The sequence below is a fragment of the Delftia sp. K82 genome (assembly GCF_002193035.1).
Lineage (GTDB): Bacteria > Pseudomonadota > Gammaproteobacteria > Burkholderiales > Burkholderiaceae_C > Comamonas > Comamonas acidovorans.
Genome location: NZ_MYFL01000001.1, coordinates 134,900 through 248,268, shown reverse-complemented (window position 1 = coordinate 248,268; position 113,369 = coordinate 134,900). Strand labels below are relative to the sequence as shown.

The following is a 113,369-nucleotide window of genomic DNA, read 5'->3' as shown; positions in this document are numbered from 1 at the left end:
GCACCACCACGGTGCCGCCGGTCATGTATTCGCAGCCGTGGTCGCCCACGCCTTCGACCACGGCCGTGGCGCCCGACAGGCGCACCGCGAAACGCTCGCCGGCCACGCCACCGAAGAAGGCCTCGCCGCTGGTGGCACCGAACATCACGGTGTTGCCGACGATGGTGTTGGTCGTCGTGTCGCCGCGGAATTCATGGCTGGCATGCACCACCACGCGGCCGCCGGACAGGCCCTTGCCCGTGTAGTCATTGGCATCTCCGCGCAGGTTCAGCGTGATGCCGTTGCACAGGAAGGCGCCGAAGGACTGGCCGCCCGTTCCCTCGAAGTGGATGCGGATGGTGTCATCCGGCAGGCCTTCGGGATGCACGCGCGTCACGGCACCGGAGAGCATGGCGCCCACGGAGCGGTTCACGTTGCGCGCCACTTCCATGATGCGCACGCGCTCGCCGTTCTCGATGGCGGGCTTGCAGCGCTCGATGAGCTTCACGTCCAGCGCCTTGTCCAGCAGGTGGTCCTGCTTTTCGACATGGAAGCGCGCCACGTCGGCGGGCACTTCGGGCTGGGCGAACAGGCGCGAGAAGTCCAGGCCCTGGGCCTTCCAGTGCTGCAGGCCCTTGCGGGTGTCCAGCAGGTCGGCACGGCCGATCAGGTCGTCGAACTTGGCCACGCCCAGCTGGGCCATGATCTGGCGCACTTCCTCGGCGATGAAGAAGAAGTAGTTCACCACATGCTCGGGCTTGCCCGAGAACTTGGCGCGCAGCACCGGGTCCTGCGTGGCCACGCCCACGGGGCAGGTGTTCAGGTGGCACTTGCGCATCATGATGCAGCCCTCGACGACCAGGGGCGCGGTGGCGAAGCCGAACTCGTCGGCGCCCAGCAGCGCGCCGATGACGACGTCGCGGCCGGTCTTCATCTGGCCGTCGGCCTGAACGCGGATACGGCCGCGCAGGCGGTTGAGCACCAGGGTCTGCTGGGTCTCGGCCAGGCCGATTTCCCAGGGCGAGCCCGCATGCTTGATGGACGACCAGGGCGATGCGCCCGTGCCGCCGTCATGGCCTGCGATGACCACGTGGTCGCTCTTGCACTTGGCCACGCCGGCCGCGATGGTGCCCACGCCCACTTCGGACACGAGCTTGACCGAGATGTCGGCGTGCGGTGCCACGTTCTTCAGGTCGTGGATCAGCTGGGCCAGATCCTCGATGGAGTAGATGTCGTGGTGGGGCGGGGGCGAGATCAGGCCGACGCCGGGCACGGAGTGGCGCAGCTTGCCGATGTAGTCGGACACCTTGCCGCCGGGCAGCTGGCCACCTTCGCCGGGCTTGGCGCCCTGGGCCATCTTGATCTGCACCTGGTCCGAGGACGACAGGTACTCGGCCGTGACGCCGAAGCGGCCCGATGCCACCTGCTTGATCCTGGAGCGCAGCGAGTCGCCGTCCTGCAGCTCGATGTCGGCCTCGACCTTGTCGGCGCCGATGATGGAGCCCAGGGTCTCGCCCTTCTTGATCGGGATGCCCTTGAGCTCGTTGCGGTAGCGCTGGGGATCTTCCCCGCCTTCGCCGGTGTTGCTCTTGCCGCCGATGCGGTTCATGGCTACGGCCAGCGTGGCATGGGCCTCGGTGCTAATCGAGCCCAGGGACATGGCGCCCGTGGCAAAGCGCTTGACGATGTCCTTGGCCGATTCGACCTGGTCTAGCGCAATGGCCTTGGCCGGGTCGAACTTGAACTCGAACAGGCCGCGCAGCGTCATGTGGCGCTTGCTCTGGTCGTTGATCAGCTGGGCGTATTCCTTGTACGTGCTCCAGTTGTTGGAGCGCGTGGAATGCTGCAGCTTGGCGATGGCGTCGGGCGACCACATGTGCTCTTCGCCACGGGCGCGCCAGGCGTATTCGCCGCCGGCGTCCAGCATGGTCTCCAGCACGGGATCGTCACCGAAGGCCGCGCGGTGGTTGCGGATGGTTTCCTCGGCGATCTCGAAGACGCCGATGCCCTCGACACGGCTGGCCGTGCCGGTGAAGTACTTGTCCACGGTGTCGCTGTTCAGGCCGATCACCTCGAACAGCTGGGCGCCGCAATAGGACATGTAGGTGGACACGCCCATCTTGGACATGATCTTGGACAGGCCCTTGCCGATGGCCTTGACGTAGTTGTAGATGGCCTTGTCGGCCGACAGGTCGCCGCCCAGCTCCTTGTGCATGTCGGCCAGGGTTTCCATGGCCAGGTAGGGATGCACGGCCTCGGCGCCGTAGCCTGCCAGCACGGCGAAGTGGTGCACTTCGCGCGCCGTGCCCGTTTCCACGACCAGGCCGGCCGTGGTACGCAGGCCCTCGCGCACCAGGTGCTGGTGGATGGCCGACAGCGCCAGCAGCGCGGGGATGGCCACCTGGGTGGCGCTCACATGGCGGTCGCTGATGATCAGGATGTTGGCGCCGCCCTTGATGGCGTCCACGGCCTGCGCGCACAGCGATGCCAGCTTGGCTTCCACGCCCTGCTTGCCCCAGGACAGCGGGTAGGTGATGTCGATCGTTGCGCTCTTGAACTTGCCCTGGGTGTGGCGTTCGATGTCGCGCAGCTTGGCCATGTCGGCGAAGTCCAGCACCGGCTGGTGCACTTCGAGGCGCATGGGCGGGTTGACCTGGTTGATGTCCAGCAGGTTGGGCTTGGGTCCGATGAAGGACACCAGCGACATCACGATGGCTTCGCGGATGGGGTCGATCGGCGGGTTGGTCACCTGCGCGAACATCTGGCGGAAGTAGTTGTACAGCGGCTTGTTCTTGTCCGACAGCACGGCCAGCGGGCTGTCGTTGCCCATGGAGCCGATGCCTTCCTCGCCGTTCTTGGCCATGGGGGCCAGCAGGAACTTGATGTCTTCCTGCGTGAAGCCGAAGGCCTGCTGGCGCTCGAGCAGCGGCAGGCTGGCGGCCTCGGGGCCGGCATGGGTGTCACCGCCCACGCTGCCCAGCTTGATGCGCAGGTTCTCGATCCACTGCTTGTAGGGCTTGGTGTTGACGATGTTGGCCTTGAGCTCGTCGTCCTCGATCAGGCGGCCCTGCTCCAGGTCGATCAGCAGCATCTTGCCGGGCTGCAGGCGCCACTTGCGCACGATGGAGCTGTCGGGCACGGGCAGCACGCCGGCCTCGGAAGCCAAGATGACCAGGTCGTCATCGGTGATCACGTAGCGCGAGGGGCGCAGGCCGTTGCGGTCCAGCGTGGCGCCGATCTGGCGGCCGTCGGTGAACACGATGGAGGCCGGGCCGTCCCAGGGCTCCATCATGGCGGCGTGGTATTCATAGAAGGCGCGGCGGCGCTCGTCCATGGACTCGTGCTGCTCCCAGGGCTCGGGAATCATCATCATCACGGCCTGGCTGATGGGGTAGCCGGCCATGGTCAGCAGTTCCAGGCAGTTGTCGAACGTTGCCGTGTCGGACTGGCCTGCGAAGCTGATGGGATAGAGCTTCTTGAGGTCCTCGGCCAGCACGGGCGAGGCCATCACGCCTTCGCGCGCCAGCATCCAGTTGTAGTTGCCGCGCACGGTGTTGATTTCACCGTTGTGGGCCACGTAGCGGTAGGGGTGGGCCAGCGGCCACTCGGGGAAGGTGTTGGTGGAAAAGCGCTGGTGCACCAGGCCGATGGCCGAGACGCAGCGCTCGTCGGACAGGTCGTTGTAGTACACGCCCACCTGGTCGGCCAGCAGCAGGCCCTTGTAGACCACGGTGCGGCTGCTCATGCTGGGAACGTAGTATTCCTTGCTGTGCTTGAGCTTGAGGTTCTGGATGGCGGCGCTGGCCGTCTTGCGGATCACGTACAGCTTGCGCTCCAGCGCGTCCTGCACGATCACGTCGGCGCCGCGGCCGATGAAGACCTGGCGCAGGATGGGTTCCTTTTCCTGGACCGTGGGCGACATGGGCATGTCGCGGTTCACGGGCACATCGCGCCAGCCCAGCAGGACCTGGCCTTCGGCCTTGATGGCGCGTTCCATCTCCTGCTCGCAGGCCAGGCGCGATGCATGTTCCTTGGGCAGGAAGATCATGCCCACGCCGTACTCGCCCGCGGGCGGCAGGGCCACGCCCTGCTTTGCCATCTCTTCGCGGTAAAGCTGGTCGGGAATCTGGATCAGAATGCCCGCGCCATCGCCCATGAGCTTGTCGGCACCCACGGCGCCGCGATGGTCGATGTTTTCGAGGATCTTGAGCGCGCCGGTGACGATGTCATGGCGCTTGACGCCCTTGATATGTGCAACAAAGCCGAGGCCGCAGGCGTCGTGCTCGTTGCTCTTGGAGTACAGACCGTGGTCTTGGAGATGCTTGATCTCGGCAGCCGTCGTCATGGCGGAATCCTCAAATTTTTCGCAGGGAACGCAAGATTAAGGCAAGGCATCACCTCATGCAATAAATTTATATAAGGGTCAGATCCCAATTAATTCCAGAACAAAAAAATCGGAAATTAATAAGGGACACATTTATTTCACAAAGACCTGCAGTGAGGAATCAAGCACTTGCAGGCCATCAGTGGGTACTAACGCACTGTTGTGGTGCGCTCATTGGTCCGTCCGGGCGGACGACCGGCACGTTGGCGGGTCACGCGGCGCTCGGTGCGCTGTTGTAAATCGGCAATGAATTGCTCATCGCCCAGCGCCCAACCCCGCAGCGCCGACTGGCTGATGCGTTCGGCGTCATCGGTGCCAACCCCCTCTTCCACGGCTTCCACATAGGCCGCATCCCGCGCAAACGGGGTGTTGCCCAGTTCCCAGAACACGGCATGCGGCTGGATCAGCGCGTCGCTGCGCAGGCCGGCGTTGTGCGCGTAGCTGGACCAGGGCCAGTCGGCCGGCCGCTGGACCAGGCCGGCGCGCACGGGGCTGTCGTCCATGAAGACCATGGTGGGCAGCAGCCAGCTGGGCTGCAGCACCGTGCCGCGATAGCGGCCTTCCCACAGCGTGCCGCTGCGGCCGTGGCGGTCGTTGAAGTAGCGCACATAGCGCCGGCCCACGGCCTGCATGAACTTGGGCAGGCCATCGCCGGTGCGGGGCGTGGCCAGCAGGTGGAACTGGCTGGGCAGCAGCACGTAGGCATGCACGGCCAGCTCGCAGCTGCGCGCCATCTCGCGCAGCAGCCCGAGCATGGTTTCCCGGTCCTGGGCATCGATGAAGATGTCCCCGCCGTTGTTGCCGAGCTGGATGATGTGGTGCGGCAGATCCGCAAGAGTGAGTCGGGGCAGGCGGGCCATGGTGCGAGTGCGGGGCGTGGATCGGCAATTATGGAGCGCCGCGCCGCCCGCCGCCCTACAGGGAAAGCCGCGATGAGGCCCTGAGCAATTGGCTTACCAACTGCGTGGCGGCCAGCAGCCGGGGCAGCAGTTGCCCGCGCATCATCTCGGCGCTGTTGCGGTTGGCCTGGCCGCTGATGTTGAGCGCAGCCACGGTGCGCCCGGCCGCGTTCTTCACGGGCGCCGCGATGGAGATCAGGCCTTCGGCCAGTTCCTGGTCCACCAGGGCCCAGCCCTGGGCGCGCACCTCCAGAATGCGCTGGCGCAGGCGGTCATCATCCTGCTCGGTCAGGGCCGTGAACTGCCGGCGCTCGCGCGCATCCAGCAGGGCCTGCAGGGATTCATCGCTCTCGCCGGCCAGCAGCACGCGCCCCATCGAGGTCCAGCAGGCCGGCAGGCGTGAGCCCACGCCGAGGTTGGTGCTCATGATCTTGTGGGTGTGCACGCGCAGCACATAGACGATGTCGCCGCCATCGAGCACGGCGGCCGAGCAGGACTCCTTGACCTCGTCGACCAGGTTTTCCATCACGGGCTCGGCCAGGTTCCAGACCGGGGTGGAGCTGAGGTAGGCAAAGCCCAGTTCCATGATGCGCGGCGTGAGCTGGAACAGCTTGCCGTCGCTCTTCACATAGCCCAGCGTCTGCAGCGTCAGCAGGATGCGCCGGGCCCCGGCGCGCGTGAGCCCCGTGCGCGCCGCCACCTCGCTGAGCGTCTGCGCATGCGCCTCGGCGCTGAACGAGCGGATCACGCCCAGGCCGCGCGCGAAGGACTGCACATAGCTGTCGCCGGGGCGCGGCGTGCCGCCCTCTTCTTCAACCCCACCTGTGGAAATTACGGAAGCGGCATTTTTTTCCATGGCTCTATAATTCTTTCTGCGAACTTTTGTTCTACATACGAACATTTTAGCGCAGCGCCAGCGGCCTGCATACCGGAGACAAGCAAGTGATCAACAAAATCACCGACACCATCGCCGAGGCGTTGTCGGGCGTCCAGGACGGCTCCACCGTGCTGATCGGGGGCTTTGGCACCTCGGGCAATCCCACCGAACTCATCGACGGCCTGATCGCCCAGGGCGCACGCGAACTGACCGTGGTCAACAACAACGCGGGCAACGGAGACCAGGGGCTGGCCGCCCTGCTCAAGAGCGGCCAGGTGCGCAAGATCATCTGCAGCTTCCCCCGCCAGGTGGACAGCTGGGTGTTCGACGACCTGTACCGCAGCGGCAAGATCGAGCTGGAACTCGTGCCCCAAGGCAACCTGGCCGAGCGCCTGCGCGCCGCCGGCGCCGGCATCGGCGGCTTCTTCTGCCCCACGGCCTATGGCACGGAGCTGGCCAACGGCAAGGAAACGCGCGAGATCAACGGCAAGCACTATGTGCTGGAGCATCCCATCCACGGCGACGTGGCACTGGTCAAGGCCGAGAAGGGCGACCGCTGGGGCAACCTCACCTACCGCATGTCGGCCCGCAACTTCGGGCCGGTGATGGCCACGGCGGCCAAGCACACGATCGCCACCGTGCACGAGATCGTGGAGCTGGGTGCGCTGGACCCCGAGGCCGTGGTCACGCCCGGCATCTACGTGAGCCAGATCGTGAAGATCGACCGCGTGGCCACCCAGGCCGGCGGCTTCAAGAAAACCGCATGAGCGCCCCAACCGCCGAAAGCAAGAGCATGAGCAGCTACCAGAAACGCAGCAAGCAAGAGCTGGCCCGGCGCGTGGCCGAAGACATCTTCGACGGCGCCTATGTCAACCTGGGCATCGGCATGCCCACCCAGGTGGCCAACCACATCCCGGCCGGCCGCGAGGTCATCCTGCAAAGCGAGAACGGCATCCTGGGCATGGGCCCGGCGCCCGCCGAAGGCCAGGAGGACTATGACCTGACCAATGCCGGCAAGCAGCCCGTCACCCTGCTGCCGGGCGGCTGCTATTTCCACCATGCCGACAGCTTCGCCATGATGCGCGGCGGCCACCTGGACATCTGCGTGCTGGGCGCCTTCCAGGTTTCGGCCACGGGCGACCTGGCCAACTGGAGCACGGGCGAGGCCGGTGCCATTCCCGCCGTGGGCGGCGCCATGGACCTGGCCGTGGGTGCACGCCAGACCTGGGTGATGATGGACCTGCTGACCAAGACCGGCGAATGCAAGGTCGTCGAGGCCTGCAGCTATCCGCTCACGGGCCTGTCCTGCGTCAAGCGCATCTACACCGACCTGTGCACGCTGGAATGCACGCCCGAGGGCCTGTGCCTGATCGACACCGTGCCCGGCCTCTCGCACGCTGAGCTGCAGTCCATCGTGGGCCTGCCCATCAAGGACGCGACGGCCACGGCCTGATCCCTCCGCTCCCCCCAGTGGGTGCGCTGCGGCGCACCCCGGCACCTCTTCATTCTTTTTCCAGGAGACACCATGAGCCAGTCCAACCAGGCCTTCATCTGCGACGCCATCCGCACCCCCTTCGGCCGCTACGGCGGCGCCCTGTCCCCGGTGCGTGCCGATGACCTCGGCGCCGTGCCGATCAAGGCGCTGATGGAGCGCAATCCCGGCGTGGACTGGACGGCCGTGGCCGACGTGCTCTACGGCTGCGCCAACCAGGCGGGCGAAGACAACCGCAACGTGGCGCGCATGTCCGCCCTGCTGGCCGGCCTGCCCATCGATGTGCCGGGCGCCACCATCAACCGGCTGTGCGGCTCGGGCCTGGACGCCGTGGGCACGGCCGCGCGCGCCATCAAGGCGGGTGAGGCCCGCCTGATGATCGCGGGCGGCGTGGAAAGCATGAGCCGTGCGCCCTTCGTCATGCCCAAGGCAGAAAGCGCCTTCAGCCGCAGCAACGCCGTGTACGACACCACCATCGGCTGGCGCTTCGTCAACAAGCTGATGAAGCAGCAGTACGGCGTGGACTCCATGCCCGAGACGGCCGAGAACGTGGCCGACGACTTCAAGATCGAGCGCGAAGCCCAGGACCGCATGGCCCTGGCCAGCCAGCAAAAGGCCGCCGCCGCCATCGCGGCCGGCTACCTGGCCAAGGAAATCGTGTCCGTGTCCATTGCCCAGAAAAAGGGCGACGCCATTGTCGTGAGCCAGGACGAACATCCGCGCGCCACCACCATCGAGGCGCTGGCCAAGCTCAAGGGCGTGGTGCGCCCGGATGGCACGGTGACGGCCGGCAATGCCAGCGGCGTGAACGACGGCGCCTGCGCCCTGCTGCTGGCCAACGAGGAAGCCGCCAGGCAATACAACCTGGTGCCCCGCGCCCGCGTGGTCGGCATGGCCGTGGCCGGCGTGGCGCCGCGCATCATGGGCTTCGGCCCGGCGCCCGCCGTGCGCAAGGTGCTGGCCCTGACCGGCCTGACGCTGGAGCAGATGGACGTGATCGAGCTGAACGAAGCCTTTGCCGCACAGGGCCTGGCCGTGCTGCGCGATCTGGGCATTGCCGACGACGACCGCCGCGTCAACCAATGGGGCGGCGCCATTGCGCTGGGCCATCCGCTGGGTGCCTCCGGTGCCCGCCTGGCCACCACGGCCGTGAACCAGCTGCACACGGTGGGCGGCCGCTACGCGTTGTGCACCATGTGCATCGGCGTGGGCCAGGGCATTGCCGTGATCCTGGAAAAGGTCTGAGACTGCGATGAGCACCGTGGATAACAAGACACCCGTCACCGTGGTCAGCGGCGCCAGCAACGGCATCGGCCGCGCCATCGCCGAGGCCCTGCTGGCCCAGGGCCGCGCCGTGGTCAACCTCGACTACGTGCTGCCCGACTGGAGCCATCCGCTGCTGGTGAGCTACCAGGCCGACCTGACCAGCGAGCAGGCCACCGCCGAGGCGGCGGCCCGCATTGCCGCCGCGCACAACGTGGTCGCCCTGGTCAACAACGCAGGTGCCACGCGCCCCGGCACCATCGACAACGCCAGCACCCAGCATCTCGACGACGTGGTGGGACTGCACCTGCGCGCGCCCATGCTGCTGGTGCAGGCCTTCCTGCCCACGCTGCGTGCCTGCGGCGAGGGGCGCATCGTGAACATGTCCTCGCGCGCCGCGCTGGGCAAGCCCGACCGCATCGTCTACTCGGCGACCAAGGCGGGCCTGATCGGCCTGACGCGCACCCTGGCCATGGAACTGGGCCGCGACCGCATCACGGTCAATGCCCTGGGTCCGGGCCCCATCGCCACCGAGCTGTTCACCAAGAGCAACCCCGAAGGCGCGCCGCAGACCCAGCGCATCCTCAACAGCATTGCCGTGGGCCGCATGGGCACACCGGGAGACGTGGCCCGTGCCGCGCTGTTCTTCCTGTCGCCCGACAACGGCTTCGTCACCGGCCAGGTGCTCTACATCTGCGGCGGCACCACGCTGGGCGTGGCGCCCGTCTGAACGAACGTCGGACCGACCGTCTGACCGAGCGCCTTCCCAGGCACAACACCCTTCAAGAAGAACCACTGGAAGCGCCCGCCTGCACAGGCGGGCGCCACACAGGGCCCTGCCCTGGCCCAGCCCGGCGTTGCCGGGCCCGGCCATCCACCTTATTGCCGAATCAGGAGACCTCTCGATGTCCGATCAAACCACCCACTTCACCCGCCGCCGTGGCCTGCAGGCGCTGGCCGCCGCATCCCTGACCGCGCTCGGCGCCCTGTCCGGCACCGCCGCCCTGGCCCAGGACGGCTTCCCCAGCAAGCCCATCACCATCCTCGTGCCCTTTGCCGCTGGCGGCACCACCGACATCCTGGCGCGCATCGTCGCCCAGGCGCTGCAGCAGGAGCTGGGCCAGACCGTGATCGTGGACAACAAGCCCGGCGCGGGCGGCAACATCGGCGCCGTGGCCGCCGCACGTGCACCGGCCGACGGCTACACGCTGTTCATGGGCACCGTGGGCACGCATGCCATCAATGCCGCGCTCTACGCCAAGCCCGGCTTCGACCCCATCAAGGACTTCTCGCCCCTGACGCGCGTGGCCAACGTGCCCAACCTGCTGGTGGCCCACCCCAGCCAGCCGTTCAAGACCGTCAAGGAAATGATCGCCTACGCGCGCGCCAATCCCGGCAAGCTGAACTACGGCTCCTCGGGCAGCGGCAGCTCCATCCACCTGTCGGGCGAGCTGTTCCGCTCCATGACGGGCCTGGACATGGTGCACGTGCCCTACAAGGGCAGCGCCCCGGCCATCACCGACCTGCTGGGCAACCAGATCGCCATCATGTTCGACAACATGCCCTCGGCCATCCAGCATGTGCGCTCGGGCAAGCTGCGTCCCATCGCCGTGACCACGGCCAAGCGCTCGCCCGAACTGCCCGATGTGCCCACCGTGGCCGAAGCCGGCGTGCCCGGCTACGAGGCCACTTCGTGGTTCGGCCTCTGGACCCAGGCCAAGACGCCCGCCGCCGTGCAGCAGCGCCTGTACACAGCCATTGCCAAGGTGCTCAAGGACCCGGCCGTGGTCAAGAAGATCAATGACCAGGGCGGCGATGTCGTGATCGACACGCCGGCCGAATTCCTCGCCTACATCAAGGCCGAATCGACGAAGTGGAGCAAGGTCGTAAAAGACTCTGGAGCGCAAGTCTGACGTACCCCCTGAGCCGCTGCGCGGCTTCCCCCTGAAGGGGGACGGCGCCATCGCCGCGAGGCGGCTCTTGCTCGGCGCCCCTGGTGTCAGGCTGCGCCGGTTTCCAGCGCCATGCGTTTGAGCATTGAAATGGGGAATAAAAAAGAGCTGCCTTCGGGCAGCTCTTTTGCGTTGGGGGCTGGGGTTCAATCCAGCAAGTCGGAGTAATCACCCTTGTCGTAGCCTTCGATGGCCTTCCAGGGCTGGGCCAGCGGGGCGGGCAGCTTGGTGGCGGTGACGACGATGCGCTCGGTGCCGTGGGAGTCGCTGCGCTCCACGCGGCGGGCGAACTGGTTGGCCACGTCCCAGTCGATGACGGTGGTTTGTTCGCCTGCCGTGCCGCGGTAGCGCTGCACGCCGTTGTGCGGCTTGCCCACGCGTTCCATGCCTTGCAGCGCGGTGGGAGGCACGATCCAGTACACGTTGTCGAAGGAGCCGCCGTAGCCCACGTTGCCGTGGTGGGCCAGGTCCACGCTGATGACGCGCCGCAGCTTGGCCAGGATGACTTCCACGCCGACCTTGCCGTCATCGGCGCGGCGGATGGACAGGGGTGCGGCGCGGGCCTCGTCATGGGCGTGGCCGGCGTGCGGGCCGTGGGCATGGTCGTGGCCGTGGTCCTGGCTCTGGCGCAGGGCGGCGGGCATTTCGCGCTCTATCCACAGCTGGGCCTTGCGGCGGTAGACGCGGTTGGTATAGACGCTGCTGCGCTGCACGCCGTCGCTGCCCACGCTCATGGCTTCGTAGGTGATGCGCAGGTCGGCTTCGGGCGTGGCCTGCACGGCGGCCGTGGTGCGCGCCACGGAATCAGCGGGGACTGCGGCCGTGGGTGCGGATGCCGCCGCCTTGGCCGGCTCGGCGGCCCATGCTGCGGAGACGGAACAGGCCAGCAGCGCGGCCGCGTAGATGTGGCGCGCCGCGCGCGGCGCCGGAAGGGAAAGCGTCATGGAATCCAGCCAATGCGAAAAAACCGGGGCCGGGCACACGCATGTGCCACGGCTCCGGCCAGGGGTTGGCAAGCAGCCAACGAAGGAAGAAACAATTACAGGCCAGCGGCTTCGCGGACCTTGGAGAACACCTTGGTGTTGTCCATCGTGCCCTTGAAGATCTTGGCGCCCGCGCCGCCGGCGAACAGCATCACGTCGCCGCCGCCATGGGTCTCGGAGCCCGGCGTGCCCAGGTTCAGGCCGACTTCCTGCAGGTAGTTGTCGTCCGTGGTGTCCACGGCCGTCACGTCGTCGCGCGAGGCGCCGCGCGTGGGAGCGATCCAGGGCTTGTTGCCATCTTCGGCATTGACCTGGCTGGAGGCCGTGGCGTTGGGACGTCCGCCGTTGCCGAAGGCCAGCGTGGTGTAGGGCTTGCCGTCCTGGGCCTTGGCCATCTGGCCGGTCTGGTAGTCCTGCACCTTGCCCAGGATCGGGTTGCCGATCTTGGAGTAGCCGTTGAACACCATGTTGTGGTCGTGATCGGCCGTGACCACGATCAGCGTGTTCTTCAGGCCCGGGTCCTTCTTTTCCATGTAGGCCATTGCGGTCTCGATGGCGCGGTCGAACGCTAGCGTGTCTTCCAACGCGCGCTTGGCATTGGTGCCGTGCAGTGCGTGGTCGATGCGGCCGCCTTCCACCATCAGGAAGAAGCCCTTGTCATTGCGGCTGAGCACGTCCAGCGCCTTGCCAGTCATGTCGGCCAGGCTGGGCTCATCCAGCTTTTGCTTGACACGGTCCAGCTCGTAGGCCATTTCGCTTTGCGTGAACAGGCCCAGCAGCTTGGGGGCCTTGGTCGCGTCCAGGGCCGACAGCTCGCTGCCCTTGGCGACATAGGCGTAGCCCTTGGCCTTCATCATGTCCACGAGGTTGGCCGTGTCCGTGCGCTTGCTGCTGGGGTTGACCGACTTGGGCAGGTAGTTGCGCTGGCCGCCGCCCATGAGCACGTCGATGCCGTCGCCCAGCCTGGCGTTGTAGTTGGCATGGCCGGGCACGGACTGCTCGGCAATGCTGTTGTAGCCATTGCGGTTGCAGATGTGGGCGTAGGTGGCCGCAGGCGTCGCATGGCCCACGCGCGTGGTGGAGATGGCTCCCACGGCGCGGCCCTTGGCCTTGGACAGTTCCAGCAGGGTCTGCGCGGGCTGGCCGTTGCCGGCCGGGCAGGTGGTGTCCTCGCCGTTGATGTACTGCTGGCCGTTGGCCGCATAGGCCAGGGTCTCGGCCGACATGGAGATGACTTCGTTGTTCATCTTCACGCCGGTCATGTAGGCCGCCATCGAAGGCGCGCTGTCCGTGGTCTGGCCATCGCGCGAGAAGGTCTTGACGCGGCTGGCGTAAGGCAGGGACTGCATGGTCAGCGTGGCGCGCTCGCTGCTGGTCAGTGCCGTGGGATTGGCAGCCAGCTGCTTCTCACCCTTGTAGATGCGCGCGGCGGTCACGGTGACCGGGCCCATGCCGTCGCCGAGGAAGAAGATGACGTTCTTGGCCTCGCCAGCCGCATGGGCGGCAGGTGCCAGCAGCGCCAGCGCGCCGGCCGCAGCCAGGGCGAGGGAGGTCTTTTGGAGGATCGGATGCATGTGGAATTCCTTGAGTGCCTTGAATGCAGCGTGCGGCATCACAAGCCGATGCTCTTCTTGATCAGGTTGAACACGGCCGTGTTGTCGATCACGCCCGAGAACGTATCGGCACCCATGCCTTGCGCGCCCAGGAACACGTCGCCGCCGCCGTGGGTTTCGGAGGCCAGGGGCACCACGGCCTCCTGCAGGTAGTCGGGGCTTTCCAGCGAGGCAGCGTCGATGGGACCCCGCGTGGCCAGGCGCTTGGGACCGTTGCCGAAGCCCAGGATGGTGTAGGGATTGCCATCCACATCGGTGGAGGCCTTGCCGTCCACGTAGTTCTTGACCAGGCCCAGCACGCCGGGCTTGCCGGCCTCGGTCTTGCCGGTGCGCGCGGCATAGCCGTTCAGGTGCAGCGTGTGGTCATGGTCGGCGGTGACGACGATCAGCGTGTTCTTCAGGCCCGGATCGACCTTGGCCATCTTGTCCAGCGCGGTCTGGATGGCGTTGTCGAAGGCCACGGTGTCCTGCAGCGCGCGGCGCGCGTTGGTGGCGTGCAGCGCATGGTCGATGCGGCCGCCTTCCACCATCAGGAAGAAGCCCTTCTTCTTGGCCGACAGTGCGTCGATGGCCTTGCCCGTCATCTCGGCCAGGCTCGGTTCCTTGGTCGCATCGCGGTCCAGGTCATAGGCCATGTGGTCCTTGGTGAACAGGCCGGCGATCTTGCTGCCGTCCACAGGCAGCTTGTCGAACTCGCTCTTGTTGGCGGCGTAGCTGTACTTTTGCGTCTTGAACTCGGCGATCAGGTTGCGGCTGTCGTTGCGGCGGCCGCCGTCGGCCTTGGGCGTGAAGTAGTAGGAGCCGCCACCCAGGATCACGTCCACGCCGTCACCGAGCTTGCTGTTGTAGCCGGAACCGCCGGGCACCAGGGCCGCGGCGATGGTGTTCTCTGCATCGCGGTGGCAGACGTGCGAATAGGTGGTTGCCGGCGTGGCATGCGTGATGCGCGCGGTGGAGACCACGCCCGTGCCGTAGCCGGCGGACTTCATCTGCTCGAGCAGCGTGGGAACGGCCTGGCCGTTGCCGCTGGGGCAGGTGCTGTCGTAGTTGGTGTGATAGGCCTTGCCCGCAGCGTCCGTGGCCTTGGTGTCGGGCGTCATGGAGATGACTTCGTTGTTCATCTTCACGCCGGTCATGTAGGCGGCCATCGAGGGCGCGCTGTCCGTCACCTGGGCGTCGTTAGAGAAGGTGTGGACGAAGGCCGTCTCGGGCAGCTTGTCCATGGTCAGTTCACCGTCTTCGCCCACGCTGTAGATGCGTGCGGCGGTCATGGTGGTGATGCCCATGCCATCGCCCAGGAAGAACAGCACGTTCTTGGTCGGAGCGGCTGCGGACGAACCGTCGCTGCCGCCACAGGCGCTCAACAGCAGCGAGGCACCAGCCAGCGCGCTGCACAACATCTTCAATTTCATGCGGATATCCCTCTGTAGGCAGGGGACCCCGCAGCACGGCCGCGCCCTCCCCCTGTTGATTGACCCGTGCACTGTAGGAGCGGCCTGTGACGAGCCCGTGACAGCAGGGCAGCAGCGGCAGGCGTATCGTTGCGGGGATGCGCTGCCAGCCGGGGAGCACCCGGCCACCCCCGCGACTGAACAAGGAACCCCATGGACCAGAAAGCCCAAGCCCCGAACGCCTCGCACGCCACGGATGCGCCGCCCAAGCCGGTGCTCGACTACCCGTTCGAGGCGCCACCGCAGCGCGGGCAGACGCTGGAGGTCGCACCCGGCGTGCTATGGATACGCATGCCCCTGCCCTATGCGCTGGATCACATCAATCTCTGGGCCATCGATGACGGCCAGGGCTGGGCCATCGTCGATACCGGTGCGCGCACCGACGAAGGCGTGGCCACCTGGCGCGCGCTGTTCTCCCAATCCACCGACGGCCGCTCGCTGACGCGCGTGCTGGTCACCCACATGCACCCCGACCATGTGGGCCTGGCCGGATGGCTGACACGCAAGTTCCATGTGCCGCTGTACATGACGCGCCTGGAGTACCTCAACTGCCGCGTCGTGGTCTCGGACTGCAGCCGCGAGGCCCCGCCCGACGCCATCGCCTTCTATCGCCGCGCAGGCTGGAGCGACAGCGCGCTGGAGTCCTACCGCGCCCGCTTCGGCAACTTCGGCAAGCACATCCACGCCCTGCCCGACAGCTACCGCCGCCTGCACGACGGCGAGGAACTGCGCATAGGAAAGCACCTGTGGCGCGTGGTGGTCGGCAGCGGCCACTCGCCCGAGCACGCCAGCCTCTACTGCCCCGATCTCAAGCTGCTGATCTCGGGCGACCAGGTGCTGCCGCGCATCTCGTCCAACGTATCGGTCCATGCCATGGAGCCAGACGCCAACCCCATGGCCGACTGGATGGATTCTCTGGAAAAGGTCAGGCGCGAAGTGCCCGACGATGTGCTCGTCCTGCCCGCGCATGGCGATTGCTTTCGCGGCTTGCATGCACGAATCGATTCACTGGCGGCAGGCCAGGAGCGCGCCAACGCCCGCTTGCTGGCCGCACTGGCCGAACCGCGTCGCGCCGTCGATGTCTTCGGCGCCCTGTTCTCACGCCCCATCAGCGAATCCAGCCCCGCCCTGCTGGGCATGGCCACGGGCGAAAGCCTGGCCTGCCTTAATCATTTGATGCATGCGGGGCAGGTGGAGCGCAGCATCGATGGTGAGGGGATTGCCTGGTATCGCGCAACGCGCTGAGAAAAAAGACCTCGCCAACGGAAACACAAGAGCAAATAAGAAAGCGGCTCGAATTTCCAGCCGCTTTCCCTTACTACATCAACGCAGATTGATGGCGAACAGGCTGGCGTCGAGCGCCTGCGCGACATACAGGATGCCGTTGTCGGAAACTGCCAGACTTCCATTGACGGGATGGCGCCAGCCAATAGCATGGCTGGAACGGTCAATCGCGTAGGTGGACGCCCCGAATTTACGGTCAGAAGACACAAAGACCAAGTTGCCGACCACAGCAACGTGATAGACAGCCTCCTCGCCGACCGGCACCACGGCATCAGGCAGCGGCGTGGACCAGACCACGGCACCTGTTGCCGATGAACGCGCCTCCAGCGTGGCGACGCCCTTGGCGGGCTGCGGCACATTGACTACATAGACCATATCGCCCGCCAAGGCTGGGCGGCTCAGAAAGGAAGCCTCGACATCCCAGAGTTTTTGCTTTTGCCCAATCGAGTAGCTGCCAAGCGAGGCATTGCCCTGGTTGAAATGCGAGACTAGCACGCGATCCTGACCATCGGCGAGGGTACCGGTCGCCCTGCGGACTTCCCTTTGCTCACCTCCGGTTGCAATGCGCGCTATCTCTCCGCCATCCTTGATATCCCGGGCATAGACGTTGGCCGCATCTGCCATATACAACCGATCGGAAGCCCTGGAAGGCAGAGTGCGCATGGGCGCATAATCCCGCCACGCCACAATACCGTCCACAGCCGTCATTCTGAAGGTGAACGGGGCATAGACCGAGTCATCATCCGCAACCAGCAAAGAGCGGTCTTCCTGTCCTTCGTAGTGATCGGGCGTGTTCACCGAGGATCCAGTCACGGCATTGCGCACATACAGACGATTGGGAGCAAAAGTCGTTTCATCCGCATAAGAAAATACGTTGCCCTGGCTGACAACCGCTGGGCCAGAGTTAAACGACGACCCCCAGAGCAGCGTGCCGTCGACTTCTCCATAGGCACGAAGGCTATTACCGCCTGTGTAAACCCGTCCATCGACCACGACGGCTTCTGTCAGTCTCCACATTGAGGTTGAAGGTCCTCCCCGCTTTGCCCAGCGCAAGGAAAAATTAGCCGGACTCAAGGTGATATTAGTCGGCACATAACCCGTGCGCGCAGCATTGCCACCCAAGTTGTTCCAAGCCACAGCACCAGGCAGCATGGCCAGCGGGGTCTGCTTCAAAGCCTTGGAGACCACCTCGATTTCATAGGGAACGGTCCAGGGCGAGCCTGGATAGGGCGAGTTGCATACGCGTGCATCATCACTGCACAAAAAGACCTTCAATACGCCGCTGCGCTTGCCAACCGGTGCACTAGTAGCTGTACTCAGATTGAACTCGAAACCCGCGATCTTTTCATAGGTGACCGTCGTACCAGAAACGAACTCATCCGTAGCATCGACACGCACATTCAGCGGCGCGGAAAGCGCCTTGGTAGACGTAGCTTTCACCGTAACTTGCTCCGAATCGCCCTGGAGCACCGCGACATCCGGCTTGTCAAACGTCAACCAACCATTTTCAGGCTCAGTGGGCTTTGGTGGCGTCGTATCCCCACCTCCGCCACCACCGCAAGCTACCAGAGAGAGTGCCAGCCATAGCGAGTATCTATACATTTTCTGCCTTGTATCTATTTGAAGCTGTGGAACTTCCACCGATGGTGAGAGCTAACAAATATATCCGAGCACCATTATCCACAAACCTCGATACTCAAAAAATTACATCTATCGCTCACCCAATAGCTATCCAAAATAAAAATCAGACACCACACAAAGAGTCAGGTGCGCACACCTTGCGCAGCAATCCGTATCACTATTGGCCAAAGCGGTGCGCCAGTGCAGACCCTGACAAGCCAAACTCTTCGAGGATTGCACGGAGCCGCTCGACCGCACTGCGCTTTTTCTGCCCCGTGTAACGCGCAATGATCAGCTCGTTCTTCATGCTGTGCTCCCAGCCGACCAGCTCGGTCACGGTGACCTGATAGCCACAGGCTTCCAGGTACAGGCAGCGCAGCACGTTGGTGAGCTGGCTGCCCATTTCGCGCGTGTGTATGGGATGGCGCCACAGTTCGGCCAGGGGCGTGCGCGTCAGGCTCAGCGCCTTGGTCTGGCGCAGGCAGGCAGCGACCTCGGCCTGGCAGCAGGGCACCAGCACCATGGCCTTGGCCTTCTTCTCCAGGCCGAAGGCGATGGCGTCGTCGGTGGCGGTGTCGCAGGCATGCAGGGCCGTGACAACGTCGAATTGCGCAGGCATGAAGTCGGCATGCGTGGACTCGGCCACCGACATGTTCAGAAAGCCCATGCGGTCGAAGCCCAGCTCGGCGGCCAGCTTCTGCGAAGCCTCCACCAGCGGCGCGCGCGTTTCTATGCCGTAGATATGGCCTCGTCCCAGCAGCTTGAAATACAGGTCGTAGAGGATGAAGCCCAGGTAGGACTTGCCGGCGCCGTGGTCGGCCAGGGTGACCGCATGGTCGTCGGCCGACAGTTCTTCGAGGATGGGGGCGATGAACTGGTACAGGTGGTAGACCTGCTTGAGCTTGCGCCGCGAGTCCTGGTTGATCTTGCCTTCGCGCGTGAGGATGTGCAGCGCCTTGAGCAGTTCGATGGACTGGCCGGGCTTGAGGCCCAGTTGCTCGGTCACATCCTGCTCGGGTTTCGCGGCAGGCTTGCCTTGGCGCGCCTTCATTCGGCTGCGCCCGGCTTGGCTGCATGCGCCACGGGGCAACGCGCGCCCACGCCCATGTCCAGCCAGCCTTCGATGCCGATCTTCTCCAGCGTCTCCATGTTGCGCTCGTAGATGGACTCCGCCTCGGGGAATGCTTCGACCGCCTTGTCTATGCTGTCCTCGCGCAGCAGGTGCAGCGTGGGATAGGGCGAGCGGTTGGTGCAGTTGGTGACGTCGTCGGCTTCGGTGCCCTCGAACTGGAACTGCGGATGGAACGAGGCCACCTGCAGGATGCCTCCCAGGTCCAGTTCCTCGACCATGGCGTCGGCCACTTCGAGGAAGTCGTTGAAGTCCAGGAACTCCTGCAGCGCATGGGGCAGGATCAGCAGCGTGGTGTCGCGCTTCTCGGGCGAGGCCTCGGCCAGCGCTTCCAGCTCGCGGTGCAGATCCGCCGCCACGCCCTCGGCGTCGGTGGCCTGGCTGACCGTGTAGTGGATCTGGCCCTTGATGTGCACGCCCTTGGCGAAGGGGCACAGGTTCAGGCCGATCACGGCCTTCTCGAGCCAGTGCACCGTATCCTCGATCACGGTGACAGGCGGAAACTCGGCCGCGCGAATCTCGTGGTTGGTATCGGTCATGGCTGTGCCCTTCAAAAATGCGAACGGGGGCACTGCGCCCCCAGACATTGCGAAACCGTCCAGGAACCCTTCCCTGCCCTGTCACGCAGGGTCCGCATTCTAGCCGCGCCGCCCGGGCGATGCCGGTGCTCGGATTTCTCAGCCCAGCAGGCGCAGGCCTGTCAGCAGCTCATGCTCCCGGGCCGCGTAGCGATCCGTCATCCCGGCGATGAAGTCGGCCACCACCCGCGCACGCGCCGATACGTCCTCGGCCAGCATGGCCCGCTGCACAAAGCGCGGCTTCATGCGATCGGGCTCCACCATGTAGGCCGCAAACAGTTCGGCCACCACCTGCTGCGCGCCGTCCATGGTCTTCATCACCTGTTCATGGCGATAGAGATTGCGGAACAGGAACTGCTTGAGCTGCAGCGACTGCTGCCTCATGGTATCGCTGAAGCCCACCAGGGGGCCAGCCTGTGCGCGCACCTCATCGACCGAACAGGGCCGCGCCTGAGCAATGCGTTGCTGCGTGGCGGCGATCACGTCATAGACCTGGTCGCTGAGCATGCGGCGGATGCTTTCGTACAGCAGGCGCCGCTCGGCCAAAGGCATGCCCAGTTGGGGATGCTCGGCCAGCGTTGCATCGTGATAGCGCGCGAACAAAGGAACGGCCTCGCACAGCTGGGCCATGGTGATCAGGCCGGAGCGCACGCCATCGTCCACGTCATGGGCGTTGTAGGCAATGGCATCGGCCAGATTGCACAGCTGGGCCTCCAGCGAAGGCTGCCGGCCCAGCAAAAAGCGCTGGGCCACGCCACCGGGCTCCCGCGCTTCCAGGTGCTCGGCATTGGTGCGCGAACAGTGCTTGAGAATGCCCTCGCGCGTCTCGAAGCTCAGGTTGAGCCCGTCAAAGGCCGGATAGCGCTCCTCCAGCCGGTCCACCACGCGCAGGCTTTGCAGGTTGTGCTCAAAGCCGCCGTGCGGCTGCATGCAGGCATTGAGCGCGTCCTGGCCCGCATGGCCGAAGGGGGTGTGGCCCAGGTCGTGGGCCAGGCAGATGGCTTCGACCAGATCCTCGTCCAGTTGCAGCGACCGGGCCACCGAGCGGCCCAGCTGGGCGACTTCCAGCGAGTGCGTCAGCCGTGTGCGGAACAGGTCGCCTTCATGGTTGACGAAGACCTGGGTCTTGTAGACCAGGCGCCGAAAGGCCGATGAATGAACAATGCGGTCCCGGTCGCGCTGGAAGTCGCTGCGCGTGGGCGCAGGCGCCTCCGGGAAACGCCGCCCCCGGCTGACCGCCGGGTTGCAGGCATAGGGGGCCAGGGCCTGTTTCTGCATTCGATCGCCTCATCATGCTGACATGGCACTCTAGCAGTTCCGGCTTGCCCCCAGCGCCGCGCGTCAGGCGCAGCAGGCGTCTATGACTTCGCGCACCAAGGCATCGGGCGCCGAGCGCATGACGGCCTTTCCCGGCCCGTCGATGAGAACGAAGCGGATCTCACCCGCCTCGGACTTCTTGTCCACGCGCATCAGCTCCAGATAGCGGCCAGCGTTGTCACGCGCATCCAGCACGGCGCCGCGCACCGGCAGGCCCGCACGTTCGATCAGCACGCGCAGCCTTTGCACAAAGGCGGCATCCACCAGGCCAAGGCGCTGCGACAGCTCGGCCGCCATGACCATGCCGGCGCCCACGCCTTCGCCGTGCAGCCAGTTGCCGTAGCCCATGCCGGCCTCGATCGCATGCCCGAAGGTATGGCCGAAATTGAGAATGGCGCGCAGCCCAGCCTCTTTCTCGTCCTGCCCCACGACCCAGGCCTTGATCTCCACGCTGCGCTTGATCGCGTGTGCCAGTGCAGTGCGGTCGCGGGCGAGCAAGGCATCCATGTTCTCCTCCAGCCAGGCCAGGAAGTCCATGTCGGCGATCGGCCCGTACTTGATGACCTCGGCCAGGCCGGCGCTCAGCTCGCGCACGGGCAGCGTGTCCAGCGAGGCCAGGTCGCAAACCACCAGCTGCGGCTGGTAGAAGGCGCCGATCATGTTCTTGCCCAGCGGATGGTTGATGGCGGTCTTGCCACCCACCGACGAATCCACCTGCGACAGCAGCGTGGTGGGCACCTGCACGAACGGCACGCCACGCATGTAGCTGGCAGCGGCAAAGCCGGTCATGTCGCCGATGACGCCGCCACCCAGGGCGAACAGCACGGTCTTGCGGTCGCAGCCGCCGGACAGCAGGTCGTCAAAAATCAGGTTCAGCGTCTGCCAGTCCTTGTGGGCCTCGCCATCGGGCAGCACCACGGTACGCACGCTGCGGTAGCGTTGTTCCAGCACGCGACGCAGTGCGGGCTCGTAGAGCGGCGCGACCACATCATTGCTGACGATCACGGCCTGGGCCGCAGAAGGCAGGGCGGCATAGGTCGCGGCCTGGTCCAGCAGACCGGTGCCGATGGTGATCGGGTAGGAACGGTCACCCAGGTCGATGGTCACGACCTGGGCGGCAGGCAAGGAGGAAGCGGTGGGCAAGATGGTGTCGCTCCAAGGCAGAAAGAGTGAAAGGAATTGCGCGACACGGCAGCGCGCCCGGCAACCGCCGATCTTAAAGAAAAAGGCCCCGGCAAGTGCCGAGGCCTTTGGTGTTCCAGCGGGCTGCCGCTCAGGCCAGTTCCGCCTGCATACGTATGCGCTGGGCGGCCTGCGCCACAGACAGACCCGATGTCTGGATCACGAAGTGAGCCGTCTCCAGATAAAGCGGCTCGCGTTGCAGCAGCAGCTCCCGCAGGCGCAGCGCCGGGTCTTCCACCTGCAGCAAGGGCCGCGTCACATCGTTGCGCAGCCGCGCGGCGATGGCCTCTGGCGTGCAATCCAGATAGAAGACCTGGGTGCGCGCATGCAGATGGCGGCGGTTTTGCTCGCGCAGCACGACGCCACCACCCGTGGACAGCAACAGGCTGGATGTGGAGGCCGACAGCTCATCAATGACCTGCGACTCCATGTCTCGAAAAGCCTGCTCGCCCTCGCGCTCGAAAAACTCCCGGATGCTGCAGCCCAGGCGCTGCTCGATCACATGGTCCGAATCCACAAAACGCATCGACCACAGGCGCGCCAGCTGGCGCCCTATGGTCGATTTGCCGGAGCCGGGCAGGCCGATCAGGGCCACCACCGGCGCACGGAGCGAGGCAGGACCTTGATCGGAATTCACCGGCGTGTTCACTCGGGCAGGCAGACGGATGTCACTCCGTAAGGCGAGGTCAGGAAGGAGCCGTTCTTCTGGTCACCTTCGACGAACGAGGTAACGAAGATGCGCTCGGCACGACCTTCGGAGCCGGCAGCATTGGAGCTGACGGTCAGCTTGTACAGCAGCCAGGTGGCAACGTTCTGCGGATATTCCGCCTGCACGATTACGCGGCCATTGGTTCCCGTTTTACGGCCATTGAAATAGGAAACCACAATATCCGCTTTTGGAGGAGTCAACCGGCCATCTCCATTGGCATCTTCACCGCTGTCCAAATTACCATTGCGATTGACATCTTCATTCAAGCAGAAACCGGACCCATCGGTATGTAAATTCTTGACATTGTCATACCGACCAAAACCGTAACGCAGAATATCTACGCTGACCGACACATCCGCATCCGAAACCGCCTCGCCAGCCGCGTTGGCGACGGCAACGTCAAACTTCTTGATATAAGTAAGATTGTTGGCGCCTTTTTCAAGCTCGTTGTTATCACCAATAGTGATGGAAACTGGCTCACTTGCCACAGTCAATGTGCCAACGCGGAAATCGGGGCACTTACCGCTGGACAGAGATGCATCAGAAGGGCCGTAGCACATCCTTACATTAACGCCATCGGTCGGGCTAACTCGTGTACCTGGGATATATTGGGCCAAGGCAACACCACTTGCGTTAGAAATAACTGACTGATTTCCTGTCGAAATAGACTCACCAGAACCCAGGCCAGGCGGTACGATCTCAAAACGCACTCGCATATTTGGAATCGCACGATTATCCTTATCCAGGAACAATGCACGCAACTGCGCCATATTGGTTCGGCCACCATCCAGATTCGGCTTAACCGTATTCGGCACTATAGAAAGGCTTGCCGCGCTGACAATGCCTACAGCATCAGGCACCTGGGTAGCTCCGCCTGCAACAGTGATCTGCTCATTGGAAATCACCCCCGAAGCCTTTGCTTGCAAAGAATAAACCTGAGCAGCACCAGGCGCGTTAAACGCAGAAAACTTCGCCACACCCGACGTATCAGTCTGGGCAGTAATTGCTGCGCTGAGAACAGATCCCGAGAGGACAACGGGAATTCCTGAAATTCCAGCCCCATTGACATCTGCAACTTTTGCCGTCACCTCCACTGGCTGTCCTGGGGTTGGGGCAGAAGGAACTACGGTCAATGCAATCTGACTGCCGGTGACTGCAACGACACCCGCACCAGCCTGAGCACCGGCCTTGAGATCAAACCGAATATCTCTATTGGAACGATCGCCACCAATCTCGATTTTCCCAGTCATTCGACCTGACGCATCCGTCACATTGGAAGTAGGTGTAAAAACACCTGAAGATAAAACCACAGAGACGGGCGCATTCGCCACGGGATTTCTACTGGCAGACAGCGCAGTCACTGTAATAGTTGCTGCATCGCTTCCCGAGTTTGCGATAACAGTCTTATCCAGCAGGAACTCTACACTGGCTACATCAGGCGTCGTTCCGCCTGTACCGTTGCCAGGAGTTCCTGGATTTCCACCACCGCCACCACAAGCGACTAGCGCGCATGACGCCAACATTGTTAGCAGGATCTTCTTCATCAACTATCTCCCAGAAATTTTAATTAACGCTTGAGACCATCGGATATCATTTTTGGCGTGATAAACACCAGCATTTCCCGCTTCTGGGACTCTCGCACTCGGCTCTTGAAAAGATGACCAAGCACAGGGACATCTCCCAGAAAAGGAATTTTGCTTTCCTGATTGGTCTCTTCCATCTCAAAGATACCGCCAATCACCACAGTGCCCCCATTTTGAACAAGAACCTGTGTTTTGATATGCTTTGTATCAATTGCCACACCTTGGGTTGTGGTCTCACCTCGAGAATCTTTGTTGACATCCAAGTCAAGAATGATATCTCCCTCCGGAGTTATCTGAGGCGTAACCTCCAACTTCAGCACGGCTTTTTTAAAGGCGATTGTGGTGGCACCATTGGGCGCCGTCACAGAATAAGGATACTCCGTACCTTGCTCTATCAAAGCCTTCGTCTGGTCAGCGGTCACCAACCTGGGGCTGGATATTATTTTCCCTTGACCATCAGCCTCCATCGCAGAAAGCTCCAAAGCCAGAAAACGATTAGCGGCGGAGTTAAAAATAGACAATGCAAAAGATCCTGTACCACTTACTCCAGTAAGTTTCGCAGCAGGCAAATTCACAAAATTACCCGAAGTATTCACCGTTCCACCCGAGCCACTGGAAGCAACTGCATTCTCATATCCAGTTCCAAAAACCAATCTATTATCTCCACCAATGCCGTATCCACCATCGCCACCTCGTTGAGCACGCAAATCGCCACCACCGAGTCTGACACCCAGTGCACGCCCAAACGTGTCACGGGCTTCAACGATTCGAGCCTCAATTAGGACTTGTCGCACTGGCACATCCAGCGTTAGCAAAAGTGCCTTCACTGCTTCCAGCTTTGCTGGGGTATCGGTCACAAACAACTGATTGGTTCGTGGCTCGGAAATAGCAGACCCACGCTCAGACAAAAATCTGCTTGAAACGCTATTACCCACCCCTCCCCCACTATTATTTGCTGTGATCTGCAGCAAAATATCTGCCGACTTCGCGTAATTCAACTGAAAACCTTGAGTTCGAAGTGGCTCCAACTTCTGAATCTCTATTGCTGACTCAAAGTCACGCTTGGTCCGAGCATCGATTTCATCCTTGGGTGCAATCCAGAGCACCGAGCCGGACTTGCGCATGCCCAGACCCTTGGCGTCCATGATGATCTGCAGTGCTTGATCCCAGGGAACATCCTTGAGGCGCAGGGTCAATGCACCGGAAACCGTGTCCGAAGTCACGATATTGAAGTTTGTGAAATCAGCAATCACCTGCAACAGCGACCGCACTTCAATATTCTGGAAGTTTAGAGAGAGCTTTTCACCGCTGTAGCCGGGACCTTGCGTCAGCTTGCTCACATCCGCCTTTTTCTGACGGACTTCAATCACAAACTGGCTGTCACTCTGATAAGCGCTGTGCTCCCAGTCACCAACCGGAGCGATGCGCATGCGAACCGACTCACCTTGCTGCACGGAGGAAATCGTCTGCACCGGCGTTCCAAAATCAACCACATCCAGCTTCCGGCGCAAACCTTCAGGCAAGGAGGAGCGCAGGAAGTCGACCACAAGCTCCTTGCCTTCGCGTCGAAGATCCACGCCGACCTGACTGCTGCTCAGACCTACGACGATGCGGCCCGAGCCATCACTGCCGCGACGGAAATCAACATCCCGAATGAGCTGGACATCAGTACCAGCAACTGCTTTGGCTTCAAACACTCCCTGCTGTGCGGGAGGCTTCACGGTCGTGGATGTTGCCACTGGATCCAACAGTATCAGCAGGGCCTTGCCTTGCCTTTCAGTACGGTAAGAAGTCGCCGACTTCAGATTCAGCACTAAGCGGGAACGGCCAGACGCCTCCACGATATTGATGGAGCGCAGGTTGCCCTGATTGAGCTCGACCACAGATTTGCCCGTGCCATTGGTTGCACCTGGAAAGTCCAGGGCAATCCGCGCAGGCGACTGGATTGCAAATCCGGTGGGGTCCGCCGCCAACGCTTCGGAAAGCTCAATGCGCACGACCTCGGTGCCTCCCTGGATGGAGCCGGAAACCGACTCTATCGCGGACTGCGCCCAGGCCAAGGAGCCCAGAAACCAACCGCCGACGGCGATTCCCCAGCGAGCCTTGTGCAGTATTCTGCGATGTGTGCCCATCATTTCCTTCCCTCCTGCAATTCCAGTGTGCTATTTCTCTCTATCCAGTCACCGCTGCCGTCCTGGACGATTTCCCGCAACTGGATGGATGTTTCCGTGATCCGGGTAACCTTGCCGTAGTTCTGCCCCAGGTAATTTCCTGCCCGAACCTGGTACAGCAAGGTCCCCACCCTGACAAGCGCCGTGGGCACGCCTTTTTTGTCCAGACTGCCGACCATGGTCATGGCATCCAAGGGCTCGGCCTCCAGCGGTTCCTTGCGTCGATTGAGCTCGGAGGCGATCAGGCTGGTATTGGCGCTGGACTGCGCAGACTCCCTGCGCAGCACCTGCATCAGCTTCATGGGGTTGAAAGGATCCATGCCATCAGAACCAAGATAGGCCTCGGGCGTGAAGGTCTTGGGCTCTTCCAAAGGCTTGACACGCGGCTTAGCATTGGCTCTTTCCTGGGCCATCCAGGTCTGTAGTTCCTCCTGATCAGAAGAAGAGCAGCCTGAGGCGGTCAGGCAGGCGGCCAACATGAGCCAGCCGCTGAAACGCATATGTCTCATTATTTCTTGCCCTTCCCGGCCGCTGCGCGTTGCGCCTGCACCTCATCTGCATCCAGGTAGCGGAAGGTTCGTGCCGTTGCCTCCATGCTCAGGACCTCGCCTCCCTCCTTGCCTACAGGTGCGATCGACAGATTGTTCAAGGTCACGATGCGCGACAGGTAGGCCACATCGGAGGCGAATGATCCGATGTCGTGAAAGCGACCAGTCACCTTCAAAGCAATGGGCAGCTCAGCGTAGTACTCCTTGACCACCATCGCACCAGGCCGGAAGGTTTCAAACTGCAGGCTGCGACCCAGCCCTGCCTGATTGATATCCGAGAGCAGCGCAGCCATTTCCGCCTTGCTGGGCAATTGCTTTTCCAGTTGCGTCACATACTGCTGGACCTGTTCACGCTGCTTCTTCAGGCCATCCAGGCTGACGGCTTTGGACAGCTTCTGGCTGAAGTCCTGGCGCAGCGTGACTTCGGTAGTGCGCTCCTGCTCCAGGGTGTCCTCATAGTCCTTGATCAGGACATACCACATTAGGGCGGCAACACCCAAAGCAATGGCGATGCATAGAAGCGCCTGCGGAAGCATGGGCCAACGCGACGGATCATTGGAATCAAGACCACGGAACTGTCGCTGGATGTTCTCCTGCAGTGCGGAGAAGTCGATGTCGTTCTTCTTCTTTTTGGCCATCACTGGGACTTTCCTGGGTTGGTAGCCGCTGAAAGCCCCTTCTCCGCCACGCTGGCACGCGTCAGCTGAAAGCGCAGATTGAACGCAGCAGCACGGCGCTGGTCCTTGGGCGTGACGTTGACCGTCTTGGCTACGATTTCCGCCAGTTCAGGCTTGGAAATCCAGGGAGTCCCCTCCGAGAGATTGCGCAGCATTTCAGAAACCCGCTCATTGGACTGCGCCGTACCCTGCATGGTAACGACCAGACCTTCCTGCTTGATACTGCTGAGGTAGACACCATCGGGCAGTTGGGCCACCAGCTCGTTGAGCATGTGCACCGGAAGATTGCGGTCGGACTGCAGGTCTTCCACGGCCTTCTGACGTGCACGCAGGGCAGTGATCTCATCCTCCAGCCCGGCAATTTCCTTGATCTGAGACTCCAGCACGGTAATCTCTGCGCGCAGCATGCTGTTCTTTGCCTGCTGGGCCTCGATCATCATCTGGTACCACCAGTAGACGGCTCCAATGATCAAAAGCCCCACCAGGGCAGACAGGACCATGGTGGCCTGGAATGCTTCCTTGCGGCGCTTTCGTGTTGCTTCTCTGTGAGGAAGCAGATTGATCAGAATCACGACACAAACCTCCGCATGGCCAGTCCGCAGGCGGTCAGGTAGGCGGGGGCCTCGCGCGACATGCGCTTGAGGCGTACGCCGCTGCCGACTTCCATTCCATCAAAGGGATTGGCAAGGCTGCAGGCAAAACCCGTTTGCTGCGTGATGGCCTCGGACAGGCCGGAAAGTGGGGCCGAGCCGCCTGCCAGCAGGATGTGGTCTATGCGGTTGTGGGGCGTACTGGTGAAAAAGAACTGCAGTGCGCGCGACACTTCCTGCGTCATGCTTTGCACAAAGGGCTTGAGCACGGCGGACGCGTAGTCCTCCGGAAGTTCACCGCTGCGCTTCTTGGACTCGGCCTCTTCGAGCGAGAATCCATATTGGCGCGCGATCAGTTGCGTCAGCTGTGCGCCGCCAAAAGCCTGGTCCCGGTCATACAGAACCTCGTCGTCGCGCAGGATCTGCATGCTGGTCGTCATGGCGCCCAACTCGAACAAGGCCACAAGGGCGTTGTTGCCCTGATTGGGCAGGCGCTCGATCAGCCGTGCAGCCGCCATGCGGGAGGCGTGGGGCTCGATGTCGATGACCGTGGGCTTGAGGCCGGCCGCCTCGGCCAGGCCCTGGCGGTCCTGGACCTTCTCGCGGCGCGATGCGGCAATGAGCACGTCCACATCGCCGGGTGAATTCGATGACGGGCCTATGACGCAGAAGTCCAGACTCACTTCATCGAGCGAGAACGGAATGTACTGATTGGCCTCGGATTCGACCTGGACCTCCAATTCCTGCTCGCTCATGCCGTCCGGCAGCGAAATCTTCTTGGTGATCACGGCCGAGGCCGGCAGGGCCATGGCCACGTTCTTGGTCCGCGTGCCGCTTTTTTTGACCAGTCGCCGTACAGCCTCTGCCACTTCATCGAACTTTTCGATGTTGCCGTCCGTAATCCATCCCCGCTCCAGCGGTTCGATGGCACAGCGCTCCAGCAACAGTTCGCCCGACTTGGCACGAGACAACTCAACGAGCTTGGCGCTCGAAGAACTGATGTCGATGCCTAGCAAAGGTGCGGGCTGGCGACTGAATAAGGATCCCATAGCAATCAACTTGCCCTCCCTCTTCTTGTGTATGTAAAGAACGCAACAAACCTTCACATATAGGTTGAATGCTATCAGCAAGACTGCGCGCAGCTCACCATGCCAGCCGGAGCACGCTTGGCGGTAGTGGCCAAAAACAGACATTATTGCGGGCCATCAAATGCGACATGAATGCACCCCTGCTTGCATGTCGGCCTGCACGCCTGGCTTAGGATGCTTGGCTTGCGGCCATGCTGGCAACCGTGTGCAGCCGTCTCCTACCGACTTTCTGGGGCACGCATTTTTATAATGCGGCACTCCTCAGCACTCCCTGCGACATGCCGTCTTCAGACTCCCGAGAACCCCAGGCTGCAAAGCCTCGCTCCGCCCCATCCAAGCCCATGCACTGGTTTCCCAAGGCCTTGCTATGGCTGGCGGGCATCGCCGTCGCCGGCGCGCTGGCCTTGATGCTGACCGTGGCCGTGGCCCTGGCCATGGCCTACCCCAACCTGCCCGACGTGTCCGAGCTGGCCGATTACCGGCCCAAGCTGCCGCTGCGCGTGTACTCCAGCGAAGGCGCCCTGCTGGGTGAATTCGGCGAGGAGCGGCGCACGCTGACTCCCATCCAGGACATCCCCAAGGTGATGACCGACGCCGTGCTGGCCATTGAAGACACGCGCTTTTTCGAGCATGGCGGCGTGGACTACAAGGGAATGGCCCGCGCCGCGCTGGCCAATCTGGGCCGCGTGAAAAGCCAGGGCGCATCGACTATCACCATGCAGGTGGCGCGCAACGTCTATCTGTCTTCCGAGAAAACCTTTACACGCAAAATTTACGAAGTCTTACTGACTTTCAAGCTAGAGCATCTGTTGAGCAAAAACCAGATTCTCGAGATCTACATGAACCAGATTTATCTGGGAAATCGGGCCTATGGCTTTGCTGCTGCCTGTGAAGCCTATTTCGGCAAGCCACTGAAGGACATCACGGTGGCCGAGGCGGCCATGCTGGCAGGCCTGCCAAAGGCACCATCGGCCTACAACCCGATCAGCAACCCCAAGCGCGCCCGCTCGCGCCAGCTCTACATCATCGAGCGCATGGAGGAAAACGGCTTCATCACCTCCGCCCAGGCCACTGAAGCCAAGGCCGAGCCGCTGAAGATCCGCACGGGCTCCTTCAACACCCGCGTGCATGCCGAATACGTGGCCGAGATGGCACGCCAGCTGATCTTTGCCCAGTACGGCAACGAAGCCTATACGCGCGGCCTGAACGTCTACACCACCATCAATGCCGGCGAACAGGAAGCCGCCTACGCCTCGCTGCGCCGCGGCATCATGGACTACGAGCGCCGCCAGAAGTACCGCGGCCCCGAAAAATTCGTGGCCCTGCCGGCCGACGCCGAGGACCGTGAAGACGCCATCGACGACACCCTGGCCAACCACCCCGACAATGGTGATGTGCTCGCCGCTGTGGTGCTGGATGCCAATCCGCGCAAGATCCTGGCGGCACGCGCCGACGGCGAACAGATCGAGATCACGGGTGAAGGCCTGAAACCCGCCGAATCGGGCCTGAACCCCAAGGCACCGCCCAACATCAAGATCCGTCCCGGCGCCGTGATCCGCGTGGTCAAGACACCCAAGAACACCTGGGAAATCACCCAGCTGCCCGAAGTGGAAGGCGCCTTCGTGGCCCTGGTCCCCCAGACAGGCGCCTTGCGCGCCCTGATCGGCGGCTTCGACTTCCAGAAGAACAAGTTCAACCATGTGACCCAGGCCTGGCGCCAGCCCGGCTCGGCCTTCAAGCCCTTCATCTACTCTGCGGCACTGGAAAAAGGCTTCTCGCCTTCCACCATGATCAATGACGCGCCGCTGTTCTTCAGCGCCGGCGTGACGGGTGGCCAGCCGTGGGAGCCCAAGAACTACGACAGCCGCTACGACGGGCCGATGACCATGCGCACGGGCTTGAACAAATCCAAGAACATGATCTCCATCCGCCTGCTGCAGGCCGTGGGACCCAAGCAGGGCCAGGAGTGGGTCACGCGCTTCGGCTTTGACGCAGCCAAGCATCCGGCCTACCTGACCATGGCGCTGGGTGCCGGAGCGGTCACGCCGCTGCAGTTGGCAGCGGGTTACTCCGTGTTCGCCAATGGCGGCCACCGCGTCAACCCCTGGCTGATTGCCCGTGTCACCGATCACAAGGGCCGCATCCTGTCCGAATTCACGCCGCCCCCGGTGCAGGAACTGCCCCAGGCCATCGACGCGCGCAACGCCTTCATCATGGACAGCCTGCTGCAGGACGTGGCGCGCGTGGGCACGGCAGCACGCGCGCAGTCCACGCTCAAGCGTCCCGACCTGTATGGCAAGACGGGCACGACCAACGACTCGGTGGATGCCTGGTTCGCAGGCTTCCAGCCCACGCTGGCCGCCGTGTCCTGGATCGGCTACGACACGCCGCGCAACCTGGGCAGCCGCGAGACGGGCGGCGGACTGAGCCTGCCCATCTGGATCGGCTTCATGCAGCATGCCCTCAAGGGCGTGCCCGTGGCAGAGATGCCTGTGCCCCCTGGCGTCGTGAACATGGGCGGCGAGTGGTACTACGAGGAAAACGCGCGCAACGGCGGCGTCAGCAGCCTGGGCATGGACAGCGCCTCCACGGGCGGCGCTGCAGGCGCCACGCCCCCGCCCGCCACCGAGGAGCGCAACCGCATCCTCGACCTCTTCCGCAACTGACCGCCACACAAGCGGTTGACCACGCAAGAAAGCCCGGCCATGCCGGGCTTTCTTCATGGAGCCTGCCGATAACGGCGGATCAGCGTGCCGAGAACTGCAGCGCCAGGCCCGACTGCTCGGTGGCGTAGCGGCTCAGGTTGGCAAAGAACTCGCCCGCGCCCTTGGTATCGAGCCAGGCGCCCTGCGCCGCGTCGTAGCGGTAGTGAAAGCCCCCGGCCTTGGCCGCCAGCCAGATCTCGTGCAGCGGTTTTTGCTGGTTGATCACGATCTGGGTGCGGTTGGCAAAGACCAGGGTCACCATGCCACCCACGCGCTGGGCATCGAGGTCGGCATCGGTTTCATCGTTGATGCGATCACAGTCCTGCTCCACCGCCAGCAGCAGTCGTTCGGCAAGGTCCAGAAATTCTTGGTCGGTCATTACAATTCGCTTATGTTGAAAGCCTCGCAAATTCTAGTCAGGTGCATTGCCCTTGGCGCCTGTGCGGCGTCCCTGGCCGCCTGCGGCCAGAAAGGCCCGCTGTTTCTGCCCAGCTCGCCTGCGGCCAGCCACCGCGCCACACTACCGCAGACCCTGGGCATTTCCAGCCCGGCCGAGCGTGCAACGCCCGCACCTGCACCCACCACCTTGCCCGCTGGCCCGTCAAGTGCCGCCGTCGAAGAAAGCTCGACACCCACCGGCACCACGGACTCCCGCAAGCAGCAGGCCGACTGAGCCGGTGGCCGCGCCGCGGCTTGATACACATCAACACCGCTGCCAGGCATGGCGCTTAGAGTGACTTTCTCTTGTCCCTCGACAACCCGCCATGCCCGTAGAGCTCTACCGAGACAAAAACCACGCCTGCCTGATGTTCACCGACCTCATCGAGGAAGATGGACAGGCCATACAGGCCAATCAGTTCCTCATCGTCGATGACGACACGGGCGCCATCATCGACCCGGGCGGCAATCTCGCATTCAACGAGTTGTTCATGGGCATGTCGCGGCATTTCGCGCCGCACAAGCTGTCCTATCTGATCGCTTCCCACGCCGATCCAGACATCATTGCCTCGCTGGACCGCTGGATGACCAGCACCAAGGCACAGCTCGTGATCTCGCGCATCTGGGAGCGCTTCGCGCCCCACTTCACCAAGGTCGGCAAGACCGAAAACCGCGTGATCGGCGTGCCGGACGCCGGTGGCCGGCTGCCGCTGGGCCGCCATGAACTGCACCTGCTGCCCGCCCACTTCCTGCATGCCGAAGGCAACTTCCACTTCTACGACCCGGTCAGCCGCATCCTCTTCACGGGCGACCTGGGCGTGTCCCTGATGAACGGCGTCGAGGCGCAGGTGCCCGTGACCGACCTCGTGCCGCACATCGCCCGCATGGAAGGTTTTCACCGCCGATACATGGTCTCCAACAAGATCCTGCGGCTGTGGGTGCAGATGGCGCGCCAGCTGCCCATCGACATGATCGTGCCCCAGCACGGCGCGCCCATCATGGGCGCCAAGGCGATTGCCGACCTGTTCAACTGGCTCGAAGGACTGCAGTGCGGTATCGACCTGTTCGACCAGCGCAACTACCAGCTGCCCATGGCGGACATCGACCCCGTGACCCGCCAGCTGCGCCCTGCCCTGCGCGCCGTGGCCGGCTAGCTCCTGGCGCGTCGGCGGCGCAGTGCATGGACCACGCGCCAGGCCAGCAGCAGCGCAAGAATGGCGGCGTACACGCCGACCTCCGCAAAGTTGTTCTTGCCTGCGCGCATCCAGAAGAAATGCAACAGGGCCAGCGGCGCGACCGCATAGATACAGCGGTGCAGCCACTGCCAGCGCCTGCCGCCCATGGCGCGCATGACACGGTTCGGTGAAGTCACCGCCAGAGCGGTCAGCAAGAGCAGCGCCGCAAAGCCCACCAGGATGAATGGGCGCTTCGGGATGTCGAGCACGATCTCGCCCCAGTCCAGCCCCATGTCGAACCATGCATAGCACAGCAGGTGCAGCAGCGCGTAGAAGAACACATACAGACCCAGCATGCGCCTGAAGCGCGCCAGTGCCGTCAGTCCCAGCGCCTGGCGCAGCGGTGTCACGGCCAGCACCACGCACAGAAAGCGCAAGGTCCAGTCGCCGGTGGAGCGCAGCAAGGCCTCGGCCGGATTGGCGCCAAGCGTGTTCAGGATGGCTCCAGCCAGCAGCCACGCAAACGGCAGCAGGCACACAAGAAACACCAGCGGCTTGGCCGTCCGGTGCAGCAAAAGACGCTGCACCGCCGTCATTGCATGGGCCACATCAATAGAACTTCTTGAGGTCCATGCCCGCATAGAGCTGGCCCACCTGGGCTTCGTAGCCGTTGAACAGCTGCGTCTTGCGCTTCTTGGCGAACAGGCCGTCTTCGCCAATGCGCCGCTCCGTCGCCTGGCTCCAGCGCGGGTGCGGCACGTCGGGGTTCACATTGGAATAAAAGCCGTACTCGTTGCGCGCCGCCTTGCTCCAGGCCGTGCCCGGCTCCTTGTCGGTCAGGCGGATGGCGACGATGCTCTTGGCGCTCTTGAAGCCGTACTTCCACGGCACGACCAGCCGCACGGGCGCGCCATTCTGGTTGGGCAGCACCTCGCCATACATGCCAAAGGCCAGCAGCGTCAGCGGGTGCATGGCTTCATCAAGGCGCAGCCCCTCGGTGTAAGGCCAGTCCAGCACGCCGCTGCGCAGGCCCGGCATCTGCGCCTTGTCGGCCAGGGTCACGAATTCCACATACTTGGCACTGCCCAGCGGCTGCACCTTGCGCAGCAGCTGGGCCAGGGAATAGCCCACCCAGGGAATCACCATGGACCAGCCCTCCACGCAGCGCAGCCGGTAGATGCGCTCTTCCTGTGGAGCGAGCTTGAGCAGCGCATCCAGGTCCAGCGTCTGCGGCTGCTGGACCAGGCCCTCGATCTTCACCGTCCAGGGGCGGGTCTTGAGCGTGTGGGCGTTCTTGGCGGGATCGTCCTTGTCCAGCCCGAATTCATAGAAGTTGTTGTACTGGGATACATCGGCATAGGCCGTGACACGGTCCATGGTGTTTGCGCCCACTACCTGGGAAGGCACGGAGGCCAGTGCCGCCAGCTTGCCGGGGCGCTGCACGCCCGCCGCCCAGCCGGGCAAGGCCGCGCCCGCCGAGCCTGCGGCCAGGTACTGCAGCCAGGCACGGCGCTTGAGGTAGCCGGCCCGGGGCGTGATCTCGCTGCCTTGCGGGTGTTGGAAGCCGTTGTCGTGGGAGCGGATCAGCATGGGAATCTCCTGGTGTGCCGGCGGGCACGGGGCGCTATTGCTGGCGATATGGCGATTGGGAGCCTCGCAGGCGCGCGCAAGTTCCCTGCGGCACCGATGCGATGGTGCACGAAAAAGCGGCATGCGCCTGAACGCATGCCGCTGCCCTTATCTTGCCACTGTCACTCTGCCACTGCCGTGGCTCAAAGCTCGCCGTAGCTGTGCAGCCCCGACAGGAACATGTTCACCCCCAGGAAGGCGAAGGTGGTGATGGCCAGTCCACCCAGCGCCCACCAGGCGGACACCGTGCCGCGCAGGCCCTTGACCAGGCGCATGTGCAGCCAGGCCGCGTAGTTGAGCCAGACGATCAGCGCCCAGGTTTCCTTGGGGTCCCAGCTCCAGTATCCGCCCCAGGCCTCGGCCGCCCACAGCGCGCCCAGCACGGTGGCGATGGTGAAGAAGGCAAAGCCCACGGCGATGGATTTGTACATCACATCGTCCAGCAGCTCGAAGCTGGGCAGGCGCTCGGCGATGCGCTTGCGCGCCAGCAGGATGCCGGCCACGATCAGCGCCGAGATGCCGAAGTAGACCATCCAGTAGCTGCCGCCGTTCTGGGTCGCACCCTGGCGGAAGACGATGGGCTCGAAGCACAGCACCACACCCAGCATCCACAGCGGCGCGAGCTTGTACCAGCGGGTCTCCGTGGCCTGCTGCTTGATCAGGTAGGCAAAGGAGACCATCGCTGCCAGCGCAAAGGTGCCGTAGCCGATGAAGTTGGCCGGCACGTGCAGCTTCATCCACCAGCTCTTGAGCGCCGGCACCAGCGGCTGGATCTCGTGCGCCTCGCGCACCAGCGTGTACCACAGCAAAAAGCCCACGGCCGCGCTGACCACCAGCATCACGAAGCCGCCCAGGGCGCGCGTGTCGTAGTGCTGTTCGTAATAGAGATAGAAAAGCGCCGTCATCCAGCAGAACATGACGAACACTTCATAGAGATTGCTGACCGGGATGTGGCCCACATCGGGGCCGATCAGATAGCTCTCATACCAGCGCACCATGGTGCCCACCAGCGCCAGCGTCACGGCCAGCCAGGCCAGGCGCGAGCCCAGCAGCGACAGCGCCGTGCCCTCGCCCCGCGCAAACATGCCGATCCAGTAGAAGACGGTGCTCATGAAGAACACCATGCTCATCCAGAGGATGGCCGACTGGCTGGACAGGAAGTACTTGAGGCCGAACACCGTGTCCGAGCGCGCCAGTTGCGCCCCTTCAGGCCCCTGGTAGAGCCCGATGGCCAGCAGCGACAGCCCGGCCACCACCAGCATCAGCCCGCGCAGCGGGCGCCAGAACCAGCCCAGCCAGATGGCCGAGGGAATGGTGCCGACCAGGATGCACTTTTCGTAGACATCCATGTACTCGCCATAGCGCTGCAGCGCATACAGCAGTCCCGCCGCCACCAGGGCCGCGAACACCCAGTCGAACCAGTTGCGGCGGGCGAAGAAGCCCTCGTTGAGCGTCAAAGTCGTCGTGGTGGCGGTGTTCATGCGGAACCTCCGGGGGATTTCTTGTGGATGGGCTCGGCGCCTATCAGCTTGCCGGCCAGCATGGCGAATTCTCTATCACCATCGATTGTCTTGCGATTGGTGGACAAGGCCATTTCGGCATGGCTTTCCCCATCGCGGGGCGTGAGCCAGATCCAGAGGCGGCGGTCGCGCACGTACAGCATGCAGAACACGCCGATGATGAGGAACAGGCAGCCCAGATACACCACGTTCTTGCCCGGGGCGCGCGCCACCTGGAAGACGCTGGCCTGCACCTGCTTGAAGTCCTGCAGCATGAAGACCATGGGCATGGGGTAGAACTGCGCATCGCTGAGCGAGAACACGGCCTGGGTCATGAAGGACTGCGTCTGCTCGCTGGGCTCCAGTGGCGCCTGGCCCGCCTGCGTGCGCACGATCTGGGCCAGCTCGAACAGCACGCCGTTGAGAATGCGCACCAGCACCTCGCCCGCGCGTTCACGCTCGGCCGCAGGCACATTGCTTTCCATGAAGTCCGAGATGGCCTGCAGCCCGCCCAGCGGCTTGCCGTCCGGCCCCTTCTTGTCGGTCTGGCCCGCGAACAATTCCAGCGCCTTGGTGGCCGACTGCGCCAGCGCGCCACTGAGTTCGGAGCGCGAGGCGTCGATGGCCTTGGCCACATAGGCCTTGGCCGCCTGCTCGCGCAGCCGGGGGTCCTGCAGCGCGCTGCGCAGGCGCAGGAAGGTGTCCATCTCGCTTTCGGGATCGGCGGGAATGCGCAGGTAGCGCATGGCATCGGCCTGGTTGTCGCGCACACCCAGCAGGAACACGCGCTGGCCGTCGCCCGTGTCCACGGGCAGCATGTAGTTCTGGAACTCGCGCGCCTGGCCCGAGGCATCGCGCAGCTTGTAGCGGATGCTGGGGCCGATGTTGCGCAGCTCCTTCTTGGTCACGGTCTTGTGGGCCGCGCCCAGGCGCTCGTCGATGGCCTGCTTCAGGTCCACCTTGCGCACATCGGTGCCGCTGCCATTGGCCCCGCCGCCACCGCCGAAGTTCTCCACGTTGATGGTGCGCAGTTCGGCAAACTCCAGCGTCACTGTCTCGTCCTTGCCATCCGGGAGCTTGCGCACGAACTGGTCCGATCCGCCGATCACGCCCTCGACATCAAAGGGCTTGGCTCCCGCCTCCAGCGGCACGGCGCGCAGCTTCACCGACGAGCCGCCGTCGTCAAAGCTGGACTGGTAGATCTCGATGCCGCGGTAGCTGGCCGGGTGGTTGACCTCGATGCGCTTTTCCAGCTTCTCGCCCGTGGCCTTGTCGTGGATGACGACCTCGCTGGCAAACAGCTTGGGCATGCCCGTGGAGTAGTACTCCACGATGAATTTCTTGAGTTCCACCGCAAAGGGCAGCTCCTGCAGCAGCACGCCGTCGGACTGCGACAGGATGGCCGTGCCTGCCGTGCCGCCCTCGGTCACCAGCAGGTTGCCTCGGAAGGTGGGGTTGCGCTCGCTCAGCCGGTGCTGCTCGGACACCTCGGAGATCAGGCCACCGCCGGTATAAGGTGTTTTGCCTCCCAGCCACATCTGCGCGCGCACGATGAGGTCGCCATCGAACAGCCCGCCCAGGCAGATCAGCACGATGGCGCTGTGGGCCGCGATATAGCCCAGCTTGTGGGCCGCGCCCGCCTTGGCCGCCAGCATCCAGCCCGTGCCGGGACCGGCCGCCGTATCGCGCTGCTGCAGCCGCACCTTCCAGCCGCCCGATACCAGCTGCTGGCCCAGGCGCCTGGCGGCCTCTTCCGTGCTGCCTGGCACCACGTTCTGCGCACGGTGGCCGAAGGCCTTGAGGCTTTGTTCACGAACGTTTTCCTTGTAGCTGCGCAGATCGGCCAGGTACTTGGGCGCATGGCGTGCCACGCACAGCGAGGTGCTTATCACCAGAAAAGCCAGGATCAGCAGGAACCACCAGGCGCTGTAGACCGCATTGAGCTTGAGCGCGAGGAACAGCTGGGCCCAGAAAGGCCCGAACTGGTTGACGTAGTTGCCCACCGGCTCATGCTGCTTGAGCACGGTGCCTATCACCGAGGCAATGCAGATGACCGTCAGCAGCGAGATCGCGAAGCGCATCGATGCCAGCAGCTCCAGGGTCGCGCGCGCGGCCTGCGGGCGGGAGGGAGCAAGAGCGGCACCGGAAGAGTTGTCTGACATGAAGAACGAAAAGCCAAAACCCGAATGAAAAAAGCGGGACCATCTGCATTCATGCGATGGACCCGCCTGGCTTGGGGTGTCTATAAAGCAATAGGTTCCCGGTGATTACCCTGGGAACCGCGTCGGCCCCGGGATCGCATCAACGCAGGCCAGCGATGTAGTCTGCCACGGCCTTGATTTCGCGATCGTTAAGCTTGGCAGCAACCTGCGTCATCTGAATGCTATTGCCGCGCTTGCCGTCACGGAAGGCCGTGAGCTGGGTCGTGGTGTAGTCGGCATGCTGGCCCGCCAGGCGCGGGTACTGGGCTGGAATGCCGGCGCCGTTGGGGCTGTGGCAGCCCGCGCAGGCAGCAATGTTGCGCTCCTGGATGCCGCCGCGGTAGATGCGCTCGCCCATGGCCACCAGGTCCTTGTCCTTGGCAAAGCCATCCTTGGGCTTTTGCGTGTGCAGCCAGGCGGCGATGTTCTTCATGTCAGGCTCGCTGAGCATGCTGGCAAAGCCCTTCATCACCGGGTCCTTGCGCTTGTCGTCCTTGAACTCCAGCAACTGCTTGACCAGGTACTCGGGATGCTGGCCGGCCAGCTTGGGCTGCAGCGGGATGGTGGAATTGCCGTCGGCCGCATGGCATGCCGCGCAGACGGCGGTGTAGCTGGCCTCGCCCTTCGCCAGGTCGGCCTTGGCCGCCTTCGGCTGTGCCGAGGCAGCAGGTGCCTCGCCAGCGGAGAAAGCGGGAAAGGCGGGGGCTGCAGCAAGAATGGCAGCCGTCAGCAAAGAGGCAAGCAACTTCATATCGAGGGCGTGGTTCTGTTGTTGAAAGCGCAAAATTCGGCGGATTCTACAATGGGGTCCCCTGTGATTGATATCGTCAGGAACCCTGGTTTCGCCCCTGCGCACAGAGGAAAACATATTCCTTGATCGTGGTCACAAACTGGCCACGGATTCGGTGCTGAACATATGTTTTTCGCAGCCCAGCATATCGATCTGTGCCAGCGCGGCAATAAGGGCTCTACCCATGTGGCGCGCAATACCACACCCTTGCGCGCCAGATTCCGCTTCCCCGTCGCTTCAACCCGCGCCGAAGCGGCTGTCCGCCTGGCGGCGGAACTCCGAGGGCGTCATGCCCTTGATCTCCAGGAAGCGCCTGTTGAAGTTGGCCACGTTGTTGAAGCCCACCTGGTAGCAGATGTCGGCGATGAAGCTGTCGGTCTGCATGAGCAGGTGGCATGCGCTGTTGATGCGTACCCGGCTGACGAAGTCGGTGAAGCTGTTGCCTGTGGCCCGGCGGAAAAAGCGGCTGAAGCGGCTCTCGCTCATGCCCAGCTCGGCCGCCACGTCGGCCAGGCTCAGCGGCTCGCTCACGCGCGCCATGATGCGGTTGACCACCTCGTTGATCTGATCCACCTGAGCCTCGCCCTGGGCGCCCTGCATCTGCACGGCTGACAGCAGCCGGTAATCGGTGCACTCGGCCAGATCGGACAGCAGCGCGCAAAAGGCCGTGAAGCGGCGCATTCCGCGCGCACGCCTGACCGCATCCCAGTGCGCGCGTGCCGTCTGCGCCAAGCCGAAGAACTCGATGCCATGGCGCGCACGGTCCAGCAGTTGAAGTACCTCGCGCATCTCCGGGATCTGCTCGGCCGCACGGGCGATGGGGTCGTGGTTGAAAAGAATCACGTAATCGCGTGCAGGCGAGCCCCCATCGGGAGCATCGAACGAGATCCAGTTGTGCGGCAGGCGCGGGCCGCACAGCACGAGGTGGCCGGGCTCGAAGGGTCCTATCCAGTCTCCCACGAAGGCGCGGCCCGAGGTGTCGGTGATGAGGTGCAGCTCGTACTCCTCATGGAAATGCCAGCGCACCAGGGGGCTTGGGAAACCATGTGCCAGGCAGCGCACCAGGCCGCTGCCCTCCATATCCTCATAGCCCAGCGCGGGCGTTCGCACGAAATCGCGCTCCAGTTCAGGGTGACGCTGGCGGGGTGTGCGGCGGCGTGGGCTGGTCATGGCGGCGTGACGGTTTCTGGAGAGGCCATGGGCAAACAGTATCACCAGCGGCGGCTATCCACCGCAATGGGCTGCCAGCGCGGCATCGAGTTCCGCGCGCCGGGGCGGCTGGGCACCGGCGCGCGTGCAGTTGAGCGCTGCGGCCGTTGCGGCAAAGCGCAGCACCTGGCGCCACGCGCTCTCGGGCAGTTCCTGCAACTGGTCCGGCTGCTCGACACCCTGCTCCAGTAGCGCAACCGACAGCGCCGCGCCAAAGGTGTCGCCCGCGCCGATGGTATCCACCAGTTGCACGGCCGGCGGCTGCACCGACAAAGGCGCCTGTCCTGCACGCAGCAAGGTCGCGCCGGCCGCTCCGCGCGTGAGCACCACGGCCCGGGGACCCAGCGCCAGCCAGCGCGCGGCGGCCTCCAGCGCCGGAATGCCGGGCGCGATAAAGGCCAGGTCCTCATCGCTGAGCTTGACCAGGTCTGCCTGGGCCAGCCAGCCCAGGCAGTCGCGCCGGAAGGCCTGGGCATCGCGGATCAGCGTGGGCCGCACGTTCGGGTCGAAGACGATGATGCGCCGCCCGCGCTCAGCCGCCACCAGGTCCAGGATGCGCGGCCCGACAGGGGTGTGCAGCAATGCGATGGAGCCGAACTGCAGATAGCGGCATTCGGGCGGCAACTCGGGCAGCTCGGCAGGTGCCCACAGCGTGTCCGCCGTTGCCTGCGTATAGAAGGCATAGCGGTTGGTGCCTTGCGCATGCTCGACAAAGGCCAGCGTGCTGGGCGCATCGCAGCGCTGCACCAGGCGCATGTCCACGCCGTTGCCCTGCAGGTGCGCGAAAAGGCGCTCGCCGAAGAGATCGCGCGACAGTTGCGAGACAAAGCCCGTGGCCTGCCCGAGCCGCGCGGCGGCCACGGCGCAGTTGGCGGGCGCGCCTCCTTCATGGCCCTGGAAGGCCAGGCCGCCCGTGGCGGTGAAATCGATCAGGGCTTCGCCCGCGATGGCTATGCGCATGCGTTCTACCTCGCTGCCTGTTGGACAAAAGCATGGACACGGTCTGTGGCACGGCGGACCGCCTCCACCAGATGCGGATGGCCCGCGGCCTCACCCCACAAGGGCACTTCGGCACACAGCGCGGCCACGGGGTCGGTGGCGGCGCAGATGGCGTGTGCCACTGCGGGGTCCATGGCCTGATCCTGGTAGGCATAGGGCAGTGTGTCATGGTGCCAGCGCTGCAGAAAAACCAGGAACAGCGCCGGCAGCATGGCCACGGCATCCATGGACGCGCCCTGCGCGATGCGCTCGCGCACCGTGGGCGCGATGAAGCCCGGGATCTTGGCAAAGCCGTCGGCCGCCACGCGCTGGTTGGTGTCGCGTATCGCAGGGTTGCCGAAGCGTTCAAGCACGGTGTCGCGGTAGGCCGGCAGGTCCAGGGCCGATGCCTTGCCGGGTGTTGCAAGGCAGGGAATCACGTCCTGCGTCACATAGTCCCATGCCAGCTGGCGTATCGCCGGCACGGCACTGCCTTCGTGGATGAAGCGCAGGCCCGCCAGCGTGCCGGCCCAGGCAATGCAGCTGTGGCTGGCGTTGAGGATGCGGATCTTGGCCTCCTCGTAGGGGGCCACGGAAGACACCATCTCCACGCCCACGCGCTCCCAGGGCGGACGGCCTGCGACGAAGCGGTCCTCTATCACCCACTGTGAAAAGCTTTCGGCCGTCACGGCGGCCGCATCGTCCCAGCCCGTCGCGGCCTGCACGCGCTCGCGCAGCTCCGGCGGCGGGCGCGGGGTGATGCGGTCGACCATGGCATTCGGGCAGCTGATGTTGTGCCCTGCCCACTCGGCCAGTTCCTGCAGTTGCACCAGTTGCATGAAGGCCAGCAGGCCGGCCAGCAGGCGATCGCCGTTGTGGCGCAGGTTGTCGCAGCTCAGCAGTGTGACCGGGCCGGCATGTGCACAGCGGCGCAACTGCAGGATGGCGCACAGCACGCCATAGATCGTCTCTCCGACCTGCCCCTGGCGCATGCGGCCGATGTCGGCCGCAAGCTCCGGGCTGCCGGTGTCCAGCACGCCGCTGCCATCGAGGTAGTAGCCAGCCTCGGTCACGGTGAGGGAGATGACACGTGTGCAGGGGCTGGCTCCGCGCGCGATCACGGCGGCCAGCCCGGGCGCATGGGGGATCACTTCGCGCAGGGCCTCGATGCGTTGGTAGCGCACCGATCCGCCAGGCGAAATCGTCTCCAGTGTGTAAGCCCCTCCCTGGCGCGCCAGCGCCTCCAGCGTCTGCGCCATGTCGGAGCGCAGGTTGGCCCCCACCAGCTCCCATTGCGTGTCCCCTGCATCGATCAGCCGCTGTTGGTAAGCGGCCTGGTGCGCACGGTGAAAGGAACCCAGACCCAGGTGTAGCACCGTAGGTCTGGAAAGATGCGGAACAATCGCGTTCATGGTGACCAGAGGGAGATGAGGAAGAAAGGATGACTGCTCCGGGCAGCCTCTCGGAGCGAAGCGCTCAGGCGCCTGCCAGCGTGCGTCCCTGGCGGTCGAACAGGTGCAGTGCGCAGCCGGTGTCCAGCGCGACGGACACCGCGTCGCCCACGGCCAGTGGCGTGCGCTCGGCCTGGCGCGCGATGAGCTGCGCACCGCCCACGCTGACATGGATCAGCGTGTCGGCGCCCAAGGCCTCGATCAGGTCCACGCGGCCCATGACCTGTCTCTGTGTAACGGCATCGGTTGCGACCTGCGCTCTGGCCACGCGCAAGGCCTCGGGGCGTATGCCCAGCGTGCCGTCGGCGGGCAGGCGGCCCTGCGTGGCCCCGGAGAATACGGGCAATGCCCCGGCGGCGATCAGGTTCATCGATGGCATGCCGATGAACTGCGCAACGAACTGGTTGGCCGGATGGTCGTAGAGCGCCAGGGGCGCGCCCACCTGTTCGATGCAGCCATCGCGCAACACCACCACGCGGTCGGCCAGGGTCATGGCCTCGACCTGGTCATGGGTGACATAGATGGTGGTGGCGCCCAGCGCCTTGTGCAGCTTGTGGATTTCCACCCGCGTGTTGCCGCGCAGCGCCGCATCGAGGTTGGACAGCGGCTCGTCGAACAGGAACACCTTGGGCGCACGCACGATGGCCCGGCCTATGGCCACGCGCTGACGCTGGCCGCCCGACAGGTCGCGCGGCTTGCGTTCCAGATAGGGCGTGAGGTTGAGCGTCTCGGCCGCCTGCCCGACCTTTCGGCGTATCTCCTCTTTCGGCACGCCGGCCAGGCGCAGCGCGAAGGACATGTTGTCGTACACGCTCATGTGCGGATACAGCGCATAGCTCTGGAACACCATTGCCAGGTCGCGCTCGCCCGATGGCGCATGCGTGATGTCGCGCCCGTCGAGCAGCAACTGCCCCGAAGTGATGCTCTCCAGCCCGGCGATCAGGCGCAGCAGCGTGGACTTGCCGCAGCCCGAAGGCCCGACGAAGACGATGAACTCGCCGCGCTCGATGGCGAGGTCCACGCCGCGGATGATCTGCGCCTCTCCGAAGCGCTTGCGTATGTCCTGAAGTTGCAGATAGGCCATGGTTTTCCTTGTGCAGCGCAAAGCCGCGAAATGGATGCCGGACGGCTACTTGACGGCGCCAAAGGTCATGCCCTGCACCAGTTGCTTCTGGCTGAACCAGCCGAACACCACGATGGGGGCGATGGCGATCAGCGAAGCGGCCGAGAGCTTGGCCCAGAACAGCCCTTCGGGGCTGGCATACGAGGCGATCAGCGTGGCCAGCGTGCCGGCCCGGGCGCTGCTCAGGTTCAGCGACCAGAAGGCCTCGTTCCAGCTCAGCACCAGGCACAGCAGCCCGGTGGAGGCAATGCCGCCCACAGCCAGCGGCAGCACCACATGGCGGAACTCGGCCCACAGGCCTGCGCCATCCATGCGCGCCGCTTCCAGGATCTCGTTGGGGATGTCCTTGAGCGCGCTGTAGAGCATCCAGACCATGATGGGCAGGTTGGACAGCGTGAAGACGATGACCAGCACGGTGAGCGAATCCAGCAAGCCCGCCCCTTGCGCCAGCACATAGATGGGCAGCAGGGCCCCCACGGCCGGCATCATCTTGGTCGAGAGCATCCACATGAGCACGTCGCGCGTGTGGCGGCTGCGGAAGAACGCCATGGAGTAGGCAGCAGGCACGGCGATGGCCAGGCCGATCAGGGTCGAGGCCAGGCTGGTGATCAGCGAATTGCGCGCATACAGCAGGTAGTCGCTGCGCTGCTGCACTTCGCCGAAGTTGGCCAGCGTGGGCTCGAACACGAACAGCGGCGGCACGGCAATGGCCTGCAGTTCCGTCTTGAAGGCCGTCAGGAACAGCCAGGCCAGCGGAAAGAACAGCAGCAGTGCAACGGCCCATGCCGCAGCGGCGCGCACCAGGGTGGAGGAACTTGTTTTCATCATGCCCTCAGTCCAGGCTCTTGCCCACGATGCGGATCAGGAAGAGGGAGACGATGTTGGCCAGCACCACGGCAAACAGTGCACCGGCCGAGGCCACGCCCACGTCGAAGTTCATCAGCGACTGCTTGTAGATCAGGTAGGTCAGGTTGGTGCTCTCGTTGCCGGGCCCGCCCGCCGTGGTGATGGCGATCTCGGCGAACACGCTGAGCAGGAAGATCATCTCGATCATCACCACCACCGCCATGGGCCGCGCCAGATGGGGCAGCGTGAGGTAGTAAAAGCGCTGCAGGGCGTTGGCGCCATCCATGCGTGCCGCCTCCATCTGCTCGCGGTCCAGCGACTGCAGCGAGGTGATGAAGATCAGGCAGGCGAAGGGCAGCCATTGCCAGGACACCATGACGATGACGGACAGCAGCGGCATCTCGGTGAGCCAGTCCACGGGCTGCAGTCCGACGGCCCTCCACAGGCTGGCCAGCACGCCATAGATCGGGTTCATCATCATGTGTTTCCACAGCAGCGCATTGACCGTGGGCATCACGAAGAACGGCGAGATCAGCAGCACCCGCACGACGCCACGCCCCGGAAACGGCTCGTTGATCAGCAAAGCGATCAGCACGCCCAGCACCAGGGTGATCAGCACCAGGCTGGCCAGGAAGTTCAGCGTGTTCCACACGGCGGGCAGGAAGTCCGGGTCGGTGACGAAGAAGGCGTAGTTGTCCCAGCCGGCGAAGCGGTGCTCGCCCGGCTGCATGAGGTTGTAGTTGACGAGCGAGAAATAAATCGTCATCAACAAGGGCACGAGCATCCAGCACAGCAGCACGGCCACGGCGGGCGCCATCAGGGCGCGGGGCAGCAGGCGCCTGGCGGACGCCGCCCTGTCGGGAGTCCTATCGGCCCTCATTTGTAGTAGCCGCTTTTCCTCATCTCGCGTTCGGCCAGCGTCTGCGAGGTACTGAGCGCCTGCTCCACCGTGACCTTGCCCGACAGCGCAGCGCTCATCTGCTGGCCCACGGCAATGCCAATGGCCTGGAACTCTGGAATCGCGACGTACTGCACGCCGGCATAGGGCGACTTGGGCTCGGTCGCATCGGTCAGGCTCACGCTGTCGATGGCCCGCTTCTCGGCTGCGGCAAAGCCCGCCACCTTCTGGAACTCGGCATTGGCATAGGTGGACTGGCGCGTTCCTGTGGGCACGGCACGCCAGCCGTGCTCCTGCGCGACCAACTGCACATACTCCCTGGAGGTGGCCCACTTCACGAAGACCTGGGCCGCATCGGCCTTCTTCGAGCTGGAGGGAATGGCCAGGTTCCAGGTCCACAGCCAGGTCGATCCCTTGGGCGTGCTGGCCATGGGTGCGGCCGCATAGGCCACCTTGTCGGCCACCTTGGATTGCTTGGGGTCGCTCACGAAGGAGGCGGCGATGCTCGCATCCACCCAGGCGCCGCACTTGCCCTCGTTGAACAGCGCCAGGTTTTCATTGAAGCTGTTGGCCGAGGCGCCCGGGGGGCCATAGGCCTTCATCAGGTCCACATAGAACCCCACGGCCTTCTTCCAGGCGGGTGTGTCGATCTGCGGCTTCCACTGCATGTCGAACCATTGGCCGCCGAAGGTATTGGCCATGGTGGTGATCAGGGCCATGTTGTCCCCCCAGCCCGGCTTGCCGCGCAGGCAGATGCCGTAGACCCCGGCCTTGGGATCGTGGACCTTGGAGGCGAACTCCCGGACCTGCTCCCAGGTGGGCTTGTCGGGCATCTGAAAACCCGCCTTGTCGGCCAGGTCCTTGCGGTACATGAGCATGGAGCCTTCGCCATAGAAGGGCGAGGCATAGAGCTTGCCTTCGTAGGACAGGCCTTCGCGGATGGTGGGCAGCAGATCGGCCGCGTCATAGGCGGCATCGGTGGCAATGGGCTGCAGCCAGCCCTTCTTCGACCAGATCGGCACCTCGTAGATGCCAACGGTCATCACATCGAACTGGCCGCCCTTGGTGGCGATGTCGGTGGTCACGCGCTGGCGCAGCACGCCTTCTTCCAGCGTCACCCATTTGAGCGTGATGTCGGGGTGGGCCTTCTCGAACCGGGGGGTGAGCTTTTGCATCTCGATCATGTGGCCGTTGTTCACGGTGGCGATCACGAGTTCGGTGCCGGCGAGTGCGCCCACTGCGGCAGTGGCCATGGCCAATGTGAGGCTGGCCTTGAGCAAGCTGTGCATTTTTGTCTCCTTGTTCCCTGGTCTTCGAATGCTGGATCACCGCGCCTCCCATCCCGGCTGCGGATGAGGCATTGTGGCGACGGCCTCGTGCCCGGACTGGTACGACAGATGCGCCTTTCGATACTTTTATGCGCAGCCAAGCCGGTGATATCCCTTAGCCGATGCATCAAACCATTTGCCGCTGCTGCGGCGCATCCCTACCTCCTAGAATTCCGTTCATCCGCATCTCCGAGGCAGACCATGGCCGTGCAGCGCATCCCTGTTCCACCGAGTGCACTCGGCGAGTCCCCCTTCTGGCACCCGCAGCAACACCGGCTCTACTGGTGCGATATCCAGGACCGGCACATCCATTCCTGGGAGCCCGCCACAGGCCTGCACCGCAGCTGGGCCACGCCCAGCGAACCGGGCTGCTGCGCTCCCACGGACCGGGGCCGCATCGTGGTGGGGCTGCGCGATGACTTCGGCCTGCTGGACACCGCCACGGGACACACCGAAATGATCGCCCGCCTGGACCATGATCCGCAGCAGCTGCGGCTCAACGACGGGCGCTGCGACCGCGCCGGGCGGCTGTGGGCGGGGTCACTGTTCTCGCCCAAGACGGCGCCCGATGCCGCGCTGTGGTGCCTTCGCGCGGACGGCGCCGGAGGCTACGCCGTTCAGCGCATGGCAGGCGACTGCACCACGGCCAACGGCCTGGCCTTCAGCCCCGATGACGCCTGGATGTACTGGGCAGACACGCCAGCCCACCGCATAGACCGCTTTGCCTTCGACCTGGACTCCGGCACGCTGGGCACGCGCTCTCTGTGGAAGGCCTTCGCCCCCAAGGCCGAGGGCAGGCTCTATGGCGGCCGCCCCGACGGCGCCAGCGTCGACGTCCGGGGCAACTACTGGGTGGCCATGTACGAAGGCGGCTGCGTGCTGCAACTGAGTCCCGAGGGCGATGTGCTGCAGCGCCTGGACACGCCCGTGCGCTGCCCCACCATGGTCTGCTTTGGGGGGGAGGACCTGCGCACGCTGTACATCACCTCGGCCGGACACGGCCGGCCAGCTCCGGAGCGATCGGCGCAGGTGCCTGCCGGCGCGCTGATGGAGTGCCGTGTCGATGTGCCGGGCCTGCCGGTGAACAGCTTCCGCGAAGCCTGAGCCTGCACAGCCCCGGCAACGTGTTGCCAGGGGCGTCAGGCCCGCATGCGCTGCAGCAGTCCTGCGGTCGATGCATCGAGCTCCGCCACATCCCCGCTGGCCAGGCGCTGCTGCAGGTCGCGCGCCAGCAGCTTGCCCAGTTCCACCCCCCACTGGTCGAAGCTGTTGAGGCCCCACAGCGCGCCCGCCACGAACACGCGGTGCTCCTGCAAGGCGATCAGCGCACCCAGCGCCGCCGGCGTGAGCGCATCCAGCAGTACGAAGGTACTGGGCCGGTTGCCCGGGAAGTGGCGATGGCCATCATCGCAGGAACGCCCCTGCATCAAGGCCTGGGCCTGGGCCAGGGCGTTGGCCAGCAGTTGCTCATGGTGGCCCTGCAGGCCGTGCGACGGCCGCTGCACGGCGATGATCTCCAGCGGCACGATGTCCGTCCCCTGGTGCAGCATCTGGAAGAAGGCATGCTGCCCATCCGTACCCGGCTCGCCCCAGAGCACGGGGGCTGAGCCCAGCGCCAGCGGCCGGCCCTGGCGGTCCACGCGCTTGCCATTGCTCTCCATCTCCAGTTGCTGCAGATAGGCCGGCAGGCGCCGCAGGCCTGCGTGGTAGGGCGCAATGCAGCGGCTGGCAAAGCCCAGCAGATTGCGGTTCCAGACATCGAGCAGGCCCAGGCGCACGGGCAGGTTGGCCTGCAGCGGTGCCGTGCGGAAGTGGCGGTCCATGGCATGCGCGCCGGCCAGCAGGTCGCGGAATGCCGCTGCTCCCACGGCGAGGGCCACGGGCAGCCCGATCGCCGACCACAGCGAATAGCGCCCGCCCACCCAGTCCCAGAAGCCGAAAGTGGTGGTGATGCCCATCTGCGCAGCCGCCGAGGCATTGGTGGTCAGCGCCACGAAATGCCGCGCCACATCTTCACCGCCCTGCGCATGGAACCATTGCAGCGCACTGCGCGCATTGGTCAGCGTCTCCTGCGTGTTGAAGACCTTGGAGGCCACGATGAACAGCGTGCTGCGCGGCTGCAGCCCATCGAGCACCGATTGCAGCTCATGCCCATCCACGTTGGAGACGAAGTGCATGCGCCGCCGTGCGTCGCACATCCCCTGCAACGCCTGCACGGCCATCTGCGGCCCCAGGCCCGATCCGCCGATCCCCATGCACACCACATCGGTGATGCCGGCATCGGCCCTCACGCGCTCGGCATAGGCCAGCATGGCATCCAGCGTTTCGTGCACCTGGGCCAGGGCCCATGCCAGGCCCGGCGGCGACTCGCCGCGCGGGCAGCGCAGCAGCGCGTGCAGCACGGCGCGGCCCTCGCTGCCGTTGACGTGCTCGCCGGCGAACATGGCATCGCGCTGCTGCTCCACTGCGCACTCGCGCGCCAGACGCAACAGCAGCGCCTCGGCCGGGGCATCCCAGAGGTTCTTGGACAGGTCTGCAAAACAGTGTGGCGCCTCCTGGCTGAAGTGCGCGAACCGGCCGAGATCATCGGCAAAGGCGTGGCGCAGATCGAAGCCCTTGCGCAGGGCCAAGGCATGGTGGTGCAGCGCAGGCCAGACAGTGGCATGGTCGCAGCGCGGGGGCTGGGGAATGACGGACAGCATGGGATGAAAGTAATCTGATTACCAAATCAACAACACATCTCTGGAACAAAATCTCAATACCTTCCTATAATTTATCCGATTCTTCAAAATTTTGGTAACCAAGTTACCAAAAATAGACACACCAACTTGTGGAGACAGCATGGGTTTCGATCTGGTTTTGTTCGGTGGCACGGGTGATCTCGCATGGCGCAAGCTCATGCCCGCGCTGTTCCAGGCGTTCCGCCACGGCACCCTCCCCGAGGGGGGACGCATCCTGTGCGTGGGTCGCGATGATCTGAGTGACGACCAGTACCGCGCGCTCATCCAGGGTCGCTTCGAAAAGGTGGAACTGTCCAAGCGCCCCAGTCCAGAGGAGTTCTCGCGTTTCGCGGCCCTGCTGCACTACCTGCGCATGGACCTGTCGCAACCCGCCGACTACGAGCGCCTGGCCACGGCGCTGAACACGCGCGGCGCCGAGACGGTGGTGATGTACCTGGCCACTGCGCCCAGCCTGTTCACCACGGTCTGCGAGCAGATCGCCGCCGTGGGCCTGAATGGCCCGCAGACGCGCGTGGTGCTGGAAAAGCCGCTGGGCCACGACCTGGCCTCCAACCAGGCCATCAACGCCACGCTGCGCAAGGTCCTGCGCGAAGAGCAGGTGTTTCGCATAGACCACTACCTGGGCAAGCCCTCGGTCCAGAACCTGCTGGCCCTGCGCTTCGGCAACGCCCTGTTCGAGCCACTGTGGCGGCGCGAGACCATTGCCAACATCCAGATCACCATTGCCGAGGAACTGGGCGTGGAAAGCCGTGGCGCCTTCTACGACCAGACCGGCGCGCTGCGCGACATGGTGCAAAACCATGCCCTGCAACTGCTGTGCGCCATCGGCATGGAGCCGCCGATCAACGCCTCGGCCCACGCCATCCGCGACGAAAAGCTCAAGGTGCTGCAGTCGCTCAAGCCCTGGACGCCGGAAACCCTGAGCCAGCACGTGGTGCGCGGCCAGTACCTGGCCGGCGCCAGCCAGGGCCAGCCCGTGCCCGCCTACCAGCAAGAGAAAGGCGTGGCGGCCGGCAGCCAGACCGAGACCTTCGTCGCCCTGCGCACCGAGATCTGCAACTGGCGCTGGGCCGGCGTGCCCTTCTACATCCGCACCGGCAAGCGGCTGGCAGGACGGGATGCGCGCATCGTCGTGAACTTCCGGCCCGTGCCCCATCCCATCTTCCGCTCGCCCCTGTCCGAAGCCAACCGCCTGGTCATCAACCTGCAACCCAAGGACGGCCTGGAGCTGCACCTGCTGGCCCAGGGCGCCACCCAGCAGCAGGCCGAGCCTTCGCTGGCTCCCGTGCACCTGAACCTGGACTTCGACCAGCGCTTCGGCGCCAAGCGCGTGGGCGCCTACGAGCGCCTGCTGCTGGACGTGATCGCCGGGCGGCTGAACCTGTTCGTGCGCAGCGACGAGCAGGAACAGGCCTGGCGCTGGGTGGAACCCATACTGCAGCACTGGCGCAACGATCTCTCGGGGCCGCGCGGCTATGCGGCTGGCAGTTGGGGGCCCAGCGCGGCCAGCGCCATGATTGCGCGGGATGGGTTTTGTTGGAGCGAGGAGGTTTGAGGCTCCCCCTGAGGCGCTGCGCACCTTCCCCCTCTCTCGCTGCGCGGGAGGGGGACGACACCCTCGGTGCGGGGCGGCCCTTCCTCGGTGTCCCTGGGGTGGGCCGCGACAGTTTCATACGCCGCGCCTGCATATGGCGCCACGCAGTTGGCATATGGCCCGTGAGAAACGCTGAATCATGGGGGAACCTACAATGAGGCCCCGAGAGACTGACCACACCATGAATCCTGCTGCGCCGGCTGCCGATGCCGCCCCCACTTCCTCCCTGATCGATCCCAAGCTCGCCATGGGATGGATGCACACGACACGCTTTTTGACGACGGCTGCGCAACTGCACCATCTTCCCAAGGTCGATGTGCCCGAGATCGCGTTCGTGGGCCGCTCCAATGCCGGCAAGTCCACCTGCATCAACACGCTGACGCAGCAAAAGCAGCTGGCCTTCGCCTCGAAGAAGCCCGGCCGCACGCAGCACATCAACCTGTTCTCCCTGGGCAAGCAGGGCGTGACCGACGCCGTGCTGGCCGATCTGCCCGGCTACGGCTACGCCGCCGTGTCGCGCACGGACAAGCAGCGCTGGCAGCGCGTGATGCTGAACTACCTGGTCAGCCGCGAGAGCCTGACGGGCATCGTGCTGCTGTGCGATCCGCGACTGGGCCTGACCGAACTCGACGAAGCCTTGCTCGATGCCCTGCGCCCGCGCGTGCAGGAGGGCCTGAAGTTCCTCGTGCTGCTGACCAAGGCCGACAAGCTCACGCGCGCCGAGCAGGCCAAGGTGCTGTCCATCACGCGGCTCAATGCCGGCGGTGGCGAGGTGCGCATGTTCTCCGCGCTCAAGAAGCAGGGTGTGGATGAGGTGGCCCAGCTGCTGTGGCACTGGAGCCATCCCGAAGGGCTGGCCCAGCCGGCAGCCGCTGCACCGCAGGCGGACGTCGCAGCCGCGACGCCCGGCGAGAGCGACAGCCCCCAAGATTAGCGCCCGGAGGCGCTCGTGTAGCCAGCGCCCCGCAAGGAGCGCAACATGGTGACCACCTGCATTCGTGAGCTGCCTCACGGCATCCATCTGCACTGCCGCGTCAGCGGCGAACCCGGCCGGCCGCTGCTGCTGTTCCTGCACGGCTTTCCCGAAGGCAGCTTCATCTGGGAAGGCATGCTGGAGCAGTTCGGCACGCAATGGCGTTGCGTCGCCCCCGATCTGCGGGGCTTTGGCCATTCCAGCCAGCCGGCCGGCGTGGAGCAGTACAAGGCCAAGCACCTGCTGCAGGATCTGGCGGCGCTGATCGCCATCGAAAGCCCTGGCGCACCCGCAGCCTGCGTGATCGCCCACGACTGGGGCGGTGCACTGGCCTGGGGCCTGGCCAATCGCCATCCCGGGCTGATGCAGCGGCTGATGATCCTCAACGCCCCGCATCCAGGCGCCTTTCTGCGCGAGTTGCTGGACAACCCCGTGCAGCAGGCCGCAAGCCAGTACATGCATTTCCTGCGCCGCCCCGACGCACCCGCCCTGCTGGCCGACAACAACTGGCAGCGCATGCTGGGATTTTTCCGCACACCGCAGGGCGAGTTGCCCGGCTGGCTCACGCCGCAGCTGCAGCAGCGCTACCGCGAGCACTGGGACCTGGGCGTGCAAGGCTCCTGCCACTACTACGGCGCCAGTCCCCTGGTGCCGCCCCGGCCCGAAGATCCGGCCTCAGCCGACGCACTGCGCAACCTGAGGCTGCCGCCCGAGATGCTGGACATCGGCGTGCCCACGCATGTGCTCTGGGGCGACAGCGACCCGGCGCTGCAGCCTGCCTTGGTCGAAGGCCTGGAGCCGTGGGTGCCGCGCCTGACGGTGCAGCACCTGGCAGGCACTTCGCACTGGGTCGTGCACGAGCAGCCCGATGCGGTGCGGCAAGCGCTGGAGCAGTTCCTGTCCTGCCCCGTTCAGTAGACCGAAGGCTCGCCCTCGGGCCGGGTCTTGAAGCGCCTGTGCACCCAGTAGTACTGGTCGGGCATGGTGCGAATCGCCGCTTCCAACTCGCGGTTCATGCGTGCCGTGTCGGCCTCGGCATCGTCGGTGGGAAAGTCCGTCCAGGCCGGCGTGATCTCGGCCACGTAGCCCGTGGGCGTCATGCGCGTATACATACCCAGCACCTTGGCCCGGCCCAGGCGTGCAAAGCGCGACAGCGAGGGGATGGTGGCCGCGTTCACGCCGAAGAAGGGCACGAAGACCGAGTCGTTGCGGCCGAAGTCCATGTCGGGCAAAAGGTACAGCAGCCCGCCCTTGCGCAGGCTGGAGATGATGGGCTTGACCCCGTCGGCGCGGTTGAGCATGCGCACGTCGCCAAAGCGCTGGCGCCCCGACATGAACCACTCATCGACCGCCGGGTCCGGATGGGTGGAGAAGATCGAGGTGAAGGGCCGCGTGGTGTGCAGCGGCAGCGCCAGGCCACCCGCATCCATGCTGTAGAAATGCGGCGCGAACAGGATGGTGGGCGTATCGCCATCGAGCTCATGCACGGCGCCCTGCAGCTTCACGCGCTCGGCCACCACCTCGCGCGGCGCGGCCCACAGCCAGCTGCGGTCCAGCCAGGTCTGGCAAAAGACGATGAAGTTGCTGCGCGCCAGCTCCACGCGCTGCGCCTCGGTCAGCTCGGGAAAGCACAGTTCCAGATTGCGCAGCGCCACCTTGCGGCGCGGAGCCGCCAGCACAAACAGCACACGCCCCAGAAACGCACCCAGCCCCCGCAGCCACGGCAGCGGCATCCAAGCCAGCGACCGCATCAGCCATACGCCGATGCGCCCGCTCATGCACCCACCTCGCCGGCAGCTGCTTCACGGCGCGGCTGCTTGTAGCGCGCATAGCCCCACAGGTACTGCTGCGGGCATTGGCGGATGGTGTGTTCCATCGCCTCGTTGATCTGCTGCACCGCAGCTTCCAGATTCTCGGACAAGGGCACGGGCAACTCCTCAAGATACAGCGCATAGCCCCGCCCCCAGGACAAGCGCTCACAACGGGCCACGATCACCGCGGCCCCCGTCTGCAACGCCAGGCGCGCCGCCAGCGTCATCGTATAGGCATCACGGCCGAAGAACGGCGACCAGACGCCCTGCCTCTCGGGCGGAACCTGGTCGGGCAGCAGCCCCACGGCCGTGCCCTTGCGCAGCGCCTTGATCATCTGTCGCACGCCGGCCAGCGTGGTCGGCACGGCCTGCACGCCGGGGCGGTTGCGCGCCGTCTCCATGACGCGGGCCAGCCAGGGCTGGCGCGCGGGGCGGTAGAGAATGGTGATCTCGCCATGCTCGGCCGACCATTGCCGCGCCGCCTGCTGCACCGACAGCTCGAAGCAGCCCAGGTGGGGCGTCAGAAAGATGATGCCGCGCCCGGCAGCGTAGGCCCGGCGCACGCATTCCTCGTTGTGCATCTCGCAGCTCGGCTGCCTGCCCATCCACATGCGCGGCAGCTCCGCCACCATGCGCCCCGCATGCCCCACGGCCGGCGCCACGGCGCCGAGGCCGTAGCCGGCCTGCCGGGCGTTGGCCAGAAAGCGGCGCCGGTACGTGGCCGAAGCGGCGAACGCCACCCAGCCCATGAGCGCGCCAAGGGGGTGCAATAGCCACAAAGGCAGTGCAGCAAACAGTCGGAACAGGGATGGCATTAAAATGATGGGTGTCGCTGAGTTAACTGAGCAACTTGCAGAGCGACGTTAAACAATTTCTGCTAAAGCGTTCGCCAGAGCTCCTGCAGCTTGGGCAGCGCCCAGCAAAAAAGCTGCAACCAAGGAGTTTATTCATATGGCGAACGACTTTCTTTTCACCTCGGAATCCGTCTCTGAAGGCCATCCGGACAAGGTGGCTGACCAGATCTCTGACGCGATCCTGGACGCCATTTTCGCCCAAGACCCGTACAGCCGCGTGGCGGCCGAGACGCTGACCAACACGGGCCTGGTGGTTTTGGCAGGTGAGATCACCACCGGCGCAAACGTCGACTACATCCAGGTCGCACGCGACACCATCAAGCGCATCGGCTACGACAACACCGACTACGGCATCGACTACAAGGGCTGTGCCGTGCTCGTGGCCTACGACAAGCAAAGCCAGGACATCGCCCAGGGCGTGGACAAGGCCAGCGATGACGAGCTCAACACCGGCGCCGGCGACCAGGGCCTGATGTTCGGCTACGCCTGCGACGAGACGCCCGAGCTGATGCCCGCGCCCATCTACTACGCGCACCGCCTCGTCGAGCGCCAGGCCCAGCTGCGCAAGGACGGCCGCCTGCCCTTCCTGCGCCCCGACGCCAAGAGCCAGGTGACCATGCGCTACGTGGACGGCAAGCCCCACAGCATCGACACCGTGGTGCTGTCCACCCAGCACAGCCCCGACCAGTCGGAAACCGCCACCAAGATGAAAGCCAGCTTCACCGAAGCCATCATCGAGGAAATCATCAAGCCCGTGCTGCCCTCCGAGTGGCTGCAGGACACCAAGTACCTGATCAACCCCACGGGTCGCTTCGTTGTCGGCGGCCCCCAGGGCGATTGCGGCCTGACCGGCCGCAAGATCATCGTTGACACCTACGGCGGTGCCTGCCCCCATGGTGGCGGCGCCTTCAGCGGCAAGGACCCGACCAAGGTGGACCGCAGCGCCGCCTACGCCGCGCGCTACGTGGCCAAGAACATCGTGGCTGCCGGCCTGGCACGCCAGTGCCAGATCCAGGTGGCCTACGCCATCGGCGTGGCACGCCCGATGAACATCACGGTCTACACCGAAGGCACGGGCGTCATCCCCGACGCCGAGATCGCCAAGCTGGTGGCCGCCCACTTTGACCTGCGTCCCAAGGGCATCATCCAGATGCTGGACCTGCTGCGCCCCATCTACAGCAAGACCGCCGCCTACGGCCACTTCGGCCGTGAAGAGCCCGAGTTCACCTGGGAGCGGACGGACAAGGCAGCCGTGCTGCGCGCGGCTGCCGGCCTGTAAAGACGCCCCTCGCCACCGACAAGCCCCATGCAGGCCCCGCCTTCATGGGGCTTTTTGCGTGAGGTGTCCCTTGCTGGCACCCGGGTCCTGGCCTCTTCGCTCTGGCGGACAGCCTTAGCTCACTACACTTGGACCCTGGTAAGCGTTTCACTTCACCCTCCGACGCACAGCGCCAAGCCCATGCTCTCCACCACCCAGCTCCTGGTCATAGACCCCCAGAACGACTTCTGCGATCTGCCTGACGACTGGTGTCCTGGCGGGCAACATCCCAGCCTGCCCGTGGCGGGCGCCCATGCCGACATGCAGCGGCTTGCCGGTTGGATACGGCGCGAGGGGGCGAAGGTGGACGCCATCACGGTGACGCTGGACTCGCACCAGCGCTACGACATCGCCCATCCGGCTTTCTGGCAACAGGGCAATGGCGGCGATAGCGGTGACGGCGGCGATGTGGTGCCTTTCACCGCGATTACGGCGGCACAGGTGCGGTCCGGCGTGTTCCGGCCCCGCAACAGCGGGGCATTGCAGCGCAGCCTGGACTATCTGGATGCACTCGAAGCCAACAGCCGCTACACGCTGATGGTCTGGCCCGTGCACTGCGAAGTGGGCAGCTGGGGCCACGGTATCCATGCCGATGTGCTGGCGGCCTGTGGCGACTGGCAGCAGCAGCGCCAGCGCGCCGTGTACAACGTTTTCAAGGGGCTCAATCCCTGGACCGAGCATTACAGCGCGCTGCTGGCCGAGGTGCCGGACCCTGCCGATCCGGCGACCTTGCTGAATACGGCCTTGCTGGAGCGGCTGGGCCAGGCAGACATACTGGTGGTTGCGGGCGAGGCGAGCAGCCACTGCGTGCGCTCCACGGTCGAGCATCTGGTCGAGCACCTTCCCCATCCTGAGCGCATCGTGCTGATGCATGACGCCATGAGCCCGGTGCCGGGCTTCGAGTCTGCGCACCATGATTTCCTGGCAGCCATGCAGGCCCGCGGATTGCGGCTGGCCTCCAGCCAAGAACTCCACCTGTAGAGGCCGGACCGCCTTCCCGCGCGCAGCCCCCTTTCCTGTTTCCCCAGCATCGCACCATGGCTCCCATCATCACCAGCCTGCTCGACACCGATCTCTACAAATTCACGATGTGGCAGGCCATGCTGCACCGCAATCCCCAGACCGAAGCCGAATACGAATTCGTCTGCCGCACGAAGACGGCCTTCCCGCTGGCCGAGCTGCTGCCCGAGGTGGAGCGCGAGCTGGACGCCCTGTGCGCGCTGCGCTTCACGCCCGAAGACCTGGCCTACCTGGGCGGGCTGCGCTTCATGAAGAGCGACTTCATCGACTTTCTGCGCATCTTCCAGTTCCAGCGCGCCTTCATCCGTGCCTGGGCCGATGGTGACACCCTGCACATCGAGGCCAAGGGCCCCCAGGTCCATGTGATGGGCTTCGAGATCTATGTGCTGGCCATCGTCAACGAGCTGTATTTCCGGCGCTTCGACGCCGAGGCGGCGCTGGCCGAAGGCCGCAGGCGCCTGGCCGGCAAGATCGAGCGCCTGCGCCACCTGGCCTGCGAGGCCAGGCTGCGCAACCCGTTCGAGCTGTTCGACTTCGGCGTACGCCGGCGCTTCTCGGGCGCCTGGCAGCGCGAGGTGGTCCAGGCCTTTGCCACGCAGACGGCGCAGTGGTTCAAGGGAACGTCCAACGTGCTGCTGGCGCGCGACTTCGGCATCGTGCCCATCGGCACCATGGCCCATGAGTACCTGCAGAGCTACCAGGCCCAGGGCGTGCGCCTGCGCGACTTCCAGATCGCCGCGCTGGAGGACTGGGTGCAGGAGTACCGGGGCGACCTGGGCGTGGCCCTGACCGACACCGTGGGCATGGATGCCTTCCTGGCCGATTTCGACATGTACTTCGCCAAGCTCTTCGACGGGCTGCGGCACGACTCGGGCGACCCGTATGCCTGGGGCGAGAAGGCCATCGCCCACTACCAGAAGCTGCGCATAGACCCGCAGGCCAAGCGCCTGGTGTTCTCCGACGGCCTGGACCTGGACACGGCCCTGGCCCTGTACCAGCGCTTTGCCGACCGCATACAGCTGGGCTTCGGCATCGGCACGCGGCTGACCAACGACATGGGGCTGGAGACCATCAACATCGTGATGAAGCTCACCCATGCCAACGGCCAGCCCGTGGCCAAGATCTCGGACTCGCCGGGCAAGACGCTGTGCAACGACGAAACCTATCTGGCCTATCTGCGCCAGGTCTTCGGCCTGGCCCAGCCTGTCGCCGTCTGACACCGCCTGACACCGCCAAGGCTCCATTCATGCTGCGCATCACCATTGCCCAACTCAACCCCACCGTCGGCGACATCGCCGGCAACGTGGCCCGCATGGCCGAGGCCGCTGCCCGCGCCGCGCACGAGCAGGCCGACCTGCTGGTCTTTCCCGAGCTGTCGCTGTGCGGCTACTACCCTGGCGACCTGCTGGACGAGCCCGCCTTTCGCGAGCGCCTGGAGCAAGGCTTGCAGCAGCTGCTGCAGGCCACGCGCCAGTGGCCGCAATTGCACTGGGTCATCGGCGCGCCCACGCGCGCCAGCGGGCCGGGCAAGCCGCTGCACAACAGCCTGCTGGTGCTCAAGGACGGCGCCGTGCGCCTGCGCTACGACAAGCAGCTGCTGCCCACCTACAACATCTTCGACGAGCGCCGCCACTTCGAGCCCGGTCCCGACGCGGCCAAGGTGCTGCGCATAGGCCAGGCCCAGGTGGGCTTTCTGGTGTGCGAGGACGGCTGGAACGACGCCGGTGCCGACTACGCCACCAACCCCTTCGCGCGCATGGCCGACGCCGCGCCCGACCTGGTGGTCAGCATCAACGCCAGCCCCAGCCACCTGGGCAAGCGCGAGCAGCGCCACGAGATCTTCGGCCAGGCGGCCACGCGCCACGGCCTGCCCATCCTCTACGTGAACCAGATCGGCGGCCAGGACCAGATCGTGTTCGACGGCGCCTCGTTCGCGGTGGAGCCCGGGCGCGGCGTGGTCTTCGAGGCCGAGCGCTTTGTCGAAGACCTGCGCACGCTGCAGTTCGACGACGGGCGCTTCCTCGACGCGGCCGGCCAGCCCTGCATGAGCGTGACGGCCGAAGGCCTGCCCACCATGGAGTTCTACCGCCGCCAGATCGTGCTGGGCCTGCGCGACTATGCGCGCCGCTGCGGCTTCACGCGCGCGGTGGTGGGCAGCTCGGGCGGCATCGACAGCGCGCTGACCCTGGCCCTGGCGGCCGAGGCCCTGGGCGCGGACAACGTGGTGGCCGTCACCATGCCCTCGCGCTTTTCGTCGAGCGGCTCGGTCGATGACTCGGTGATCCTGTGCCGCAACCTGGGCATCACGCTGCACGAGCACCCGATCCGCGAACTGGTCGACGGCTATGCGCGCCAGTTCGAGGCCAGCTTCGGCCAGCCGCTGCAGGGCCTGCCGCTGGAGAACCTGCAGGCACGCATCCGCGGCACCACGCTGATGGAGTACTCCAACGCCTTCGGCCACCTGCTGCTGACCACGGGCAACAAGTCCGAGATCTCGGTGGGCTACTGCACGCTGTATGGCGACACCAACGGCGGCCTGGGCCTGCTGGGCGATCTCTACAAGACCGAGGTCTTCGAGCTGTCGCGCCACATCAACCGCAGTGCGGGCCGAGAGCTGATTCCCCAGGCCATCATCGACAAGCCGCCCTCGGCCGAGCTGGCGCCCGACCAGAAGGACGAGGACAGCCTGCCGCCCTATGCGGTGCTGGACGAAATCCTCAAATACGCCATCGAGGGCCGGCACCTGTCCACCGCCGAATACGGCACGGCCGAGCGCTTTGTGACCCAGCTGCTGGGCCAACCCGGCGGTGCCGAGCTGGTTGACCGCGTCAAGCGCATGATCTTCCGCAGCGAGTACAAGCGCCGGCAGGCCCCGCCCATACTGCGCGTGCGCCCGCGCGCCTTCGGTACCGGGCGCCAGATGCCCATTGCCGCCCACTACGAATGAAGCCAGAGTGAAGCCACCGAGCCTGTTTATGCAAGAGACTGCTGCCATGGACGCCCCCACCGAAACCCCGGCCACCAGCGAGCGCGTGCACACCGCCGTGCTGATCGGGCGCTTCCAGCCGCTGCACAACGGCCACATGGCACTGCTGCGCGCGGCGCTGGAGCGTGCCGAGCAGATCGTCGTCGTGCTGGGCAGCGCCTGGCAGGCGCCCAATCCCAAGAACCCCTTCAGCTGGCAGGAGCGCGCGCAGATGCTGCGCGAGGCGCTGCCGCCGGCCGACGCGGCCCGCCTGCACTGCGTGCCCGTGCGCGACTACTACAACGAGCCGCTGTGGGTACAGGCCGTGCAGCAGGCCGTGCAGTCCTGCGTGCCCGAAGGCGCCAGCGTGGCCCTGGTCGGCCATTTCAAGGACGCGACCAGCGGCTACCTGGCGCGCTTTCCGCGCTGGCAGCTGATCAGCCTGCCGCGCCTGGGCCAGTTCGACGCCACGCCGCTGCGCGACATCTACTTCGGCGAATCCGGCGTGGACTTCGAGACCCTGGCCGCCCAGGTGCCACCCGCCACCCTGCAGTTCCTGCGCCAATGGGCCACCACGCCCGTCCATGCGCAGATGTGCGAGGAATGGCGCATGCTGGCCCGGTACCGCAAGGCCTGGGCTGCGGCGCCCTACCCACCCGTCTTCGTGACCGTGGATGCGCTGCTGCGCTGCCGTGTGCCGCACGAAGACGCGCAACAGGACCACATCCTGCTGATACGCCGCGGCCATGCCCCGGGCCTGGGCCTGTGGGCGCTGCCGGGCGGCTTCCTGGAGCCGCGCGACACGCTGTGGCAGTCCTGCCTGCGCGAGTTGCGCGAGGAGACCTGCTCCACGCTCAGCGAGGCCGACCTGCAGGCGGCCCTGCAGTCCGTGCAGGTCTTCGACCACCCCGACCGCAGCCTGCGCGGGCGCACCATCACCCATGTGCACTATCTGGATCTGGGCGTGCTGCCCTCGCTGCCGCCCGTGCAGGGCGGCGACGATGCGGCACTGGCGCGCTGGGTGGCCGTCTGCGACCTGCCCGCCATGGAAAGCGCGTTCTTCGAGGACCATTTCCAGATCCTGCGCCAGTTCCTGCCCCTTCCGGTGCAACAGCCCCTGGCGGACACGGGCGTGAAAATCGGCTAAAACCGGAGATTGCGGCGCCATCTTGCGCCGCAATACCGTTTTTCCGGGCTTCCCGTGTTCCCCCGCGATTGAATGACTACCACCCTACAAATCCGACCCGCCACCCCCGATGACGCCGAGCTCATCGTCCACTTCGTGCGCGAACTCGCCGTCTATGAAAAAGCCGAGCATGAAGTACTGGCCACGCCAGAGCATGTGAAGCGCACCCTGTTTGCCGACAACCCCGCCGTCTTCGGCCTGATCTGCCTGCATGGCGACCAGCCCGTGGGCTTTGCGGTCTACTTCTTCAATTACTCGACCTGGCAGGGCCGCCACGGCCTGTACCTCGAAGACCTCTACGTCACGCCCGAGGCGCGCGGCCTGGGCGCGGGCACGGCGCTGCTGCGCCGCCTGGCGCAGATCGCCGTCGAGAAGGACTGCGGCCGATTCGAGTGGAGCGTGCTCGACTGGAACCTGCCCTCCATCGAGTTCTACGACCGCCTGGGCGCCCTGCCCCAGACCGAGTGGATCCGCTACCGCGTGACCGGCGACACCCTGCTGGAGATGGCGCGCGAGCCGGGCTGAGGCCGGCCCCCTTTGTCTGCCTACTCGGGCTCCACGCCCTGGCGCACGGCCTGCTCGACCACCTCGCGCGTCAGCGTGGGCACGAAGGTCTCGATGAAGGCATAGGCATAGCCGCGCAGCCAGGCGCCCTTGCGCAGGCCCAGCCGCGTGGTGTTGACCTCGAACAGATGGCCGGCGTCCAGCGTGCGCAGGCCCTGGTCGCGCTCGGCATCCAGCGCCACCGAGGCGACGATGCCCACGCCCATGTCCAGCTCCACATAGGTCTTGATCACGTCGGCGTCCATGGCCGTGAGCACCACGTCCGGCTCCAGGCCCTCGCGCGCAAAGGCCTCGTCGATGTGGGCGCGGCCCGTATAGCCCTGCTCGTAGGTGATGATGGGAAAGCGCGAAAGCGCCTCCAGCGTCAGCGCCTGCTGCGACTGCAGCAGCGGGTGGCCGGGCGGCACGACCACGCCATGCGTCCAGCGGTAGCAGGGCAGCGCGACCAGGCCTTCATAGCCGGCCAGCGCCTCGGTGGCCACGCCGATGTCGGCCTCGCCGCTGCGCAGCATCTGCGCCACCTGCTCGGGCGAGCCCTGGTGCAGGTGCAGGCGCACCTGCGGATAGCGCTGGCGGAAGTCGCGCACCACATGGGGCAGCGCATAGCGGGCCTGGGAGTGGGTGGCGGCAATCGACAGCCGGCCCTGCTCGCTGGCGCTGAAGTCGGCGCCCACGCGGCGCAGGTTGTCGGCCTCCAGCATCAGGCGCTCGACGATGGGCAGCAGCGCCTCGCCGGGCGGCGTCAGCCCGGTCAGCCGCTTGCCTGCGCGGATGAAGATCTCCACGCCCAGTTCTTCCTCCAGCTCGCGGATCTGCCGGCTCACGCCGGGCTGGGAAGTGTGCAGCGTGTGGGCCACCTCGGTCAGGCTGTAGCCGCGGCGCACGGTTTCGCGCACATAGCGCAGTTGCTGGAAGTTCATGGGCAAGGCTCCGCCCGGGGCCGGTGCGGCCCGGGCCTGTGGAAGGCAAAAGCAGGAAGGGAAGAGAGAGGGGAACGGCGAGAGGCTTCAGGCCGAACAGGCCACGGCCGGCTCATCCGGAGCATCGGCCACCGCCTCGCGGGGCAGCTCCAGCAGCTCGATCAGATTGCCTGCGGGGTCGCGCGCATAGCAGCGCCGGCCCTCGCTCACGGGCGCCACCTCCAGCGCCAGGCCGCCGTGCACCAGCAACTGCTGGCGCAGCGCATCCACGTCGCTGACCGTCAGCGCCAGGTGCACCAGGTTGCCCGCCGCGCGCTCGGTGCCGCCGGACTGCCCCTTGTAGGGCACCAGATCGATGCGCTGACCGCCGGCCAGAAAGCTCAGGCCCGGACGCCCGGCAACGGTCAGTGCAGACAGGCCCAGCACTTCGCCATAAAAGCGCTCCATGGCCGCCTGGGCGCGCGCCGGGAAGGACAGCTGGACATGGTGGACGCCACAGACGATGGCCACGCCCGGCTTCATGGCAGTGCGGCCGGCAAGAGGGGAAGGCCAGGCGGGGCGTGTGGTGTGGGTCATCGAAGCGTCTCGGAAAAGAATCAGCAGCCCGAATGCTGCTGCAGGCCATTGTCGAGACAAGTCGAAAAAACCAAAAATAATAAAAATTCAGTCTGTTATTTCCAAATCATCTCAAGAGATCGAACGCCGGTGGTCGGCACGGCGCGCCAGCCATTCGCCACCGAACTGCAGCACCGACACCAGGGCCACCAGGATGACGATGACTTCGAACATCACGCGCGTCTCATAGCGCTCGTAGCCGTAGCGGATGGCCAGGTCGCCCAGGCCGCCCGCCCCCACGGCGCCCGCCATGGCCGAGGCATTGACCATGGCGATCACGCTCACGGTCATGCCGCCGATCAGGCCCGGCAGCGCCTCGGGCAGCAGCACCTGGCGCACGATCTGCGGGCGGCGCAGGCCCATGGCGCGCGCCGCCTCCACCAGGCCGCCGTCCACCTCGCCCAGGCTGACCTGGGCGATGCGCGCAAAGAACGGAATCAGGTTGGCCGACAGCGGCACCACCGCCGCCCAGGTGCCCAGCGTGGTGCCCACGATGGCGCGCGTCACCGGCAGCAGGGCCACCAGCAGGATGATGAAGGGAATGGCCCGGCCGATGTTCACTGCCGCCGACAGCCCCCGGTACAGCCGCGGCCTGGCGTAGAGCCCGCCCGGCGCCGTGGTGTGCAGCACGATGGCCAGCGCCAGCCCGGCAACGATGGCGATCAGCGAGGACGCGCCCGCCATCAGCAGGGTTTCCAGAAAGGCCTGCAGGTATTTATCGAGCGGGGGCAGGGACATGGCCAAGCAGTTGCAGTGAATCGGCGCCCAGCGCCTGTTGAAGGGAAGACAGCGCGTCCTGCGAGAGCGGGGAGAGCGACGACGGCAGATCCTGCACCGGCACGCCCACCAGCAGGCGGCCCTGCGAACGCCCGCGCATGCAGTCCAGCCCGCCCTGCAGCAAGCGGGCACGCGGGCCCAGCACTTGAAGCTGCGCCAGCGGCAGGCCCTGCTGGCTGCCGCCGTCGGCCCATCCGATGGCCAGCACGGCGACGGCCTCCGGGCCATCGGCCTCCGCCACCAGTTCCAGGTCGGCCGTCAAGGCCTGCCGCAGCGGCCGCAGCAGCGCACGCGCCGCCTCCGAGCGCGGTGCCGCAAACAGCTGCCAGACCTCGCCGATCTCCTGCAGCCGGCCCTGATCCAGCACCAGCACGCGATCGCAGACCTCGCGGATCACGGCCATGTCGTGCGTGATGAGCACGATGGTCAGCTGCAGCTTGCGGTTGATCTCGCGCAGCAGCTCCAGGATGGACTGCGTGGTCTCGGGGTCCAGGGCAGAGGTGGCCTCGTCGCACAGCAGGATTTCGGGCTCGTGCACCAGCGCGCGCGCAATGCCCACGCGCTGCTTTTGCCCGCCCGAGAGCTGGGCCGGATAGGCGCCGCTCTTGTCCGCCAGCCCCACCAGGGCCAGCAGCTCGTCCACCCGCGCGCGCACGAGCGCGGGCCGCCAGCCCGCGGCCTGCAGCGGCAGGGCCACGTTCTCGTACACCGTGCGCGAGGACAGGAGGTTGAAGTGCTGGAAGATCATGCCGATGCGCCGGCGCAGCGCCACCAGCGCGTCCTCGTCCAGCGTGGCGACATCGGTGCCGTCCACCAGCACGCGGCCGCTGCTGGGCCGCTCCAGCGCATTGATGGTGCGCAGCAGCGTGGATTTGCCGGCGCCGCTGCGGCCGATGATGCCGAACACCTCGGCACGCGCCACCTCGAAGCTCAGCGCCTGCAGTGCGTGCACGGGCTCGCCCGCGCTCCTTCCCGTGCCCGTGCCCGTGCCCGGGTAGTGCTTGCGCACGCCCTCGAAGACGATGTGCGGCCGCTGCAGCGCATCGATTGCATGGGGCTCGCCGGCCGCCGCCTGTTCCACCTTCATTGCCTTACACGCCTCAGAAGGCCGGCAGCACCGAGCCCTGGTACCTGCTCACGATGAACTGGCGCACGGGCTCGGACTGGTAGGCGCGCAGCAGGGCCGCGACCCAGGGTGCAGCGCGGTCGCGCTCGTGCACGGCAATGATGTTCACGTAGGGATTGCGCTCGCGCCTTTCGATGGCAATGCCATCGCGCGTGGCGATCAGCCCCGCCTGGTAGGCAAAGCTGTTGACGATGGCCGAGGCATCGAGATCGTCCAGCGAGCGCGCCAGCACCACCGAGGCCGCCTCCACCAGCTGCACCTTCTTCTGGTAGCTGGCGATGTCGCCCAGGCCCGCCGTGCCCTTGAAGGGGTCGAAGCCCTCGCGCAGCTTCAGGATGCCCTGGTCCTGCAGCACCACCAGCGCGCGCGTCTGGTTGCTGGGATCGTTGGGAATGCCCAGGCGTGCGCCAGCGGGCAGGTCGGCCAGGCGTTTGTGTTTTTTCGAATAGAAGGCGATGGGCGAGATGTAGGTGTCGCCGGCCGCCACCAGCCGGTAGCCGCGCTGCTGGTTCTGGTCGCGCAGGAACGGCACATGCTGGAAGGAGTTGGCCTCGATGTCGCCGTTGTTCAGCGCCTCGTTGGGGCTGGCCGCGCCGCTGATGACCACGGGCTTGACCTGCAGCCCCTGCTCGCGCGCCACGCGGGTCACCACCTCCCAGATTTCCTCGTCCACGCCGCCGCGCACGCCCACGCGCAGCGGGCCGGCCTGCGCGGCGCGGATGGCGCCTGACATCGCCGCCACCGAGGCCCCCGCCGCCAGTCCCCGCAGAAATACTCGCTTGTCCATCGCACAGTCCTTTCAAGAATCAATAGGCACCAGGGTGCAACTCACGGCCGGCCGCGCGGGCCTGGGCCTGCAGGCGGGCGAAATGCTCGGGATAGAAGCGCTGGGCCACATCCAGGTGGGAGCGCACGCGGCCCTTGAGCGCGTTCTCGCCCACATGGCTGAACAGCGGGTTGTCCGGGTCGCTCTGCGGCCCCGTGGCCAGCACGGCCAGCTCGGGCGGCAGGGTCAGCAGCGGGACCTGGCCCAGGTCCAGGCGCGGCGCCAGGAAGTAGGCGATGGAGTAGCGCTGCACGCCCGCGCGCGGCACCAGCACGCGATGCACGTTGGCGCGCAGATAGCCGTTGGTGGCCAGCTCCAGCATCTCGCCGATGTTGATGACGAAGGCCCCGTCGCGCGGCGGCACATCGACCCAGCCGGCCGGCGTCTCCACCTGCAGCCCGCCCACCTCGTCCTGCAGCAGCAGGGTCAGGAGGCCGCCGTCCTTGTGCGCGCCCACGCCCTGGCCGGCCGCGCCCAGCTCGCTGCCCGGGTAGTGGATGATCTTGATGCGGTGCGCAGGCAGGCCGCTGACCAGGGCGTCCAGCGCGCCCTCGGGCAGCTGCAGCGCGGCCACGAAGTGGCGCAGCAGCTCCAGCGCCACACCATGCGCTGCCGCCTGCCAGGCCAGCACCTCCTCGCGGAACCCGGGCAGGGCCTGCGGCCACTGGTTGGGGCCTTGCAGCCCCTTCCAGTCCGGCACGCCGGGGCCTGCGGGAATCTCGGGCGACTCCTCGCCCAGGTCGATCTGCTCGCGCTGGTCGGGCCGCTGGCGCGTGATCTCCATGCCCACGGCCGTATAGCCCCGGAAGTGCCGCGTGTTGGCAATGGCCAGCGCCTGCTTGTCGGCCAGCGGCTGCGCAAAGAATTCGCGCGCGCGCCGCTGTATGCCCTGCCATGCGTCCCGGCCTATGCCGTGCCCTTCCAGGTAGAAGAAGCCGGTGTCGCGCGCCGTGCGCGCCAGCTGGCGCAGCGCCTGGGCCTGCGTGGCCGGGTCGCGCAGGGCCTGCAGATCGATGACGGGCAGGGCCGGGGTTGCCGCTGTGGCGGCGGGCGCGTCGAGAGTGGATGCTGTCAAGGTGCTCATGCTGTGCTGCCAGGAAAGTGGGAAGGAAGGGGCGCTCAGGCCGCCAGGCGCTGATCGCGGTCTTGCTCGTGGTCTTGCTCGCGGCTTTGTTCGCGTTCGGCAGCCACCCCCGCCTGGCCCTGCGCCTGCTCCAGCGCCTGCGCCAGGTCGGCCAGCAGGTCCTGCGGGTGCTCAATGCCTATGGACAGGCGCACCAGCCCGGGCGCAATGCCCACGCGCGCCAGCTCCTCGTCGCTGAGCAGGCTGTGCGTGGTCTCGGCAGGAATGGCGGCCAGCGACTTGCTGTCGCCGATGTTGACCAGGCGCAGGAACAGGCGCAGCGCGTCATAGAAGGCACGCGCCGCCCGCCGGCCGCCGCGCAGCTCGAAGCCCAGCAGCGCCGGCACATGCCCGCCGCGCAACTGGCGCAGGGCCAGCGCGTGGTCGGCGTGGCCACTCTGGCTGGCGTGGTGTATGCGCTCCACCAGCGGATGGCGCTGCAGGAAATCGATCACGGCCAGCGTGTTGCGGCTGGCGCGCTCCTGGCGCAGGCCCAGCGTCTCCAGGCCCTGCAGCAGCAGGAAGGCGCTGTGCGGCGCCAGCGCCGCGCCGCAGTTGCGCAGCAGCACGGCACGGGCCCGCGCGATGAAGGCCCGGTCGGGAAATTTCTCGGTGAAGACAAAGCCCTGGTAGGCCGGCTCGGGCGCGCTGAACTGCGGGTAGCGCCCCGCGTGCGCCACCCAGTCGAAGCGGCCGCTGTCCACGATCAGCCCGCCCAGCACATTGCCGTGGCCGCCGATGGCCTTGGTGGCCGAATGCACGACGATGTCGGCGCCCCAGTCGAAGGGCCGCAGCAGCAGCGGCGAAGCCACGGTGTTGTCCACCACCAGGGCCACGCCCGCCGCATGGCTGATGTCGGCCAGCTGGCGCAGGTCGGCAATGCCGCCCGATGGATTGCCCACGGACTCCACGAACACGGCCTTGGTGCGCGGCCCTATCGCCCGGCGCAACGCCTGGAAATCATCCTTGGCCACGGCCGTGCTCTGCACGCCGCGCGAGGCCAGCACATGGGCGATGAAGTTGTGCGTGCCGCCATACAGCTGCGAGGCCACGACCACATGGTCGCCCGCACTGGCCAGCGTGGCCAGCGCCACGTCGATGGCGGCCATGCCCGAGGCCAGGGCCAGCGCGGCCACGCCGTCTTCGAGAGCCGCAATGCGCTGCTCCAGCACCGCCAGCGTGGGGTTGGCCGTACGCGAGTACACATCGCCCTCCTCCACCAGGCCGAACAGGTTGGCGCCGTGCTGGGCGCTGTCGAACACGAAGGAGGTGCTCTGGTAGATGGGCACGGCCGCGCTGCGCTGCTGCTCGCGCCCCCGGTAGCCGGCGTGCAGGGCCTGGGTGTCCTGCTGCCACAGCGCATCGCTGGCTGCGTCGTGCGGGGCGGACTCGGTGCCGGTCGCTGAGGTCATGCATGGACTCCGTATGAGTGGTCGATGCAGCCCATTATTCGAAGCCCGCGCCCTGCGCACTACGAAGAAAAACGCGTTCGCTTATTCGGTTTGCGCATGTCGCCGGGCCGCGCCCTTCCTAGTTGCCACGCACATATGGATGCGCGTTTTGCGTCGTTGGAAACACGGCACTCAGCGGACAGCATCGGCAGTCCCGAAACTGCTTTGGAGGGAGTTCCATGACCCGCAAGACCCAGACCGAGATCGACAGGACCCAGGACAGCCGCTGCGCCCATGGCGCCGATTGCGGTGCTTTCGGGGCGCTCGATGCTCCCGAGGCGACCGAGCCCTCGCTCTCGCGCCGCGCCCTGATCCGCGCCGGCGCCGCAGCCGGCGCGCTGGGATCGGCCGCCTGGTTCAGCGGCCGCGCCGGGGCGCAGCCGCGCCAGAAGATCACCTTTGCCTGGAGCCAGGCCAGCTTCTGCCATTCGCCCATTCCCGTGGCGCTGGAGCGCGGCTTTTTCGAGCGCAACGGCCTGGACGTGGAGCTGCTGAACTGGGGCGGCTCGGCCGACCAGTTGCTGGAGGCGCTGGCCACGGGCAAGGCCGATGCGGGCGCGGGCCTGATCCACCGCTGGATCAAGCCGCTGGAGGCGGGGCTGGATGTCAAGCTCATCGGCAGCGTGCACGGCGGCTGCCTGCGCCTGGTCGGCCTGAAGTCGGCCGGCGTCACGCTGGACCCCAGGACGCTCAAGGGCAAGACCATCGGCGTGGCCGATCTCAACAGCCCGGCCAAGCAGTTCTATTCCATCCACCTGGCCAAGCGCGGCCTGGATGTGGACAAGGACATCGAATGGCGCGTCTACCCGGCCGACCTGCTGGATGTGGCCGCCAAGAAGGGCGAGATCCAGGCCATTGCCGACGGCGACCCCAATCTCTACCTGATCGAGAAACGCAACCCCGGCACCTTCCTCGAACTGGGCAACAGCGCCAAGAACGAGTACGCCGAAAGCATTTGCTGCGTGATCGGCGCAGGCGCAAAGTTCGCCCGGGCCAACAAGCCCGCAGCGGCCAGCGTGGTGCGCGCGCTGACCCAGGCCTCGGACTACATCGCCGAGAACCCCAATGAAACGGCGAAGATCTTTGCCAAGTACTCGCCCAAGGTGCCCGTCGAAGACCTGCAGCGCCTGCTGGCCGAGCTGACCTTCAAGCACCATCCGCACGGCAAGCCGCTGCGCGACGAGGTCCAGGCCTTTGCGGCCGACTTCCGCACGGCCGGCGTGCTCAAGAAGCAGACCGACCCTGGCCGCTTTGCCAGCCACATCACGCTGGACGTCCTCGCATGAGCACCGCAAGACCACGCTGGCGCCTGGGCGCCACGGATGCCGCACCCGGCCTGGAACGGGAACAGGCGCAGGACTCGCGCAAGGCAGGCCCCTGGCGCACCGGCCTGCTGGCCGCCGCCGCCTGGGCCGGCCTGGGCATGCTGACCCTGCTGTGGCCCAACAAGGAGATCGGCTTCAGCGAATGGGCGTTCACGCAGGAATTCGGCATTGCCGCCCTGGTCGTGGCCCTGTTGCTGCTGGCATCGGCCGTGCTGCCTGTACGGCGCGTACGGCGGGTTGATCGCTGGCTGCGCCCGGCCGGTGCCTGGCTGGTGGCGGCACCACTGCTGCTGGCGCTGTGGGAGACGCTGACGGCCAAGCTCGGCGCGCTGCCGCCGCCGTTCTTCGCACCACCGCAAAGCCTGATCGACGTGGTCCATGAGGACTGGCAGCGCCTGGGCCTGTCCACGCTGTATTCGCTGCGGCTGCTGCTCAACGGCATCGTGTTCGGCGCGGTGATCGGGTTTCTCACGGGCGTGTGGATAGGCTGGTCGCGCATCGCGGGCTACTGGGTGCATCCGCTGCTGCGCTTCCTGGGGCCGGTGCCGGCCTCGGCCCTGCTGCCGCTGGCCTTTTTCTTCGCGCCGTCCAGCTACTCGGCAGCCGTGTTCCTGGTGGCGCTGGCCACGTTCTTTCCGGTGGCCGTGCTGACCTGGTCGGGCGTGGCATCGGTCAGCAAGAGCTACTACGACGTGGCGCGCACGCTGGGCGCATCGCCCTGGTTCCTGGTGCTGCGCGTGGCCATCCCGGCCGCCCTGCCCCAGGTCTTCGTGGGCCTGTTCATGGGGCTGGGCGCCTCGTTCTCGGTGCTGATCACGGCCGAGATGATGGGCGTCAAGGCCGGCCTGGGCTGGTATCTGCAGTGGGCCCAGGGCTGGGCAGCCTACGCCAACATGTACACGGCGCTGCTGGTCATGGCCGTGCTGTGCTCGGGCCTGATCACGCTGCTGTTCACCGTGCGCGACCGCACGCTGTCGTGGCAGAAGGGAACCGTCAAATGGTGATTGCCGCAGAACACGCCGCCAACGCCGCAGCCACGCCCGCCATCGCCGGGGCGGCCCTAGCCGGCGCGGCCATCGATGTGCAGGCCGTCAGCCACTGGTTCGGCCAGGGGCAGGGCGCGCTGCAGGTGCTCGACGAGGTCAACCTGCAGGTGCGGCCCGGCGAGTTCGTCGCCCTGCTGGGCCCCAGCGGCTGCGGCAAGTCCACGCTGCTGCGCCTGGTGGCCGGGCTGGACGCGCCCACGGCCGGCGCCGTCGCGCAGGACGGCACGGCCATCACCGAGCCCGATCCCTCGCGCATCGTCGTCTTCCAGGACCCCACGCTGTTTCCCTGGCGCACGGTGCGCGGCAACGTGGCCCTGGGCCTGCAGGCACGCGGCCTGCTGGACAGCCAGGCCCACCGCATCGACGAGGCCCTGCGCCTGGTGGGGCTGGAGGATTTCGCGGACAGCCATCCCCACCAGCTGTCGGGCGGCATGGCACAGCGCGCGGCCCTGGCGCGCGCCCTGGTCAACGACCCGCGCCTGCTGATACTGGACGAGCCGCTGGGCAAGCTCGACTCGCTGACGCGGCTGGCCATGCAAAGCGAGATCCTCAAGATCTGGCAGCGCGCAGGCTTTTCCGTGCTGCTGGTCACCCACGATGTGGAAGAGGCCCTCTTCCTGGCCCACCGCGTGCTGGTCTTCAGCCAGCGACCCGCCCGCATCGTGGCCGAGATCGATGTGGACCTGCCCTACCCGCGCCAGCGCGGCCATGCCCGCCTGTCCGAGCTGCGCCACGAGGCCCTGCGCCACCTGGGCCTGGACCAGACCTGGTAGCGCCCGCATCCGATGCAACGCAGCGACTCCCCCGACTGGCTCAACCCCTTGATCGGCGCCATGCAGCAGGCCCAGGTCGGCCTGCTGCAGCTGCTGCATGGCCTGGGCCTGGCCGGCACGGTGGATGGGCAGCCCGCCTGGCCCTGGGCCCTGCGCCTGTCCGGCGAAAACCTGCTGATCGACCTCGGCCAGGCCCGGGGCATGCTGTGGTCGCTGGCGGCCGTGGCCACCGCCATCGTTTTGCTGTTGCTGGTCCTGGTGCTGCGCCGCATCCGCCTGCCGGCCCTGGTGCTGACCGCGCTGGCCGCGCTCGCCCTGCTGCTGGCCCCCTGGCCGCGTGCCGACCTGATCCTGGTGCCCGCGCATGCCACCAGCTTCCATGCCTCGCCCACGGGCTTCAGCGTGGAGAGCATTGCGCGCGGCGGCGCGGTCTATGCCCAGCACTGCGCGGCCTGCCACGGTGCCGATGGCCGGGGCCACGGCCCGCTGGCCGCCAGCCAGCCGGTCTGGCCCCCCAACTTCACCAGCCCGCTGCTGTGGCGCCGCGCCGATGGGGAATTGCTCTGGGCCATTCTTCATGACCGCCGCCCCGTGGAGTCTGGCGACGGCGCACGGGCACACGGCCAGGCCGACCGGCTGTCCAGCGACGACGCCTGGGCCCTGATCGACTTCATGAAGGCCCGCGCCGCAGGCCAGATGCTGCAGATCGCCGGCAACTGGCCCTATCCCGTGGGCCTTCCCGACATGGCCGTGCAGTGCGCAGGCCAGCCCGCACGCCGCCTGAGCACCTGGCAAAGCCGCCAGCAGCGGCTGAGGGTGGTGGCAGGCAGCGGCCCGGTGCAGGAAGACCCGCGCCTGGTCAGCCTGCAGCTGTCGCCCGATGGCGGCAACCGCGCCGCCAGCGCCCTGGACTGCACCGTCAACGACCCGCGCGCCTGGCAGGCCATGGCCCTGCTCAGCGGCTCGGAGCAGCTGCAGGGCATGCAATGGCTGGGCGACCGCAGCGGCTGGCTGCGCGCGCTATCGCGTCCGGGCGCCCAGGGCTGGTCGGAGGACGACCTGGTCTGCCGCACGGACACGGCGGCCAAGACCACCTCCGGCACTGGCGCAGTGGCCGATGGCCTGGGCGCGCTGATTGCACGCATGGACGCCGAGCCCGTGCGGTTCATCAAGGGTGGGTTTGTGCATTGAACGAGCCATCCTGGGTCCGGGGCGCTACAGCCTCAGCGTCTCGGCGCGAACTTGCTCCTTTTCATCGTTCAGACGCCTTGTTTCTCTGATCTGCGGCGACCTGCTTTCGCCTGGCAGCGAATGTGGCCTCAACTTCCTCATTTGAATGACCCAGGCCAGCGCGCATGCAAGCACGGGCGGCTTCGACCTTGAGGCGCAAGGCTAAATCAGCAACGTCTACGCACAACGCGGCTTGCGGTTGCATCGAGTGAACGAGTTCCTTGGACATGGTGCTCTCCTATGTGATCAAGCCCTTGCGCCCCATTCGCAACTTGCACTTGCCAATGCATCAAGCAAATCAGGACTAGTTGCAAGCAAGGCCTCTTTCTATATTCGCGCCTCGACGGCGCCCGGCTTCCATGGGCCGCCGCTGCGCACGACACTACTGCGGGGACCCCACCCCTGCCTGACTGACCCACAACAAGGAGAGACTGCGATGACCGATCTCACCATCAACGGCAAGACCGTTTCCATGGACCTGGACCCCGAGACGCCCATTCTGTGGGCCCTGCGCGACACGCTGGAGATGACCGGCACCAAGTTCGGCTGCGGCGCGGCGCTGTGCGGCGCCTGCACGGTGCACATGAATGGCCAGGCCATACGTTCCTGCGTGACGCCGATCTCGGCGGCCGCGGGCCAGAAGATCACCACCATCGAGGCCATGACCTCGGGCTCCGACCGCGTGGGCACCGCCGTGCGCGATGCCTGGGTGCGCCACGACGTGGCCCAGTGCGGCTATTGCCAGAGCGGGCAGATCATGAGCGCCACGGCCTTCCTCAAGTCGCTGCCCAAGGGCAAGAAGCCCAGCGGCGAGGAGATAGACGCGGCCATGGCCGGCAACATCTGCCGCTGTGGAACCTATGCACGCATCCGCACGGCCGTGGCCGATGCCGCGCGCACCCTGGGCTGAACGGAGAACGCCGCATGCTGACCACCTTCAACCCCGCCGAACTGCCGCGCGCCCTGCAGCACATCCTGGACCGTGACGAGGCCGCTGCTGCCATCGCCGACGCGCCAGCCCTTGCACAGATCCCCCGCCGCAGCTTCCTCAAGATCGCCGGTGCCGGTTCGCTGGCCCTGGGCGTGTTTCCCGCCATGGCGCAGGCGCCGGGCAAGGGCGAGGCTGCCGGCCTCAAGCCCACCGAGCAGCCCGCCTCCTTCGTGGAGATCTCGCCCAGCGGCGAAGTCACCGTGGCCATCAACCGCCTGGAGTTCGGCCAGGGCGTGCACACCGCCCTGCCCCTGGTGCTGGCCGAGGAGCTGGACACCGACTGGAGCAAGGTCCGCGCACGCCTGGGCGGCAACGATGCGGCCTATGCCGATCCGCGCTACGGCATCCAGATGACGGGCGGCTCCACCGCCCTCAAGCACAGCTACACCCAGTACCGCGAGCTGGGCGCCCGTGCGCGCGCCATGCTGGTGGCCGCCGCCGCCGCGCAGTGGAAGGTGGACGCCGCCACGCTGCGCACGCGCGAGGGCTTCGTGCTCGGCCCCAATGGCAAGAAGCTGTCGTATGGCGAGCTGGCCCAGGCCGCCATGGCCCAGCCCGTGCCGGCCACCGTCGTGCTGAAGAATCCCAAGGACTTCCGGCTGATCGGCAAGCCCACGGGCCGCATCGACGCCCGGGCCAAGAGCAGCGGCCAGCAGAGCTTCGGCATCGACATGCACCTGCCGGGCCAGCTGACGGCGGTGATTGCACACCCGCCCGTGTTCAAGGCACAGCTGGCCTCGCTGGACGACGCTGCGGCGCGTGCCGTGCCCGGCGTCAAGGCCGTGCTGCGCGTACCCGTGGACGGTGGCGGCGAAGGCGTGGCCGTGATCGCCACCGGCTACTGGCCAGCGCGCAAGGGCCGCGAGGCGCTGAAGGCGCAATGGAACACAGATGCCGTGGAGAAGGTGGACAGCGAACGCCAGCTGGCCCAGTACCGCGAGCTGGCCGCGCAGCCCGGCGCACGCCACTTCGATGCCGACATCTCGGCGCTGGACAAGGCGCCGCGCCATATCGAGGCCGAGTTCAGCTTCCCCTACCTGGCCCATGCGCCCATGGAGCCGCTCAACTGCACGGTGCAGATGGGCGAGACCGGCGAGGCGGGAGCCGACCTCTACCTGGGCACGCAGTTCGCGGGCGTGGACGGCATGGCCGCCGCGCGCGTGCTGGGCCTCAAGCCCGAGCAGGTGCGCGTGCACGTGCAGATGGCCGGCGGCGGCTTTGGCCGCCGGGGCGTGGGCACCAGCGACTACGTGGTCGAGGCCTGCCAGGTGGCGCTGGCCGCGCGCCGCGCCGGCCTGAACGCTCCCGTGCGCATGGTCTGGAGCCGCGAGGACGACATCAAGGGCGGCTACTACCGCCCCATGCACCTGCACCGCGCCAGGATCGGCTTCGACGAACGCGGCAAGGTGCTGGCCTGGGACCACGCCATCGTGGGCCAGTCCATCACGGCGGGCACCATGTTCGAGGGCGGCATGATCAAGAACGGCATCGACGCCACGGCCGTGGAGGGCATGCGCGAGCCCTATCCGCTGCCCATGCGCCTGACCGTGCACCACCCCAAGGTCAACGTGCCCGTGCTGTGGTGGCGCAGCGTGGGATCGACCCACACGGCCTTCGTCATGGAAACGCTGATCGACGAGATCGCGCGCAGCAGCCGCCAGGACCCCGTGGCCTACCGCATGCAGATGTTCGGCGACAAGCACCCGCGCCATCGCCTGGCCCTGCAGCTGGCCGTGGACAAGAGCGGCTACGGCAAGCGCCAGCTGCGCGCGGGCCGCGCCTGGGGCGTGGCCGTGCACGAGTCCTTCGACACGGTGGTGGCCTATGTGGTGGAGGCCTCGGTCAAGGACGGCCGCCCGGTGCTGCACAAGGCCACGGCCGGCGTGCACTGCAACCTGGCCGTGAACCCGCGCACCATCGAGGCGCAGGTGCAGGGCGCGGCGCTGATGGGCCTGTCCATGTGCCTGCCCGGCGCGGCGATCACGCTCAAGGACGGTGTGGTGGAGCAGAGCAACTTCGGCGACTTCGCCGTGCCGCGCATCACCGACATGCCCGAGATCGCCGTCCACGTCGTGCCCAGCGCCGAGCCGCCCACGGGCATGGGCGAGCCCGGCCTGCCGCCGCTGGCACCGGCCTTCGCCAACGCCGTGGCGCAGCTCACGGGCAAGCCCGTGCGCAAGCTGCCGTTCGACCTGGCGTGATCGAGCTGGCCTGATCCCGGTCAGCCCCCGGAAAGGGCGGCGGCACCTGCGGCCGCCGCCCTTTCCAGTTCTTCCAGGGTCAGCACATAGTCCGGGCAGTCCTGCAGCCGCTGCACGGCCAGGTCGATGAAGGCACGCACGCGCCGGGGCAGCGCGTCGCGGCTGCCGTAGTAGACATGCAGTCCGATGTGCTCGCTGACATGCGCCAGCAGCACGGGCACCAGGCGCCCCGCGCGGATGTGCTCGGCCGCGCAGATGTTGGACAGCTGGCCCAGCACCTGGCCGGCCAGCACGGCATGCAGCTCCAGCTCGGCATCGTTGGTGGACAGGGCCGGCTGCAGGTAGCGGTGCGTGAGCTCGCCATCGACCGGCAGGTACCAGGGCATCACCGTGTCCGTGGCCGCATGGCGGAACATGCTGCAGCGATGCGCGGCCAGCTCGTCCAGCGACCGGGGCACGCCATGGCGCTGCAGGTACTGCGGCGCCGCGCAGACGATGAGCTGCACGGGAAACAGCCGCCGCCCGATCACGCTTTCATCGGGCGAGGCGCCGATGCGAAACCCCGCATCGACCCGGTCCAGCACCCAGTTGCCTATGCCGTCGTCCAGCCGCACATCGGGGACGATGCCCGGGTGCAGGCGGCAGAACTCATCGAGCAGCGGCATCAGCACGGGCGCAAAGCAGGACTTGGGGCCCACGATGCGCAACGGCCCCGCAATGCCCTCGCGGCTGTCGCGTGCCAGGTTCAGTGCGCGGTCCAGCGCGGCCAGCGCCGGCTGGGTGTCCTGCAGGAAACGCTGGCCCTCCTCGGTCAGCGCCAGGCTGCGCGTGGTCCGGTGCAGCAGGCGCACGCCCAGGTGCTGCTCCAGATGGGCCACCGCCTGGCTGGCGGCCTGGGGGCTCACGCCCTGGGACAGCGCCGCCTGGCGCAGGCTGCCCAGCTCGACCGCCTTGGCAAAGGTGGCGATGGCGCGCAGTTCATTGATGGGCATGGTGCGGAAATCCGGTATTCGTGGGCTGACAGTGCCGCAGTATCCCGCCTTTGCGCATGCCCTGCCCGCGGCTTGTGGGGCAAGCTAGCGCCCCTGGCGCGCCAGCCACACGCCGGCTGCCGTCAAGGCCATGCCTGCCAGCGCCAGGCCGCCCAGCGTCTCGCCGAACATGGCCCAGGCGATCAGGGCCGTGGCCGGTGGCGTCAGGTAGAACAGGCTGGCCACGTGCACGGCGCCGCCGCGGCGTATCAGCAGGTTGAGCAGGCTGACCGCGCCCACGGACAGCACCAGCACCAGCCAGCCCAGCGCAAACAGGAACTCGCCGCTCCAGCGCACCTGCATGGTTTCGGTGGCCAGGGCCAGCGCCCCCGTCGCCACCAGGCACGGCAGGTACTGGATGACCGAGCCCGTGCGCAGATCAAACGAGGGGCAGAACCGCTTCTGGTACAGCGTGCCGGCCGTGATGCCGGCCAGCGCCACCACGGCCGGCACCAGCATGGCCAGCAGGGCATGGACCGGCACCGAGGCGATCTTGCCCGCCACCACCAGGGCCACGCCCGTGAAGCCCAGCGCCAGCCCGGCCCACTGCCGGGGCCGCACGGACTCGCCCAGCAAGGTGCCGGCCACCAGGGCCGTGATCAGCGGCTGCAGCCCCACCACCAGGGCCGTCACGCCCGAAGGCAGGCCATGGGCGATGGCCGTGAACACCCCGGCCAGGTACACGCCATGCACGAACAGCCCTGACACGCCAATGTGCAGCCACTGCCGTGCCGAACGCGGCCAGGGCGCGCGCAGCACCAGGGCCACCGCCGCCATCAGCACCAGGACGATGGCATAGCGCAGCGTCAGAAAGGTCAGCGGCTCCACATAGGGCAGGCCGAACTTGGCGCCGATGAAGCCCGTGCTCCACAGCAGCACGAACAGCCAGGGAAGCAAGGCGGCCGCCATGGCGGGCGGCGAGGTTTTTTGGGTCATGGAGCGGATGCGCAAGACGATAGGGGCGGCGCCAGTGTGTCATGCCCCGTGCGCCAGGGGCTGCGCGTGGCAAACCACCGCACCAGGCAGTCGCGCAGCGCCGTCATGGCCGCGCTGCTGAACGCCGCCGAGGGCCGCACGAAGTAGATGCCCGAGGCGCCATCCAGGCGCCATTGCGGCAGCACCCGCACCAGCCGGCCTGCGGCCATGTGCTCGCTCATCAGCCAGTCGCCGCCGGCCAGAATGCCCACCCCCATGACGGCGGCCGTGAGCAGTGCCTCGCTGTCATTGCTGACCATGGGGCCGCGCACCAGCACGGTGTGCCGGGCCTGGCCCTGCGGTACATCGCCCGATGCGCCACCGTGCACCAGCTCCCATTGCGGAAACGACTGCAGTCCCGTGAAGCCCAGGCAGCGGTGCGCCGCCAGATCCTCGGGGTGCACCGGCGTGCCGTGGGCCTGCAGATAGGCGGGAGCGGCGCCCAGAATGCGCTGGTGCCCGCCCAGCCGCAGCGCCACCAGTCGGCTGTCCGCCAGCCGGCCTATGCGCACCGCCGCGTCGAAGCGCTCGCCCACGATGTCCACGAAGCGGTCCGCATACTCCACCTCCAGCACGATCTGCGGATGGGCCAGCGCAAACTCGGCCAGCAGCGGGCTGAGCCAGCGCCGCCCCATGGCGGCCGGCAGCGACAGCCGCAGCCGGCCCCGCGCCTGCGAGGCGCCCTGGGCGGCCTCCTTCTGGGCATCGGCAATCAGGCCGGCCGCCTGGCGCACCTTGTCCACCAGGCGCAGGCCCTCGTCGGTCAGGTGCAGATGGCGTGTGCTGCGCTCCACCAGCCGCACGCCCAGCCGGGTCTCCAGCGCGTTCAGGCGTTTGGACAGCACGGACGGATGGCGCAGCAAGGCCCGCCCCGCCGCAGCGAAGGAGCCTTGTTCATGCAGCGCCACCAGGGCCGCCAGTTCATCGGCGTGCTGGCTGTCCAGAAGGTTCATGGGGTCAGGATGATCGCACCTTGGGAGCGTCCCTGCTCCAGATCGCCATGCGCCTGCGCCACCTCCGCCAGCGCATACCGGCGCCAGACGCTTGGCACGATGATGCCGGCCGCCACGGCGGCCAGCACGTCCCGTGCGCGCTCCTGGTACTCGGCCGCCGTGGCCGTGTGCGCGGCCAGCGAGGGGCGCGTGAGGAACAGCGAGCCCTTGGCATTGAGCGTGGCCACCGAGATGGGATCGGGCAGGCCGGAGGTCGCGCCGAAGGACACCAGCAGGCCGCGCGGGCGCAGGCAGTCCAGCGAGGCGCCCAGCGTCGTGCGGCCGATGGGGTCATAGACCACGTCGGCCTTCAGGCCCCCGGTGGCCTGCATCACCTGGCCCGGCAGCGTGGCCGCATCGAACACGAAGACCTCGTCGCAGCCGGCAGCGCGCGCACGCTCCACGCTGGCCGCCTTGGACACCACGCCGATCACCAGGGCGCCCAGGTGCCTGGCCCAGGCGCACATCAACTGGCCCAGCGCACCGGCGGCACCATAGATCACGATGCGGCTGCCGGGGCCCACGGCATGGGTGGTCTTGAGCAGGTACTGCGCCGTGATGCCCTTGAACAGCACGGCCGCCGCCGCGTCGTCAGGCAGCGCATCGGGCAGCTTCACCAGGCGCTCGGCCGGATACAGGCGGGCGCTGGCATAGGCGCCCAGCGGCCCCGTGGCGTAGCCCACGCGCTCGCCCACGGCCACATTCGTCACGCCCTCGCCCACGGCGGCCACCCGCCCCGCGCCCTCCAGCCCCAGGCCCGAGGGAAAGGCGATGGCGACAGCGCCCTTGCGCTGGCTCACGTCCAGCGGATTCACGCCGATGGCGGTCTGCTCCAGCCAGACCTGGCCGGGGCCGGGCGCCTGCACCTCGACCGGCTCCAGGCGCATGGCGTCGGGGGTGCCTGCGGCGTCCATGCGGACCTTGATCAATGGATTCATCTCGCTGCTCCGTGAAATGGGTGCAGCGTAGAAGAAGCGATTGACGGCAGCAATAGGCCGGCGTGCAGTTCACTGCTGCATGGGGTGCAGCAATGACCACGAACCAAGGCGCTCGCTGCCCACGCTGCCCATCAGAAGTCGTGCCGGATGCCCAGCTCGAAGGCCGTGGAGGCGCGCCCACCAAAGTAATTGGCCGCGGCCGGATTGCCGCTGACTGCCGCACCCCCGGCAATGGCGAAGGCCGCACCATTGCGGTTGGACATGCGGGCCGCATGCGCGTACAGCGCCGTGCGCCGCGACAGCGAGTGCACATAGCCCAGCGCCCACAGGTCGGCATCGCTGGCGCTTTGCGCCGCCGTTGCGCCGGTCTGGTCGGCCTTGACGTAGCTGAGCTTGACCACGCCGCTGCCCACGGGAACGCTCATGCCCACCAGGGTGTTGACCGTGCGGTCCACGCCATGCACCCAGCGGCGCTGGGCCAGGCTGGCCTTGAGCCAGCCGAAGTCGTAGGAGACACCGTAGCTCTGGTCCTTGAAATGGATGCCGCTCAGGGTGTTGCGCGTGGTGAACTGCGCGCCCGCCACGTTCCAGCCCGCGCCCGCCCAGCCCAGCCGAAAGCCGTTGCCGCGCGTCTGGCCTGCCGCCGTGGCGCCCTTCTCGCCCAGGGTGGCGATCAGGCTGCCGGACACGCCCTGCAGCCCGCCCAGGCCGGCCGGCAGGAAATACTCCACCGCATTGCTCACGCGCAGCGTGGGATTGGCAGCCTGCGACTCCGGCGCCGTGCCGAAGGCCTGGCCCAGCGCGCGGGAAGCCGTGAACGAGCGAAAGCCATTGGCGCTGCCGATGCCCAGCGTGGCAAAGGGATCGAAGCCGCTCCACACCAGGTGCGTGGGCACCCAGTCCCGCCCCAGCCGCAGCTCGCCCCATTGCCGCGAGGCCAGGCTGACCGTGGAGCGCCGGTCCCAGAACGGGCCGCTGGCGCCCATGGCGCCGGTGTCGGCCAGCAGGCTGCCGTCCAGGTAGAAGCCCGCGCTCAGGCCGTCGCCCAGGTCCTCCTGCCCCCGCAATACCAGCTTGCTGGTGGAGTTGGCGCCGCTGGCCTGCGAGGTGACCGTTCCCAGGCCCTGGTTGCGCACCTGCCTGACGCTCACATCGACGGTGCCCGAGATCGATACCGAGGACTGCGCGCCCGCATGCGCGGCGGCCAGCCCCAGCGAGGCGGCCAGGGCCTGGCGTATGAAAACCTGCATGTTGTCTCCTTGTGATTTTTTGCTTTGCTTTGCTCTTTGCTCTTTGTTTTTCTCGGGCGTGTGCCGGTGTCTGCCCGGCTACTCGGGCTTGAAGCCCGCGCCCTTGAGCAGCGCGGCGCTCTGCGCCACATCGGCGGCGATGAAGCGCTTGAACTGCTCGGTGCTTTCCGAAACCGTGTCGATGCCCAGGCTCGCGAAGGCGCCAGACCTGGCCAGCTCGGCCACCGCCGCGTTGGAGGCCTGGTTCAGCCGCTGCACCCGGTCGGCAGGCGTGTCCCTGGGCGCCCACAGTCCGTACCAGGACGTGTAGGCAAACCGCGGCAGGCCGCTTTCCTGCATGGTGGGCACCTCGGGCGCCAGCGGGCTGCGCTTGCCGGAGGTGATGGCAATCGGCCGCACCTTGCCGGCCTTGGCCAGCGGCAGCACGGAGACCATGGAGTCGAGCAGCAGGTCCACATGGCCGCCGCCCACATCCACCAGCGCGGGCTGCGTGCCCTTGTAGGGCACGTACTCGAGGCGCATGCGGCCCTGCTGGGCCAGCAGCAGCGTGGCCAGGTGGCTGGGTGCGCCCACGGCGGGAATGGCCGCCGTCCACGTGCTCTTGGCGCCTGCGGCCAGCACCTCGCCCAGCTTGCTGTGGGGCAGCTGCGGCGAGATCACCAGCATCAGCGGCGCCTCGCCCACGCGCGCCACGGGGACAAAGTCGGTCTGCGGGTCATAGGGCGGATGGGCCAATACCTGCTTGGCCAGCACATGCGTGGCGGCCGAGAACAGCAGGGTGTAGCCATCGGGGGCAGCCGCCAGCACCGCACGGCCCCCCACCACGCCGCTGCCGCCCACGCGGTTCTCGACGATGACCGTCGTGCCCAGCTGCTTGCGCAACTGCTCGGCGAACAGGCGCGCCGCGCTGTCCACGCCGCCGCCCGCCACGAACGGGACGATGACCTTGACCATCTTGCCCGGCTCGGGGAAGGCGGCGGGCGCACTGGACGAGGCCATGCTGGCGATGGGCAAGGCAGCCAGCGCACCAAGTAAAGCGCCCAGCACCGGCCCCTTCAGCCGTGTCAGAGTTTTCATGCTTTGTCTCCTGTTTCTTTTTGAAAATGGGCCGGCCGTTGCGTGGCTCAGCCCGGGTCCTGATTCGGCGCGCGCCGCCTGTGCCTGCGCACCAGCACGCTCAGCGTGTCGTCCAGGGCCTGGGCATCCAGCCCCCGCGTGATGAAGACGATGCGCGTGCGCCGGTCGGCACCCGGCCAGCGGGGCAGCGTCTGCGGCGGGGCGAACAGGTGCTGCACGCCATGGATGACCAGGGGCTGGTCCGGGTGCTCCTGCAGGTGCACGATGCCTTTGACGCGCAGCAGGTCATCGCCGCGCATGGCCGTGACCCAGTCCATCCATTCGCCGAACGCCTGCGCGGGCAGGGGCTCGTCGCGCTGCAGCACAAAGGACGAGATGCCGTCGCGGTGCGCGCCTGCCGGCGCTGTCACCGGAGCCATCAAAGGCTGGGCCATGGCCCGGTAGCCGGGTGCCTGGAGCATGCCCGCAGCGGCGTCCTCCTGCCCCGTCGCGCCTTCCGACATCAGCCGCTGCAGCAGCGCCACATGGTGGCCGGGGTCCATGCCTTGCGGCGCCTCGCCGTTGATGGCCTGCACCTGTGCCAGCAGTTGCGCAGCGGGCTGTGCGCCGCCCAGCAAATCTGTCTTGGTCAGCAGCACCAGGTCAGCCACAGCCAGTTGCCGCACGGCTTCGGGATAGCCTGCCAGCGTGGCGCTGCCCAGCACGGCATCGACCGTGCAGGCCACGCCGGCCAGCGCATAGCGCGCCCGCACGGCGGGCTCGCCCAGGAAGGAGCGCAGTATCGGCCCCGGGTCCGCCAGGCCGCTGGTTTCGATCAGCACGCGGCGCGGCGCGCCCTGTTCGCGCAGGGCCAGGCGCTCCAGCGCCTCCACCAGATCGCCGCGCACGCTGCAGCACAGGCAGCCATTGGCCAGCAGCACCGTGTCCTCGCAGGCCAGGCTGGTCAGGTCCTGGTCGATGCCGACCGCACCGAACTCGTTGACGATGACGGCCGTCCCGTGCAGGTCCGGCAGCGCCAGCAGCCGGTTGAGCAGCGTGGTCTTGCCGCTGCCCAGAAAGCCCGTGAGCACGGTGACCGGAATGCGCTGGCCCGCCGCTTCGGGCAGGGCCAGCAGGCTGGAGAAATGCCCGCTCATGACGCCACACCGCCCTGCACCCCGCCCTGCACCCCGCCCTGCACCCCACCATGCACCTCGGCGAACGAGCGCAGCGTGCGCTCCAGCCGCGCCAGCGCCCACTGCGCCACGGCCTGCGGCACCTCGTCCGAGCCCAGTGCATCGAGCAGGCCGCGCAGCGGCTGCGCGCCCTGCCCGGCTGCGGGCCGGGCACGGAACCAGGCCGCCACCTCGGGCTGCTCGCAGCGCTCGCCCCCATCCTGCAGGTAGTCCACGATGTCCAGCTCGAAGTCCTCCAGCCGCAGGCTGATGCCGCCCGCCCCGCAGGCGCAGGCACCGCCCAGCGCGACATGGCGCAGCGCCAGGGCGCACCACAGGTCCCAGAGCCGGCCGGCCTGCAGGGCGTGGTCGGAGGCCATGGCCGTGCTCACTGCCCGTCCCAGGCCACGGCTGAGGTTGCCGTTGCGGCCGACGGAGACCTGCCGCTGCGCAGCGCCTGCGTGCCCTCGTGGTCCACCTGTCCCTGGCCATCCAGCGCCACGCGGTAGACCTCGCGGGCCACCTGGGCGCTCACATAGCCTTCGCGCACGTCCTCGGCCACCTTGTCCAGTTCGCGCGCCAGCGGGTCGCCAAAGCCCCCGCCGCCGCCCGACAGCATGCGGTAGGCATCGCCGCGTTCCAGGCGCACGTTGAAGATCTTGGCGTTGGCATGGTCGGTCTTCCACTCGCCCTTGTGGCGCACGGCCAGGCCGTTGCCCATGGCATCGCCGCCGCCCTCCAGGCCCCAGGGCTTGCAGTGCACGCGGTCGATGCGCGTGGTGACGGTGAAGGGCGACAGCGCCTGCACCACCATCTCCGCGCCCAGGCCGCCCCGGTACTGGCCCGCGCCGGCCGAGTCCTGGCGGATCTCGTACTTCTCCACCAGCACCGGGTACTTGGCCTCGAGCTGCTCGGTGGGGCTGTTGTGGGTGTCGCCGTCATTGATGCAGACGGTGACGGACACGCCGTCCTCGCGGCTCTTGGCGCCCCAGCCGCCGCCCAGCGGGCCGATGCCGACGATGAACAACCGCCCGTCCTCGGGCGAGATGCCATGGATGTTGGGAAACACCAGGTCCGCGTGGTGGCCCGCGATGGAGCGGTCGGGAATCGCGGGCGCCAGCGCCTTGAAGATGGTGTCGATCACCGTCATGGGGAAGGTCATCCACACGCGCATGGGATACGGCCTCTCGGCGCTGATCACCGTTCCCATGGGCATGATCACCTTGAGCGGCCGGAAGCTCCCGTCGTTGACCGGGTAGTCGGTCGGCGTGGTGAGGCATTTGTAGGCCACCTGCGCGCAGGCGATGCCCGTGGTGAAACCCGAGTTGTAGAAGCCGCGCACCTGCTTGGAGACGTCCGACAGGTCCACCGTCATCTCGTCGCCCTGCACCGTGACCTTGACGCGGATGGGAATGCGCTTGCCGATGTCCAGCCCGTCGTCGTCCATGAAGGACTCGGCCTCGTACACGCCATCGGGAATCGACAGCGTGTTCTTGCGCGCCACGGCCTCGCTGGAATCCATGATCTGCGCGATGGCGCCGTTGACCGCATCCACGCCATAGCGCTGCAGCAGTTCCACATAGCGGCGCTCGCCCGTGGTGATGGCCGTGATCTGCGCGCGCAGATCGCCCAGGGCCCGCTCGGCCAGGCGCACGTTCATCGCGATGATGTCGATCAGGTCCTGGTTGACCTCGCCCTGGCGCTGGTACTTCATGATGGGGATCTGTATCCCTTCGCTGAAGATGTCCGTGGTGACGTTGCCCAGCGTGCCGCCCACGTCCAGCCAGTGGGCCATGCAGCAGGTGAAGCCTTCGAGCCGGCCCTCATGGAACACCGGCATGGTGAACGTGAAGTGGTTCAGGTGGCTGCCGGTGGTGTAGGCATCGTTGGTGACCAGGATGTCGCCGGGCAGGATGTTCTCGTAGCCGAAGTGGCGGATCTTGGCCTTGACCGTCTCCGACATGCCGCGGATGAACATGGGCAGGCCCAGGCCGATGGACACCGTGTCGCCCTCGCGCGTGAACAGGCCGACCGTGAAGTCCAGCGCCTCGTAGATGATGAGGTTGTAGGCCGTGCGCGTCAGGTTGGTCTTCATCTCCTCCGTGACGGCGTACAGGCCGTTGCGGATGATCTCGACGGTGACCGGATCGACGGGCCTGGAGTCAGTGGGGTGGTTCATGTGCGGTCGCTCCCGATGTCGATTTGCAGATTGCCCAGTTCGTCCACGCGCAGCCGGTCGCCGGGCTGCACGACGGTGGTGGATGCGTGTTCCTCGATCAGCGCGGGCCCCGCGATCTCGTTGCCCGCCAGCAGGCGCTCGCGCAGATGCACCGGCGTGTCCACCCAGCCGCTGGAGCGGAAATAGACGGGCTTGACCGTGCGCACGGAGGCACGGCTGGGCTCGGCGCTGCCGCGTTCCACGCTGTGCCTGGGCGGTTTCTTCATCGTGCCCAGCACGGTGACGCGCAGGCTCACGAGGTCGGCCGGCTCCTGCGGGGCCGAGGTGCCGTAGCGCACCTTGTGCAGCTCGTCGAACTGGCGCTTGATGGCCGAGCGGTCCCGTCCCTCGAAGAAGGCCATGGGCAGGTCCACGGTCACCGCATGCTCCTGGCCCACGTAGCGCATGTCGGCGGCGCGCTCGATCACGATGCCGTCCGGCGCGATGCCGGACTGCGCCAGCGCGGCGCGGCCCTCGTCCTCCATGCTCTGGTAGGCGGCCTCAATCTCCTCGAAGGACACCTCGCCCAGCTTGCGGAACACCGAGCGCACGTAGTCGTAGCGCAGGTCGGAGAACAGCATTCCGTAGGCCGAGAAATAGCCGGGCGCATAGGGAATCAGCACCTTGCGGATGCCGATCTCGCGCGCAATGGCCGAGGCGTGCAGCGGACCCGCGCCGCCGTAGACGACCATGGTGAAGCTGCCCGCGTCCAGGCCGCGCTCGGTGGTCACGGCCTTGACGGCATGCGACATCTGCGTCACGGCGATGCGCAGGATGCCGTCGGCCGCCTCGGTGGGCTCCAGGCCCAGCGGGGTCGCCACGCGCTCGGCCATCTGGCGCTGGCAGGCGTCCATGTCCAGCTGCAGCTCGCCGCCCAGGAAATGCTCCGCGTCCAGCCGGCCCAGCACCAGGTTGGCGTCGGTCACCGTGGGCTCCAGCCCGCCACGGCCATAGGCCACGGGGCCGGGGATGGAGCCGGCGCTCTGCGGGCCCACGCGCAGCGCGTTGCCCGTCTCCACGCGGGCGATGGAGCCGCCGCCCGTGCCCACTTCGTGGATATCCATCATCGGGATCTGTATCGGCAGGGCCTGCTCGTAGCCGCCGATCAGCGCCGAGCCCGTGGTCAGCGGCCGGCCCTCGCTGATCACGCCGGCCTTGGCCGTGGTGCCGCCCATGTCGAAGGCGATGGCATCGCCCATGCCCAATTGCGCACAGATGGCCTGGGCGCCGATCACGCCGGCCGCCGGCCCCGATTCGAGCATGCGCACGCAGCCCACCTTGGCGTGCTCGACCGGGAACAGGCCGCCGGTGGACTGCACGATGTAGAAATCGCCCTCGAAGCCCTTGCCGCCCAGGTGGTTCTCCAGCTGGCCCAGGTACTGCGACACGCGCGGCCCCACATAGGCATTGGCCACGGCGGTGGACACGCGCTCGAACTCGCGGTACTCCTGCGACAGCTCGTGCGAGGCGCAGACGAAGGCGCCCGGCATCTCTTCCTGCAGGATCTGCTTGACGCGCTGCTCGTGCGCCGGGTTGCGGTAGGAATGCAGCAGCAGCACGGCCACGGCCTCCACGCCCTGCCCCGCCAGCTCGCGGGCCAGCTCGCGCACGGCCGCCTCGTCCAGCGGCTTGTGCAGGCTGCCGTCGGCGCGCAGGCGCTCGGACACCTCATGGCGCAGAGAGCGCCGCACCAGCGGCTGGTGCTTGTTGAAGAACAGGTTGTAGGCATCGGGCCGGTTCACGCGGCCGATCTCGTAGATGTCGCGAAAGCCCTCGGTGATCAGCAGCGCGGTGTGGGCGCCATTGCGCTCCAGCAGCGTGTTGATGGCAATGGTGGAGCCATGCAGGAACAGATGGCCGTCGCGCCAGTCGATGCCCGCGCTGTCTATCGTGGCCTGGATGCCGTTGACCAGCTCGCCATGCGTGGACAGGGCCTTGCCGAACAGCAGCTGGCCGCTGGCCTCGTCGAACGCCGCCATGTCGGTGAAGGTGCCGCCGATATCGACGGCAATGCGCAGCCGGGGCCGCTGCGAAATCGCTTGTTGGTTATCCATGAAATTCTCCGGAGTCAGACGGCAGCGGTATCCGTGCCGATACGGTTGCGCAGCACGCCCAGCCCAGTGATCTCGACCTCGATCACATCGCCATGCTTCATGTACAGAGGCGGCTCGCGGCGGTCGCCCACGCCGCCCGGCGTGCCCGTGGCGATCACGTCGCCGGGCGACAGCGGCGTGAAGCGCGACACATAGGCCACGATGGTGGGGATGTCGAAGATCAGGTCGCCCAGGCTGGCCTGCTGCATCACGCTGCCGTTCAGGCGGGTCTGCAGCGCCAGGCTGCGCACGTCGGCCACCTCGTCGCGCGTGACCAGCCAGGGGCCGAAGGGCGCCGTGCCGGGAAAGTTCTTGCCGGGCGTGAACTGGTGCGTATGGCGCTGCCAGTCACGCACGCTCACATCGTTGAAGCAGGCATAGCCGGCGATGTGGTCGAAGGCATCTTCCTTTGCAATGTGGCGCCCGCCCCGGCCGATGACGAAGGCCAGCTCGCCCTCCCAGTCGAAACGCTCCGAGAAGGCCGGACGCAGCAGCTCGTCGCCATCGGCGGCCAGGCTGTCGTTGAAGCGCAGGAACAGCGACGGGTGCTCGCTGTCGGCGCGCCGCGTCTCGGCCACATGGGTCTTGTAGTTCAGGCCCACGCAGATGAGCTTGCCGGGGTTGGGGATGACGGGCAGCGCCTGGGTCTGCGCCGCATCGACGGACACGGCGCCGGCCTGCAGGGCCTGCTCCAGCTCGCCCAGCGCCTGTGCGCGCAGCACGGACAGCAGGTCGGGATGGCGGGCGAGAAAGTCGGCGGGCGGCAGCAGGAAGCGCTCGGCCAGAACCTGCCCGTAGCGGGGCTGTCCGGCATGGATGAAGCTGGCGAGTTTCAACGGATTTTCCTTAGGTTCGGTGTCTGGAAAACCTGCCAGGGCAAGGCCATTGGCAAGGCATGACTGCACTGTAGAAATCCCGTTGATATCTGGATAGATAGAATTTCAGGCTTTCAGAATTGCCTCATCAGGCATACCTCAACCGGGTAACCACCATGCACCTGCCCAGCGTCAAGCTCTTCCTTGAGGTCTCCGAAGCCGGCAGCATCAGCAAGGTCGCGGCACGGCGGCACACCGTGCAGTCGCACATCAGCCGGCAGATCAGCGAATTCGAAGCGTCTCTGGGCGGCCCCTTGCTGCGGCGCACGGGCCGGGGCGTCACGCTGACGCCGCTGGGCGCGCGGGCCGCGCTGCGGCTGCGCAGCTGGCTGCAGGAAACCGAGCAATTGCAGGAAACACTGCGTGCGGACGCAGGCCAGCTATGGGGCGAGGTGCGGCTGGGCATCGTGCCCTCGGCCGCGCACCCGCTGATGACGCATGTGTTCGACTGGCTGCAGCGCGAGCACCCCGGCATACGCCTGAACATCACCGAGGCCCAGGGCACGGAGCTCGACGCGCTGCTGGACAGCGGTGCCGTGGACCTGGCCATCCTCTTTCGCTTCGCACGCCCGGCCGGCGGCGACGAGCGGCTGCTGAGCACCGCGCACAGCTATCTGGTGTCGCGCCCTGGCGACCCCTTGACCCTGGCGCCCACCACGGAGTTCGCCGCGCTCGACGGCCTGCAACTGGTGCTGCCGCGACGCCCCAGCCATTGGCGCGATGCGCTCGATGAGGCCGCGCACAGCCACGGCTTTCGGCTCGCGGCGGCGGCCGAGGCCGACTCGCTGACCGTGCAAAAGGAACTCGTGGCCCACGCGCCCGGCCTCTACTCGGTGATCGGCCCGTACTCCATCGATGCCGAACTGCGCCAGGGCCGGCTGCAGGCCAGCCGCCTGGTCAATCCCGGCCTGGTGCGCCATGTGACGCTGGCTCTGCCCCGGCACGGCAAGCTCACCCAGGCCTGCCGCGTGGTGGGCGATGCCATCGAGGCATTGACGCAGGCCTGGGGACAGCAGCTGTCGCCGGGGCCCCTGAGCACCTCGGGACTGCTCGGCGGTTGAAGGGATCAGATATCGGCCCCATCGGCTCCAGTCGTCGGCCATGCACGCCGTGGCCAGGCCATCGGACCAGAACGGCCGCAACCATGTCAGCGGGCCTGGCCATCACGCACGGCTGCAATGGCCTCGATCTCGATCATGGCCGCCGGGTCGTACAGCGCCTGGATCTGGGCAATCGTGTCGGCCGGATAGGGGGCGCCGAAGAACTCGCGGCGCAGGGCGACCACCTCGTCGAAGTGGCCCATGTCGGTGACGAAGATGGTGACCTTGATCACGTCCTTCAGGCTGGAGCCGCCCGCCTCCAGCGCGCGGCGCAGATTGGCAAACGCCTGCCGGCCCTGGGCCAGGAAGCCACCCGGCACGATGCGGCCATCGTCTCCGGCGCCGGCCTGGCCGGAGATGAACAGCAGCTCGCCAAAGCGAATGCCTTGCGACAACAAAAACGGCTCGTAGGGGTCGGGTTGCGTGGTGACACGGTGCAGCATGGTTTCATTTCCTTCATCCATCCCCGGCAGGATCGCGCTTGGGGCATGGTTGGACGATAGGGAAGCCGGATGATTGCGACAAAGGTTCATTTGTCAGGCATAAGATGAGTTTTCCTCACCCCATTCCTCACCCGCCCCTTGCGTCCTCCAGCCCTCATGCAACGCAATCAGCTACCGCTTTCCGCACTGCGCGCCTTCGAGGCCGCCGCCCGCCTGGGCAGCTTCAAGCAGGCCGCCGACGACCTGGCAGTGACGCCCACGGCCATCAGCCACCAGATCCGCGCGCTGGAGGAACAGCTGGGCCTGGCGCTGTTCGATCGCCAGGTACGCAAGGTGGTGCTGACCGAGGCCGGCGCCCAGCTCTATCCGGTGCTGCGCGACGGTTTCGACGCCTTTGCCGCCACGCTGGAGCGCCTGCTGCAAAAGCGCCTGCGCGCCCAGGTCAGCATCTCGGCCACCAATGCGTTCACCGTGAAATGGCTGGTGCCGCGCATGGCCAGCTTCCGCGCGATGCACCCCGAGGTGGACCTGCAACTGCAGGCCTCGGACGATGTGGTGGACCTGCGCTCCCATGCCGTCGATATCGCCGTGCGCTACGGGCGCGGCCCCTATCAGGGCCTGGTGGCCGAGCCCCTGTTCAGCGACCGCTTTGCGCCCGTGGCCAATCCCCGGCTGGGCGTGCTGGGTCCGGCCGACCTGGCCCGCCTGCCGCTGATCCGCTTTGACTGGAAGACGGCGCACGCCAGCAATCCCACCTGGGAGCGCTGGTTTGACGAGGCAGGCCTGGCCTGGAATTCACCGGCGGGGCAACTGCGCTTTTCCGACGAGGGCCATGCCATCCAGGCGGCCATTGCCGGTCATGGCATTGCCCTGGTGAGCCTGGCCCTGGTGGCCGAAGACATTGCGGCCGGCCACCTGCTGCAGCCCTTCGGCCCCTCGATCACCGGCCATACCTACCATCTGGCCGTGGGCGAGCAACGGAAGCCGGGCCCCCATGTGCGCGCCGTCATGGACTGGCTCAGAAGCCAGTCCATGGCCGTGCCATAGCCGTACCGTAGCCGCCCTCAATAACCCCGTCCCGCGTCCACCGCCTGCGGCAGTTCGCCGCTGGCGCGCCAGCGCCGGATGTTGCCCGCCACGATGGCCGATGCCGTCGCGCGGTCCGTGGGTGCCGAGATGTGGGGCAGCACGGTCACGGCGGGGTGCGCCCATTGCCAGGACGATTCTGGCAGGGGCTCCTGGTCGAACACGTCCAGCACGGCATGGGCCAGGCGGCCGCCGTCCAGGGCGGCGCGCAGCGCGGCATCGTCCACGATGGGGCCGCGCGCAAAGTTGATCAGCGAGGCATGGGCGGGCAGCGCGGCCAGCGCCTGCGCGCCGACGATGCCGCGCGTCTGCGGCGTGAGCGGCAGCAGGCATACGAGGATGTCGGTCTGCGCCAGCATGGCGGGCAGCTCGGCATCACCCGCATGGCATTGCACGCCCTCGATGTGCCTGGGCGTGCGGCTCCAGCCGCGCACCTGGAAGCCTGCCGACAGCAGCCGCTGCGCGGCGGCCTTGCCCAGTGCGCCCAGGCCCAGCAGCGATACCGTCCTGTCCTGCGCGCGCACGCCGTCATGCGCCAGCCATTGGCGCTCGGCCTGCTGGCGGGCATAGCGCGGCATGTCGCGGTGCAGGTACAGGGTCCAGGCCAGCACGGCCTCGGCCATGGTGTCGGCCAGTTGCGGGTCCACCAGGCGGACGATGCGCAGGTCGGTATCGCCCAGGTCGGCCACCAGGCGCTCCACGCCGGCCCAGACGCTGTGCACCCATTGCAGGCGCGGCAGCGTGCGCAGGTCGGCAGGCTGGGGGTTGGCGACGATGGCGACCTCGCAGGCCGCGCGCTGGCCCGCATCCAGCGTATCGAGCGCCACCACGCGCTCCTCGGGCAGGGCGGCCTGCAGGGCCTGCAGCCAGGCCTGGGCTGCCGGGTAGCCGGGTGCGCAGACGAAAGGAAGCGGGGGGAGCGAGGCGCGAGGAGACAGCGAACCGCTCATTTGGCAAAAACCTTGTCCAGGTCGGCGAAGCCCTTGACCTCGATGGGATTGCCGCTGGGGTCGCGGAAGAACATGGTGGCCTGCTCGCCGGGCTCGCCCTCGAAGCGGATACCGGGTTGCAGCACGAAATCCACCACGCCACCCGACAGCCGCGCGGCCAGGGCCTTCCAGTCGTCCATGGCCATCACCAGGCCCAGGTGGGGCATGGGCACCATGTGGTCGCCCACGCGGCCGGTGTTCGTGACCGGGAAGGGCTCGCCCAGGTGCAGCGAGATCTGGTGGCCGAAGAAGTCGAAGTCCACCCAGGTCTCGGTGCTGCGGCCTTCCTGGCAGCCGAGCAGCGTGCCGTAGAAGGCGCGCGCTTCGTCCAGATCGCGGACATGGTAGGCAAGGTGGAAGCTGGTGCGCATGGCTGATCCTTTGGTTGTGCTTGTGGTGCAGGCAGGCTCGCAGGCCGTGGCCTGCCGTGGGTGGCGCGAGCCTAGCAGAGGCTTTTCAAAAGTGATAGCGTTGATTTCTTTGCAATCCCCAAGGAAATCTTTTGGAGACCCGCTATCTCAAGAGCCTGATCGCCGTGGTGGACAGCGGCTCCATCGCCGATGCGGCGCGCGCCGAGCACCTGACCGCCGCCGCCGTGGGCCAGCGCGTGCAGGCGCTGGAGCGCGAGCTTGGCTTTGCCCTGCTCTCGCGCAGCGGCCATGCGGCCCGCCCCACCCAGGCCTGCCTGGCCCTGCTGCCGCGCGCGCGGCGCCTGGTGCGCGAGGCCGCGCTGCTGGGCAGCGATGCCAGTGCCGATGGGCTGGCCGGCACGCTGCGCATCGGCGCCATCTCGACCGCGCTCACCGGCATGCTGCCGGCCGCGCTGCGCAAGCTCACGCAGGCGGCTCCACAGTGCCGGCCCGTCATCGTGCCGGGCACCTCGCGCGCGCTGTTCCAGATGCTGCAGGCCGGCGAGCTCGATGCCGCCGTCATCGTGGCGCCCCCTTTTGAACTGCCCAAGGCGCTGCGCAGCGTGCAGCTGCGCCGCGAGCCGCTGGTGCTGCTGGCACCGCCCCAGGCACGCGGCCGGCCTGCCGCGCTGCTGCGCAGCCTGCCCTACATACGCTACGACCCCGATGCCTGGGGTGGCCGCCATGCGGCCGACTGGCTGGCCGACCAGGGGCTGGAGCCTGCGGTGCTGTGCGACCTGGACGCGCTGGAGGCCATTGCCATGCTGGCCGCCGACGGCATGGGCGTGGGCCTGGTGCCGCACTGGACGGGCCTGGAGCGCTTCATGGGCGACTGCCGCATGCTGCCCATTGCGGGCGCGGCCTATGAGCGCGCCATCTTGCTGGTGACCAGCGCCGAGCCCGACCTGCCGCGCATGGCCGAGCTGCTGGAGGGCGCACTCGCGTAGGTTGCGGCTTTCGTTCTCAATCCGCCTGCACGTAGCCCGTGACGCGGATCATTTCGCGGTACTTGGCGATCTCGCGCGCATAGGCGGCCGCTGCATCGTCCAGGCCCATGGGCTTGGCGACATCACGGCCGTCGGCCTCCAGCTTGGCGATGACCTGCGGGTCCAGCAGGGCCTGGCCGATGGCCTGGTTCAGGCGCTGCTTGACGTCCTGCGGCGTGCCCCGCTTGACGAAGTAGCCCGCCAGGCTGGCGTACTCGAAATCGCGCAGCGCCGGCACTTCGGTGATGCTGGGCACGGCCGACAGCACGGCAGGCCGGTTGCGCGACAGCACGGCCAGCGCCCGGAAGCGGCCGGTGCGGATCATCTCCAGCATGGACGCCTGGAACGGCATGATGCTGAAGTCGATCTGGCCGCCGGCCAGGTCCTGGATCACGGGTGCCGTGCCCGCATAGGGCGCGTGCGTGAACGGCACCTTCACCACCTTGCCCATGTACTCGGTGATCAGGTGGTAGAGCGAGCCCACGCCCACGGAGCCGTAGGTCAGCGAATTGCTTTCGTTGCGCGAGCGCGCCAGCGCCAGGAACTCTTGCATGTTCCGGGCCGGCAGGCCCGAGCGCACCAGCAGCACCAGGTGGGTGACGGTGATGTACTGCAGGTTCTCGAACGCATCGGGCTGGTAGCGCACGGCCTTGTTGGTGAGCGGCGGCAGGATGAGTTCGTTTTGCGTGCCCTGGAAGAACATGCTGCCATCGGCCCTGGCGCCCAGCACTTTGGATGCGGCAATCGTGCCCGTGGCGCCGCCCAGGTTCTCCACGATCACCTTGGCCGCCAGTCCCTCGCTTATGGGCTTGCTCAGAATGCGGGCGCTGACGTCGCTGGGCCCGCCTGCCGGGTAGGGCACCATCAGGCTGACCGGGCCGGGCGCCGAGGCCGCGGCGGGCTGCAGCAGCAGAGGCGCCAGCGGCAGGCCGGCGGCGATTTTCAGGAGCGAGCGGCGTGTGGGCAAGGCAAGTGGATTCATGAAAGTGCACCAGGCAGTGGCTTGAGGGGGAAGGCGGGAATCAGGCGCGCCCTACCACCGGGCGTGGGGCAGGCGTGCAATGGTGTGGAGCACCGCCAGGCCGCGCGGGACGATGGTGTCCACCTCGCAGTACTCGTCGGTGGTGTGGAACTTGCCGCCCACGGGTCCGGTGCCGCACAGCGTGATGGCGCCCAGGCTGGAGGTCACGCCCGAGTCCGCGCAGCCGCCGCTGAACTCGCCCTCGGCCTTGTGGCCCAGCGTGCCCAGCTCGGCCTGGTACAGCTCGAACAGTTGCTGCGACTGCGGCGTGGGAACGAAGGGGCGGAACTCGCCGGTGATGTTCAGCGTGGAGCGCGTGCCCTGGATGAAGGACTTGTCGCAGATGCAGCGGATGCGGCCCACCAGGGACTCGCGCTGGTCCAGGTCGAAGATGCGCAGGTCGATGGCCGCCTTGGCCGACGGCGCCGACGTATTCACCGACAGGCCGCCCGACACCAGGCCCACGTTGACGGTGACGCCCTTGTCCAGGTCGGTGAGCGCGTCCAGCGCCACCACCTTGTGCGCCAGCTCCGAGATGGCGCTGATGCCCTCGGCGAAGTTGGCGCCCGAGTGTGCCGCCTTGCCCTCGATCTCCACGCCGAAGAACACGCCGCCCTTGCGGCCCGTGACCACGTTGCCCGAAGGCCGGCCCGGCTCCGCATTGAAGACAAAGCCCGCCTTGCGCGCAAAGGGCTCGATGACGGACTTGCTCAGGGGCGAGCCGATCTCCTCGTCGCAGGTGAACAGGCCCGTGACCTCGGGCGCAGGCTCCGCGCTGTGGGCCAGCGCAGCCAGCAGGAAGGCGTTCATGACGATGCCCGACTTCATGTCGGCCACGCCCGGGCCGTAGGCCCTGCCGCCTTCGATGCGAAACGGCCTGCGCGCGGCCTCGCCTTCAGGGAAGACCGTGTCGCAGTGCCCCATCAGCAGCACGGGCCTGCCCACGGTGCTGCCCGCGTTCACGGTGACCGAGATCGCGGCCTCCACGCCATCGACGAAATGCGGGCTGACCTGCAGCCCCTGGCCCAGGAAGAAGGCCTCCAGGCGCCGGAACACGCGCGCCACGCCAGGCTTGTCGAAACTGCCCGAGTCGATGTTGACGATGTCCGCCAGCAGCGAAAGCATGTTCTCCCGCTGGCCCTTGATCCACTCCGACGCGCCGAACGCCCGGTCCGCACTGACAATGGCTTGCTGTGGCATCCGCTGCCTCCGTATTTTTCAATACTTGGTATTGTTATTTAATACTTCAGATTCACAATCAGGTAAAACGATGATCGAAAACGCGTTGTATGTGGGTTCCGTGGGCAAGGCATTCCGCGTGCTGGACTGCTTCAAGGGCGCGGCGGGCGACCTGAGCCTCACGGAAATCATGGAGCGCAGCGGCCTGGACAAGAGCGCCGCCCAGCGCTACGCCTACACCCTCAGCGCCGAGGGCTACCTGCAGCAAAACAGCCAGACCCGCCGCTACCGGCTGGGCGCGGGCGTGCTGGACCTGACCTTCCATTTCCTGCGCACCCATGCGCTGGCGGAAGCGCTCAACCCCCTGCTGCTGCAGCTGTCCAAGGACACGGAGCAGAAGATCAGCCTGTCGCTGCGCGACGGCGACTGGCTGGTGCATGTGCTGCGCCACCAGACCAGCACCGAGCACTACCACGCCTCGCTCGTGGGCCGGCGCGTGCCCCTGCATTGCACGGCAGGCGGGCGCGCCGTGATGGCCCGGCTGGACGAGGCGCAGGTGGAGCAGTTGCTGGCCCCCGGCCGCCTGGTGGCCAGCACGCCCCGGACGCTGACCACCGCCAAGGCCGTCCAGGCGGAACTGAAGAAGGTGCGCGAGCGCGGCTACGCCATGGTGGTCGATGAATTCATCATGGGCGAGGTCGCGCTGGCCGCCGCCGTGGTCGATGCCGACGGCGTGCCGCTGGGCGCCCTGCACCTGAGCGGCTCCTCAAGCCAGTGGAGCGGCGCCGACTACGCGAAGAAGTTCTCGCCCCTGCTGCTCAACGCCATCGCCCAGTACGAGCGGCGCAACGCGTAGCGCCTGCCGTCCAGCGCGGATCCCGCTATACTGCACCCCTTCTTTCTTGAACGAGCTGCTGCAGGAAAGACGTTTTCCGGGCCTTTGCCGCCCGGGTGTCTTTCATCGTCCGTACACCCATCGGACGCGGCGAGCGCCAACCAGGCCTCGCGGATCTGCAGCCATGAGCACTCCTCAACGACTCCAGCGTGCCTTTGCACGCACGGGCATCTCTCTCGACTATCGCGACGGCATCTACCACGTGCGCGATGGCCAGGCCGAGGCCCACATTCTTCTTCCCGACAGCCTTCCCCTGGAGGACAAGGCCGTGCGCCAGTTGCTGGCCTTTGCCGCCGTGCGCCGGCATGACGGCCAGGGCAGCCACGGCGCCGTCTGCCGCGCCTGCGCCACGCCCGATTTCCATCCGGGCACGGTGGCGCCCGTGGGCAGCGTGGTGGCCACGCCATCGGACTTCGTCATTCCGGCCGCCATCGGCACGGACATCAACTGCAGCGTGCGCCTGCTGACCACGGGCGCCCGGCTGGACCAGCTGGCGCCACACAAGGGCCGGCTGGTGGAACTGCTGACCGCCAGCCTGCTGGGCAGCGGGCGCGACGTGCCCGTGACCACGGCCGCATTCCGCGCGCTGTTCGACCACGGGCCGGCCGCCTTTGTGGACCAGCTGAGCGGCCAGGGCCTGTGGGGCCATGTCGACAGGGATCGCCTGCACCGCGAGCTGGCCGCCTGCATCGGCCTGGACAGCTTCGCTGGCAGCGCCCGCCACGCGCCCCATGCCTATCTGCAGGAGCGCCATGCCGTGTTCCGCGACCCGTGCCTGGGCACGGTGGGATCGGGCAACCATTTCGTGGAACTGCAGGTGGTCGACGAGGTGCTGGACCGCCACGCGGCCTACCGGGCCGGCCTGCGCGCAGGCGACGTGGTGGTGATGATCCACAGCGGCTCGCGCGACCTGGGCTTTTACGTGGGCCAGGCCTGGATGGACCGCGCCCGGGCCGAGTGGCCGCAAGGCGTGAAGCACCCGGCCAGCGGCCTGTACGGCCTGTCGGGTCCGCTGGCCGGCGAGTACCTGCAGGCCATGGGCGTGGCGGCGCGCTATGCCTGGGCCAACCGCGTGGTGCTGGCCGAGCTGGTGCGCAAGGACCTGGAGCAGATCGTGGGCGCAGCGGATTCGCGCCTGGTGGTCGATGTGCCGCATAACGTGGTCCTGCAGCAAGGCGGCATGAACATCCACCGCAAGGGCGCCACGCCGGCCAACGAGGGCGACTTCGCGCTGATCCCGGGGTCCATGGGCGATGCCTCCTACCTGGTCACGGGCCTGGGCGCGGCCGACTGGCTCTGGTCCTGCAGCCATGGCGCGGGGCGGCGCATGCGCCGCCAGGCCGTGCGCGCGCTCCGGCCCGAAGCCCGTGCAGGCCATGCGGGCGAACAGGGCTGGCAATGCGTGACGCTGCGCGAGGAGCGCCGCATCGAGGAGGCGCCCGAAGCCTACAAGCCCATCGGCCCGGTCATCGAGTCGCAGGAGGCCGCCGGCCTGATCCACGCCGCCGTGAAGCTCAGGCCCTGGATCACCTTCAAGGCCTGAGCACCGGCAGGCGCCTCACTGCAGCCGCAAGCCGTCCGCCGCACGGTCCTGGGCCAGCTTGCGGTACAGCGTCTGGCGGCTGATGCCCAGCATGCGCGCGGCCTGGGTGACATTGCCCCGGCAGTTCTCCAGCGCCTGCCGCACGGCCGAGCGCGAGAGTTCATCCAGGCTCTGCGGCGCAGCGTCGAGCCGGGGGCCGCTGCGGGCGGTCTGCGCCAGCTCGGCCTGGAAGTCGTCGGGCAGGTGCTGCCACTGCAGGCAGTCCTCATGGGGATCGAGCATGGCGCAGGCCGTTCTCAGCACGCTGGCGCACTGGCGCAGATTGCCGGGCCAGCCATGGCCGGCCAGCTGCGCCAGCAGGGCCGGTGCCATGCGCAGCGGGCGCGCGGGTTCGATGTCGGCCAGCATGCGCGCGGCCAGCGCCTCGAAGTCGCCGCGCTCGCGCAGCGGAGGCAGCTCCACGGCCAGGCCGTTGATGCGGTAGTACAGGTCGGCACGAAACCGCCCCTGGTCGGCATCCTCGCGCAGCCTGCGGTTGGAGGCGCTGACCAGCGCGAAATCGACCGCAACGGGCGTGCCACCGCCCAGCGGCACCACCTGCCGCTCCTGCAGCACGCGCAGCAGCCGGGTCTGCAGCGACAGCGGCATGTCGCCGATCTCGTCCAGGAACAGCGTGCCGCCGTGCGCCTGGCGCAGCAGGCCCGCCTGTCCTTCGCGCCGCCCGCCCGTGAAGGCGCCCTGGCGGTAGCCGAACAGCTCGGCCTCGATCAGCGACTCGGGCATGGCCGCGCAGTTGATGGCCACGAACGGGCCGTCGCGGCGTGGCCCGCTGTCGTGGGCCGCGCGCGCAAACCATTCCTTGCCCACGCCGGACTCGCCCTGGATGAGCAGCGCAATCGGCTTGCCCAGCACGCGCCGGGCCTTGTCCGCCGCCGTGCGCCAGCGCGCATCGCCCGTGTCCAGCCGCGCCAGCGCATCGCGCGCCGGCTGCTGCGGCGCCTGTTCCTGTTGCTGTTGCTCTGCAACCCGCTCCACGACCGAGGACCGGACCGTGCGCCGGTCCGGCACCAGCTGGCCGAACAGCGCCGTGCCGTCATGGCGCCGCAGCGGCTGGGCCGCATCGGGCTGGCGGTGCTGGCGTGACAGCAGCTCCTCCAGGCCCGCGTCCAGCACCTGCTCCAGCGACACGCTGCCCAGCTGCGCCCGCGACAGGCGCAGCAGGGCCAGCGCGGCGCGGTTGGCGCCCACCAGCCATCCGTCCGCGGAGATCAGCGCAATGCCTTCGGCCACCGTGCCAATGCCTTCGGGCCGCGCGTGCAGGTGCAGGCGGATGTGGCGCTGGCCGTCGCAGGCCATGAGGCGGTTTTCGATCATGCGGGCCGCCGTGCCGACCAGGCCCAGCGTGTGCGGGCTGCCCCGGCCATGTTCGCTGGAGATGTCCAGGATGCCCAGCAGCTGGCCCGTGCCCGACAGGATGGGCGCGGCCGCGCAGGTGAGAAAGCCGTTGCGCTCCAGGAAATGCTCGCCGCCCTGGATTTCGATGGAGTCCATCTCGGCCAGTGCCGTGCCGATGGCATTGGTGCCGCGCTGCGCCTCATGCCAGGACGCGCCGCTGGCCAGGGCCACGCGCTCGGCCTTGCCCAGAAAGAAGGGGTCGCCGCAGGTATCCACCAGGGTGCCGCAGGGGCCGGCCAGCACCACCACGCTCTGGCTGCCGCGCACCTGCTCGGACAGGTATTCCATGACGGGCCGTGAATGCGCCAGCAGCGCATGGTGGCGGCTGCGCAGCACGCCCAGCGCGTGCTGCTCCAGGTTGTCGGCGGCGCCCAGCCGTCCTGTGGGACGCAGTCCCTGCTCGATGCAGCGCTGCCACGAGCGCGCCAGGCGCTCGTCCACCAGGCCGCTGGGGCACAGGCCTGACTCCATCAGGCTGTGACGGGCCTGGCGCAAGGCCACAAGGGAGGCTCTCGATTGCATGCTGTCTCCTGCTCGGGCGTCATTGCGCCGCGTTGCAGACCAGTATGCGGGGCCGGCGGGCACCGGGCAAGCCAAGTGGCAGGCCAAGCGCCCGACTGTTCCATTTCTGGACAGTTGTCCTGTTGCGGAACGTCACTGCACAGGGCGAACGCGCACGGGAATACCCGCAGCAGCCACGTCCCGCATGCCTTTGCGGGCACCTGCCCTGCGGCCTGCGGGCTGGCACGGCTTTTGAATCATGTCTGCCGTCCGGCAATGGCCGGATATCCCGATCCACACCCGATCACAACAGACCCATAAGCATCCTCAGGAGACAAGCAGCATGACCGTCTACGCAGCACCCGGCGCCGCTGGCGCCAAGATCGCCTACAAGGCCCGCTACGACAACTTCATCGGCGGCAGGTTCGTACCTCCGGTCAAGGAGCAGTACTTCGACGTGGTCACCCCCATCAGCGGCAAGGTCTACACCCGCGCCGCGCGCTCCACGGCCGAGGACATCGAACTGGCGCTGGACGCCGCCCATGCCGCCAGCGACGCCTGGGGCCGCACCAGCGCGGCCGAGCGTGCGAACGTCCTGCTGAAGATCGCCGACCGCATCGAGGCCAACCTGGAGCTGCTCGCCTATGCCGAGACCGTGGACAACGGCAAGGCCATCCGCGAGACGCTGAATGCCGACATCCCGCTGACCGTGGACCATTTCCGCTATTTCGCGGGCTGCGTGCGCGCCCAGGAAGGCGCGCTCAGCCATATCGACGAGACCACGGTGGCCTATCACATCCAGGAGCCGCTGGGCGTGGTGGGCCAGATCATTCCCTGGAACTTCCCCATCCTCATGGCGGCCTGGAAGCTGGCGCCCGCGCTGGGCGCAGGCAACTGCGTGGTGCTCAAGCCGGCCGAGTCCACGCCCATCAGCATCCTGATCCTGGCCGAGCTCATTGCCGACCTGCTGCCGCCCGGCGTGCTCAACATCGTCAACGGCTTCGGCCGCGAGGCCGGCATGCCGCTGGCCACCAGCAAGCGCATCGCCAAGATCGCCTTCACGGGCTCCACCTCCACGGGCCGCGTGATTGCCCAGGCCGCCGCCAACAACCTGATCCCGGCCACGCTGGAGCTGGGCGGCAAGTCGCCCAACATCTTCTTCGCCGACGTGATGGACAAGGACGATGCCTTCCTCGACAAGGCCGTCGAAGGGCTGGTGCTGTTCGCCTTCAACCAGGGCGAGGTCTGCACCTGCCCCAGCCGCGCGCTGATCCACGAAAGCATCTACGACCGCTTCATGGAGCGCGTGCTCCAGCGCGTGGCCGCCATCCGGCATGCCAACCCGCTGGACACCGACAGCATGATGGGCGCGCAGGCGTCCAAGGAGCAGCTCACCAAGATCCTGTCGTACCTGGACCTGGGCAAGCAGGAGGGCGCCGAGGTGCTGGCCGGCGGCGGCCAGGCCCATCTGGGCGGTGACCTGGAAGGCGGCTACTACGTGCAGCCCACGCTGTTCAAGGGCCACAACAAGATGCGCATCTTCCAGGAGGAAATCTTCGGCCCCGTGCTGGCCGTGACCACCTTCAAGGACGAGGCCGAGGCCCTGGCCATTGCCAACGACACGCTCTACGGCCTGGGCGCGGGCGTGTGGAGCCGCAACGGCAACGTGGCCTACCGCATGGGCCGGGCCATCAAGGCCGGGCGCGTGTGGACCAACTGCTACCACGCCTACCCGGCGCATGCGGCCTTCGGCGGCTACAAGGAATCGGGCATCGGCCGGGAGACCCACAAGATGATGCTGGACCACTACCAGCAGACCAAGAACCTGCTGGTCAGCTACAGCGAGAACAAGCTGGGCTTCTTCTGAAGTTCTTCCCAGGTGAATGCGGCCGGCGGCGCACAGCGCGGCCGGCCGCCCAGGAAAGGACCAACCCATGGTTGACAAAGTGATTGCCACCGACGCCGCGCTGGCGCTGATCGCCGACCTGCAGGCGCAGCACGGGCCGGTGTTCTTCCACCAGTCCGGGGGCTGCTGCGACAACAGCGCCGCCAACTGCTATCTGCCCGGCGAGCTGACGATAGGCGCCCAGGACGTGCTGCTGGGCCAGGTGGGCGGCGCGCCCTTCTACATTGGCAAGTCGCAGTACGAATACTGGAAGCACACCCAGCTCATCCTCGACGTGATCGAGGGCCAGGGCGGCACCTTCTCGCTGGAGGGCAGCACGGGCAAGGCCTTCCACACACGCTCCAGGCTGTTCACGGACGAGGAATACGCCGAGATCCTGGCCAGCGAAGGCAACAGCCCCTGACAGGGGCCGCGCGGCGGGCTACTTTCCGGTCAGCCGCTTGACCGCGGCCTCTGTCTGGCGCACATGCTCGTCCGGGTCCGAGCCGATGTGCACGAAGCGGACCTTGCCGTCCTGCCCGATCACGTAGGAGATGCGGTCGGCGCGCTGGGGGTCGGCGGCGGCCGAGGCGTCGTAGGCGCGGATGGTCTGCGCCTGCGGGTCCGATGCCACGGCGAACTGGTCGCGGCAGGCCTCGGTGGAAAAGCGCTTGAGCGTATCGATGTCGTCATGCGACATGCCCACCACCGTGGCGCCCATGGCCGCGAAACGCGGCGTGGCCTCGGCAAAGGCGTGGGCTTCCATGGTGCAGCCCTGCGTGAAGGCCTTGGGGAAGAAATACAGCACCACCGGCCCCTTCCTGAGCGTGGCGGCCATGTCGAAATCGAAGGCCTTGCCCGCCACCGCGGCCGGCGTGGTGAAGCGCGGCGCGGTGTCGCCCACCTTGAGCGCGGCCTGGGCCAGCGGCGACAGCAGCAGCGCCGCCAGCAGGGGAGCGGCGGCACGCGCGCAGCGGCGGCCCAGGGATGCGCGTGAGTGGATGGAATCGCCGCAGCGGATATCGGACATGCATGGCCTCCTGAGCCTGGAACGGGATGCCCCATTGTGGCCAATCGGCCAAAGCCCTGGGCGCGTGTGCCGTGCATCAGCGCCGTGCTTCGCCGGGCCTGATCCTGAACCAGATCGAGTACATGGCAGGCAGGAAGACCAGCGTCAGCACCGTGCCGGCCAGCGTGCCGCCGATCAGCGTATAGGCCAGCGTTCCCCAGAACACCGATTGGGTCAGCGGGATGAAGGCCAGGATCGCCGCCAGCGCGGTCAGGATCACGGGCCGGGCGCGCTGGACGGTGGCCTCCACCACCGCCTGGAACGGCGCAAGCCCTTCCTGCTCGTTGTGCTGGATCTGTCCGATCAGGATCAGCGTGTTGCGCATCAGAATGCCCGAAAGCGCGATCAGCCCCACCAGTGCGTTGATGCCGAAGGGCTGCTGAAAGACGATGAGCGTCGGCACCACGCCGATCAATCCCAGAGGGCTGGTCAGGAACACCATGACCATGGCCGATATCGACCGCACCTGCAAGATGATGATGATCAGCGTGATGGCGATCATGATCGGGAACAGGGGCAGCATGGCCGTCATGGCCTTGCCGGATTCCTCGATGGAGCCGGCCTCGTCGATGCGGTAGCCCGCAGGCAACGCCTTCCTGATGGGCTCCAGCTGCCGGGTGATGGCCGCCGAGACATCGGGCGGCTGCAGGCTGTCATCGATGTCTCCGCGAACCGTGATGGTGGGCATGCGGTCGCGGCGGCGCATGACGGGCTCCTCCATCTGCACGGTGACCTCGCCCAGCTGCGACAGCGGTATGCGCTGGCCAGTGGCGTTGGTGAGCGTGAAGTCGCCGACTCTGGCCACATCGTGGCGGGTGCTGCCCGCAGAACGCGCCATCACCTGCACGGTGCGGATGTCCTCGCGCACGGTGGTCACGGGCACGCCACTGAGCAGGAATTGCAGCTGCTGCGCGACCGCCGCGGAGGTCAGGCCCATGGCCTGCAGCCGGTCCTGGTCCAGGGTGAAGCGCATGACGGGGGTGCGCACGCCCCAGTCGGAGTTCACGGTCCGCATCATCGGGCTGTCGTGCAGCACCTGGTGCACCTGGCCGGCAATGTCGCGCAGCCGCTGCGGGTCGGGGCCGGAGACGCGATACGCCACCGGAAAGGGTGAGTACGGCCCGAACACGATCTGCGATGCGCGCACCTGCGCCTGCGGAGCCAGTCCCTGGGCGATGGCCTCGCGCAGCCGGAGCTTGAGTGCGTCGCGCTGCGCCTGGTTGGCGGTGCGCACGACGATCTTGGCGAACGACGGGTCGGGCAGCTCAGGGGAGATGGCCAGAAAAAAGCGCGGTGCGCCCTGGCCGATATAGGCGGTCACGATCTCCGATTCGGGCTGCTGCAGCAGCCAGGCTTCCACCGTGCGGGTGGTCTCGCTCGTCTGGCCGATGGAGGTGCCGTAGGGCATCTGCACCTCGACCATCACCTCGGGCCGGTCGGAGATGGGGAAGAACTGCTTCTTCACGATGGACATGCCCAGCACGGAAGCCACCATGAGCCCGCCCACGACTGCGGCCACCATGCCCTTGCGGGCGATCACCTTGCCCAGCACGCGCCGCAGGCGCTCGTAGCGGGGCGTGCCATACATCGCCGCATGTCCGCCCTCGACCTTCTTGAGAGGGGGCAGCATCTTCACGCCCAGATAGGGCGTGAACACCACGGCCACCACCCAGGACGCGATGAGCGCGATGCCGACGATCCAGAACATGTTGCTGGTGTACTCGCCTGCAGCGGAGCGGGCGAACCCGTTGGGCATGAAGCCCACCGCCGTCACCAGCGTTCCGGACAGCATGGGCGCCGCGGTATGGCTCCAGGCGTAGGCGGACGCGGCCACGCGGTCGTAGCCCTCCTCCATCTTCACCACCATCATCTCGATGGCGATGATGGCGTCGTCCACCAGCAGGCCCAGCGCAAGGATCAGCGAGCCAAGCGTGATGCGGTCGAAATTCTTTCCCGTGGCGGCCATGATGATGAACACGGCCGCCAGCGTCAGCGGCACGGCCGCAGCCACCACCACACCAACGCGCCAGCCCATGCTGGCGAAGCACACCACCAGCACGACCAGCAGCGCGGCCAGGAACTTGAGCATGAACTCATCGACGGAGGCGCTGATGTTCACGGCCTGGTCCGTCACCTTGGTCAGGCCCATGCCCAGCGGCATGTCTGCGTTGATGGCGCCCACCTCCCTGTCCAGCGCCTTGCCCAGGTCCAGCCCGTTCCAGCCGTCGCGCATGACGACGCCCAGCAGCAAGGCCGGCTCCGCGCCGTTGCGGATGATGAAGGTCGAGGGATCTTCGTAGCCGCGCTGGACGGTGGCGATGTCGGACAGCCTGACCGTGCGGCCCTGGGCCACGATGGGTGTGTCGCGGATCTTCTGCAGCGCGTCGAACGCCCCGTCGATGCGGATGAACACCTGCGGTCCCTGGGTCTCCACCGACCCGGCAGGGGTGAGTGCGTTCTGGTTGTTCAACGCAGCGAAGACGTCCTGCGGGCTGATGCCCAGCGTGGCCAGGCGCTCGTGCGAGAACTCCACGTAGATCCGCTCGGATTGCTCGCCGACGATGTTGACCTTCTTGACGCCCGGCACATGCAAAAGACGCTGGCGCAAGGCTTCGGCATCGCGCACCAGCGCCCTGGGCTCCTCGCCGCGCGCCTTGAGGGCGTAGATTGCAAAGGTCACGTCGGCGTACTCGTCGTTCACCATCGGGCCGATCACGCCCGCCGGCAGGTTGCGGGCTTCGTCACCGAGCTTCTTGCGGGCCTGGTAGAACTCCTCCTGCACCTCGCCGGGGGGCGTGGAGTCGAGCAGGGTCAGCGTGGTGAAGGCCAGCCCCGGCCTGACGAAGGTTTCGGTGCGGTCATACCAGCGCAGCTCCTGCAGGCGCTTTTCCAGCTTCTCTGCCACCTGGTCCTGCATTTCCTGCGGGGTGGCGCCAGGCCAGGCCGTGATGATCGTCATGACCTTGACGGTGAAGGCCGGATCTTCCGCCCTACCAAGCTTCAGGAAGGCAAAGACACCCGTCAGCGAAATCAGCAGGATCAGGAACAGCGTGATGGAGCGCTCACGGACGGCAAGCGCCGATAGGTTGAAACGGCCTTCACTCACGGGATGCTCCCGTGGACACGGAGGACGCCGTGGACGTTGTTGCCGTTGAAGGCGCCGGCGCCTCGCTGTCCAGTCGCACCTGCGCGCCCTCGCTCAACAAATGCGCGCCGAGCGCGACGATCCGCTCCCCCAGGTCGAGCGCACCCACCACCTGGGCATTGCCGTCCTGTACCTGAACCACGGTGACGGGCTGGCGCCTCACCTGATCGCCCTGCACCACCCAGACAGCGGCGCCCTTGCCCTCGTCGAGGATGGCGCCGATGGGGACCTGCAGGGTTGCCTTGCCCGCTGTCGCTGTCGATGTAGATGTCGATGTCGCTGTTGCTGTCGATGTCCCGCCCATCCTGAGCGTGACCGTGCTGCCCAGCGGGGCGCTGGCCGCCGCGCCGGCGTCCAGCACATAGCGGGCCTCAAAGGTGCGGGTGGCCCGGTCGGCCACATCGGACAGCTGGCGCAGTCTGGCGGGGATGACCACATCCTCCCTGCCGAACAGGCGGGCCTGGGCCGCCGAGCCCAGCGCGGGGCGCAGTGTTTCGGGCAACTGGACGACTGCTTCGCGCCTGCCGGCATGGGCGAGGCGCACGACCACCTGGCCGGCACTGACGACCTGGCCAGGCTCGGCAAGTGTTTCCATCACGATGCCATCGGCATCGGCCAGCAGTTCGGCGTAGCGGCTGGCGTTCAGCGCTGCGGCGGCCTGCGCTTCGGCCGCCCTGAGCTGGGCGCGGGCGGCATCCGCGGCCGCCTTGATCTGTTCATGGGCCAAGGCCGAAACGGCACCCGTTCCCTGCAGGTCCCGGTAGCGCTGCTCCTCGTCGCTGGCCTGCTGGGCACGTGCCCTGGCGGCTGCGACGGCCTCCTGCTGGGCATGGGCGGCCAGCTTCAGGTCCACCGGGTCGAGGCGCAGCAATGCCTGGCCCCGCCTGACCGTCTGGCCTGTATCCACCAGGCGCTCCAGCACCTTGCCGGCCACGCGAAATCCAAGATCACCCTGCACCCTGGCCGCGATGGTGCCGGTGAAGACGCGCTCGGAAGAATGGCCTGGCGCTACCAGGGTGGTGCGAACGAGGGGTGGCTGGGTGCGCGGATCTGGCGGCGGGCTTTTGCCGCAGGCTGCGAGTGCAAGTGACAGTGCGCCGACAGCGGCGATGGACAGATGGCGGTGCCGAAGCATGAGGGGGTCCCGATCAATGAGCAGGACCCGATTCTGTGATTGGTGACCATTTATGTCAATGGTCACAACTGCGGATTTTAGGGTGACAGGCTTCTCAGCACCAATCCGGCCAGTTGTGCGGGCGCCTCGTCCGCATGGTCGAGGCTGTGCTGCAGCATCACCGGGTTCAGGTAGGGGAGCATGACCAGGAAGATGGCGCGCCCGGTTTCATCCAGTGGCGTCTTGCGCTCGAAGTCGCCCCGCTGGCGCCCGGCATCGAGTATCTGCAGCAGCAGCTGATGCATGCGTTCCTCATAGGCCTGCGCTGCCTGCCAGCGCTCGGCCGACGCGGAAATGGCGATCTCGTACAGCTTGCGGTCTTCGGAGAAAAGCCGCAGCGTGACAGCGACGATCGCCTTGAACAGGCGCCGCAGCTGCTCGGGAGGCGCATCCGTGCTGGCGACGGCCTGGCGGATCTCCGCCTCCATCTCCATCAGGCAGTTGGAACAGATCATCTCGCCGATGACCTGCTTGGACTCGAAGAACTTGTAGATGTAGGCCTTGGAAAAGCCGATGGCCTTGGCAAGGTCGGACACCGTGGTTTTCTCGTAGCCATAGCGGCTGAAATGCTCTTTCGCCGCAGTCACGATCTGTTGCCGGACATCGTGTTCGACCGGGCCGCGCGCAGAGGTCGGATAGACGTTGGTGGTGCTCATGCGGCCTAGCTTACTCCATCAAAAAAATACTATGCAAGTGACCATTTTGGAATATAGTCACAGCGTCACCAAGCTTCTGACTGTTGAACATGCCGCGTCTTGCCGCCCCCGTCTTTCTGATGCTCGCCAGCCTCTGTGCAGGGTGTGCGGTAGGCCCCGACTACCAGCCGCCCGCCACGGCCCTGCCCCAGGCCTACATGGGCGGCCGCGTTCTGGGTGAGGGCAAGCCTCCTTCGCCGGCCTCCTCCACGGACCTTGCAGCCTGGTGGGCAGCCTTTGGCGATGCGCAAATGGCGCGCCTCGTCACGGCGGCACTGCAGCAAAACCTGGATGTTGCCCAGGCCGCTGGCCGCCTGCTTCAGGCACGCGCCGGACTCGATGCGGCGGCAGCTGCGTTGCTGCCGTCGGCCCAGATCTCGGCGCAAACGGCCAGGAGCTATCAGTCGGTCGAGACTCCGTTGGGCCGGGTGCTCGACTCCATGCCGGGGTTCGATCGCTACGGCAGCGCCCAGGAGGCCAACCTCGGGGCCAGCTGGGAGCTTGATCTCTTCGGCGGCCTGCGCAGGGCCAGGCAGGCCTCCCTGGCCGAGTACCAGGCATCGGAAGCCGGCGCCACTGCCGTGCGGCTCGCGGTGGCCGCCCAGACTGCGGACACCTATATCCAGATTCGCGGCCTGCAGGCGCGGCTGGCAGTGGCACGCTCGCAAGTGCAAACCCAGCAGCAACTGCGCTCCATCGTCGAACTGCGGTTTGGCAAAGGACTGGCATCAGAGCTTCAATTGCGCCAGGTCGAGGGGGCGCTTGCGCGGGCGCAAGCGACCATCCCGCCGCTGGAGACCGCGCTCGAGGCCGCGCTCAACGCCATGGACGTGATGCTGGCCACGGCACCCGGCACGCACCGGGCAGAGCTGGCCGATCCCCGCCCGGTCCCCGTGCTGCCAACCCTTTCCCTGGCAGAGGCGCCCGGCGATCTGCTGCGGCGACGCCCGGACCTCATCGCGGCGGAGCGGCGCCTGGCAGCGTCGAACGCACGCATCGGCGTGGCGATTGCCGAGTACTACCCGAAGCTGTCGATCAGCGGCCTGATCGGCAGCGCCACCTCCATCTCCGCGGGCAATCTCTTCAGCGCCGGCGCGTCGCAGGCAACCGTTGTGGGCGGCTTGCGCTGGCGGCTGTTCGACTTCGGTCGCATCAACGCACAGATCCAACAGGCGCAGGCACAGGAGGCGGAAAGCCTTGCCGCCTATCGCCAGTCGGTACTGCGCGCCACGGAAGAAGTGGAGAACGCCCTGGTGTCTCAGGACAAGCGGCAGGAGCTGATGGCCGTGCTCGCCAGGGGTGCGGATGCGCTCACGCGGGCCCGGCAGGCCGCAGGCGCCGCCTACGACAAGGGCGTGGTCAGCCTGATCGAGGTACTGCAGGCGGATGAAAGCCTGCTGGGCGTGCTGGATGCACAGGCGCAGGCCCGGATGGAGTCGGCGCGATCGACGGTCGCGATCTTCAAGGCGCTGGGCGGCGGCTGGACGCCGGAGCCTTCCAGGGCAGTGGCGGCCGCCAGCCACGGTCTGCCCGCCAGCGTTGCCCGCTGAACCTGCCACTTCCCGAAAGGAGCCCCCTTTCCACACAGCAAAGAAACCGAACACCCCTGCGGGACATGCGGCCCAAGCGACCTGCCCAAGCAGGCGGCTGAAGCCATGGCCCGGCTCCACCAACCCCCATCCGTCAAACCATGTCAAACACAACCCTCTCCCCCACCGTTGCTGCAGCCGCACGCCTCCTGAAGCCGGCGCTTGCGGCCATCGCCTTCTCGACCTGCTTCGCAGCCCATTCACAGCCGCAAGACGCCTTGGCAGCCACATCGGACGCAGCGCTTTCCCGTGCCGAAGTCATCGCCGATCTCGCACTCTGGCGCCGCGCCGGATTGGACCGCCATGCGGAGATATCGATCTCCTACGGAGTCGAAACGCAGGAATATCGGGCCGCATACCAGGAGTACCTGCGCCTTCGCAACAGCGAGGCGTTTCAGGCGGAGGTCCGCAAGGCGTTGAGTCGGTAAGGCGGAGGTCCGCAAGGCGTTGAGTCGGTAAGGCGGAGCCCCTCCCCGCCCAGGCCATCGCGGCAGCGGCTGGCTGCCTAGGGACGTGGCCCGGGGCTTTGCCTACAGGCCCAGGTCGGACAGACCGGGGTGGTCATCGGGGCGACGCCCCAGCGGCCAGTGGAACTTGCGCTCCGACTCCTGGATGGGCATGTCGTTGATGCATGCGAAGCGCCGGCGCATGAGACCGTCGGCCTCGAATTCCCAGTTCTCGTTGCCGTATGACCGGAACCAGTTCCCGGCATCGTCGTGCCACTCATAGGCGTAGCGGACTGCGATCCGGTTTTCCGCGTACAGCCAAAGCTCCTTGATCAGCCGGTAGTCCAGCTCCTTCTTCCACTTCCTCTCAAGAAGGGCCTGGGCCTCGGCGCGGCTGTTGGCGAACTCCGCCCGGTTGCGCCATTTCGTGTCGGGGGTATAGGCCATCGCGACCTTGGCCGCATCGCGTGTGTTCCATCCATCCTCGGCCAAACGGACCTTTTGGACGGCGCTTGCGAGCGAGAACGGGGGCAGGGGTGGGCGAGTTTCCATGATGTGACCTTTTGAAGAGATGTAGAACGATCTGTCTACATGCGTCACTCTAACGGAGGTGGAACGATCTGTCTACAATGTCTTCATGAAAACTTCCCAGCCATCTCTCGAGTCATTGCCGCCCCGCGAGCGCATCCTGGTGGCAGCCCATGGCCTCTTCTACGCGGAGGGCATCCGGGCCACGGGCGTGGACCGGATCATCGAGCGGTCGTCGGTCAGCAAAGTCACCTTCTACCGCCAGTACGCCAGCAAGGACGACCTGATCCGGGCGTACCTCGACTACCGCCATGAGCGGTGGATTTCCTGGTTCCAGGCCAGCCTGGCGCAGGCGACTGACGCGGGCTCGCCAGCGTTGGAGGCCCTCGCAACCACCCTCAGGAGCTGGTTCGGCCAGCCCGACTTTCGGGGCTGCGCCTTTCTCAATGCCGCTGCCGAACTGGGCTCGTCCGACCCTGAGATCCTGGCAACGGTCCGGCGGCACAAGCAGGAAATGTCGTCCGTGCTGGATCGCCTGTTCGGTGGCCATCCCGTGTCCGTGGGCGCTGCGCTCACCCTGGCGGCGGACGGCGCCATCGTCCATGCGCAGATGGGTCAGCCGATCGATGAAGTCATGGAGAACTTCAAGGCAGCGGCAGCGGGGGTTGTGAATCTGCCCCTGCCCTTGCGCTAGTGCCGCACCGGGTGTGCCGTCTTGCGGCACATCGACCCTACCCCTTGAATCCTGGCCGAATTGCCTTATTATTAGCACTCGTTGGGTATGAGTGCTAACAGTCCTCTGTCCCACATTGCTTCGAATGTCGGCCCGCCGGGCCGGCAAGTCTTTGTTTCAACTTTGTTGATGATTTAGGAGTTGGTATGAACCTGCGTCCCCTGCACGATCGCGTGATCGTGAAGCGCCTCGAGAACGAAACCAAGACGGCTTCGGGCATCGTGATCCCCGAGAATGCCGCCGAGAAGCCCGACCAGGGCGAAGTGCTGGCAGTGGGCCCCGGCAAGAAGAACGACAAGGGCGAAGTGATCGCTCTGAACGTGAAGGTCGGCGACCGCGTTCTGTTCGGCAAGTACAGCGGCCAGACCGTCAAGGTCCATGGCGACGAACTGCTGGTGATGAAGGAAGACGACCTGTTCGCAGTCGTCGAAAAGTAATCCGCGCTTCGAAACCGCACTTTCCAACTGAATCCGGAGAATTGAAATGGCAGCAAAAGACGTAGTTTTCGGCGGCGAAGCACGCGCCCGCATGGTTGAAGGCGTGAACATCCTGGCCAACGCGGTCAAGGTCACCCTGGGCCCCAAGGGCCGCAACGTGGTGCTGGAGCGCTCCTTCGGCGCCCCCACCGTGACCAAGGACGGTGTCTCGGTCGCCAAGGAAATCGAACTCAAGGACAAGCTGCAGAACATGGGCGCCCAGCTCGTGAAGGAAGTGGCCTCCAAGACCAACGACATCGCCGGTGATGGCACGACCACCGCCACCGTGCTGGCACAGGCCATCGTCCGCGAAGGCACCAAGTACGTGGCCGCCGGCCTGAACCCCATG

Annotated in this window: 101 protein-coding genes (2 of these 101 running past the window's edge); 37 read left to right on the top strand and 64 right to left on the bottom strand. The window is 66.6% G+C overall.

Annotated features, from left to right (window positions below):
• The 3 genes from KDK82_RS01080 to KDK82_RS01070 form a co-directional block, all read right to left on the bottom strand.
• Positions 1-4,324 carry the 5' portion of a glutamate synthase-related protein gene (locus KDK82_RS01080; RefSeq protein WP_013800777.1) on the bottom strand. 407 nt of this gene lie to the left of the window's left edge, so 4,324 of the gene's 4,731 nt are visible here — the first part of the coding sequence; it begins with the start codon at positions 4,322-4,324; its stop codon lies beyond the left edge, outside the window.
• A gap of 188 nt (positions 4,325-4,512) precedes the next feature.
• Entirely contained in the window at positions 4,513-5,223 is a 711-nt protein-coding gene (locus KDK82_RS01075; RefSeq protein WP_012207357.1) for a transposase, read from the bottom strand.
• A 55-nt stretch (positions 5,224-5,278) separates the two neighbouring features.
• Positions 5,279-6,118 carry an IclR family transcriptional regulator C-terminal domain-containing protein gene (locus KDK82_RS01070; RefSeq protein WP_088163818.1) on the bottom strand — a complete coding sequence of 280 codons (840 nt, stop codon included), beginning with the start codon at positions 6,116-6,118 and terminating at the stop codon, positions 5,279-5,281.
• Positions 6,119-6,204: 86 nt separating this feature from the next.
• On the opposite strand from KDK82_RS01070, the gene KDK82_RS01065 reads away from it, so the two are divergent.
• From KDK82_RS01065 to KDK82_RS01045, 5 genes are all read left to right on the top strand, one after another.
• On the top strand, positions 6,205-6,906 hold the full coding sequence (locus tag KDK82_RS01065) for a 3-oxoacid CoA-transferase subunit A (RefSeq protein WP_012207359.1): 702 nt from the start codon (positions 6,205-6,207) through the stop codon (positions 6,904-6,906).
• A 26-nt stretch (positions 6,907-6,932) separates the two neighbouring features.
• The gene (locus tag KDK82_RS01060) at positions 6,933-7,592 is read left to right on the top strand and encodes a 3-oxoacid CoA-transferase subunit B (protein WP_179217911.1); all 660 of its coding nucleotides are present in this window, start codon (positions 6,933-6,935) and stop codon (positions 7,590-7,592) included.
• Positions 7,593-7,664: 72 nt separating this feature from the next.
• Complete coding sequence (pcaF, locus tag KDK82_RS01055; protein WP_088163814.1) at positions 7,665-8,876, top strand: 3-oxoadipyl-CoA thiolase; 1,212 nt, start codon at positions 7,665-7,667, stop codon at positions 8,874-8,876.
• A gap of 7 nt (positions 8,877-8,883) precedes the next feature.
• Entirely contained in the window at positions 8,884-9,624 is a 741-nt protein-coding gene (locus KDK82_RS01050) for an SDR family NAD(P)-dependent oxidoreductase (RefSeq protein WP_088163812.1), read from the top strand.
• A 175-nt stretch (positions 9,625-9,799) separates the two neighbouring features.
• Positions 9,800-10,807, top strand: a complete 1,008-nt coding sequence (locus KDK82_RS01045; protein WP_012207363.1) for a tripartite tricarboxylate transporter substrate binding protein — start codon at positions 9,800-9,802, stop codon at positions 10,805-10,807.
• A 185-nt stretch (positions 10,808-10,992) separates the two neighbouring features.
• On the opposite strand, the gene KDK82_RS01040 is transcribed toward KDK82_RS01045, so the two are convergent.
• The 3 genes from KDK82_RS01040 to KDK82_RS01030 form a co-directional block, all read right to left on the bottom strand.
• Positions 10,993-11,790, bottom strand: coding sequence for a hypothetical protein (locus tag KDK82_RS01040; protein ID WP_088163810.1), 798 nt, complete (start codon positions 11,788-11,790; stop codon positions 10,993-10,995).
• Between the two features lie 95 nt (positions 11,791-11,885).
• Positions 11,886-13,403 carry an alkaline phosphatase gene (locus KDK82_RS01035; protein WP_088165408.1) on the bottom strand — a complete coding sequence of 506 codons (1,518 nt, stop codon included), beginning with the start codon at positions 13,401-13,403 and terminating at the stop codon, positions 11,886-11,888.
• A gap of 38 nt (positions 13,404-13,441) precedes the next feature.
• Complete coding sequence (locus KDK82_RS01030; protein WP_088163808.1) at positions 13,442-14,854, bottom strand: alkaline phosphatase; 1,413 nt, start codon at positions 14,852-14,854, stop codon at positions 13,442-13,444.
• 192 nt (positions 14,855-15,046) lie between these two features.
• On the opposite strand from KDK82_RS01030, the gene KDK82_RS01025 reads away from it, so the two are divergent.
• Positions 15,047-16,138 (top strand): MBL fold metallo-hydrolase, encoded by a 1,092-nt coding sequence (locus KDK82_RS01025; protein ID WP_088163806.1) that lies wholly within the window; start codon positions 15,047-15,049, stop codon positions 16,136-16,138.
• A 78-nt stretch (positions 16,139-16,216) separates the two neighbouring features.
• Here the strand turns inward: KDK82_RS01025 and KDK82_RS01020 are convergent, their stop codons facing one another.
• From KDK82_RS01020 to KDK82_RS00965, 12 genes are all read right to left on the bottom strand, one after another.
• The gene (locus KDK82_RS01020) at positions 16,217-17,674 is read right to left on the bottom strand and encodes a PQQ-binding-like beta-propeller repeat protein (RefSeq protein ID WP_179217831.1); all 1,458 of its coding nucleotides are present in this window, start codon (positions 17,672-17,674) and stop codon (positions 16,217-16,219) included.
• A gap of 301 nt (positions 17,675-17,975) precedes the next feature.
• The gene (locus KDK82_RS01015) at positions 17,976-18,848 is read right to left on the bottom strand and encodes an SAM-dependent methyltransferase (protein ID WP_088163802.1); all 873 of its coding nucleotides are present in this window, start codon (positions 18,846-18,848) and stop codon (positions 17,976-17,978) included.
• Positions 18,845-19,465, bottom strand: a complete 621-nt coding sequence (locus KDK82_RS01010) for a DUF1415 domain-containing protein (protein ID WP_012207370.1) — start codon at positions 19,463-19,465, stop codon at positions 18,845-18,847. Before KDK82_RS01010 ends, KDK82_RS01015 begins: the two co-directional genes overlap by 4 nt.
• Positions 19,466-19,603: 138 nt before the next feature.
• Entirely contained in the window at positions 19,604-20,782 is a 1,179-nt protein-coding gene (locus KDK82_RS01005) for a deoxyguanosinetriphosphate triphosphohydrolase (RefSeq protein WP_088163800.1), read from the bottom strand.
• Between the two features lie 63 nt (positions 20,783-20,845).
• A complete protein-coding gene (gene aroB, locus KDK82_RS01000; protein ID WP_034397001.1) occupies positions 20,846-21,964 on the bottom strand; it encodes a 3-dehydroquinate synthase in 1,119 nt (372 codons plus the stop codon).
• A gap of 130 nt (positions 21,965-22,094) precedes the next feature.
• Positions 22,095-22,640 (bottom strand): shikimate kinase, encoded by a 546-nt coding sequence (locus KDK82_RS00995; protein WP_012207373.1) that lies wholly within the window; start codon positions 22,638-22,640, stop codon positions 22,095-22,097.
• A gap of 8 nt (positions 22,641-22,648) precedes the next feature.
• Positions 22,649-24,256 (bottom strand): Ig-like domain-containing protein, encoded by a 1,608-nt coding sequence (locus tag KDK82_RS31645; RefSeq protein WP_143343369.1) that lies wholly within the window; start codon positions 24,254-24,256, stop codon positions 22,649-22,651.
• 23 nt (positions 24,257-24,279) lie between these two features.
• Positions 24,280-26,430, bottom strand: a complete 2,151-nt coding sequence (gene pilQ / locus KDK82_RS00985) for a type IV pilus secretin PilQ (protein ID WP_088163796.1) — start codon at positions 26,428-26,430, stop codon at positions 24,280-24,282.
• Positions 26,427-26,975, bottom strand: coding sequence for a pilus assembly protein PilP (locus tag KDK82_RS00980; RefSeq protein ID WP_012207376.1), 549 nt, complete (start codon positions 26,973-26,975; stop codon positions 26,427-26,429). Before KDK82_RS00980 ends, pilQ begins: the two co-directional genes overlap by 4 nt.
• A complete protein-coding gene (locus KDK82_RS00975) occupies positions 26,975-27,652 on the bottom strand; it encodes a type 4a pilus biogenesis protein PilO (protein WP_088163794.1) in 678 nt (225 codons plus the stop codon). Before KDK82_RS00975 ends, KDK82_RS00980 begins: the two co-directional genes overlap by 1 nt.
• Positions 27,652-28,263 (bottom strand): PilN domain-containing protein, encoded by a 612-nt coding sequence (locus KDK82_RS00970; protein ID WP_088163792.1) that lies wholly within the window; start codon positions 28,261-28,263, stop codon positions 27,652-27,654. The genes KDK82_RS00975 and KDK82_RS00970 overlap by 1 nt, the downstream gene beginning before the upstream one ends.
• On the bottom strand, positions 28,260-29,339 hold the full coding sequence (locus KDK82_RS00965; RefSeq protein WP_043795715.1) for a pilus assembly protein PilM: 1,080 nt from the start codon (positions 29,337-29,339) through the stop codon (positions 28,260-28,262). Before KDK82_RS00965 ends, KDK82_RS00970 begins: the two co-directional genes overlap by 4 nt.
• A gap of 371 nt (positions 29,340-29,710) precedes the next feature.
• On the opposite strand from KDK82_RS00965, the gene KDK82_RS00960 reads away from it, so the two are divergent.
• The gene (locus tag KDK82_RS00960; protein ID WP_013800758.1) at positions 29,711-32,035 is read left to right on the top strand and encodes a penicillin-binding protein 1A; all 2,325 of its coding nucleotides are present in this window, start codon (positions 29,711-29,713) and stop codon (positions 32,033-32,035) included.
• 79 nt (positions 32,036-32,114) lie between these two features.
• Here KDK82_RS00960 and cyaY read toward each other — a convergent pair whose 3' ends face one another.
• Positions 32,115-32,453 carry an iron donor protein CyaY gene (gene cyaY / locus KDK82_RS00955; RefSeq protein WP_088163790.1) on the bottom strand — a complete coding sequence of 113 codons (339 nt, stop codon included), beginning with the start codon at positions 32,451-32,453 and terminating at the stop codon, positions 32,115-32,117.
• A gap of 12 nt (positions 32,454-32,465) precedes the next feature.
• Here cyaY and KDK82_RS00950 point away from each other — a divergent pair, with 12 nt between their 5' ends.
• A complete protein-coding gene (locus tag KDK82_RS00950) occupies positions 32,466-32,747 on the top strand; it encodes a lipoprotein (protein WP_080518227.1) in 282 nt (93 codons plus the stop codon).
• A gap of 91 nt (positions 32,748-32,838) precedes the next feature.
• The gene (locus KDK82_RS00945; RefSeq protein ID WP_088163788.1) at positions 32,839-33,666 is read left to right on the top strand and encodes an MBL fold metallo-hydrolase; all 828 of its coding nucleotides are present in this window, start codon (positions 32,839-32,841) and stop codon (positions 33,664-33,666) included.
• Here the strand turns inward: KDK82_RS00945 and KDK82_RS00940 are convergent.
• The 12 genes from KDK82_RS00940 to KDK82_RS00885 all read right to left on the bottom strand — a co-directional run bounded on the left by KDK82_RS00940 (position 33,663) and on the right by KDK82_RS00885 (position 47,600).
• On the bottom strand, positions 33,663-34,283 hold the full coding sequence (locus tag KDK82_RS00940) for a sulfite oxidase heme-binding subunit YedZ (RefSeq protein ID WP_088163786.1): 621 nt from the start codon (positions 34,281-34,283) through the stop codon (positions 33,663-33,665). The two genes, KDK82_RS00945 and KDK82_RS00940, sit on opposite strands and share 4 nt — an antisense overlap.
• Before the next feature lie 13 nt (positions 34,284-34,296).
• A complete protein-coding gene (gene msrP, locus KDK82_RS00935; RefSeq protein WP_088163784.1) occupies positions 34,297-35,277 on the bottom strand; it encodes a protein-methionine-sulfoxide reductase catalytic subunit MsrP in 981 nt (326 codons plus the stop codon).
• 182 nt (positions 35,278-35,459) lie between these two features.
• Positions 35,460-36,797, bottom strand: a complete 1,338-nt coding sequence (ccsB, locus tag KDK82_RS00930) for a c-type cytochrome biogenesis protein CcsB (protein WP_088163782.1) — start codon at positions 36,795-36,797, stop codon at positions 35,460-35,462.
• Complete coding sequence (locus tag KDK82_RS00925) at positions 36,794-38,977, bottom strand: cytochrome c biogenesis protein ResB (protein WP_088163780.1); 2,184 nt, start codon at positions 38,975-38,977, stop codon at positions 36,794-36,796. The genes ccsB and KDK82_RS00925 overlap by 4 nt, the downstream gene beginning before the upstream one ends.
• 139 nt (positions 38,978-39,116) lie before the next feature.
• The gene (locus KDK82_RS00920) at positions 39,117-39,767 is read right to left on the bottom strand and encodes a cytochrome c (protein ID WP_065345545.1); all 651 of its coding nucleotides are present in this window, start codon (positions 39,765-39,767) and stop codon (positions 39,117-39,119) included.
• A 276-nt stretch (positions 39,768-40,043) separates the two neighbouring features.
• Complete coding sequence (locus KDK82_RS00915) at positions 40,044-40,976, bottom strand: AraC family transcriptional regulator (protein WP_088163778.1); 933 nt, start codon at positions 40,974-40,976, stop codon at positions 40,044-40,046.
• Positions 40,977-41,030: 54 nt separating this feature from the next.
• Entirely contained in the window at positions 41,031-41,975 is a 945-nt protein-coding gene (locus KDK82_RS00910) for a carbohydrate kinase (RefSeq protein WP_088163776.1), read from the bottom strand.
• Positions 41,976-41,980: 5 nt separating this feature from the next.
• Entirely contained in the window at positions 41,981-43,405 is a 1,425-nt protein-coding gene (dalD, locus tag KDK82_RS00905) for a D-arabinitol 4-dehydrogenase (RefSeq protein ID WP_088163774.1), read from the bottom strand.
• A gap of 64 nt (positions 43,406-43,469) precedes the next feature.
• Positions 43,470-44,528 carry an ABC transporter ATP-binding protein gene (locus KDK82_RS00900; protein ID WP_088163772.1) on the bottom strand — a complete coding sequence of 353 codons (1,059 nt, stop codon included), beginning with the start codon at positions 44,526-44,528 and terminating at the stop codon, positions 43,470-43,472.
• Positions 44,529-44,573: 45 nt separating this feature from the next.
• A complete protein-coding gene (locus tag KDK82_RS00895) occupies positions 44,574-45,392 on the bottom strand; it encodes a carbohydrate ABC transporter permease (RefSeq protein WP_012207392.1) in 819 nt (272 codons plus the stop codon).
• Positions 45,393-45,399: 7 nt separating this feature from the next.
• Positions 45,400-46,293, bottom strand: coding sequence for a carbohydrate ABC transporter permease (locus tag KDK82_RS00890; protein ID WP_088163770.1), 894 nt, complete (start codon positions 46,291-46,293; stop codon positions 45,400-45,402).
• Positions 46,290-47,600, bottom strand: a complete 1,311-nt coding sequence (locus KDK82_RS00885) for a sugar ABC transporter substrate-binding protein (protein ID WP_088163768.1) — start codon at positions 47,598-47,600, stop codon at positions 46,290-46,292. Before KDK82_RS00885 ends, KDK82_RS00890 begins: the two co-directional genes overlap by 4 nt.
• 240 nt (positions 47,601-47,840) lie before the next feature.
• Here KDK82_RS00885 and KDK82_RS00880 point away from each other — a divergent pair, with 240 nt between their 5' ends.
• Entirely contained in the window at positions 47,841-48,743 is a 903-nt protein-coding gene (locus tag KDK82_RS00880) for an SMP-30/gluconolactonase/LRE family protein (protein WP_088163766.1), read from the top strand.
• A 35-nt stretch (positions 48,744-48,778) separates the two neighbouring features.
• Here the strand turns inward: KDK82_RS00880 and pgi are convergent, their stop codons facing one another.
• Complete coding sequence (gene pgi / locus KDK82_RS00875) at positions 48,779-50,341, bottom strand: glucose-6-phosphate isomerase (RefSeq protein WP_088163764.1); 1,563 nt, start codon at positions 50,339-50,341, stop codon at positions 48,779-48,781.
• Between the two features lie 139 nt (positions 50,342-50,480).
• Here pgi and zwf point away from each other — a divergent pair, with 139 nt between their 5' ends.
• The 3 genes from zwf (at position 50,481) to KDK82_RS00860 (ending at position 53,865) form a co-directional block, all read left to right on the top strand.
• Positions 50,481-51,935: a glucose-6-phosphate dehydrogenase gene (gene zwf / locus KDK82_RS00870; RefSeq protein ID WP_012207397.1), complete on the top strand. Its 1,455-nt coding sequence runs from the start codon at positions 50,481-50,483 to the stop codon at positions 51,933-51,935.
• A gap of 220 nt (positions 51,936-52,155) precedes the next feature.
• A complete protein-coding gene (yihA, locus tag KDK82_RS00865; RefSeq protein ID WP_013800744.1) occupies positions 52,156-52,908 on the top strand; it encodes a ribosome biogenesis GTP-binding protein YihA/YsxC in 753 nt (250 codons plus the stop codon).
• Positions 52,909-52,953: 45 nt separating this feature from the next.
• Positions 52,954-53,865 (top strand): alpha/beta fold hydrolase, encoded by a 912-nt coding sequence (locus KDK82_RS00860; protein ID WP_088163762.1) that lies wholly within the window; start codon positions 52,954-52,956, stop codon positions 53,863-53,865.
• Here the strand turns inward: KDK82_RS00860 and KDK82_RS00855 are convergent.
• Positions 53,859-54,725, bottom strand: a complete 867-nt coding sequence (locus tag KDK82_RS00855) for a lysophospholipid acyltransferase family protein (RefSeq protein WP_088163760.1) — start codon at positions 54,723-54,725, stop codon at positions 53,859-53,861. The genes KDK82_RS00860 and KDK82_RS00855 overlap by 7 nt on opposite strands.
• Positions 54,722-55,573 carry a lysophospholipid acyltransferase family protein gene (locus tag KDK82_RS00850; RefSeq protein WP_088163758.1) on the bottom strand — a complete coding sequence of 284 codons (852 nt, stop codon included), beginning with the start codon at positions 55,571-55,573 and terminating at the stop codon, positions 54,722-54,724. Before KDK82_RS00850 ends, KDK82_RS00855 begins: the two co-directional genes overlap by 4 nt.
• 136 nt (positions 55,574-55,709) lie before the next feature.
• Here KDK82_RS00850 and metK point away from each other — a divergent pair, with 136 nt between their 5' ends.
• From metK to KDK82_RS00820, 6 genes are all read left to right on the top strand, one after another.
• Positions 55,710-56,891 (top strand): methionine adenosyltransferase, encoded by a 1,182-nt coding sequence (gene metK / locus KDK82_RS00845; protein ID WP_012207402.1) that lies wholly within the window; start codon positions 55,710-55,712, stop codon positions 56,889-56,891.
• 180 nt (positions 56,892-57,071) lie between these two features.
• Entirely contained in the window at positions 57,072-57,911 is an 840-nt protein-coding gene (locus tag KDK82_RS00840; RefSeq protein ID WP_088163756.1) for a cysteine hydrolase, read from the top strand.
• Positions 57,912-57,967: 56 nt separating this feature from the next.
• Positions 57,968-59,167: a nicotinate phosphoribosyltransferase gene (pncB, locus tag KDK82_RS00835; protein ID WP_012207404.1), complete on the top strand. Its 1,200-nt coding sequence runs from the start codon at positions 57,968-57,970 to the stop codon at positions 59,165-59,167.
• 29 nt (positions 59,168-59,196) lie between these two features.
• Positions 59,197-60,897 carry an NAD+ synthase gene (locus KDK82_RS00830; protein WP_043822172.1) on the top strand — a complete coding sequence of 567 codons (1,701 nt, stop codon included), beginning with the start codon at positions 59,197-59,199 and terminating at the stop codon, positions 60,895-60,897.
• Between the two features lie 46 nt (positions 60,898-60,943).
• Positions 60,944-62,062: a bifunctional nicotinamide-nucleotide adenylyltransferase/Nudix hydroxylase gene (locus tag KDK82_RS00825; protein WP_088163754.1), complete on the top strand. Its 1,119-nt coding sequence runs from the start codon at positions 60,944-60,946 to the stop codon at positions 62,060-62,062.
• A gap of 72 nt (positions 62,063-62,134) precedes the next feature.
• Positions 62,135-62,626 carry a GNAT family N-acetyltransferase gene (locus KDK82_RS00820; RefSeq protein ID WP_088163752.1) on the top strand — a complete coding sequence of 164 codons (492 nt, stop codon included), beginning with the start codon at positions 62,135-62,137 and terminating at the stop codon, positions 62,624-62,626.
• Between the two features lie 20 nt (positions 62,627-62,646).
• On the opposite strand, the gene KDK82_RS00815 is transcribed toward KDK82_RS00820, so the two are convergent.
• The 7 genes from KDK82_RS00815 to KDK82_RS00785 form a co-directional block, all read right to left on the bottom strand.
• Positions 62,647-63,585 (bottom strand): CysB family HTH-type transcriptional regulator, encoded by a 939-nt coding sequence (locus tag KDK82_RS00815; RefSeq protein WP_013800726.1) that lies wholly within the window; start codon positions 63,583-63,585, stop codon positions 62,647-62,649.
• 87 nt (positions 63,586-63,672) lie between these two features.
• Entirely contained in the window at positions 63,673-64,161 is a 489-nt protein-coding gene (locus KDK82_RS00810; protein WP_179217829.1) for a VOC family protein, read from the bottom strand.
• 111 nt (positions 64,162-64,272) lie between these two features.
• Positions 64,273-64,938, bottom strand: a complete 666-nt coding sequence (locus tag KDK82_RS00805) for a methionine ABC transporter permease (protein WP_013800725.1) — start codon at positions 64,936-64,938, stop codon at positions 64,273-64,275.
• The gene (locus KDK82_RS00800; protein ID WP_088163748.1) at positions 64,916-66,064 is read right to left on the bottom strand and encodes a methionine ABC transporter ATP-binding protein; all 1,149 of its coding nucleotides are present in this window, start codon (positions 66,062-66,064) and stop codon (positions 64,916-64,918) included. The genes KDK82_RS00805 and KDK82_RS00800 overlap by 23 nt, the downstream gene beginning before the upstream one ends.
• Before the next feature lie 13 nt (positions 66,065-66,077).
• Positions 66,078-66,890: a MetQ/NlpA family ABC transporter substrate-binding protein gene (locus tag KDK82_RS00795; protein ID WP_088163746.1), complete on the bottom strand. Its 813-nt coding sequence runs from the start codon at positions 66,888-66,890 to the stop codon at positions 66,078-66,080.
• A gap of 19 nt (positions 66,891-66,909) precedes the next feature.
• Positions 66,910-68,013 carry an isopenicillin N synthase family oxygenase gene (locus KDK82_RS00790; RefSeq protein ID WP_047326487.1) on the bottom strand — a complete coding sequence of 368 codons (1,104 nt, stop codon included), beginning with the start codon at positions 68,011-68,013 and terminating at the stop codon, positions 66,910-66,912.
• Positions 68,014-68,048: 35 nt separating this feature from the next.
• Positions 68,049-69,464 carry an O-acetylhomoserine aminocarboxypropyltransferase/cysteine synthase family protein gene (locus KDK82_RS00785; RefSeq protein ID WP_088163744.1) on the bottom strand — a complete coding sequence of 472 codons (1,416 nt, stop codon included), beginning with the start codon at positions 69,462-69,464 and terminating at the stop codon, positions 68,049-68,051.
• 218 nt (positions 69,465-69,682) lie between these two features.
• On the opposite strand from KDK82_RS00785, the gene KDK82_RS00780 reads away from it, so the two are divergent.
• The 4 genes from KDK82_RS00780 to KDK82_RS00765 are packed head-to-tail and all read left to right on the top strand — an operon-like array spanning position 69,683 to position 73,838.
• A complete protein-coding gene (locus KDK82_RS00780; RefSeq protein WP_088163742.1) occupies positions 69,683-70,789 on the top strand; it encodes an ABC transporter substrate-binding protein in 1,107 nt (368 codons plus the stop codon).
• Positions 70,786-71,832 (top strand): ABC transporter permease, encoded by a 1,047-nt coding sequence (locus tag KDK82_RS00775; protein WP_088163740.1) that lies wholly within the window; start codon positions 70,786-70,788, stop codon positions 71,830-71,832. Before KDK82_RS00780 ends, KDK82_RS00775 begins: the two co-directional genes overlap by 4 nt.
• Positions 71,826-72,647: an ABC transporter ATP-binding protein gene (locus tag KDK82_RS00770; protein ID WP_088163738.1), complete on the top strand. Its 822-nt coding sequence runs from the start codon at positions 71,826-71,828 to the stop codon at positions 72,645-72,647. Before KDK82_RS00775 ends, KDK82_RS00770 begins: the two co-directional genes overlap by 7 nt.
• Before the next feature lie 12 nt (positions 72,648-72,659).
• Positions 72,660-73,838 carry a c-type cytochrome gene (locus KDK82_RS00765; protein ID WP_088163736.1) on the top strand — a complete coding sequence of 393 codons (1,179 nt, stop codon included), beginning with the start codon at positions 72,660-72,662 and terminating at the stop codon, positions 73,836-73,838.
• A 61-nt stretch (positions 73,839-73,899) separates the two neighbouring features.
• On the opposite strand, the gene KDK82_RS00760 is transcribed toward KDK82_RS00765, so the two are convergent.
• Positions 73,900-74,106, bottom strand: coding sequence for a hypothetical protein (locus tag KDK82_RS00760; RefSeq protein ID WP_088163734.1), 207 nt, complete (start codon positions 74,104-74,106; stop codon positions 73,900-73,902).
• Positions 74,107-74,313: 207 nt separating this feature from the next.
• Between KDK82_RS00760 and KDK82_RS00755 the strand changes: the two genes are divergently transcribed.
• Entirely contained in the window at positions 74,314-74,787 is a 474-nt protein-coding gene (locus KDK82_RS00755) for a (2Fe-2S)-binding protein (RefSeq protein WP_012207419.1), read from the top strand.
• Positions 74,788-74,801: 14 nt separating this feature from the next.
• A complete protein-coding gene (locus KDK82_RS00750; protein WP_088163732.1) occupies positions 74,802-77,069 on the top strand; it encodes a xanthine dehydrogenase family protein molybdopterin-binding subunit in 2,268 nt (755 codons plus the stop codon).
• A 20-nt stretch (positions 77,070-77,089) separates the two neighbouring features.
• Here the strand turns inward: KDK82_RS00750 and KDK82_RS00745 are convergent, their stop codons facing one another.
• The 11 genes from KDK82_RS00745 to KDK82_RS00695 form a co-directional block, all read right to left on the bottom strand.
• Positions 77,090-78,061, bottom strand: a complete 972-nt coding sequence (locus KDK82_RS00745; protein ID WP_088163730.1) for a LysR family transcriptional regulator — start codon at positions 78,059-78,061, stop codon at positions 77,090-77,092.
• A gap of 84 nt (positions 78,062-78,145) precedes the next feature.
• The gene (locus KDK82_RS00740) at positions 78,146-79,036 is read right to left on the bottom strand and encodes a DMT family transporter (RefSeq protein WP_012207422.1); all 891 of its coding nucleotides are present in this window, start codon (positions 79,034-79,036) and stop codon (positions 78,146-78,148) included.
• Entirely contained in the window at positions 79,033-80,028 is a 996-nt protein-coding gene (locus KDK82_RS00735) for a LysR family transcriptional regulator (protein WP_043822138.1), read from the bottom strand. Before KDK82_RS00735 ends, KDK82_RS00740 begins: the two co-directional genes overlap by 4 nt.
• A complete protein-coding gene (locus KDK82_RS00730; protein WP_088163728.1) occupies positions 80,025-81,005 on the bottom strand; it encodes a quinone oxidoreductase in 981 nt (326 codons plus the stop codon). The genes KDK82_RS00735 and KDK82_RS00730 overlap by 4 nt, the downstream gene beginning before the upstream one ends.
• A gap of 131 nt (positions 81,006-81,136) precedes the next feature.
• Positions 81,137-82,255 carry a porin gene (locus KDK82_RS00725; protein WP_016445488.1) on the bottom strand — a complete coding sequence of 373 codons (1,119 nt, stop codon included), beginning with the start codon at positions 82,253-82,255 and terminating at the stop codon, positions 81,137-81,139.
• Between the two features lie 78 nt (positions 82,256-82,333).
• Positions 82,334-83,332: a tripartite tricarboxylate transporter substrate binding protein gene (locus tag KDK82_RS00720; protein ID WP_088163726.1), complete on the bottom strand. Its 999-nt coding sequence runs from the start codon at positions 83,330-83,332 to the stop codon at positions 82,334-82,336.
• A 47-nt stretch (positions 83,333-83,379) separates the two neighbouring features.
• Positions 83,380-84,468: a GTP-binding protein gene (locus tag KDK82_RS00715; protein WP_088163724.1), complete on the bottom strand. Its 1,089-nt coding sequence runs from the start codon at positions 84,466-84,468 to the stop codon at positions 83,380-83,382.
• On the bottom strand, positions 84,465-84,866 hold the full coding sequence (locus KDK82_RS00710) for a hypothetical protein (RefSeq protein ID WP_088165407.1): 402 nt from the start codon (positions 84,864-84,866) through the stop codon (positions 84,465-84,467). Before KDK82_RS00710 ends, KDK82_RS00715 begins: the two co-directional genes overlap by 4 nt.
• An 8-nt stretch (positions 84,867-84,874) precedes the next feature.
• Positions 84,875-86,665, bottom strand: coding sequence for a hydantoinase B/oxoprolinase family protein (locus KDK82_RS00705; RefSeq protein ID WP_043822131.1), 1,791 nt, complete (start codon positions 86,663-86,665; stop codon positions 84,875-84,877).
• Positions 86,662-88,758 (bottom strand): hydantoinase/oxoprolinase family protein, encoded by a 2,097-nt coding sequence (locus KDK82_RS00700; protein ID WP_013800699.1) that lies wholly within the window; start codon positions 88,756-88,758, stop codon positions 86,662-86,664. Before KDK82_RS00700 ends, KDK82_RS00705 begins: the two co-directional genes overlap by 4 nt.
• 14 nt (positions 88,759-88,772) lie before the next feature.
• Positions 88,773-89,633 carry a fumarylacetoacetate hydrolase family protein gene (locus tag KDK82_RS00695; RefSeq protein ID WP_088163722.1) on the bottom strand — a complete coding sequence of 287 codons (861 nt, stop codon included), beginning with the start codon at positions 89,631-89,633 and terminating at the stop codon, positions 88,773-88,775.
• Between the two features lie 155 nt (positions 89,634-89,788).
• Between KDK82_RS00695 and KDK82_RS00690 the strand changes: the two genes are divergently transcribed.
• On the top strand, positions 89,789-90,733 hold the full coding sequence (locus KDK82_RS00690; RefSeq protein WP_013800697.1) for a LysR family transcriptional regulator: 945 nt from the start codon (positions 89,789-89,791) through the stop codon (positions 90,731-90,733).
• Between the two features lie 86 nt (positions 90,734-90,819).
• Here the strand turns inward: KDK82_RS00690 and KDK82_RS00685 are convergent, their stop codons facing one another.
• Positions 90,820-91,215, bottom strand: a complete 396-nt coding sequence (locus tag KDK82_RS00685; RefSeq protein ID WP_016445482.1) for a RidA family protein — start codon at positions 91,213-91,215, stop codon at positions 90,820-90,822.
• Positions 91,216-91,371: 156 nt separating this feature from the next.
• Here KDK82_RS00685 and KDK82_RS00680 point away from each other — a divergent pair, with 156 nt between their 5' ends.
• A complete protein-coding gene (locus KDK82_RS00680; protein ID WP_088163720.1) occupies positions 91,372-92,262 on the top strand; it encodes a LysR substrate-binding domain-containing protein in 891 nt (296 codons plus the stop codon).
• 17 nt (positions 92,263-92,279) lie between these two features.
• Here KDK82_RS00680 and KDK82_RS00675 read toward each other — a convergent pair whose 3' ends face one another.
• On the bottom strand, positions 92,280-93,251 hold the full coding sequence (locus KDK82_RS00675; RefSeq protein WP_088163718.1) for a glyoxylate/hydroxypyruvate reductase A: 972 nt from the start codon (positions 93,249-93,251) through the stop codon (positions 92,280-92,282).
• On the bottom strand, positions 93,248-93,661 hold the full coding sequence (locus KDK82_RS00670) for a VOC family protein (RefSeq protein ID WP_012207434.1): 414 nt from the start codon (positions 93,659-93,661) through the stop codon (positions 93,248-93,250). The genes KDK82_RS00675 and KDK82_RS00670 overlap by 4 nt, the downstream gene beginning before the upstream one ends.
• Positions 93,662-93,792: 131 nt before the next feature.
• Between KDK82_RS00670 and KDK82_RS00665 the strand changes: the two genes are divergently transcribed.
• Positions 93,793-94,647, top strand: coding sequence for a LysR substrate-binding domain-containing protein (locus KDK82_RS00665; protein ID WP_016445479.1), 855 nt, complete (start codon positions 93,793-93,795; stop codon positions 94,645-94,647).
• 16 nt (positions 94,648-94,663) lie between these two features.
• Here KDK82_RS00665 and KDK82_RS00660 read toward each other — a convergent pair whose 3' ends face one another.
• Positions 94,664-95,668 (bottom strand): tripartite tricarboxylate transporter substrate binding protein, encoded by a 1,005-nt coding sequence (locus KDK82_RS00660; protein WP_088163716.1) that lies wholly within the window; start codon positions 95,666-95,668, stop codon positions 94,664-94,666.
• A gap of 51 nt (positions 95,669-95,719) precedes the next feature.
• Positions 95,720-96,907, bottom strand: a complete 1,188-nt coding sequence (locus tag KDK82_RS00655; protein ID WP_088163714.1) for a M20 family metallopeptidase — start codon at positions 96,905-96,907, stop codon at positions 95,720-95,722.
• A gap of 70 nt (positions 96,908-96,977) precedes the next feature.
• Here KDK82_RS00655 and KDK82_RS00650 point away from each other — a divergent pair, with 70 nt between their 5' ends.
• Both KDK82_RS00650 and KDK82_RS00645 read left to right on the top strand, forming a co-directional pair.
• Complete coding sequence (locus KDK82_RS00650) at positions 96,978-97,742, top strand: IclR family transcriptional regulator (RefSeq protein ID WP_088163712.1); 765 nt, start codon at positions 96,978-96,980, stop codon at positions 97,740-97,742.
• Between the two features lie 163 nt (positions 97,743-97,905).
• The gene (locus KDK82_RS00645; RefSeq protein ID WP_088163710.1) at positions 97,906-99,324 is read left to right on the top strand and encodes an RtcB family protein; all 1,419 of its coding nucleotides are present in this window, start codon (positions 97,906-97,908) and stop codon (positions 99,322-99,324) included.
• Between the two features lie 15 nt (positions 99,325-99,339).
• Here KDK82_RS00645 and KDK82_RS00640 read toward each other — a convergent pair whose 3' ends face one another.
• On the bottom strand, positions 99,340-101,301 hold the full coding sequence (locus tag KDK82_RS00640; RefSeq protein ID WP_088163708.1) for a sigma-54-dependent Fis family transcriptional regulator: 1,962 nt from the start codon (positions 101,299-101,301) through the stop codon (positions 99,340-99,342).
• A 322-nt stretch (positions 101,302-101,623) separates the two neighbouring features.
• On the opposite strand from KDK82_RS00640, the gene KDK82_RS00635 reads away from it, so the two are divergent.
• Together KDK82_RS00635 and KDK82_RS00630 are read left to right on the top strand one after the other, a co-directional pair.
• Positions 101,624-103,147, top strand: coding sequence for an aldehyde dehydrogenase family protein (locus tag KDK82_RS00635; protein ID WP_012207447.1), 1,524 nt, complete (start codon positions 101,624-101,626; stop codon positions 103,145-103,147).
• 67 nt (positions 103,148-103,214) lie between these two features.
• Positions 103,215-103,589 (top strand): DUF779 domain-containing protein, encoded by a 375-nt coding sequence (locus KDK82_RS00630; RefSeq protein WP_088165406.1) that lies wholly within the window; start codon positions 103,215-103,217, stop codon positions 103,587-103,589.
• Between the two features lie 18 nt (positions 103,590-103,607).
• Here the strand turns inward: KDK82_RS00630 and KDK82_RS00625 are convergent, their stop codons facing one another.
• The 4 genes from KDK82_RS00625 to KDK82_RS00610 form a co-directional block, all read right to left on the bottom strand.
• Positions 103,608-104,195: a peroxiredoxin gene (locus tag KDK82_RS00625; RefSeq protein ID WP_088163706.1), complete on the bottom strand. Its 588-nt coding sequence runs from the start codon at positions 104,193-104,195 to the stop codon at positions 103,608-103,610.
• 76 nt (positions 104,196-104,271) lie between these two features.
• Positions 104,272-107,340 carry an efflux RND transporter permease subunit gene (locus KDK82_RS00620; RefSeq protein WP_088163704.1) on the bottom strand — a complete coding sequence of 1,023 codons (3,069 nt, stop codon included), beginning with the start codon at positions 107,338-107,340 and terminating at the stop codon, positions 104,272-104,274.
• A complete protein-coding gene (locus KDK82_RS00615; protein WP_088163702.1) occupies positions 107,333-108,514 on the bottom strand; it encodes an efflux RND transporter periplasmic adaptor subunit in 1,182 nt (393 codons plus the stop codon). The genes KDK82_RS00620 and KDK82_RS00615 overlap by 8 nt, the downstream gene beginning before the upstream one ends.
• 77 nt (positions 108,515-108,591) lie before the next feature.
• Positions 108,592-109,209, bottom strand: a complete 618-nt coding sequence (locus KDK82_RS00610) for a TetR/AcrR family transcriptional regulator (RefSeq protein ID WP_012207452.1) — start codon at positions 109,207-109,209, stop codon at positions 108,592-108,594.
• Positions 109,210-109,298: 89 nt separating this feature from the next.
• Between KDK82_RS00610 and KDK82_RS00605 the strand changes: the two genes are divergently transcribed.
• Both KDK82_RS00605 and KDK82_RS00600 read left to right on the top strand, forming a co-directional pair.
• Complete coding sequence (locus KDK82_RS00605; protein WP_088163700.1) at positions 109,299-110,798, top strand: efflux transporter outer membrane subunit; 1,500 nt, start codon at positions 109,299-109,301, stop codon at positions 110,796-110,798.
• Between the two features lie 140 nt (positions 110,799-110,938).
• On the top strand, positions 110,939-111,265 hold the full coding sequence (locus tag KDK82_RS00600; RefSeq protein ID WP_088163698.1) for a hypothetical protein: 327 nt from the start codon (positions 110,939-110,941) through the stop codon (positions 111,263-111,265).
• 102 nt (positions 111,266-111,367) lie between these two features.
• Here the strand turns inward: KDK82_RS00600 and KDK82_RS00595 are convergent, their stop codons facing one another.
• On the bottom strand, positions 111,368-111,835 hold the full coding sequence (locus tag KDK82_RS00595) for a nuclear transport factor 2 family protein (RefSeq protein ID WP_016445466.1): 468 nt from the start codon (positions 111,833-111,835) through the stop codon (positions 111,368-111,370).
• Positions 111,836-111,920: 85 nt separating this feature from the next.
• Here KDK82_RS00595 and KDK82_RS00590 point away from each other — a divergent pair, with 85 nt between their 5' ends.
• The 3 genes from KDK82_RS00590 to groL all read left to right on the top strand — a co-directional run.
• On the top strand, positions 111,921-112,505 hold the full coding sequence (locus KDK82_RS00590; protein ID WP_088163696.1) for a TetR/AcrR family transcriptional regulator: 585 nt from the start codon (positions 111,921-111,923) through the stop codon (positions 112,503-112,505).
• Positions 112,506-112,690: 185 nt separating this feature from the next.
• Positions 112,691-112,981, top strand: coding sequence for a co-chaperone GroES (locus tag KDK82_RS00585; RefSeq protein ID WP_012207457.1), 291 nt, complete (start codon positions 112,691-112,693; stop codon positions 112,979-112,981).
• Between the two features lie 46 nt (positions 112,982-113,027).
• Positions 113,028-113,369, top strand: partial view of a chaperonin GroEL gene (gene groL, locus KDK82_RS00580; protein ID WP_013800679.1) — the beginning only. 1,302 nt of this gene lie beyond the right edge of the window; 342 of the gene's 1,644 nt are visible here — the first part of the coding sequence; the start codon lies at positions 113,028-113,030; its stop codon lies off the right edge, out of view.

Bases quoted from the DNA above. Each gene is read 5' to 3' on its own strand.
- KDK82_RS01075 (WP_012207357.1), bottom strand. From the start codon at position 5,223: ATGGCCCGCCTGCCCCGACTCACTCTTGCGGATCTGCCGCACCACATC.
- KDK82_RS01070 (WP_088163818.1), bottom strand. From the start codon at position 6,118: ATGGAAAAAAATGCCGCTTCCGTAATTTCCACAGGTGGGGTTGAAGAA.
- KDK82_RS01060 (WP_179217911.1), top strand. From the start codon at position 6,933: ATGAGCAGCTACCAGAAACGCAGCAAGCAAGAGCTGGCCCGGCGCGTG.
- pcaF (WP_088163814.1), top strand. From the start codon at position 7,665: ATGAGCCAGTCCAACCAGGCCTTCATCTGCGACGCCATCCGCACCCCC.
- KDK82_RS01050 (WP_088163812.1), top strand. From the start codon at position 8,884: ATGAGCACCGTGGATAACAAGACACCCGTCACCGTGGTCAGCGGCGCC.
- KDK82_RS01045 (WP_012207363.1), top strand. From the start codon at position 9,800: ATGTCCGATCAAACCACCCACTTCACCCGCCGCCGTGGCCTGCAGGCG.
- KDK82_RS01040 (WP_088163810.1), bottom strand. From the start codon at position 11,790: ATGACGCTTTCCCTTCCGGCGCCGCGCGCGGCGCGCCACATCTACGCG.
- KDK82_RS01035 (WP_088165408.1), bottom strand. From the start codon at position 13,403: ATGCATCCGATCCTCCAAAAGACCTCCCTCGCCCTGGCTGCGGCCGGC.
- KDK82_RS01030 (WP_088163808.1), bottom strand. From the start codon at position 14,854: ATGAAATTGAAGATGTTGTGCAGCGCGCTGGCTGGTGCCTCGCTGCTG.
- KDK82_RS01025 (WP_088163806.1), top strand. From the start codon at position 15,047: ATGGACCAGAAAGCCCAAGCCCCGAACGCCTCGCACGCCACGGATGCG.
- KDK82_RS01015 (WP_088163802.1), bottom strand. From the start codon at position 18,848: ATGAAGGCGCGCCAAGGCAAGCCTGCCGCGAAACCCGAGCAGGATGTG.
- KDK82_RS01010 (WP_012207370.1), bottom strand. From the start codon at position 19,465: ATGACCGATACCAACCACGAGATTCGCGCGGCCGAGTTTCCGCCTGTC.
- KDK82_RS01005 (WP_088163800.1), bottom strand. From the start codon at position 20,782: ATGCAGAAACAGGCCCTGGCCCCCTATGCCTGCAACCCGGCGGTCAGC.
- KDK82_RS31645 (WP_143343369.1), bottom strand. From the start codon at position 24,256: ATGAAGAAGATCCTGCTAACAATGTTGGCGTCATGCGCGCTAGTCGCT.
- pilQ (WP_088163796.1), bottom strand. From the start codon at position 26,430: ATGATGGGCACACATCGCAGAATACTGCACAAGGCTCGCTGGGGAATC.
- KDK82_RS00980 (WP_012207376.1), bottom strand. From the start codon at position 26,975: ATGAGACATATGCGTTTCAGCGGCTGGCTCATGTTGGCCGCCTGCCTG.
- KDK82_RS00975 (WP_088163794.1), bottom strand. From the start codon at position 27,652: ATGGCCAAAAAGAAGAAGAACGACATCGACTTCTCCGCACTGCAGGAG.
- KDK82_RS00960 (WP_013800758.1), top strand. From the start codon at position 29,711: ATGCACTGGTTTCCCAAGGCCTTGCTATGGCTGGCGGGCATCGCCGTC.
- cyaY (WP_088163790.1), bottom strand. From the start codon at position 32,453: ATGACCGACCAAGAATTTCTGGACCTTGCCGAACGACTGCTGCTGGCG.
- KDK82_RS00950 (WP_080518227.1), top strand. From the start codon at position 32,466: ATGTTGAAAGCCTCGCAAATTCTAGTCAGGTGCATTGCCCTTGGCGCC.
- KDK82_RS00945 (WP_088163788.1), top strand. From the start codon at position 32,839: ATGCCCGTAGAGCTCTACCGAGACAAAAACCACGCCTGCCTGATGTTC.
- KDK82_RS00940 (WP_088163786.1), bottom strand. From the start codon at position 34,283: ATGACGGCGGTGCAGCGTCTTTTGCTGCACCGGACGGCCAAGCCGCTG.
- msrP (WP_088163784.1), bottom strand. From the start codon at position 35,277: ATGCTGATCCGCTCCCACGACAACGGCTTCCAACACCCGCAAGGCAGC.
- ccsB (WP_088163782.1), bottom strand. From the start codon at position 36,797: ATGAACACCGCCACCACGACGACTTTGACGCTCAACGAGGGCTTCTTC.
- KDK82_RS00925 (WP_088163780.1), bottom strand. From the start codon at position 38,977: ATGTCAGACAACTCTTCCGGTGCCGCTCTTGCTCCCTCCCGCCCGCAG.
- KDK82_RS00920 (WP_065345545.1), bottom strand. From the start codon at position 39,767: ATGAAGTTGCTTGCCTCTTTGCTGACGGCTGCCATTCTTGCTGCAGCC.
- KDK82_RS00915 (WP_088163778.1), bottom strand. From the start codon at position 40,976: ATGACCAGCCCACGCCGCCGCACACCCCGCCAGCGTCACCCTGAACTG.
- KDK82_RS00910 (WP_088163776.1), bottom strand. From the start codon at position 41,975: ATGCGCATAGCCATCGCGGGCGAAGCCCTGATCGATTTCACCGCCACG.
- dalD (WP_088163774.1), bottom strand. From the start codon at position 43,405: ATGAACGCGATTGTTCCGCATCTTTCCAGACCTACGGTGCTACACCTG.
- KDK82_RS00900 (WP_088163772.1), bottom strand. From the start codon at position 44,528: ATGGCCTATCTGCAACTTCAGGACATACGCAAGCGCTTCGGAGAGGCG.
- KDK82_RS00895 (WP_012207392.1), bottom strand. From the start codon at position 45,392: ATGAAAACAAGTTCCTCCACCCTGGTGCGCGCCGCTGCGGCATGGGCC.
- KDK82_RS00890 (WP_088163770.1), bottom strand. From the start codon at position 46,293: ATGAGGGCCGATAGGACTCCCGACAGGGCGGCGTCCGCCAGGCGCCTG.
- KDK82_RS00885 (WP_088163768.1), bottom strand. From the start codon at position 47,600: ATGCACAGCTTGCTCAAGGCCAGCCTCACATTGGCCATGGCCACTGCC.
- KDK82_RS00880 (WP_088163766.1), top strand. From the start codon at position 47,841: ATGGCCGTGCAGCGCATCCCTGTTCCACCGAGTGCACTCGGCGAGTCC.
- pgi (WP_088163764.1), bottom strand. From the start codon at position 50,341: ATGCTGTCCGTCATTCCCCAGCCCCCGCGCTGCGACCATGCCACTGTC.
- zwf (WP_012207397.1), top strand. From the start codon at position 50,481: ATGGGTTTCGATCTGGTTTTGTTCGGTGGCACGGGTGATCTCGCATGG.
- yihA (WP_013800744.1), top strand. From the start codon at position 52,156: ATGAATCCTGCTGCGCCGGCTGCCGATGCCGCCCCCACTTCCTCCCTG.
- KDK82_RS00860 (WP_088163762.1), top strand. From the start codon at position 52,954: ATGGTGACCACCTGCATTCGTGAGCTGCCTCACGGCATCCATCTGCAC.
- KDK82_RS00855 (WP_088163760.1), bottom strand. From the start codon at position 54,725: ATGAGCGGGCGCATCGGCGTATGGCTGATGCGGTCGCTGGCTTGGATG.
- KDK82_RS00850 (WP_088163758.1), bottom strand. From the start codon at position 55,573: ATGCCATCCCTGTTCCGACTGTTTGCTGCACTGCCTTTGTGGCTATTG.
- metK (WP_012207402.1), top strand. From the start codon at position 55,710: ATGGCGAACGACTTTCTTTTCACCTCGGAATCCGTCTCTGAAGGCCAT.
- KDK82_RS00840 (WP_088163756.1), top strand. From the start codon at position 57,072: ATGCTCTCCACCACCCAGCTCCTGGTCATAGACCCCCAGAACGACTTC.
- pncB (WP_012207404.1), top strand. From the start codon at position 57,968: ATGGCTCCCATCATCACCAGCCTGCTCGACACCGATCTCTACAAATTC.
- KDK82_RS00830 (WP_043822172.1), top strand. From the start codon at position 59,197: ATGCTGCGCATCACCATTGCCCAACTCAACCCCACCGTCGGCGACATC.
- KDK82_RS00825 (WP_088163754.1), top strand. From the start codon at position 60,944: ATGGACGCCCCCACCGAAACCCCGGCCACCAGCGAGCGCGTGCACACC.
- KDK82_RS00820 (WP_088163752.1), top strand. From the start codon at position 62,135: ATGACTACCACCCTACAAATCCGACCCGCCACCCCCGATGACGCCGAG.
- KDK82_RS00815 (WP_013800726.1), bottom strand. From the start codon at position 63,585: ATGAACTTCCAGCAACTGCGCTATGTGCGCGAAACCGTGCGCCGCGGC.
- KDK82_RS00810 (WP_179217829.1), bottom strand. From the start codon at position 64,161: ATGACCCACACCACACGCCCCGCCTGGCCTTCCCCTCTTGCCGGCCGC.
- KDK82_RS00805 (WP_013800725.1), bottom strand. From the start codon at position 64,938: ATGTCCCTGCCCCCGCTCGATAAATACCTGCAGGCCTTTCTGGAAACC.
- KDK82_RS00800 (WP_088163748.1), bottom strand. From the start codon at position 66,064: ATGAAGGTGGAACAGGCGGCGGCCGGCGAGCCCCATGCAATCGATGCG.
- KDK82_RS00795 (WP_088163746.1), bottom strand. From the start codon at position 66,890: ATGGACAAGCGAGTATTTCTGCGGGGACTGGCGGCGGGGGCCTCGGTG.
- KDK82_RS00790 (WP_047326487.1), bottom strand. From the start codon at position 68,013: ATGAGCACCTTGACAGCATCCACTCTCGACGCGCCCGCCGCCACAGCG.
- KDK82_RS00785 (WP_088163744.1), bottom strand. From the start codon at position 69,464: ATGACCTCAGCGACCGGCACCGAGTCCGCCCCGCACGACGCAGCCAGC.
- KDK82_RS00780 (WP_088163742.1), top strand. From the start codon at position 69,683: ATGACCCGCAAGACCCAGACCGAGATCGACAGGACCCAGGACAGCCGC.
- KDK82_RS00775 (WP_088163740.1), top strand. From the start codon at position 70,786: ATGAGCACCGCAAGACCACGCTGGCGCCTGGGCGCCACGGATGCCGCA.
- KDK82_RS00770 (WP_088163738.1), top strand. From the start codon at position 71,826: ATGGTGATTGCCGCAGAACACGCCGCCAACGCCGCAGCCACGCCCGCC.
- KDK82_RS00765 (WP_088163736.1), top strand. From the start codon at position 72,660: ATGCAACGCAGCGACTCCCCCGACTGGCTCAACCCCTTGATCGGCGCC.
- KDK82_RS00760 (WP_088163734.1), bottom strand. From the start codon at position 74,106: ATGTCCAAGGAACTCGTTCACTCGATGCAACCGCAAGCCGCGTTGTGC.
- KDK82_RS00755 (WP_012207419.1), top strand. From the start codon at position 74,314: ATGACCGATCTCACCATCAACGGCAAGACCGTTTCCATGGACCTGGAC.
- KDK82_RS00750 (WP_088163732.1), top strand. From the start codon at position 74,802: ATGCTGACCACCTTCAACCCCGCCGAACTGCCGCGCGCCCTGCAGCAC.
- KDK82_RS00745 (WP_088163730.1), bottom strand. From the start codon at position 78,061: ATGCCCATCAATGAACTGCGCGCCATCGCCACCTTTGCCAAGGCGGTC.
- KDK82_RS00740 (WP_012207422.1), bottom strand. From the start codon at position 79,036: ATGACCCAAAAAACCTCGCCGCCCGCCATGGCGGCCGCCTTGCTTCCC.
- KDK82_RS00735 (WP_043822138.1), bottom strand. From the start codon at position 80,028: ATGAACCTTCTGGACAGCCAGCACGCCGATGAACTGGCGGCCCTGGTG.
- KDK82_RS00730 (WP_088163728.1), bottom strand. From the start codon at position 81,005: ATGAATCCATTGATCAAGGTCCGCATGGACGCCGCAGGCACCCCCGAC.
- KDK82_RS00725 (WP_016445488.1), bottom strand. From the start codon at position 82,255: ATGCAGGTTTTCATACGCCAGGCCCTGGCCGCCTCGCTGGGGCTGGCC.
- KDK82_RS00720 (WP_088163726.1), bottom strand. From the start codon at position 83,332: ATGAAAACTCTGACACGGCTGAAGGGGCCGGTGCTGGGCGCTTTACTT.
- KDK82_RS00715 (WP_088163724.1), bottom strand. From the start codon at position 84,468: ATGAGCGGGCATTTCTCCAGCCTGCTGGCCCTGCCCGAAGCGGCGGGC.
- KDK82_RS00710 (WP_088165407.1), bottom strand. From the start codon at position 84,866: ATGGCCTCCGACCACGCCCTGCAGGCCGGCCGGCTCTGGGACCTGTGG.
- KDK82_RS00705 (WP_043822131.1), bottom strand. From the start codon at position 86,665: ATGAACCACCCCACTGACTCCAGGCCCGTCGATCCGGTCACCGTCGAG.
- KDK82_RS00700 (WP_013800699.1), bottom strand. From the start codon at position 88,758: ATGGATAACCAACAAGCGATTTCGCAGCGGCCCCGGCTGCGCATTGCC.
- KDK82_RS00690 (WP_013800697.1), top strand. From the start codon at position 89,789: ATGCACCTGCCCAGCGTCAAGCTCTTCCTTGAGGTCTCCGAAGCCGGC.
- KDK82_RS00685 (WP_016445482.1), bottom strand. From the start codon at position 91,215: ATGCTGCACCGTGTCACCACGCAACCCGACCCCTACGAGCCGTTTTTG.
- KDK82_RS00680 (WP_088163720.1), top strand. From the start codon at position 91,372: ATGCAACGCAATCAGCTACCGCTTTCCGCACTGCGCGCCTTCGAGGCC.
- KDK82_RS00675 (WP_088163718.1), bottom strand. From the start codon at position 93,251: ATGAGCGGTTCGCTGTCTCCTCGCGCCTCGCTCCCCCCGCTTCCTTTC.
- KDK82_RS00670 (WP_012207434.1), bottom strand. From the start codon at position 93,661: ATGCGCACCAGCTTCCACCTTGCCTACCATGTCCGCGATCTGGACGAA.
- KDK82_RS00660 (WP_088163716.1), bottom strand. From the start codon at position 95,668: ATGAATCCACTTGCCTTGCCCACACGCCGCTCGCTCCTGAAAATCGCC.
- KDK82_RS00655 (WP_088163714.1), bottom strand. From the start codon at position 96,907: ATGCCACAGCAAGCCATTGTCAGTGCGGACCGGGCGTTCGGCGCGTCG.
- KDK82_RS00650 (WP_088163712.1), top strand. From the start codon at position 96,978: ATGATCGAAAACGCGTTGTATGTGGGTTCCGTGGGCAAGGCATTCCGC.
- KDK82_RS00645 (WP_088163710.1), top strand. From the start codon at position 97,906: ATGAGCACTCCTCAACGACTCCAGCGTGCCTTTGCACGCACGGGCATC.
- KDK82_RS00640 (WP_088163708.1), bottom strand. From the start codon at position 101,301: ATGCAATCGAGAGCCTCCCTTGTGGCCTTGCGCCAGGCCCGTCACAGC.
- KDK82_RS00635 (WP_012207447.1), top strand. From the start codon at position 101,624: ATGACCGTCTACGCAGCACCCGGCGCCGCTGGCGCCAAGATCGCCTAC.
- KDK82_RS00630 (WP_088165406.1), top strand. From the start codon at position 103,215: ATGGTTGACAAAGTGATTGCCACCGACGCCGCGCTGGCGCTGATCGCC.
- KDK82_RS00625 (WP_088163706.1), bottom strand. From the start codon at position 104,195: ATGTCCGATATCCGCTGCGGCGATTCCATCCACTCACGCGCATCCCTG.
- KDK82_RS00615 (WP_088163702.1), bottom strand. From the start codon at position 108,514: ATGCTTCGGCACCGCCATCTGTCCATCGCCGCTGTCGGCGCACTGTCA.
- KDK82_RS00610 (WP_012207452.1), bottom strand. From the start codon at position 109,209: ATGAGCACCACCAACGTCTATCCGACCTCTGCGCGCGGCCCGGTCGAA.
- KDK82_RS00605 (WP_088163700.1), top strand. From the start codon at position 109,299: ATGCCGCGTCTTGCCGCCCCCGTCTTTCTGATGCTCGCCAGCCTCTGT.
- KDK82_RS00600 (WP_088163698.1), top strand. From the start codon at position 110,939: ATGTCAAACACAACCCTCTCCCCCACCGTTGCTGCAGCCGCACGCCTC.
- KDK82_RS00595 (WP_016445466.1), bottom strand. From the start codon at position 111,835: ATGGAAACTCGCCCACCCCTGCCCCCGTTCTCGCTCGCAAGCGCCGTC.
- KDK82_RS00590 (WP_088163696.1), top strand. From the start codon at position 111,921: ATGAAAACTTCCCAGCCATCTCTCGAGTCATTGCCGCCCCGCGAGCGC.
- KDK82_RS00585 (WP_012207457.1), top strand. From the start codon at position 112,691: ATGAACCTGCGTCCCCTGCACGATCGCGTGATCGTGAAGCGCCTCGAG.